At 69.1% G+C, this 110,087-nt stretch carries 106 protein-coding genes and 2 tRNA genes (2 of these 108 only partly in view); 40 read left to right on the top strand and 68 right to left on the bottom strand.

The features are described from left to right. The 5 genes from ASC65_RS16770 to pnp all read left to right on the top strand — a co-directional run. Positions 1–250, top strand: the final stretch of a protein-coding gene (locus ASC65_RS16770; RefSeq protein WP_082526014.1) for a DUF2459 domain-containing protein. Its footprint begins 1,058 nt before the window's first position; only the last 250 of its 1,308 coding nucleotides appear in the window; its start codon lies beyond the left edge, outside the window; it ends in the stop codon at positions 248–250. Positions 251–389: 139 nt separating this feature from the next. Continuing rightward, positions 390–833, top strand: a complete 444-nt coding sequence (gene rbfA / locus ASC65_RS11260) for a 30S ribosome-binding factor RbfA (RefSeq protein WP_056453039.1) — start codon at positions 390–392, stop codon at positions 831–833. Continuing rightward, positions 833–1,765: a tRNA pseudouridine(55) synthase TruB gene (truB, locus tag ASC65_RS11265; RefSeq protein WP_056453046.1), complete on the top strand. Its 933-nt coding sequence runs from the start codon at positions 833–835 to the stop codon at positions 1,763–1,765. Before rbfA ends, truB begins: the two co-directional genes overlap by 1 nt. Positions 1,766–1,791: 26 nt before the next feature. After that, positions 1,792–2,061: a 30S ribosomal protein S15 gene (gene rpsO / locus ASC65_RS11270; protein WP_056453048.1), complete on the top strand. Its 270-nt coding sequence runs from the start codon at positions 1,792–1,794 to the stop codon at positions 2,059–2,061. 279 nt (positions 2,062–2,340) lie between these two features. Continuing rightward, positions 2,341–4,581, top strand: coding sequence for a polyribonucleotide nucleotidyltransferase (pnp, locus tag ASC65_RS11275; protein ID WP_056453052.1), 2,241 nt, complete (start codon positions 2,341–2,343; stop codon positions 4,579–4,581). Positions 4,582–4,687: 106 nt separating this feature from the next. Here the strand turns inward: pnp and ASC65_RS11280 are convergent, their stop codons facing one another. The 5 genes from ASC65_RS11280 to ASC65_RS11300 all read right to left on the bottom strand — a co-directional run bounded on the left by ASC65_RS11280 (position 4,688) and on the right by ASC65_RS11300 (position 9,797). Beyond that, the gene (locus tag ASC65_RS11280; RefSeq protein WP_056453055.1) at positions 4,688–5,830 is read right to left on the bottom strand and encodes a glycosyltransferase; all 1,143 of its coding nucleotides are present in this window, start codon (positions 5,828–5,830) and stop codon (positions 4,688–4,690) included. After that, positions 5,830–7,077 carry a glycosyltransferase family 87 protein gene (locus ASC65_RS11285; protein ID WP_056453058.1) on the bottom strand — a complete coding sequence of 416 codons (1,248 nt, stop codon included), beginning with the start codon at positions 7,075–7,077 and terminating at the stop codon, positions 5,830–5,832. The genes ASC65_RS11280 and ASC65_RS11285 overlap by 1 nt, the downstream gene beginning before the upstream one ends. A gap of 94 nt (positions 7,078–7,171) precedes the next feature. Further along, positions 7,172–7,615: a hypothetical protein gene (locus tag ASC65_RS11290; protein ID WP_056453061.1), complete on the bottom strand. Its 444-nt coding sequence runs from the start codon at positions 7,613–7,615 to the stop codon at positions 7,172–7,174. Between the two features lie 56 nt (positions 7,616–7,671). After that, entirely contained in the window at positions 7,672–8,226 is a 555-nt protein-coding gene (locus tag ASC65_RS11295; protein WP_056453063.1) for an ActR/PrrA/RegA family redox response regulator transcription factor, read from the bottom strand. A gap of 80 nt (positions 8,227–8,306) precedes the next feature. Further along, on the bottom strand, positions 8,307–9,797 hold the full coding sequence (locus tag ASC65_RS11300) for an ActS/PrrB/RegB family redox-sensitive histidine kinase (protein ID WP_056453066.1): 1,491 nt from the start codon (positions 9,795–9,797) through the stop codon (positions 8,307–8,309). A 53-nt stretch (positions 9,798–9,850) separates the two neighbouring features. Here ASC65_RS11300 and ASC65_RS11305 point away from each other — a divergent pair, with 53 nt between their 5' ends. From ASC65_RS11305 to ASC65_RS11315, 3 genes are all read left to right on the top strand, one after another. Next, positions 9,851–10,474 (top strand): SCO family protein, encoded by a 624-nt coding sequence (locus ASC65_RS11305; RefSeq protein ID WP_056453069.1) that lies wholly within the window; start codon positions 9,851–9,853, stop codon positions 10,472–10,474. 287 nt (positions 10,475–10,761) lie between these two features. Then, the gene (locus ASC65_RS11310) at positions 10,762–12,042 is read left to right on the top strand and encodes a polyhydroxyalkanoate depolymerase (RefSeq protein WP_056453072.1); all 1,281 of its coding nucleotides are present in this window, start codon (positions 10,762–10,764) and stop codon (positions 12,040–12,042) included. Next, positions 12,008–12,724, top strand: a complete 717-nt coding sequence (locus ASC65_RS11315) for a M48 family metallopeptidase (protein ID WP_056453074.1) — start codon at positions 12,008–12,010, stop codon at positions 12,722–12,724. Before ASC65_RS11310 ends, ASC65_RS11315 begins: the two co-directional genes overlap by 35 nt. A gap of 39 nt (positions 12,725–12,763) precedes the next feature. Here the strand turns inward: ASC65_RS11315 and ASC65_RS11320 are convergent, their stop codons facing one another. Next, positions 12,764–14,896, bottom strand: coding sequence for a transglycosylase domain-containing protein (locus ASC65_RS11320; RefSeq protein WP_056453076.1), 2,133 nt, complete (start codon positions 14,894–14,896; stop codon positions 12,764–12,766). A 146-nt stretch (positions 14,897–15,042) separates the two neighbouring features. Further along, entirely contained in the window at positions 15,043–15,999 is a 957-nt protein-coding gene (locus ASC65_RS11325) for an alpha/beta fold hydrolase (RefSeq protein ID WP_056453078.1), read from the bottom strand. A gap of 117 nt (positions 16,000–16,116) precedes the next feature. Here ASC65_RS11325 and ASC65_RS11330 point away from each other — a divergent pair, with 117 nt between their 5' ends. After that, entirely contained in the window at positions 16,117–17,241 is a 1,125-nt protein-coding gene (locus ASC65_RS11330) for an aromatic ring-hydroxylating oxygenase subunit alpha (RefSeq protein ID WP_056453081.1), read from the top strand. A 21-nt stretch (positions 17,242–17,262) separates the two neighbouring features. Here the strand turns inward: ASC65_RS11330 and ASC65_RS11335 are convergent, their stop codons facing one another. The 4 genes from ASC65_RS11335 to ASC65_RS11350 form a co-directional block, all read right to left on the bottom strand. Then, the gene (locus ASC65_RS11335; protein WP_156459643.1) at positions 17,263–18,477 is read right to left on the bottom strand and encodes a carbohydrate porin; all 1,215 of its coding nucleotides are present in this window, start codon (positions 18,475–18,477) and stop codon (positions 17,263–17,265) included. A gap of 191 nt (positions 18,478–18,668) precedes the next feature. Beyond that, positions 18,669–20,261, bottom strand: coding sequence for a CoA transferase (locus tag ASC65_RS11340; protein ID WP_056453086.1), 1,593 nt, complete (start codon positions 20,259–20,261; stop codon positions 18,669–18,671). 232 nt (positions 20,262–20,493) lie between these two features. Continuing rightward, positions 20,494–21,153 carry a TetR/AcrR family transcriptional regulator gene (locus tag ASC65_RS11345; RefSeq protein WP_056453089.1) on the bottom strand — a complete coding sequence of 220 codons (660 nt, stop codon included), beginning with the start codon at positions 21,151–21,153 and terminating at the stop codon, positions 20,494–20,496. Positions 21,154–21,383: 230 nt separating this feature from the next. Further along, on the bottom strand, positions 21,384–23,216 hold the full coding sequence (locus ASC65_RS11350; RefSeq protein WP_056453092.1) for a cation:proton antiporter domain-containing protein: 1,833 nt from the start codon (positions 23,214–23,216) through the stop codon (positions 21,384–21,386). A 306-nt stretch (positions 23,217–23,522) separates the two neighbouring features. On the opposite strand from ASC65_RS11350, the gene ASC65_RS11355 reads away from it, so the two are divergent. Further along, on the top strand, positions 23,523–25,664 hold the full coding sequence (locus ASC65_RS11355) for a M13 family metallopeptidase (RefSeq protein WP_056453095.1): 2,142 nt from the start codon (positions 23,523–23,525) through the stop codon (positions 25,662–25,664). A gap of 536 nt (positions 25,665–26,200) precedes the next feature. Here the strand turns inward: ASC65_RS11355 and hisS are convergent. The 5 genes from hisS to ASC65_RS11380 form a co-directional block, all read right to left on the bottom strand. Next, positions 26,201–27,712, bottom strand: a complete 1,512-nt coding sequence (gene hisS, locus ASC65_RS11360; protein WP_056453098.1) for a histidine--tRNA ligase — start codon at positions 27,710–27,712, stop codon at positions 26,201–26,203. Between the two features lie 106 nt (positions 27,713–27,818). Continuing rightward, positions 27,819–29,060 (bottom strand): DUF418 domain-containing protein, encoded by a 1,242-nt coding sequence (locus tag ASC65_RS11365; protein WP_056453101.1) that lies wholly within the window; start codon positions 29,058–29,060, stop codon positions 27,819–27,821. Positions 29,061–29,131: 71 nt separating this feature from the next. Further along, complete coding sequence (locus ASC65_RS11370) at positions 29,132–29,737, bottom strand: hypothetical protein (protein ID WP_056453104.1); 606 nt, start codon at positions 29,735–29,737, stop codon at positions 29,132–29,134. Further along, the gene (locus ASC65_RS11375) at positions 29,734–30,612 is read right to left on the bottom strand and encodes a 3-hydroxybutyryl-CoA dehydrogenase (RefSeq protein ID WP_056453107.1); all 879 of its coding nucleotides are present in this window, start codon (positions 30,610–30,612) and stop codon (positions 29,734–29,736) included. Before ASC65_RS11375 ends, ASC65_RS11370 begins: the two co-directional genes overlap by 4 nt. Positions 30,613–30,738: 126 nt before the next feature. Continuing rightward, on the bottom strand, positions 30,739–31,044 hold the full coding sequence (locus tag ASC65_RS11380; RefSeq protein ID WP_056453110.1) for a YggT family protein: 306 nt from the start codon (positions 31,042–31,044) through the stop codon (positions 30,739–30,741). A gap of 152 nt (positions 31,045–31,196) precedes the next feature. Between ASC65_RS11380 and ASC65_RS11385 the strand changes: the two genes are divergently transcribed. The 3 genes from ASC65_RS11385 (at position 31,197) to ASC65_RS11395 (ending at position 32,904) form a co-directional block, all read left to right on the top strand. Then, positions 31,197–31,272: transfer RNA gene (locus ASC65_RS11385), tRNA-Ala, on the top strand. Between the two features lie 66 nt (positions 31,273–31,338). After that, positions 31,339–32,310: an oxygen-dependent tRNA uridine(34) hydroxylase TrhO gene (gene trhO / locus ASC65_RS11390; RefSeq protein WP_056453113.1), complete on the top strand. Its 972-nt coding sequence runs from the start codon at positions 31,339–31,341 to the stop codon at positions 32,308–32,310. A gap of 123 nt (positions 32,311–32,433) precedes the next feature. Then, positions 32,434–32,904, top strand: coding sequence for a hypothetical protein (locus ASC65_RS11395; RefSeq protein ID WP_056453117.1), 471 nt, complete (start codon positions 32,434–32,436; stop codon positions 32,902–32,904). 64 nt (positions 32,905–32,968) lie between these two features. On the opposite strand, the gene ASC65_RS11400 is transcribed toward ASC65_RS11395, so the two are convergent. From ASC65_RS11400 to ASC65_RS11420, 5 genes are all read right to left on the bottom strand, one after another. After that, positions 32,969–33,256, bottom strand: a complete 288-nt coding sequence (locus tag ASC65_RS11400) for an HPr family phosphocarrier protein (protein ID WP_056453121.1) — start codon at positions 33,254–33,256, stop codon at positions 32,969–32,971. Next, entirely contained in the window at positions 33,253–33,657 is a 405-nt protein-coding gene (locus ASC65_RS11405) for a PTS sugar transporter subunit IIA (protein WP_056453124.1), read from the bottom strand. The genes ASC65_RS11400 and ASC65_RS11405 overlap by 4 nt, the downstream gene beginning before the upstream one ends. A gap of 89 nt (positions 33,658–33,746) precedes the next feature. Beyond that, the gene (locus ASC65_RS11410; RefSeq protein WP_056453128.1) at positions 33,747–34,178 is read right to left on the bottom strand and encodes an HPr kinase/phosphorylase; all 432 of its coding nucleotides are present in this window, start codon (positions 34,176–34,178) and stop codon (positions 33,747–33,749) included. Next, complete coding sequence (locus tag ASC65_RS11415) at positions 34,175–35,812, bottom strand: sensor histidine kinase (protein WP_056453131.1); 1,638 nt, start codon at positions 35,810–35,812, stop codon at positions 34,175–34,177. Before ASC65_RS11415 ends, ASC65_RS11410 begins: the two co-directional genes overlap by 4 nt. Further along, positions 35,781–36,485, bottom strand: a complete 705-nt coding sequence (locus tag ASC65_RS11420; protein WP_056453134.1) for a response regulator transcription factor — start codon at positions 36,483–36,485, stop codon at positions 35,781–35,783. Before ASC65_RS11420 ends, ASC65_RS11415 begins: the two co-directional genes overlap by 32 nt. A gap of 173 nt (positions 36,486–36,658) precedes the next feature. Between ASC65_RS11420 and ASC65_RS11425 the strand changes: the two genes are divergently transcribed. Beyond that, positions 36,659–38,374, top strand: coding sequence for a hypothetical protein (locus ASC65_RS11425; protein WP_056453135.1), 1,716 nt, complete (start codon positions 36,659–36,661; stop codon positions 38,372–38,374). A gap of 131 nt (positions 38,375–38,505) precedes the next feature. Further along, entirely contained in the window at positions 38,506–38,796 is a 291-nt protein-coding gene (locus ASC65_RS11430; protein WP_056453136.1) for a GIY-YIG nuclease family protein, read from the top strand. 164 nt (positions 38,797–38,960) lie between these two features. Here ASC65_RS11430 and ASC65_RS11435 read toward each other — a convergent pair whose 3' ends face one another. After that, the gene (locus ASC65_RS11435) at positions 38,961–39,299 is read right to left on the bottom strand and encodes a TFIIB-type zinc ribbon-containing protein (protein ID WP_082526016.1); all 339 of its coding nucleotides are present in this window, start codon (positions 39,297–39,299) and stop codon (positions 38,961–38,963) included. Positions 39,300–39,516: 217 nt separating this feature from the next. Beyond that, positions 39,517–40,740, bottom strand: coding sequence for an NAD(P)/FAD-dependent oxidoreductase (locus ASC65_RS11440; RefSeq protein WP_056453137.1), 1,224 nt, complete (start codon positions 40,738–40,740; stop codon positions 39,517–39,519). 481 nt (positions 40,741–41,221) lie between these two features. Between ASC65_RS11440 and ASC65_RS11445 the strand changes: the two genes are divergently transcribed. The 3 genes from ASC65_RS11445 (at position 41,222) to ASC65_RS11455 (ending at position 42,386) form a co-directional block, all read left to right on the top strand. After that, on the top strand, positions 41,222–41,512 hold the full coding sequence (locus ASC65_RS11445) for a hypothetical protein (protein ID WP_056453140.1): 291 nt from the start codon (positions 41,222–41,224) through the stop codon (positions 41,510–41,512). Next, positions 41,499–41,774: a hypothetical protein gene (locus ASC65_RS11450; protein ID WP_056453141.1), complete on the top strand. Its 276-nt coding sequence runs from the start codon at positions 41,499–41,501 to the stop codon at positions 41,772–41,774. Before ASC65_RS11445 ends, ASC65_RS11450 begins: the two co-directional genes overlap by 14 nt. Before the next feature lie 150 nt (positions 41,775–41,924). Next, positions 41,925–42,386 carry a GIY-YIG nuclease family protein gene (locus ASC65_RS11455; protein ID WP_082526017.1) on the top strand — a complete coding sequence of 154 codons (462 nt, stop codon included), beginning with the start codon at positions 41,925–41,927 and terminating at the stop codon, positions 42,384–42,386. On the opposite strand, the gene ASC65_RS11460 is transcribed toward ASC65_RS11455, so the two are convergent. Next, positions 42,383–43,687 (bottom strand): hypothetical protein, encoded by a 1,305-nt coding sequence (locus tag ASC65_RS11460; protein WP_056453147.1) that lies wholly within the window; start codon positions 43,685–43,687, stop codon positions 42,383–42,385. The genes ASC65_RS11455 and ASC65_RS11460 overlap by 4 nt on opposite strands. A 278-nt stretch (positions 43,688–43,965) precedes the next feature. Here ASC65_RS11460 and ASC65_RS16775 point away from each other — a divergent pair, with 278 nt between their 5' ends. Then, the gene (locus tag ASC65_RS16775) at positions 43,966–44,667 is read left to right on the top strand and encodes a Cthe_2314 family HEPN domain-containing protein (protein ID WP_200939831.1); all 702 of its coding nucleotides are present in this window, start codon (positions 43,966–43,968) and stop codon (positions 44,665–44,667) included. A 69-nt stretch (positions 44,668–44,736) separates the two neighbouring features. Here ASC65_RS16775 and ASC65_RS11465 read toward each other — a convergent pair whose 3' ends face one another. From ASC65_RS11465 to ASC65_RS11480, 4 genes are read right to left on the bottom strand one after another with little or no spacing between them, the layout of a single operon-like run. After that, the gene (locus tag ASC65_RS11465; protein ID WP_156459644.1) at positions 44,737–45,447 is read right to left on the bottom strand and encodes a hypothetical protein; all 711 of its coding nucleotides are present in this window, start codon (positions 45,445–45,447) and stop codon (positions 44,737–44,739) included. Between the two features lie 8 nt (positions 45,448–45,455). Continuing rightward, positions 45,456–48,365: a DNA polymerase I gene (gene polA / locus ASC65_RS11470; protein ID WP_056453152.1), complete on the bottom strand. Its 2,910-nt coding sequence runs from the start codon at positions 48,363–48,365 to the stop codon at positions 45,456–45,458. Positions 48,366–48,410: 45 nt separating this feature from the next. Further along, positions 48,411–48,866, bottom strand: coding sequence for a hypothetical protein (locus ASC65_RS11475; RefSeq protein WP_056453155.1), 456 nt, complete (start codon positions 48,864–48,866; stop codon positions 48,411–48,413). Positions 48,867–48,878: 12 nt separating this feature from the next. Then, complete coding sequence (locus ASC65_RS11480) at positions 48,879–50,540, bottom strand: thiamine pyrophosphate-binding protein (protein ID WP_056453156.1); 1,662 nt, start codon at positions 50,538–50,540, stop codon at positions 48,879–48,881. 99 nt (positions 50,541–50,639) lie between these two features. On the opposite strand from ASC65_RS11480, the gene ASC65_RS11485 reads away from it, so the two are divergent. Beyond that, positions 50,640–50,777, top strand: coding sequence for an entericidin A/B family lipoprotein (locus tag ASC65_RS11485; protein ID WP_056453159.1), 138 nt, complete (start codon positions 50,640–50,642; stop codon positions 50,775–50,777). On the opposite strand, the gene truA is transcribed toward ASC65_RS11485, so the two are convergent. From truA to ASC65_RS11515, 6 genes are all read right to left on the bottom strand, one after another. Next, a complete protein-coding gene (truA, locus tag ASC65_RS11490; protein ID WP_056453162.1) occupies positions 50,774–51,511 on the bottom strand; it encodes a tRNA pseudouridine(38-40) synthase TruA in 738 nt (245 codons plus the stop codon). The two genes, ASC65_RS11485 and truA, sit on opposite strands and share 4 nt — an antisense overlap. Next, the gene (gene fmt, locus ASC65_RS11495) at positions 51,511–52,434 is read right to left on the bottom strand and encodes a methionyl-tRNA formyltransferase (protein WP_056453165.1); all 924 of its coding nucleotides are present in this window, start codon (positions 52,432–52,434) and stop codon (positions 51,511–51,513) included. Before fmt ends, truA begins: the two co-directional genes overlap by 1 nt. A gap of 33 nt (positions 52,435–52,467) precedes the next feature. Continuing rightward, entirely contained in the window at positions 52,468–52,692 is a 225-nt protein-coding gene (locus ASC65_RS11500) for a hypothetical protein (RefSeq protein WP_056453168.1), read from the bottom strand. Beyond that, positions 52,692–53,258 (bottom strand): peptide deformylase, encoded by a 567-nt coding sequence (gene def, locus ASC65_RS11505; protein WP_056453170.1) that lies wholly within the window; start codon positions 53,256–53,258, stop codon positions 52,692–52,694. Before def ends, ASC65_RS11500 begins: the two co-directional genes overlap by 1 nt. Positions 53,259–53,335: 77 nt before the next feature. After that, on the bottom strand, positions 53,336–53,749 hold the full coding sequence (locus tag ASC65_RS11510) for an acyl-CoA thioesterase (protein ID WP_056453173.1): 414 nt from the start codon (positions 53,747–53,749) through the stop codon (positions 53,336–53,338). Further along, the gene (locus ASC65_RS11515; protein WP_056453174.1) at positions 53,749–54,939 is read right to left on the bottom strand and encodes an acyl-CoA dehydrogenase; all 1,191 of its coding nucleotides are present in this window, start codon (positions 54,937–54,939) and stop codon (positions 53,749–53,751) included. Before ASC65_RS11515 ends, ASC65_RS11510 begins: the two co-directional genes overlap by 1 nt. A gap of 142 nt (positions 54,940–55,081) precedes the next feature. On the opposite strand from ASC65_RS11515, the gene ASC65_RS11520 reads away from it, so the two are divergent. Continuing rightward, the gene (locus ASC65_RS11520) at positions 55,082–55,348 is read left to right on the top strand and encodes a DUF6356 family protein (protein WP_056453175.1); all 267 of its coding nucleotides are present in this window, start codon (positions 55,082–55,084) and stop codon (positions 55,346–55,348) included. 76 nt (positions 55,349–55,424) lie between these two features. After that, positions 55,425–56,663 carry a CaiB/BaiF CoA transferase family protein gene (locus ASC65_RS11525; protein ID WP_056453176.1) on the top strand — a complete coding sequence of 413 codons (1,239 nt, stop codon included), beginning with the start codon at positions 55,425–55,427 and terminating at the stop codon, positions 56,661–56,663. Here the strand turns inward: ASC65_RS11525 and ASC65_RS11530 are convergent. From ASC65_RS11530 to ASC65_RS11605, 16 genes are all read right to left on the bottom strand, one after another. Beyond that, positions 56,660–57,028 carry a hypothetical protein gene (locus ASC65_RS11530; RefSeq protein WP_156459645.1) on the bottom strand — a complete coding sequence of 123 codons (369 nt, stop codon included), beginning with the start codon at positions 57,026–57,028 and terminating at the stop codon, positions 56,660–56,662. The genes ASC65_RS11525 and ASC65_RS11530 overlap by 4 nt on opposite strands. Before the next feature lie 256 nt (positions 57,029–57,284). Further along, positions 57,285–58,826 carry a 2-oxoglutarate dehydrogenase complex dihydrolipoyllysine-residue succinyltransferase gene (odhB, locus tag ASC65_RS11535; RefSeq protein ID WP_056453185.1) on the bottom strand — a complete coding sequence of 514 codons (1,542 nt, stop codon included), beginning with the start codon at positions 58,824–58,826 and terminating at the stop codon, positions 57,285–57,287. A 40-nt stretch (positions 58,827–58,866) separates the two neighbouring features. After that, positions 58,867–61,887 carry a 2-oxoglutarate dehydrogenase E1 component gene (locus ASC65_RS11540; RefSeq protein ID WP_056453186.1) on the bottom strand — a complete coding sequence of 1,007 codons (3,021 nt, stop codon included), beginning with the start codon at positions 61,885–61,887 and terminating at the stop codon, positions 58,867–58,869. Between the two features lie 243 nt (positions 61,888–62,130). Continuing rightward, positions 62,131–63,033 (bottom strand): succinate--CoA ligase subunit alpha, encoded by a 903-nt coding sequence (gene sucD / locus ASC65_RS11545; RefSeq protein ID WP_056453188.1) that lies wholly within the window; start codon positions 63,031–63,033, stop codon positions 62,131–62,133. A 19-nt stretch (positions 63,034–63,052) separates the two neighbouring features. Beyond that, positions 63,053–63,478 carry a PIN domain-containing protein gene (locus tag ASC65_RS11550; protein WP_056453190.1) on the bottom strand — a complete coding sequence of 142 codons (426 nt, stop codon included), beginning with the start codon at positions 63,476–63,478 and terminating at the stop codon, positions 63,053–63,055. Continuing rightward, on the bottom strand, positions 63,462–63,725 hold the full coding sequence (locus ASC65_RS11555) for a ribbon-helix-helix protein, CopG family (RefSeq protein WP_056453193.1): 264 nt from the start codon (positions 63,723–63,725) through the stop codon (positions 63,462–63,464). Before ASC65_RS11555 ends, ASC65_RS11550 begins: the two co-directional genes overlap by 17 nt. 63 nt (positions 63,726–63,788) lie before the next feature. Then, positions 63,789–64,385, bottom strand: coding sequence for a hypothetical protein (locus ASC65_RS11560; protein WP_056453197.1), 597 nt, complete (start codon positions 64,383–64,385; stop codon positions 63,789–63,791). Continuing rightward, positions 64,385–64,912, bottom strand: coding sequence for a hypothetical protein (locus ASC65_RS11565; protein WP_056453199.1), 528 nt, complete (start codon positions 64,910–64,912; stop codon positions 64,385–64,387). The genes ASC65_RS11560 and ASC65_RS11565 overlap by 1 nt, the downstream gene beginning before the upstream one ends. Before the next feature lie 98 nt (positions 64,913–65,010). Beyond that, entirely contained in the window at positions 65,011–65,565 is a 555-nt protein-coding gene (locus tag ASC65_RS11570) for a hypothetical protein (protein ID WP_056453200.1), read from the bottom strand. Further along, positions 65,565–66,755 carry an ADP-forming succinate--CoA ligase subunit beta gene (gene sucC / locus ASC65_RS11575; protein ID WP_056453201.1) on the bottom strand — a complete coding sequence of 397 codons (1,191 nt, stop codon included), beginning with the start codon at positions 66,753–66,755 and terminating at the stop codon, positions 65,565–65,567. The genes ASC65_RS11570 and sucC overlap by 1 nt, the downstream gene beginning before the upstream one ends. 98 nt (positions 66,756–66,853) lie before the next feature. Next, complete coding sequence (locus tag ASC65_RS11580) at positions 66,854–67,465, bottom strand: hypothetical protein (protein WP_056453204.1); 612 nt, start codon at positions 67,463–67,465, stop codon at positions 66,854–66,856. Between the two features lie 10 nt (positions 67,466–67,475). Next, entirely contained in the window at positions 67,476–68,069 is a 594-nt protein-coding gene (locus ASC65_RS11585) for a hypothetical protein (RefSeq protein WP_056453206.1), read from the bottom strand. A 190-nt stretch (positions 68,070–68,259) separates the two neighbouring features. Beyond that, on the bottom strand, positions 68,260–68,718 hold the full coding sequence (locus tag ASC65_RS11590; protein WP_056453211.1) for a hypothetical protein: 459 nt from the start codon (positions 68,716–68,718) through the stop codon (positions 68,260–68,262). 84 nt (positions 68,719–68,802) lie between these two features. After that, positions 68,803–69,327: a hypothetical protein gene (locus tag ASC65_RS11595; RefSeq protein ID WP_056453214.1), complete on the bottom strand. Its 525-nt coding sequence runs from the start codon at positions 69,325–69,327 to the stop codon at positions 68,803–68,805. Between the two features lie 93 nt (positions 69,328–69,420). After that, a complete protein-coding gene (locus tag ASC65_RS11600) occupies positions 69,421–70,929 on the bottom strand; it encodes a spinster family MFS transporter (RefSeq protein ID WP_056453223.1) in 1,509 nt (502 codons plus the stop codon). Between the two features lie 145 nt (positions 70,930–71,074). Further along, positions 71,075–73,291 (bottom strand): TonB-dependent receptor, encoded by a 2,217-nt coding sequence (locus ASC65_RS11605; RefSeq protein WP_056453226.1) that lies wholly within the window; start codon positions 73,289–73,291, stop codon positions 71,075–71,077. 189 nt (positions 73,292–73,480) lie between these two features. Here ASC65_RS11605 and ASC65_RS11610 point away from each other — a divergent pair, with 189 nt between their 5' ends. Next, entirely contained in the window at positions 73,481–74,212 is a 732-nt protein-coding gene (locus ASC65_RS11610; RefSeq protein WP_056453229.1) for a TetR/AcrR family transcriptional regulator, read from the top strand. Positions 74,213–74,214: 2 nt separating this feature from the next. Beyond that, positions 74,215–74,994, top strand: a complete 780-nt coding sequence (locus tag ASC65_RS11615; protein ID WP_235561485.1) for a LytTR family DNA-binding domain-containing protein — start codon at positions 74,215–74,217, stop codon at positions 74,992–74,994. Between the two features lie 7 nt (positions 74,995–75,001). On the opposite strand, the gene ASC65_RS11620 is transcribed toward ASC65_RS11615, so the two are convergent. The 4 genes from ASC65_RS11620 to ASC65_RS11635 all read right to left on the bottom strand — a co-directional run bounded on the left by ASC65_RS11620 (position 75,002) and on the right by ASC65_RS11635 (position 79,441). Next, positions 75,002–76,462, bottom strand: coding sequence for a carotenoid oxygenase family protein (locus tag ASC65_RS11620; protein ID WP_056453231.1), 1,461 nt, complete (start codon positions 76,460–76,462; stop codon positions 75,002–75,004). A gap of 14 nt (positions 76,463–76,476) precedes the next feature. Continuing rightward, positions 76,477–76,905, bottom strand: coding sequence for a DUF2141 domain-containing protein (locus ASC65_RS11625; protein WP_056453234.1), 429 nt, complete (start codon positions 76,903–76,905; stop codon positions 76,477–76,479). Between the two features lie 157 nt (positions 76,906–77,062). Next, complete coding sequence (locus ASC65_RS11630; protein WP_056453237.1) at positions 77,063–78,121, bottom strand: DUF2167 domain-containing protein; 1,059 nt, start codon at positions 78,119–78,121, stop codon at positions 77,063–77,065. Between the two features lie 69 nt (positions 78,122–78,190). Continuing rightward, entirely contained in the window at positions 78,191–79,441 is a 1,251-nt protein-coding gene (locus ASC65_RS11635) for a YihY/virulence factor BrkB family protein (protein ID WP_056453240.1), read from the bottom strand. Positions 79,442–79,523: 82 nt separating this feature from the next. Between ASC65_RS11635 and prmC the strand changes: the two genes are divergently transcribed. The 4 genes from prmC (at position 79,524) to ASC65_RS11655 (ending at position 83,350) form a co-directional block, all read left to right on the top strand. Further along, entirely contained in the window at positions 79,524–80,417 is an 894-nt protein-coding gene (gene prmC / locus ASC65_RS11640; RefSeq protein WP_056453242.1) for a peptide chain release factor N(5)-glutamine methyltransferase, read from the top strand. 313 nt (positions 80,418–80,730) lie between these two features. Then, positions 80,731–81,675 carry a DUF4167 domain-containing protein gene (locus tag ASC65_RS11645; protein WP_235561486.1) on the top strand — a complete coding sequence of 315 codons (945 nt, stop codon included), beginning with the start codon at positions 80,731–80,733 and terminating at the stop codon, positions 81,673–81,675. Positions 81,676–81,830: 155 nt separating this feature from the next. Next, on the top strand, positions 81,831–82,511 hold the full coding sequence (locus ASC65_RS11650; protein WP_056453244.1) for a DUF4893 domain-containing protein: 681 nt from the start codon (positions 81,831–81,833) through the stop codon (positions 82,509–82,511). Positions 82,512–82,621: 110 nt separating this feature from the next. Then, on the top strand, positions 82,622–83,350 hold the full coding sequence (locus ASC65_RS11655) for a DUF4893 domain-containing protein (protein ID WP_056453245.1): 729 nt from the start codon (positions 82,622–82,624) through the stop codon (positions 83,348–83,350). Between the two features lie 4 nt (positions 83,351–83,354). On the opposite strand, the gene ASC65_RS11660 is transcribed toward ASC65_RS11655, so the two are convergent. From ASC65_RS11660 to ASC65_RS11680, 5 genes are all read right to left on the bottom strand, one after another. Next, complete coding sequence (locus ASC65_RS11660; protein ID WP_056453246.1) at positions 83,355–83,879, bottom strand: DUF4240 domain-containing protein; 525 nt, start codon at positions 83,877–83,879, stop codon at positions 83,355–83,357. A 101-nt stretch (positions 83,880–83,980) separates the two neighbouring features. Continuing rightward, the gene (locus ASC65_RS11665) at positions 83,981–84,838 is read right to left on the bottom strand and encodes a hypothetical protein (RefSeq protein ID WP_056453248.1); all 858 of its coding nucleotides are present in this window, start codon (positions 84,836–84,838) and stop codon (positions 83,981–83,983) included. 4 nt (positions 84,839–84,842) lie between these two features. Beyond that, positions 84,843–86,489, bottom strand: a complete 1,647-nt coding sequence (locus ASC65_RS11670; protein ID WP_056453251.1) for a serine hydrolase — start codon at positions 86,487–86,489, stop codon at positions 84,843–84,845. A gap of 66 nt (positions 86,490–86,555) precedes the next feature. After that, positions 86,556–87,203, bottom strand: a complete 648-nt coding sequence (locus ASC65_RS11675) for a LysE family translocator (protein WP_056453254.1) — start codon at positions 87,201–87,203, stop codon at positions 86,556–86,558. 55 nt (positions 87,204–87,258) lie between these two features. Beyond that, a complete protein-coding gene (locus ASC65_RS11680) occupies positions 87,259–88,857 on the bottom strand; it encodes a serine hydrolase (protein ID WP_056453255.1) in 1,599 nt (532 codons plus the stop codon). 172 nt (positions 88,858–89,029) lie between these two features. Between ASC65_RS11680 and clpB the strand changes: the two genes are divergently transcribed. Next, positions 89,030–91,624, top strand: a complete 2,595-nt coding sequence (gene clpB / locus ASC65_RS11685) for an ATP-dependent chaperone ClpB (RefSeq protein ID WP_056453256.1) — start codon at positions 89,030–89,032, stop codon at positions 91,622–91,624. Between the two features lie 173 nt (positions 91,625–91,797). Here clpB and ASC65_RS11690 read toward each other — a convergent pair whose 3' ends face one another. After that, on the bottom strand, positions 91,798–92,157 hold the full coding sequence (locus ASC65_RS11690) for a hypothetical protein (RefSeq protein WP_056453257.1): 360 nt from the start codon (positions 92,155–92,157) through the stop codon (positions 91,798–91,800). 346 nt (positions 92,158–92,503) lie between these two features. Here ASC65_RS11690 and ASC65_RS11695 point away from each other — a divergent pair, with 346 nt between their 5' ends. Further along, the gene (locus ASC65_RS11695; protein ID WP_082526019.1) at positions 92,504–93,103 is read left to right on the top strand and encodes an SOS response-associated peptidase family protein; all 600 of its coding nucleotides are present in this window, start codon (positions 92,504–92,506) and stop codon (positions 93,101–93,103) included. A gap of 185 nt (positions 93,104–93,288) precedes the next feature. Here the strand turns inward: ASC65_RS11695 and ASC65_RS11700 are convergent, their stop codons facing one another. Continuing rightward, positions 93,289–93,723: a GIY-YIG nuclease family protein gene (locus tag ASC65_RS11700; RefSeq protein WP_235561487.1), complete on the bottom strand. Its 435-nt coding sequence runs from the start codon at positions 93,721–93,723 to the stop codon at positions 93,289–93,291. 608 nt (positions 93,724–94,331) lie between these two features. On the opposite strand from ASC65_RS11700, the gene gyrB reads away from it, so the two are divergent. Further along, positions 94,332–96,791 carry a DNA topoisomerase (ATP-hydrolyzing) subunit B gene (gene gyrB, locus ASC65_RS11705; protein WP_082526020.1) on the top strand — a complete coding sequence of 820 codons (2,460 nt, stop codon included), beginning with the start codon at positions 94,332–94,334 and terminating at the stop codon, positions 96,789–96,791. Positions 96,792–96,821: 30 nt separating this feature from the next. Here gyrB and ASC65_RS11710 read toward each other — a convergent pair whose 3' ends face one another. The 4 genes from ASC65_RS11710 to ASC65_RS11725 all read right to left on the bottom strand — a co-directional run bounded on the left by ASC65_RS11710 (position 96,822) and on the right by ASC65_RS11725 (position 99,414). Next, positions 96,822–97,259, bottom strand: a complete 438-nt coding sequence (locus ASC65_RS11710) for a hypothetical protein (RefSeq protein ID WP_056453259.1) — start codon at positions 97,257–97,259, stop codon at positions 96,822–96,824. Positions 97,260–97,321: 62 nt separating this feature from the next. Then, positions 97,322–98,029 (bottom strand): GIY-YIG nuclease family protein, encoded by a 708-nt coding sequence (locus ASC65_RS11715; protein ID WP_056453262.1) that lies wholly within the window; start codon positions 98,027–98,029, stop codon positions 97,322–97,324. A 5-nt stretch (positions 98,030–98,034) separates the two neighbouring features. Next, complete coding sequence (locus tag ASC65_RS11720) at positions 98,035–99,183, bottom strand: DNA cytosine methyltransferase (protein ID WP_056453265.1); 1,149 nt, start codon at positions 99,181–99,183, stop codon at positions 98,035–98,037. A gap of 154 nt (positions 99,184–99,337) precedes the next feature. Next, positions 99,338–99,414: transfer RNA gene (locus ASC65_RS11725), tRNA-Arg, on the bottom strand. A gap of 167 nt (positions 99,415–99,581) precedes the next feature. Here ASC65_RS11725 and ASC65_RS11730 point away from each other — a divergent pair. Continuing rightward, positions 99,582–100,892 (top strand): hypothetical protein, encoded by a 1,311-nt coding sequence (locus ASC65_RS11730; RefSeq protein ID WP_056453268.1) that lies wholly within the window; start codon positions 99,582–99,584, stop codon positions 100,890–100,892. A gap of 496 nt (positions 100,893–101,388) precedes the next feature. On the opposite strand, the gene ASC65_RS17370 is transcribed toward ASC65_RS11730, so the two are convergent. Continuing rightward, positions 101,389–101,841: a copper chaperone PCu(A)C gene (locus ASC65_RS17370; RefSeq protein WP_056453270.1), complete on the bottom strand. Its 453-nt coding sequence runs from the start codon at positions 101,839–101,841 to the stop codon at positions 101,389–101,391. A gap of 241 nt (positions 101,842–102,082) precedes the next feature. Between ASC65_RS17370 and ASC65_RS11740 the strand changes: the two genes are divergently transcribed. Genes ASC65_RS11740 through ASC65_RS11760 form a run of 5 tightly spaced genes read left to right on the top strand, consistent with a single transcriptional unit; the run spans position 102,083 to position 105,731 of the window. Then, the gene (locus tag ASC65_RS11740; RefSeq protein ID WP_156459646.1) at positions 102,083–103,093 is read left to right on the top strand and encodes an ABC transporter substrate-binding protein; all 1,011 of its coding nucleotides are present in this window, start codon (positions 102,083–102,085) and stop codon (positions 103,091–103,093) included. Positions 103,094–103,119: 26 nt separating this feature from the next. After that, positions 103,120–103,740 (top strand): SCO family protein, encoded by a 621-nt coding sequence (locus ASC65_RS11745; protein ID WP_056453274.1) that lies wholly within the window; start codon positions 103,120–103,122, stop codon positions 103,738–103,740. Between the two features lie 3 nt (positions 103,741–103,743). Beyond that, positions 103,744–104,187, top strand: a complete 444-nt coding sequence (locus ASC65_RS11750; RefSeq protein ID WP_200939832.1) for a cupredoxin domain-containing protein — start codon at positions 103,744–103,746, stop codon at positions 104,185–104,187. A gap of 40 nt (positions 104,188–104,227) precedes the next feature. Further along, positions 104,228–104,998 (top strand): ABC transporter permease, encoded by a 771-nt coding sequence (locus ASC65_RS11755; RefSeq protein WP_056453276.1) that lies wholly within the window; start codon positions 104,228–104,230, stop codon positions 104,996–104,998. After that, a complete protein-coding gene (locus ASC65_RS11760; protein ID WP_056453277.1) occupies positions 104,988–105,731 on the top strand; it encodes an ABC transporter ATP-binding protein in 744 nt (247 codons plus the stop codon). Before ASC65_RS11755 ends, ASC65_RS11760 begins: the two co-directional genes overlap by 11 nt. A gap of 21 nt (positions 105,732–105,752) precedes the next feature. Here the strand turns inward: ASC65_RS11760 and ASC65_RS11765 are convergent, their stop codons facing one another. Both ASC65_RS11765 and ASC65_RS11770 read right to left on the bottom strand, forming a co-directional pair. After that, positions 105,753–106,547 carry an SDR family oxidoreductase gene (locus ASC65_RS11765; RefSeq protein WP_056453280.1) on the bottom strand — a complete coding sequence of 265 codons (795 nt, stop codon included), beginning with the start codon at positions 106,545–106,547 and terminating at the stop codon, positions 105,753–105,755. Then, positions 106,544–106,846: a 4a-hydroxytetrahydrobiopterin dehydratase gene (locus tag ASC65_RS11770; RefSeq protein ID WP_056453283.1), complete on the bottom strand. Its 303-nt coding sequence runs from the start codon at positions 106,844–106,846 to the stop codon at positions 106,544–106,546. Before ASC65_RS11770 ends, ASC65_RS11765 begins: the two co-directional genes overlap by 4 nt. 176 nt (positions 106,847–107,022) lie before the next feature. Between ASC65_RS11770 and ASC65_RS11775 the strand changes: the two genes are divergently transcribed. The 3 genes from ASC65_RS11775 to ubiB all read left to right on the top strand — a co-directional run. After that, positions 107,023–107,727: a Crp/Fnr family transcriptional regulator gene (locus ASC65_RS11775; protein WP_056453288.1), complete on the top strand. Its 705-nt coding sequence runs from the start codon at positions 107,023–107,025 to the stop codon at positions 107,725–107,727. A gap of 63 nt (positions 107,728–107,790) precedes the next feature. After that, positions 107,791–108,567 carry a class I SAM-dependent methyltransferase gene (locus ASC65_RS11780; protein ID WP_056453292.1) on the top strand — a complete coding sequence of 259 codons (777 nt, stop codon included), beginning with the start codon at positions 107,791–107,793 and terminating at the stop codon, positions 108,565–108,567. Next, positions 108,555–110,087: the 5' portion of a 2-polyprenylphenol 6-hydroxylase gene (gene ubiB, locus ASC65_RS11785; RefSeq protein WP_056453294.1), read on the top strand. It continues 66 nt past the right edge of the window; only the first 1,533 of its 1,599 coding nucleotides appear in the window; it begins with the start codon at positions 108,555–108,557; the stop codon falls past the right edge of the window. The genes ASC65_RS11780 and ubiB overlap by 13 nt, the downstream gene beginning before the upstream one ends.

Genomic DNA, 110,087 nt, shown 5'->3' on the forward strand with positions numbered 1-110,087 from the left:
CTCGCTCGTCGAACTGACCCCGGAAGGGCCCCGCCTGAGGGCCGACGAAGTGACCACCTTCAAGGACAACGGCAACATTCCGAACCGCGCCCGGGACTGCCGGATCGAGGCGACTCTGGAACCCGGCGCGTCCCGCCGCGATTTCCGGGTGCGGCATGTCGGCTCGGCCTCGGCGCTGGTGACCTGGCGTCAGGGAGCGGACGGCGTGTATCGGCCTGTCGACGCCCCCGCCGGTCTGTTGACGTGCTGATGCTGGACTTCCCCCGCGGCGAGGCTTAGACCCCGCCGCTCATTTATCGGCCGCGTTCGAAGGGCTCCATCGCCCTCGTTCCGACGCGGCTTCGCTTTAGAACCGGGTCCGAGCCCCGGCGGGCGACGAGGACAGAGTCATGAGCAACCGCAAACCCAACAAGTCCGGCGCCGGCGCGGGGCCGAGCCAGCGCCAGCTGCGCGCCGCCGAGCTGATCCGCCACGCCCTCGTCGAGGTGCTGCGCGAGGAAGAGATCCACGACCCCGCCCTCAAGGACGTGTCGATCACCGTCACCGAGGTGCGCCTGTCGCCCGACCTCAAGCACGCCACCTGCTTCGTCGAACCGCTCGGCGCGGGCGTAGACAGCGCCCCCACCGCCGGCCACGTCGGCGAGATCGTCAAGGCGCTGAACGCCCACGCCAAATTCCTGCGCGGCGTGCTGGGCCGTCACATCGATATGCGCTTCACCCCGGACCTGCGCTTCCGTCACGACGAAAGCTTCGAGGCCGCTGAGCGCCTGAACCGCCTGCTCGACGACCCGCGCGTCCAGGCCGACCTCGCTCGCCCCGACGAAGACCTCTGATGGCGCGCCGGAAGAAGGGCGAAGTCGTCAACGGCTGGGTCTGCCTGGACAAGCCGCTGGAGATGGGTTCGACCGAGGCGGTCTCGAAGATCCGCCGCCTGTTCAACGCCCAGAAGGCCGGCCACGCCGGAACGCTGGATCCTCTCGCCTCCGGCATGCTGCCGATCGCCTTGGGCGAGGCGACCAAGACCGTGCCCTTCATGGTCGACGCCGAGAAGGTCTACCGCTTCACCATCAACTGGGGCATCGCGACCGACAGCATCGACCGCGAGGGCGAGATCATCGCCCGCTCGGACGTGCGGCCGACGCTCGAACAGGTGACCGCCGCCCTGCCCGCCTTCGTCGGCGAGATCGATCAGGTGCCGCCGCAGTTCTCGGCCATCAAGGTCGACGGCCAACGCGCCTACGACCTGGCCCGCGAGGGCGCCGAGTTCGAGCTGGCCGCCCGCCGGGTGACCATCCACGAGGCCGCGGTGACCGCCGCGCCCGACGCCGACCACGTCGAACTGACCATCCGCACCGGCAAGGGCGTCTATGTCCGCTCGTTGGCTCGCGACCTGGCTGCAGCCCTCGGGGCCGAGGGTCACGTCTCGGCCCTGCGCCGCGAACGGGTCGGCCCGTTCTCGGCCGAAAACGCCGTGACACTGGATTTTCTCGAAGATCTGGTGCATAGGGGCGCCGCCTCGGAAGGCTTGCTTCCCGTCGCGACCGCCCTGGACGACATCCCGGAGCTGGCCGTGACGGATCAAGACGCCTTCTCGCTTCGGCAGGGACGGCCGATCGTTCTGCTCCCCAGACAGGTCGAAACGCTCAAGAGCCGCCTTCGGGAGGGCTCCAGGATCGTTTCAGCCTTTCAGGGCCAGACCCTCGTCGCTCTCGGTCAGTTGCGGGCCGGCCGGCTAGAACCCGACCGCGTTTTTAATCTCCCCTGACGGGGACTCCAGCTGGAGACTACCCGATGTCGATTACTGCCGATCGTAAGCACGAAGTCATCGCCGACAACGCCCGCACCGCTGGCGACACCGGTTCGGCCGAGGTCCAGGTCGCGATCCTCTCGGAACGCATCGCCAACCTCACCGAGCACTTCAAGACCCACAAGAAGGACAACCACTCGCGCCGCGGCCTGCTCAAGATGGTCTCGCAGCGTCGTCGCCTTCTTGACCACCTGAACAAGGTCGATCGCGAGCGCTACACCGCTCTGATCACCAAGCTGAACCTGCGCCGCTAAGGCGAAGGCGAAGACCGGATAGAGATTTTCGAGGCGCGGGCGTCATGTCCGCGCCTCGTTCCGCATCCAGAGACTGCCCGAGCGCCGCGGGATGTACCGGCGCAGGGAACCCGACACCGGGTTCCGACGACAGACGCGAGGGCTGCAACGCCGGTCCTCATATTCCCGGGTCTTCCGCGATGGCGCGGCGGCCCATGGACCGAAGGACTGAACGCCCGACGCTCCACCCACTGATGGGACCCCGCGCGGAATCCGCCCGCGGGATACGAAAGACGAGACATGTTCGATATCAAACGCAAGACGATCGACTGGGCCGGCCGCCCGCTGACGCTGGAAACCGGCCGCATCGCCCGTCAAGCCGACGGCGCCGTGCTGGCGACCTACGGCGAGACCGTGGTCCTGGCCACCGTCGTCTACGGCCGCGCGCCCAAGCCGGGCCTGGATTTCTTCCCGCTGACCGTGAACTACCAGGAAAAGACCTTCGCCGCCGGCAAGATCCCGGGCGGCTACTTCAAGCGTGAAGGCCGTCCGACCGAGAAGGAGACCCTGGTCTCCCGCCTGATCGACCGCCCGATCCGCCCGCTGTTCGTCAAGGGCTTCAAGAACGAGACCCAGGTCGTCATCACCGTGCTGCAGCACGACCTCGAGAACGATCCGGACATCGTCGGCATGGTCGCCGCCTCGGCCGCCCTAACCATCTCGGGCGTTCCGTTCATGGGCCCGATCGGCGCCGCCCGCGTCGGCTACATCGACGGCGAGTACGTCCTGAACCCGACCCTCGACCAGCTCCCGGACAGCCAGCTCGACCTCGTCGTCGCCGGCACCCAGGACGCCCTGATGATGGTCGAGTCCGAAGCCAAGGAGCTGTCGGAAGAGATCATGCTCAACGCCCTGATGTTCGCGCATCGCGGCATGCAGCCGGTGATCGACGCGATCATCGACCTGGCCGAGCACGCCGCCAAGGAGCCCTTCGACTTCCAAGCCGACGACGTCTCGGACATCGTCGCCTCGATCCAGGGTCTGGTCGGCGAAGACATCAAGGCCGCCTACACCCACGCCGGCAAGTACGAGCGCCGCACCGGCGTCGACGTGGCCAAGAAGAAGGCCGCCGAAGCCCTGGTGAAGACGGAAGAGAAGCCGGAAGGCGTCGACTCCGCCAAGTTCGCCACCGCCTTCAAGGAATGCGAAGCCCACGTCCTGCGTCGCGACATCATCGACAACGGTCACCGCGTCGACGGCCGCGCCCTCGACAAGGTCCGCTCGATCGTCTCGGAAGTCGGCGTCTTCCCGCGCACCCACGGCTCGGCCCTGTTCACCCGCGGTGAGACCCAGGCCATCGTGGTCGCCACCCTCGGCACCGGTGAAGACGAACAGTACGTCGACGCCCTGAGCGGGACCTACAAAGAGAAGTTCCTGCTGCACTACAACTTCCCTCCCTATTCGGTCGGCGAGACCGGTCGGATGGGCGGCGCGGGCCGTCGGGAAATCGGTCACGGCAAGCTGGCCTGGCGGGCGATCCGTCCGATGCTGCCGACCTCGGAAGAATTCCCCTACACCATCCGTCTGGTGTCGGAGATCACCGAGTCCAACGGCTCCTCGTCGATGGCCACGGTCTGCGGTTCGTCGCTGGCCCTGATGGACGCCGGCGTGCCGCTGAAGCGTCCGGTCTCGGGCATCGCCATGGGCCTGATCCTGGAGCCCTCGGGCGAGTTCGCCATCCTGTCCGACATCCTGGGTGACGAAGATCACCTCGGCGACATGGACTTCAAGGTGGCCGGCACGCGCGAAGGCATCACCTCGCTGCAGATGGACATCAAGGTCGCGGGCATCACTGAAGAGATCATGCGCAAGGCGATCGCCCAGGCTTCGGCCGGCCGCCTGCACATCCTCGACGAGATGGACAAGGCCATCGACGGCGCCCGCACCGAGCTGGGCGAGTACGCGCCCAAGATCGAGCAGATCAAGGTTCCGACCGACAAGATCCGCGACATCATCGGCACCGGCGGCAAGATCATCCGCGAAATCGTCGAAAAGACCGGCGCCAAGATCAACATCGAGGACGACGGCACGGTGAAGATCGCCGCCTCGGAACAAGAGAAGATCGACGCCGCCAAGAACTGGATCTCGTCGATCGTCTCGGAGCCGGAAGTCGGCACCATCTACACCGGCAAGGTCGTGAAGGTCGTCGACTTCGGCGCCTTCGTGAACTTCTTCGGCGCCAAGGACGGCCTCGTCCACGTGTCGCAGATGGCTCTCGAGCGCGTCGCCAACCCGGCCGACGTCGTTTCGGAAGGCCAGGAGGTCAAGGTCAAATTCCTGGGCCTGGACGACCGCGGCAAGACCAAGCTGTCGATGAAGGTCGTCGATCAGGCGACCGGTGAAGACCTCACCGACAAGATCAACGCCGAACGCGCCGAGCGCGGCGAAGCCCCGCTGTCGGACGACACCGGCGGCCGCCCGAAGCGCGAAGGCGGCGATCGTGACCGCGGCGGCGACCGCGGCCGTCGTCGTCGCGACTAAGGTCGAGCGACTGCTGAACTGAAGAAGGCCCCGCTGGAGACAGCGGGGCCTTTTTTGGTGGCCCGCGGTCGGAAGGCTCCGCCTTCTCGACCCGACGCGGGCTCGATCAGTCCGGCCGGGCCGCCAGGGTCGCTAGCGCAGCCGGGGCGCCCTTCCCGCACGCGACCTTGTCCTTGCGGCCCCAGGCCAGGCTCGAGGCGGCGGAGTAGTTCCACACCGCGGCCAGCAGGGCCCCAGCCACCCCGGCTAGGAGAGTCGGCACGTGCAGCGCATGCAGGGACATCCCCGCGATCTGGTTGATCAGCGCCCCGGCCCCGCAGGCCAGGTAGAAGGCCAGCAGCCCCTTCCAGAAGGCGGCCCCGGTCAGTCGCCGGTCGCGGAAGGTCAGCAGATTGTTGAGCACGAAATTGCTGCTCATCGCCGCCGCCACCGCCCCGGCCTGGGCGGCCCAGAACGGCGCGCCGACGGCTTCGAGCACGGCCAGCAGGCCGACGTTGACGACCACGCCCGAGGCGCCGACCGCTCCGAACATCACGAACCGCGCCGACAGCAGCCCCTTGGTGCGCTTTTCGACCAGCTGGGCGCCGAGCTCGGCGATGACCCGCAGGTCCAGCTTGGACTCGCCGCCCAGGCGCGAGCGCAGGGCCGTCGGGGTCTCGAACACCTTCGGCGTCCGCCGGCCGGACAGGGCCAGGTCCAGCAGGACCTTGTAGCCGACCGGCGACATGCGCGGCCCGGCCTCGTCCAGCCACTCGCGGCGGAACAGGAACAGGCCGGCCATCGGGTCGGTCGTCGGCGTGCCGGTGACCAGCTTGGCCAGCAGCGTCCCGCCCTGGCTCAGCCGGTGGCGGAAACCGGTCAGGCCGGTGTGGGCGCCGGGCGCGTAGCGGCTGGCCACGGCGATGTCCGCGCCCTCGGCCTGCAGCCCCGCCAGCAGCTTCGGCAGGGTCGCCGGGTCGTGCTGGCCGTCGCCGTCCATCAGCCCCAGGACGCGGCCTCGGGCCTGGGCCCAGCCGGCGGCGGCGGCGGCGGCCAGGCCGCGCTCGCCCTGACGGCGCACCAACCGGATGCGGCGGTCCTCGCGGGCGCAGGCGCGGACCACGTCAGCGGTGCGCTCGTCGGCGGAATCGTCGACCACCAGGATCTCGACGTCGACATGCGCTAGATGCCCCAGCGCCTCGCGCAGCACCGGGCCGATCGACTCGGATTCGTCGAGGGTGCAGATCACCAGAGAAAGTTCGGGAGCCATCAGGGCCTCGCCATCGAAAGGGTAGCGGCGTCAGGAAGGTTCGCTTCGACCGTCTCGGCCGTCCGGGCGCGACGCACCAGACAGGCCAGCAGGCCCAGGACCACAAGCGGCGCGACCGGCAGGCCGGCGGCCATGGCCAGCGACCGGGACACGACCGGCAGGACGAAGCCGGCGACCAGCGCCGCCTTCTCCCAATCACGCCAGCCGTCACGGCCAGGGTCCTTCGTCGCCTCGCGGAACAGCCAGGCCAGCGGCACGGCCAGCAGCAGCAGGTCGTAGTCGAGCAGGAAGGGGGTCGCGAGCAGGGTCGCGGCGGCCAGCACCGCGCCGCGCGCCCGCGCATCCGCCTTGCGGGTCATCCAGACGGAGGCCCCGGCGGCGACCAGCGCCAGCCCTTGCAGGGCCCAGGCGACTGCGCCCGGGGCGCCCAGCAGCCGGGCCCCGGCATAGGCGCTCTGCATCTTGGCGTAGCCGACGAGGTTCTGCTCCAGCGTCTGCCGGGCCAGGGCCGAGGTCTCGAAGAATCCCTGCCAGGCCTCCGGTCCGAGCACGACCAGCGACAGGGCGCACAGGCCGACGGCGGTCGCGCCGGCGGCGATGAAGCCGCGCCAGTTGCCGGTGGCGATCATGAACAGCGGGACCAGGACGGCCAGGTGCGGCTTGATGACCAGGCAGCCGAACAGCACGCCGGACAGCCACGGCCGCTTCGACGCGATCAGGGCCCCGGCCCCGAACAGGGCGGCGGTCAGGAAGGCGTTCTGACCATGGCCGGCGTTGACCAACACGGCGGGGAAGGCGGCGATCGGCAACCAGCCGGACTCACGGCCCAGCCACCGTCGCGCCATGGCGGCGAAGGCCGCGCCGGTCGCGCCCAGCCACACCGCCAGCGAGGCGGCGTAGGGCAGGAGCGCGAGCGGCAGGCAGAGCAGCAGATAGGGGGGCGGGTAGAAGAAGGCGGCATAGCCCGCGCCCGGCCCGAATATCGCCGTCTGGGCGGCGCGGTGCGCTTCGACATCCCACGGCGAGCCGCCGGCCAGGGCCAGCTGCGAGGCAGTCCAGAAGCTGGCGAAGTCGGTGCCCAGCGCCTTGCCCTGCGGATCCAGCAGGGGCGACGAGAGATACAGATAGCCGACGGCGACGATCGCCGACAGCACCGCCAGGATGGCCAGATAGCCCTTGGCTCGCGCGGCGTCGAACCAATCGGCGCGGCGGATCAGGTCCAGGGTCTGGGCGGCGCGCGGCCCCATGCATCCTCCGACGGGTGAAGGATCAGCCTCGCCCGAAGATGCTTAAGGCCGCATGCAGCGACAGGGTTGATGGGGTCTTAAGCGCCCAGGCGGCTCAGCTCCGGCGGTCGCCCAGCCAGCGCAGGACGAAGGCCAGGGTGGCGGTGAAGAAGCCCAGGGTCGCCGACAGGGCCGCGCCGGCATAGCTCGGGGCGGTGATCTCGAAACTGACGCCGCCCATGCGCGCCGCGATCTGCTGGGTCGTCATCACCGTATAGCCTGCGCCCAGCAGCCCGAACCCGATCGCGGCGAGCCCCACGAGGAAGAGCGGCGTGTTCATCCGCCCCCGGCCCATGATCACCGCTGCGAGGCCTAGGCCGAGCACCGCGAACTGCAGCAGCAGGATCAGCAGCATGAACATCTTGGCCAGGATGTCAGCGTCCAGGAAGACATAGGCCGCCGTCAGCCCCTCGACGCTCGACATCAGCCATTGCAGCAGGCCGCCCGAGACGGCCAGGCCGACCGCCGCGATGAACAGCCAGATCGCGTGCTTCTTCATGGGAGCCCCCTCCAGGTTCGCCCGCAGGCTGGCCGGAGGCGGCTCTACGGTCAAGCTCAGCGCGGCGCGCGCTTGGCCAGGATGCGCTGCAGGGTGCGGCGGTGCATGCCGAGACGGCGGGCCGTCTCGGAGACGTTGTGGTCGCACAGCTCGTAGACGCGCTGGATATGCTCCCAGCGCACCCGGTCGGCGCTCATCGGATTGTCCGGCGGCTCGGGGGCCTCGCCGGTCATCAGCAGGGCCTTGACCACGTCGTCGGCGTCGGCCGGCTTCTGCAGATAGTCGACCGCCCCCGCCTTCACCGCCGCGACGGCGGTGGCGATGGCGCCGTAGCCGGTCAGCATGACGATGCGGGCGTCCTCGCGCCGGTCGCGGATGGCTTCGACCACCTTCAGCCCGTTGCCGTCCTCCAGCCGCATGTCCAGCACCGCGAAGGCAGGCAGGCCGCTGCGCAGCGCCTCATTGGCCTCCGCGACCGAACCGGCTGTGGTCACGGTGAATCCCCGGCTCTCCAGCGCGCGCCCCAGGCGTGTGCGCAGGGCGTTGTCGTCGTCGAGCAGGAGGAGGGTCTTGTCCTCGAGGGCGGCGATCCGGTCTTCGATCTCGGTCATGGGCGTCTCCTGGGCCTCAAGTCGGTAACGGCTCGCCGTCGGTCAAGGTCCCTGGCGAGGGTGCGACACTACAGCAGCGCTTAGGCGGGAACCTCCAGGGCGGGACGCGGCCAGCGGATGGCGACGCGGGCGCCCTTGGGCAGGCCCTTGCCGCCGTCGCCGAGGCCGACGGTGACCTTGCCGCCGGTGCGCTCAAGCAGGGTGCGGGCGATGAAGAAGCCCAGGCCCATGCCGCCCTGGCTCGGCGCAATGGCCTCGGGCTGGGGCGCGACCTTGCCGCCCTTGCCGCCCTTGGCCTTGCGCCCCGGGCCCGCCGACGAGACGGAGTGGGCGATCTGGGCCGCCAGGGCCCTGCGCGCCTTGCCCTGCGGGCGGCTGGTCACATAGGGCTCGCCGAGGCGGGGCAGGATGTCGGCCGGGAAGCCGGGACCGTCGTCGACCACCTCGATCTCGATGAAGCCGGCGTCGACCAGGGCCTGGACGCGCACCTTGCTGTTGGCGAAGTCGGCGGCGTTCTCGACCAGGGTCGACAGGCCGTGGATCACCTCGGGCAGGCGACGAACGCGCGGCGCAGGCTCGCCTGAGGCCGTGCGGACGGCGACGGTGAAGGCCAGGTCGAAGCCCCGGTGGGGCTCGACCACCTCCTCCAGCAGGGCCTTCAGCCCGACATTGGCGAACGCCTCGTCGCCCTCCTCCGGCTGCTGTGACAGGCGTTTGAGGATGTCCCGGCAGCGTTCGGCCTGCTGCAGGATCAGGCCGGCGTCCTCGGCGGCCGGCCCGTCGGGCGCGGCGCGCAGCATCTCCTTGGCGACCACTTGGATGGTGGCCAGGGGCGTGCCCAGCTCGTGCGCCGCCGCCGCCGCCAGCCCGCCCAGGGCCGCCAGCCGCTGCTCGCGCTGCAGCACGTCCTGGGTCGTCGCCAGAGCGAGTTCCAGCTTCTCAGCGTCGGCCGCCACCCGCCACGCATAGGCCGAGGTGAAGACCACGCCGGTGATCAGGGCCAGGCCGATGCCGAAACGGTAGAGGACGGGCAGATCCAGTTCGGTGCCCGCCTGCCATGGCAGGGGCATGGAGAAGAAGAACAGGCCGACGGTGGCCAGCAGCACCAGCAGCCCCATCATCGCCGCCTGCCGCCCCGGCAGGGAGGCGGCCGCCACCGTCACCGGCGCCACCAGCAGCAGGCAGAAGGGGTTCTGCAGCCCGCCGGTCAGCGCCAGCAGTAGGCTGAGCTGCAGGATGTCAAAGCCCAGATGCGCCGCGGTCAGCGCCCCGTCGGGCATGGCCACGTCGCTGCGCTGCAACCGGGCGGTGGCGTTCAGATTGACTGCGATGCTGGCGGCGATCACCGCCAGACAGCCCCACAGGGGCAGGTCGAAGTGGAAATAGGCCGTGGCCACGAAGATGGTGGCGCTCTGCCCGGCGATGGCCATCCAGCGCAGGATGACCAGGGTGCGCAGACTCAGCCCCCGGCTGCGCCGCGGCAGGTTGCGAAAGCCGGCGAAGCGGCCCTGGCCGTCCGGCGGCAGAAGGCCCAGAGGCTGCGACGAAGGAGGGTCTTGGGTCGGGTTCACGGCTCTTCTATAGACCGGCCACGCCCAAAGGGCGCGTTTTCGACGAGGGGGCCATGCCGCGCCGTTCCATCCTGCTGTTCGCCGGCGCCTGCGCGGCCCTGGCCGTCGCGGTGATCATCGCCACCGTCTTCATGCTCGGCCGCAGCGGACCCGCCGCCCTGCCCGGGACGGTCGTCTCCACCGGCGAGGCCAAGGTCGGCGGACCGTTCCAACTGGTCAACCAGGACGGCCAGACCGTCGATCAGTCGCTGCTCGCGGGCAAGTGGTCGGTGGTCTTCTTCGGCTTCACCTACTGCCCGGACTTCTGCCCCGGGACGCTGCAGATGCTCGAGGCGACCAAGCGCGAACTGGGGCCGCAGGCCGAGAATCTGCAGATCGTCTTCGTCACCGTCGATCCCGAGCGCGACACGCCGCAGGCGCTGAAGGACTACCTCTCGGCCGACGGCTTCCCGCAGGGCGTGGTCGGCCTGACCGGGACGCCGCAGCAGGTGAAGGCCGCCGCCGACGCCTACCGCGCCTATTACCAAAAGGTCGGGACGGGCGAGGATTACACCATGAACCACTCGCTCACGATCTACCTGATGGGCCCGGACGGGAAGTTCCGCTCAGCCCTGACCCACGACCTGGGCCCGCAGCGCGGCGCGCAGGTGATCCGCAATGTGATGGCGCGGGGGTGACAGGCCGCGTCGGGTCGAGAAGGCGCAGCCTTCTGACCGCGGCCCACTCCAAAAGCCGCGTCGGGTCGAGAAGGCGGAGCCTTCTGACCGCGGCCCACTCCAAAGCCGCGTCGGGTCGAGAAGGCGGAGCCTTCTGACCGCGGCCCACCAAGAGTTGATCGCCCCCCGACCCGATCCGGGCCGGAGAGGCCTCCCCAGACAACAGCGTGATCGCTGATAATCCTTTTGCAGTGCAGTGCGTTCTATGCTGCCCTGCCGCATCGGCGGGGGCCGCCTCCAAGGATTCCATGCTCTATTCGCTTCACGAGCTCGCCTATCACTCGGCGACGCCGTTCCGGATCGGGGCCCAGATGGCCCGACAGTTCTGGAGCTCACCGCTGAACCCGGCCGCCGACACCGCCATCGGACGGACGGCCTTCGCTTCGGCCGGCCTGTTCGAGAGCGTCACCCGGCGCTACGGCAAGCCCGCCTGGGGCCTGGAGAACGTCGCCATCGGCGGCCTGCCCGTGCGGACCACCGAGCAGGTGGTCTGGTCCTCGCCTTGGTGCCGCCTGGTCCGCTTCGCCCGGCACATCGGCGACCTCAAGCGGGCCGGCAAGCCCGCCGCCGCCCCGGCGGTCCTGATCGTCGCCCCCCTGTCGGGCCACTACGCCACCCTGCTGCGCGGCACGGTCGAGGCCTTCCTGCAGGACCACGACGTCTACGTCACCGACTGGGCCAACGCCCGCCAGGTGCCGATGCTCGAGGGCCGGTTCGACTTCTTCGACTACATCGACCACGTCCGCACCATGCTGGGCGTCATCGGCCCGCGCGCCCACGTCGTCGGCGTCTGCCAGCCGGGTCCGCCGGTGCTCGCCGCCTGCGCCCTGATGGCCGAGGACGAGGATCCAAACCGCCCGGCCTCGATGACCTTCATGGGCTCGCCGATCGACGCCCGCCTGTCGCCGACGGTGACCAACGAACTGGCCGAGGAGAAACCCTTCGCCTGGTTCAAGTCGAACATGATCCACACCGTGCCCTGGCCCTATCCGGGCTTTGGGCGGCGGGTCTATCCGGGCTTCGTGCAGCTCTACAGCTTCATGTCGATGAACGAGGAGAAGCACACCGACGCCCACTGGCGCTACTTCCAGGACCTGGTGTCCGGCGACGGCGACGGGGCGCAGAAGCATGAGGAATTCTACGACGAGTACCTCTCGGTGCTGGACCTGTCGGAAGAGTTCTATCTCCAGACCATCGACATCGTCTTCCAGCAGCACCTGCTCCCGCGCGGCCTGCTGGAGCACCGCGGGCGCAAGGTCGATCTGACGAAGATCACCGACATCGGCCTGATGACGGTCGAGGGCGAGAAGGACGACATCTCCGGCGTCGGACAGACCCAGGCCGCCCATGGCCTCTGCTCGAACCTGCCCGAGAACCGGCGGGTGCTCTACGTCCAGCCCGAGGTCGGCCACTACGGCGTCTTCAACGGCCGCCGCTTCCGCGACGACATCTACCCCCGGGTGCGCGACTTCATCGCCACCAACGAGAGCCTCTGTGCAGTACCGGAACGGCCAGCGGCTGCCGCCTGACGCCCTGGGCGTCGCCGCCCGCCTGTCGGTTAATCCGCGCGCCCGCCGGCTGTCGATCCGCATCGACGGCCGCGCCGGCGAAGCCGTCCTGGTCGCCCCTTCCGAGCGCAAGCTGGCCGAGGTTGTCGCCTTCGCCCGCACCAAGGCCGCCTGGATGCGCGAGCGCCTGGCCGAGCGGCCTGACAGCGCCCCGCTTGAGCCCGGCGCCGTGGTGCCCCTGTACGGCCGCCCGACCCGGCTGGTCGCGGTCGGCGGCGCCGGCGCGGCGCGGCTGATCGACGGCCCCGACGGACCCTTCATCCAGTCCGGCGGCGAGGGCGAGGCCTTCGCCCGCCGGGTCGAGAACCTGTTCAAGCGGCTGGCCCGCCAGGTGCTGCTCGAACGCACCGAGCACCACCTGCGCACGCTCGGCCAGCGTCCGGTCAAGATGTCGATCGCCGACACCAAGTCCCGCTGGGGGTCGTGCAGCCCGCACAACCGGTCGATCCGTTACAGCTGGCGCGTCATCCTGGCCCCGCCAGCCGTGGCCGACTATCTGGCCGCTCACGAAGTCGCCCACCTGGTCCACGCCGACCACAGCCCGGCCTACTGGTCCGTCGTCCAGCGACTCATCGGCGACCACCGCCCGTACCGCAAATGGCTCCGCGAGAACGGCGCGGCGCTGCACGCGGTCGGCAGATAGCTCGCGTCCCTTCTCCCGCAAGGGCAGAGGACGCCCCGTTCAGAAGAACAGCGGATCGCCCTTCTTCTCCGTCGGCGGACCCGGCTGAGCCGGTTCCGGGCGGGGAGGCTGCGGCTGGGTCGGACGCACCACCGGCTGCTGCGGCTGCGGCGCCGGCGGACGATCGCGGTCGGGCGCGATCGGGCGTTGCGCCGGCGGCGGATCGATCAGGCCTTCGTCGAGCGGATCGGTCGGTCCTTCAGCCGGGGGATTGTCGCCGAACAGGTCGCCGATCTGGCCGATTAGGCTCTCGACCGGGTTCGGCGGCTGCCAGCCCTCGGGCATCGGCGGTCCGTTGGGAATGGCCGGGGCGTTCAGGCGCGGCAGGGCCGCCTCCATGAAGCCGCGCCAGATGGCGGCCGGCGACGAGCCGCCGGTGACGCCGCGCATGGGAGTGTTGTCGTCCTTGCCGACCCACACCGCCGTAGCGAAACCGCCGGTGTAGCCGACGAACCAGGCGTCCTTGTAGTCCGAGGTCGTGCCCGTCTTGCCGGCGATGTCGCGGCCCGGAATGGCCGCCGAGCGGCCGGTGCCCGAGGTGATGACGCCGCGCAGCATCTGGTTCTGGTAGAACAGATACGGGTTCGAAATGGCCTGCAACGGGCCGTCGGCGCGGGCGGCCTTCTGATAGACCACGCGCCCCTGCGGGGTGCGGATGCGGCTGATGCCATAGGCCTTCACCCGCTTGCCGCCGTTGGCGAAGGCCGCATAGGCCTGGGCCATCTCGATCGGCGAGACCTCGACGGCGCCCAGGGCCATGGCCGGCTCCAGGCCGATGCGCGAGGTGATGCCGAGTCGACGCGCCGTGCGGGCGACGTTGTCGCGGCCCACCTGGTCGGCCATGCCCGCGGCCACGGTGTTGATCGACTGGGCCACGGCCTGGGACAGGGTCATCTCGCCGGCGAAGCCGCCGGAATAGTTCTTGGGCGACCAGTTGCCGATCTTGATCGGGGCGTCGTTGACCCGCGTCTCCGGGGTGAAGCCGCTCTCCAGCGCCGTCAGATAGACGAACGGCTTGAAGGCTGAGCCGGCCTGCCGCTTGGCGTCGGTGGCGCGGTTGAACTGGCTGTCGGCGTAGGAGGCTCCGCCGATCATGGCCCGCACCCGGCCGTCGCCGTCGACGGCGACGAGCGCCGCCTGCTGCACGCCCTTGGAGCGGTCGCGGTCGAGGATGCGCCGCACCGACCGTTCGGCCGAGGTCTGCAGGGTCAGGTCGAGCGTGGTCTCGACGATCATGTCCTCGGTCGGCTCGCCGACCAGTTCGCGGATCTGCTTGTCGAGCCAGTCGATGAAATACTGGGCGTGCTGGCTGGCCAGGGTGCGCGACACCCGCACCGGCTCGGTCACGGCCTGGGCGCGTTGCTCGGGCGTGATCACCCCGGCGTCGACCATTTCGTTGAGCACGACGGTGGCGCGGGTCGCCGCCCGCTCGCTCTCGGACACCGGCGAGTAGCGCGACGGGGCCTTCAGCAGGCCGGCCAGCAGGGCCGCCTCGCCGACGGTCAGCTCCTTGGCGCTCTTGTCGAAATAGCGCTGCGAGGCCGCCTCGATGCCATAGGCCCCGGCGCCGAAATAGACCCGGTTCAGATACAGGGCGAGGATCTCGTCCTTGGAGAATTTCATCTCCAGCCACACGGCCAGCATCAGCTCCTGGACCTTGCGCTTCATGTTCTGGTCCGGGGACAGGAACAGGTTCTTGGCCAGCTGCTGGGTCAGGGTCGAGCCGCCCTGGACGACGCGGCCGGCGCGCATGTTGGAGACCATGGCCCGGCTCATGCCGATCGGGTCGAAGCCGGGGTGGTGGTAGAAGCGCCGGTCCTCGATGGCGATGAAGGCGGCCGGCACATAGTCCGGCAACGAGCTGAGGTCGGCCGGCGGGGCCTGTTGGGTGCCGCGCACCGCGATCAGGGCGCCGTTGCGGTCCAGGTAGGTGATCGAGGGCTGGCGGTCGACGTTGTACAGCGTCGAGGTGTCGGGCAGGTCTCGCGCGAAGACGGCGAAGAAGACGACCAGGAAGATCAGGCCCCAGACGCCCAGGACCATGCCCCAGTACATCAGCCGCTGCAGGGGCGTCCGCTTGGGCTTCGGCGAACCGCCGTCACCGTCGCCGCCGCGGTTGAAGAAGCCGCCCATCAACGCCATCAAGTTCCTCACAAGCTGAGCCTTGCCGGTCTTAGCCGGTTACGCTCGCGTACGGAAACGCCCCCAACGAAACCCGACTTGGGTCCGTAACAGGATCGTGAAGGACGTTTCCGCCGAAAGCATGACCCTGAAACGGCCTATTCTAAAAAGGCGTTCACCTCGGCGGCGAACACGGCCGGCTGGTCCAGCATGATGAAGTGGGCGCTGTCATCGATCCGCTTCAGCTCGGCGCCCGGCAGATTGGCGTAGGAGGCGCGGTAAATCCCGTCGGTGATCTCATTGGTCATACGCGGGTCGTTGAACTTCACATACAGCACCTCGACCGGGGCGGTGATCTTGCCCAGCTCGGGACGCAGGTCGGTGACGATCAGCTCGCGGAACGACGCCGCCGAGGTCTGCTGGTCGCTGGCCTCCATGTCCGCGAGGGGACCGGCGCGCAGCGACTCCGTCTTGATCATGCCGTTGATCGAGGCCGCCGCCTGGGTGTTGTAGGTCTCGCGCGGGCTGTTCGCCATGCCGGCGTAGATCTGGTCCGCGGTGGCCGTGATCTGCTCGACCGAGGCGCCCGGCTGGCCGAACATCGCGCCCATGAATGGCACCATGTCGACGACCATCAGCTTGCCGACGCTGTCGGGGTGACGGGCGGCCAGCATCAGGCCGATGGTGCCGCCCATCGAGTGGCCGATCACCGCCGGCTTGGTCAGCCCCTGCTCGGCGATGTAGCGCGCCAGGTCCTCGGCCACCGGCGCGGCCACCGGGCCGGAGGCGTTGTCCTCGGCCGGCGCGCCGGCGAAGCCCTGCACATGCACCCGGTGCACGCGGTAGCGGCCCTTCAGCTGCTCGGTCAGGCCGTCCCAGACCTCCGGCGACGAGCTCAGGCCCGGGATCAGAATGACGTCGCCGACCGGATTGGCCGGGCCGTCGATGCGGACGTGGAAGCGGCCCGACTCGAAGTCGGCGTGCGCATGGCCGTGGCCGGCCTGGCCGTGCTGGGCGTGCGACCCGTGGGCCCCGTGGTCTTGGGCCAAGGCCGGGGCGCCCAGCGACAGGGCGGCGATCAGGGCGGCGGCGGCGGTCAGGGTCTTGAAGCTCATGTCGTCGGTTCCCGTTGGACGGGCGCGGCGCCCGTTTTCATCCCCTAGTCGTCGCAGAGGGCGCGAATGGATGCAGCCGGTCAAGACTTCGCGAAAGCAGGCCGCTAGACTGACCCCATGACGCCTGCCGACAGCGCCCCTTCGCCCACCTCGTCCACGCCCGAAGCCAAGGCCCCGCCCACCGCCTTCGGCAAGGGCTTCGTCCAGGACGCCTGGTATTTCGTGGCCCTGGCCCGCGACGTGAAGCCGACTTCGCTGAAGCGCTACGAGCTGCTCGGCGAGCCGGTCCTGATCGGCCGCACCAAGGCCGGCCAGGTCTTCGCCATGCGCGACATCTGCCCGCACCGCGCCGCCCCTCTGTCGGCCGGCCGCGTCGTCGACAAGCCCGGCGAGGGCGAGACGGTCGAGTGCTGCTACCACGGTTGGCGTTTCCGCCCCGACGGCGTCTGCGCCGCCATTCCCTCCCTGGTCGAGGACCAGGCCTATGAACCCGAGCGGATCCGCGTCCGCGCCTATCCGGTGCGCGAGAGCCAGGGGATGGTTTTCGCCTGGGTCGCCTCGGACCCGCGCAATCCCTCCGAGCCCGACCATGAGCCGCCGCAGTTCCCCGGCGTGGTCGGCGGCGACGCCAAACTGGTCGAGTGGATGGATTTCGAGAGCCACATCGACCACGCCGTCGTCGGCCTCATGGACCCGGCCCACGGCCCCTTCGTGCACCAGCAGTGGTGGTGGCGCTCGGCGCATTCCATGCACGAGAAGGCCAAGGCCTTCGAGCCGCGCGAGCAGGGCTTCTCCATGGTCCGCCACGCCCCGTCCTCGAACAGCCGGGCCTACAAGCTGCTGGGCGGCGCCCCGGCCACCGAGATCACCTTCCGCCTGCCCGGCTACCGGTGGGAGCACATCCAGGTCGGCCCGAAGCAGGTCCTGGCCCTGACCTGCCTGACCCCGATCACCGAGACCAGGACCCGGATCACCCAGATCTTCTGGTCCGACCACTGGATCTTCAACGTCGCCAAGCCCTTCCTGCGCATGGGCGTGGTCGCCTTCCTCAAGCAGGACGGCGGCATGGTGAACCTGCAGAACGAAGGCCTGCGCTACGACCCGGCCCTGATCTGGATCGACGACGCCGACAAACAGGCCAAATGGTACCAGCAGCTGAAGCGCGAATGGATCAAGGCGCGGACGGAGGGTCGCCCGTTCGCGAACCCGGTCAAGGCGACGACGCTGCGGTGGAAGAGCTGAGGCGGGCGAACAGTCGCCAGATCAGAAAGTGACGCGCGCCCGCACGCTGAGGACGGTCATGGAATCCCTCGTCGGGTAGAGCGTTGGATTCAGCACGACCTGCAGGACCGGAGTCAGGGCCAGGTTCTCGGTCAGATGATACCGATAGAAGACCTCGGTGGTGTACTGACTGTCGAGGAAGTCGGCCGCAGGGCTGGTCCAACCGCCGGCGAAACCAAACAGGTCAGACGGGGCGTTGGGATGCCGCCAGCCGAAGCCGGCGCTCAGATTCCGGTCCGCCAGCCAGCCGTCTGACCAGCCGCCGCGCACAAACCACATGAAGTCCTCCCCCGCCATGAAGTTGGCGTTGAAGGCGAAACCGTAGGCGCGCGGGCTGCCGTCATTCAGGGCGTCCCGGTACCAACTGGTGATATGGAAATTATTCCGGTCCATCGGCCCGCGCGCATGGATCGGCGCACCGCGTCCCGACAGGCCGCTCCAACCGGTTTCGAAGAAGTAGAATTTGGCGTCCTCGCCAAAGAAGTCGTCGATAGTCCAGCCCGTGTCGCTGCTGTAGGGCGTGAAGACGCCGCCCTTCAGGTAGAGTCCGCCCTCGGTGGGGAAGGCGGCCGCGACGCCGCCGAATCCGCGCAGCGGCACGGCGATGGTCGGACTGGTCGAGAACTGCAGGCTGAGGAATTGCCGGTTGTCGTCAAAGAACGGATAGGCGTTGACGAAGTTGGGCGCGAAGAGCTTGCCTACGGCGTACTGGAAGCGGTTGTCGGCAAGGTTCTGCCGGACGTACGCCTGGGTGATCCCGAGGCTGAAGTCGCCCCAGGTCGCCGCCGTGGGCACTGCCGACCCCGCGCCGATTCCGGCCTGCAGGGGCGCCAGGTCCGTGAACAGCGGCCGCCGGTCCTCGACCGCCATGTCGAACGTCAGTGCGTTGGGCTGGCCGCGGTTCGTCAGCGCGTAGGACAGGTTGAAGGTGAATTTGCTGCCGACGGCGTTGTGTTCGTCGATCCGGCTGTCCGAATAGTTCTGCCAGAGCATGCCCCACGACCCGCCGATGGTCAGGCCGTGCCGCTCGGTCAGTCCCTGTTTCCAGGTGAACCACGGTGCAAGCGCTGTGGCTCGCCGCGGCCCCGGCGGTCCATCGGGTTCAAGATCCCCCTCGACCGACATCGTCGACTCGAGAAGTTCGGGATAGAGGGGCTCGTCCTCGGGATCCTGGACGGAAGGAAGGTGGGGAGCCACCGCGGTCGGATCAGGCGGAGGCCCCGGTTCCGGTTGCGTGACTACCGGAAGGTCAGCACCACCATCTGCGAGCCCGACGATGTCCTGGGCCCGCGCCGGCGCCGCGGGCGCCAGCACGGCCAGCGCCAAGGCGAGGCAGGAGGCGACCTCCGCCACGCTGCCGATCGCCGCCGGGTGATGTCGTGAGCCCGTCACGCCCAGGCCACCGCATCGCCTCCGCGCACCGCCACGAGCGGCGTGCGCCAGCGCCCCGGTGTGCGTTCGAGCTTCACCTGTGGCCCAAGGCGCCGCACTTCGCCGTATGGGGTCTGGGCCACCAGGATTTCGGGCGAGATCAGTCGATTGTCGGGCCCCGACAGGTCAAATGCCGTGTCTGGGAAACGGCCGAGGCTGGCGTACCACATGGCTGCCCGCGTCAGGCTGACCCGGACGTGATAGCTGCCGCCCTCGCGTGCGCGCCGACGCAGTGCGGCGATCACGCCGCAAGCGCCGAGGTAGCCGGCGATATAGTCGTTCATGACGAGCGTCGGGGGGAAACGCGGCACGCCTCCGCCGCCGCCCTCCTCCAGCGTGAAGCCTGACACGGACAGGCCTTCCATGTCGAAGCCGCCACGGGTCGCCCAGGGGCCGCTCGCGCTGTTGGGATTGCCGGAAAGGTAGACCAGTCCGCGGTGACCGGCAGCGAGTTCCTCCGCGCCGAAGCCCAAACGATCGAGGGCGCCGACACGGAAATTCTCAACGAACACGTCGGCCTGCGGCACCAGACCCTTGAGCCGCTTGTTCTGGTCGGGATTGCGAAGGTCGACAAAGGTCGACCGCATGCCGACGTTGACGTCGACGACCATCGCCTCGTGCTCGAACGCCTGGTCGCGAGCGACATGCAGAACCTGCGCCCCGTATTCGGCCAGCGTGCGCGACGCGCATGTGCCGGCGATGACGTGGGTGTTGGAAAGCACCCGCAGACCCGACAGCGGCTGGGCCGGGTTGGGCGACCAGGGGACCGGCTCGCCGTCAGCGATCTTGATGATCTCGATAAGGGGCGTGCGCGCCAGCACCTGGCCTTCCGGATGCGCCAGCCATTCCTCCCGCGTCCGGTGCACCACCCCGACACCGCCGGCGGCGTTCAGCTCTTCTTCGAACTCGAACGCGTCGACCTGCTTCAGCGCCCGGACGATGTTGTCGCGCCCCGGGAGGGACTTCATCGTCGTGAGGGCGCGCTCATTGAGGTGCGGATAGGCGCCGGTCACGTTCAGGAACCGGCCGTCGCGCGTTTCGAAGGGCACGAAGGTCAGCGGATTGCCGAGCCCCAGCGGCGCCTGGAGCATGAGCCCGTTCACCGTGGGGATCACGAAATCACGGGGGATGGCGTCCGCGGCCGGGACGGTGCCGTCGCGCTGCGCCATCAACAGGATCGCGCCGATGAGCGGGTTCACATTGTAGACGGATTCCCGCAGGTCGACCGTCAGGTCCTGCGCCTCGCCGGTTCTCTCACGCCAGATGGCGGCCGCGCCCAGTCCTGCGCCCATGGCGGCGATCGCCATGCAGGAGCCGACGCGGAAATGGCTTCGGATGATCGGATCGGCGCCTGTGAACGTGACCTTCCCGCCGGCGTCGGAGGCCCCACCGCCGATGTCGCGCATGAACCCGGCGAACACCTGATCGATATCGAAGTCGGCCTGAACCGCTGCGTGCGCCGGCAGCGAATCCGCAAGCAGGCCGCCCGCAACGGCCAGACCGCCCGTCTGGATCACAGTGCGCCGCGTGAATTGGTCTGACCCGATCATCCGCTTTCCACCCATCTGCGCTGTTGGGGGAGCAATCCTCGGAAGCCAATCGAAGGTCCATCAGGTGTTCACCCGAGGACGCCCGCGATCAGCCGCCATTGGCCTAGCGGCGATCATCAAGCCACATGGCGAAAAAATAGGCCGCGACGGGGGCGTCGCGGCCTTGGCAGTGGTGGTGGTTTCAGGACCGTTGCAAGAAGCGCGCCGGAACGGCTCCGCTTGCCGCCGCGGGTTACTGGCGCGCCAGCGCCCCGGCGAGGATCACGTCGATCTGCTTGCCCATGCGCTCGGCCAGCTGGTCGCTGGTCCAGCCGTCGTAGGCGGCCTGGCGGTAGTTCGACAGATAGGCGCCGTAGATCAGCTCGCTGAGCAGGCGCACGTCGGCGTCCTGGCGCAGCTCGCCCTCGCGGACGCCGGCCTGCAGGGCGTCGGTGACGACCGAAACCAGCGGCTTGATGGCGGCGCGGACGCGCATTTCGGCGGCGACCGGCTGGAACCACGAGCGGGCGATGACCGCCTGCACCAGCGGCAGCTGCTCGAGCGACGAGTGATAGGCGGCGCTCAGCGCGGCCAGCAGACGCGTGCGGACCGAGCCTTCGGTCTGGGCGGCCGCCTTCATGACCTCGGCCAGGGCGACCATGTCGGTCGCCAGCACGGCTTCGAACAGCTCGGCCTTGTCCTGGAAGTTCGCGAAGACCGCGCCGGTCGACATGCCGGCGCCCTTGGCGATGTCGCGAATGGTGGCGGGCTCATAGCCGCGCTCGGCGAACAGCTGGCGGGCGGCGTCCAGAACCTTCTGGCGCGTGCGGACCTTGGCCGCCTGACGGCGGTTCAGGCGCGGGGCCTGGGTTTCGGTTTCGGTTTCGGGGGTAGGCAGGGCGATGTCTCGCATGAAAACGGTTACTCGACTAACGGCGGGACAACAGGCCCGCTATCGAAAAACGACCGCCGAAGCGATGGGGAGGGGAAACGGACGGGGAGGTCCGCGGCGTCTTACGACTAATGGATCAGTCATCACGCAACGATGACCAAAATGGGGTAGGCAGGTTAACGGACCTGTCTGAAAGGATGATAACTTCGCCTTTGTGTCCCGGACCGGGTCACGAACCGGCGGTCGGCGCGTCATGAGCGCTGGGTCGAGCGCAGGGCGCGCGGGCGTCTGGCGGGTGCGTCGTCGGGCATGGCCTCCTGGAACAGTTTGCGGAAACGGTCACGGCGTTCGTGGATCGAGGCCAGGACCAGGCCCATCGGCACGCCCAGATCGACCAGGGTGTTCTCGGCCAGCTGCAGGCTGGCCTCCGTCGTCTCGGGCACCGCGTCGGTGACGCCCAGACGATACAGCCGCTCGGCGTGGCGCGAGTCGCGGGCGCGCGCGATCAGGATGACCTCGGGGCGGGCCGAGCGCACCGCCGCCACCACCTCGTCGACCTTGGTCGGGGCGTCCATGGTCACCACCACCGCCCGCACCGACTCGATGCCGCACTTGTCCAACATGTCGGCCCGGGCCGCATCGCCATAGAAGACGTTGGAGCCCTCGGCCCGGCCCTTGGCCACGGTCACTGCGTTGGCGTCCAGGGCCATGAAGGACTGGCCGTGCTCATGGAGCATCTCGCCGACCAGCCGGCCGACCCGGCCGAAACCGACGATCAGCACCTCGCCGTGGGCCCCGGACGGAACCAGGGCCTCGGGGGGCAGGTCCGGCTGCGCCGGGGCGACCTTACGCAGCAGCCGATCCGCGATCAGGGCCATCAGCGGCACGCTGAACATGCTGATCGTCGCCGCCACCAGAATGGTCTGGGTGAAGGCCGGCGACGCGATGCCCTCGACCAGGCCGGCCCCCAGGATGACGAAGGCGAACTCCCCGGCCGGACCGAGGACCAAGGCCGTCTCGATGGCGTTGCGGTTCTTCACGCCCCAGGCCCGCGCCGCGCCGTAGATGATCCCGGCCTTGAGCAGGGTCAGCCCCGCCGCCAGGCCGAACACCGCCGCCGGATCGGCGGCCACGGCGTCGAGGTCCAGGGCGATGCCGACGCCCACGAAGAAGACCCCCAGCAGCAGCCCCTTGAAGGGCTCGATCGAGACCTCGACCTCGCGGCGGAATTCGGTCTCGGCCAGCAGCAGGCCGGCGACCAGGGCGCCCAGGCTCATCGACAGGCCCGCCGCCTGCGCCGCCAGGCCGGCCCCGACCACCACCAGCAGGCTGGCGGCCACGAACAGCTCCTGCCCCTGCCCCTTGGAGCGCGCCTTGGCCACGGAGCGGAACATCGGCCGCAGCACCAGCCGGCCGAGGACGACGATCAGGGCCAGGCCGATGGCCGCGGGCACCAGGGTGAACAGGGCCGGGCCCAGCACCGAGGGGTCGAACTCCCCGGCCGGCGTCACCCCTTCCTGGGCCATCGCGGCCAGCACGGTGACGGTGATCAGGATCGGCGCCACGGCCAGGTCCTGGGCCAGCAGAATGGAGAAGGTCGCCCGGCCCGTCGCGCCCCCCAGCCGCCCGCGCTCGGCCATCACCGGCATGACCACGGCGGTCGACGACAGCGCCAGGCCCATGCCCAGCACCGCCGCCGAGACCAGCGGCTGGCCCATCAGCATCAACACGGCGGCGATGCCCACCGTGCACAGCACGACCTGGGTCAGCCCCAGGCCGAAAACCATCTTGCGCATGGCCTTGAGCCGCTCCCACGACAGCTCCAGCCCGATCATGAACAGCAGGAAGGCGACGCCCAGTTCGGACAGCGACCGGATCTGCTGGGCGTCGGAAATGGTCAGCGTGCCGAGCCAGGGCGCGCGATCTGCGAAGCGCGCCAGCCCGTCCGGACCCAGCAGCACCCCGGCGGCCAGGAAGCCCAGCACGGGGCTGATCTTCAACCGATTGAACAGCGGCACGACCACCCCGGCCGCAGCCAGGAAGACGATCAGGTCCTTGTACTCGCCGCCGCCGTGCGCTGCCATCCGAACTCCCGTGGGTCACGATCGCAGCCGACCCCGCGGCCTGTGCCGTGAAGCGCTCACCTGTCGATCGTGATTATATGGGGAGCCTAATGGCTGCGGTTTCCGCACTGCAAGCGTTTCGCAACAGCGATCTTCAAAGATGCGTGCGCAGGGTCGTGAGCCCCGCCTGCTTCAGCCTTTGGCTGAAACGACGCGCGCGCGGGAAGTCCGTCGCTTCATGACAAAAAATTCAGACGACAGGCCGGGTCCGCGGCGTAAGGGTCGCCGCCGGCCCGTCCAAAGCGACGGAAAGTCGAGGGAAACTGAATGAAGAAGCTGCTCATCGGCGCCGCGGTCGGCGCCCTGCTCCTGCCTGCCGCGCCCGCCCTGGCTCAGCATTTCGCCGACGACGGCCATGACCACGCCTGCGTGGACGAGGCCTGCACCGTGTTCGAACTGTTCCAAGCCCCGGGCGAAGGCGCCACCGTCCTGGGCTATCAGGGCACCGACGCGCCGAAGTACGGAACTTGGGGCTTCGACCTCAACGGGCGCGACACCTCGGTGAACCCGGGCGACAGCTTCATGCGCTACGCCAACGGCGCTGCGCTGGATCGTCTGCAGATCCCGTCGGACAAGACCTCCTACGGCTCCTTCAACCTGCTGCGCGAATTGTCCGACAACCGCGTCAAAGGCATGATCGAAGGCCTGGTGGCCCGCACCGATCTGGCCGCCGGCTCCGATGAGCAGAAGATCGCCGACGCCTACCGCGCCTATATGGACGAGGCCCGCATCGAGCAGTTGGACGCCCAGCCGCTGCAGCCCTACCTGGCCGCCATCCGCGCCGCCGACACCCACGACAAGGCCGCGCTCTACATGGGTCAGACCCAGGGCCGCTTCGGCGGTTCGATCTTCGGCACCGGCATCACGACCGACCAGAAGGCCCCGACCCGCTACGTCGTCTCGACCGGCCAGTCGGGCCTCGGTCTGCCGAACCGCGACTACTATCTGGACGCCCGTTTCGCGGACAAGAAAGAGAAGTACCAGGCCTACGTCGCCCGCATGCTGACCATGGTCGGCTGGGAGAACCCCGAGCAGTCGGCCGCCGACATCGTCGCCTTCGAGACCAAGATCGCCGAAGCCCACTGGACCCCGATCCAGAACCGCAACCGCGACGAGACCTACAACGAGTACACCATCGCCCAGCTGGCGTCGGAGGCTCCGGGCTTCGCATGGCAGGACTACTACTCGGCCATCGGCGTCGGCGACGTGCCGCGCCTGATCGTCCGTCAGGACACGGCCATGCCGAAGATCGCGGCCGTCTATGCCGACACCCCGATCGCCACCATCCAGGCCTGGCAGGCCTTCCACACCACCGACGACGCCGCCGGGGTGATGTCCAAGCGCTTCTCGGACGCCCAGTGGGAGTTCCGCTCGCGGGACCTCAACGGCCAGCCGATGCAGCGTCCGCGCGACAAGCGCGGCATCAGCTTCGCCGAAGGCATGCTCGGTGAAGCCGTCGGCCGCCAGTACGTGGCCGAATACTTCCCGGCCGAGTCCAAGGCCAAGATGGAAGAGCTGGTCGCCAACCTGCGCATCGCGCTCGGCCACCGCATCGAGAACTACAGCTGGATGAGCGCCGAGACCAAGGCGGCGGCCCAGGAGAAGCTGGCCAAATTCACCGTCAAGATCGGCTATCCGAACAAGTGGCGTGACTACTCGGCCCTGCAGATCCGCGCCGACGACCTGTTCGGCAACGCCGAACGCGCCGGCCTCTTCCAGTGGAACTACCAGCTGAACCGCCTGAACCAGCCGGTCGACAAGGCCGAGTGGGGCATGACCCCGCAGACGGTCAACGCCTACTACAACTCGACCAACAACGAGATCGTCTTCCCGGCCGCCATCCTGCAGCCGCCCTTCTTCGATCCGAACGCAGACCCGGCCGTGAACTACGGCGGCATCGGCGGCGTCATCGGCCACGAGATCGGCCACGGCTTCGACGACCAGGGCTCCAAGTCGGACGGCGACGGCGTGCTGCGCAACTGGTGGACCGATGCCGACAAGGCCAATTTCCAGGCCCTGACGACCCGCCTCGGCGCCCAGTACGACGCCTTCGAGCCGATCCCGGGCCACCCGGTCCAGGGCGGCCTGACCATGGGCGAGAACATCGGCGACGCCGCCGGCACGGCGGTCGGCCTTGAGGCCTATCACCTGTCGCTGAACGGCCAGCCTTCGCCGGTCATCGACGGCACCACCGGCGACCAGCGCTTCTTCTACGGCTGGGCCCAGGTGTGGCAGTCGAAATACCGCGAGGACGCGCTGAAGAACCAGATCGCGACCGACCCGCACTCGCCGGCGGAATTCCGCGTCATCGGCCCGCTGCGCAACGTCGACGCCTGGTACGACGCGTTCAACGTCCAGCCCGGTTCGAAATACTACCTGGCGCCGGAAGACCGCGTCCGCATCTGGTAAGCGGACCTCATCGCCGAACGAACGAGGGCCGGAGCGGCGACGCTCTGGCCCTTTTTCATGACTGGCGGAGAGGGCTAGTCGAAAGGACTAGTCCTTCTGGCTGCGTTGCCGTGAAGCTTGAAGCTAAGCAGTGTGAGGACACGAGGCTTTGCTGTTCCGCGGTTCAGCGCCCTCGTCATCCCCGGCGCGCACGCCACCCCGGGGTTGGCGGTCTGGCGTTCGGGCCCCCCTACCATCCGGGCTCCAGACCGCCCTCTTTTTTGCGTTCGTTTCTTGAGTTCAGTTTCGCGTTCGGACGGGGCCGCATCCTGGTCCCATCGGCATCGTCCGGGCACGAAAAAGCCCGCCGCGGGGGATACATCGCGGCGGGCTTTCTTTCGCTCTCTACGGAGCGGACGTTTCCTCCCCGAAACGCCTCCGAAAGGCCGCTGCGTCAGAACGCCGCGTCTTCCGAGTGTCCGCAGAATGACGACATTCCGCCGATCAAGTCAATCAAGCGCCAGGCGAAACGCTTGAAATTCATGACTGATCACTGATCAGTTGGCGTTTTCGACCATGGCGCGAACCGTGGCCACAAGGTCGCCGCGGGCGACCGTCACCTGACCCGGACGCTCGGCCTTCCAGGCCTGGTTATCGGTGATGTCGGCGGCCCGCGCGCGGCCCGCATCGAGATCCTTGATGGTCACCTGGCCGGCCGCGATCTCGTCGCCGCCGAGGATTACGGCGGCAGGAGCATTACGCCGATCGGCGTACTTCATCTGCGCCTTCATCCCGGCCCGGCCGAGGTAGAGCTCGGCGGCCAGACCGGCGCCGCGCAGCTCGGCGACCGCGTTCAGATAGTGCTGCATGTCGGCTTCCGAGAAGACGATCACCACGACCGGGCCGCGAACCGCCTCGCCCATCTCCCGACCCGCGGCGCGCAGGGCCGAGGCAAGGCGCGAGACGCCGAACGAGAAGCCCGTCGCCGGCAGCCGCTCGCCGGTGAAGCGCGCCACCAGGTCATCATAGCGCCCGCCGCCGCCGATCGAGCCGAAGCGCACGGCCCGGCCCTTGTCATCGGTGGTCTCGAGCAGCAGTTCGGCCTCGAACACGGCGCCGGTGTAGTACTCCAGCCCGCGCACGATGGTCGGGTCGAAGCGCACCGCGGCCTCGGGGACCTTCATGGCGTTCAGGGCTCGGTCGATGGCCGCCAGCTCCTCCAGCGCCCCCTCGCCGACCGCGCCCAGGCCCCCGGCCCGCGCCACGGCCTCCAGCGTCCCCGCCCGCGACAGGCCGGCGTCCCCGGCCGAGGCCAGGAAGGCCTCGATGGTCGCGGCCACGCCGATCGGCAGGTTGGCGCCCTTGGTATAGTCGCCGGACTCGTCCATGCGGCCTTCGCCGAGCAGGGCCGAGACCCCGGCCCAGCCCAGGCGGTCGAACTTGTCGATGGCGCGCAGGGCGGTCAGTTTCTGGACCGGATCGGTCACGCCGCCGGCCTCGAACAGGCCGTCGAACAGCTTGCGGTTCGAGACCCGGATCACCGCCTGGTCGGCCGCCAGGCCCGCGGCCTGCAGGCCCTCGCAGGCCATGGCGATGATCTCGGCGTCCGCCTCGGGCCGGTCCGAACCGACGGTGTCGGCGTCGCACTGGACGAACTCGCGGAACCGCCCCGGCCCCGGCTTCTCGTTGCGCCACACCGGCCCGAAGGCGTAGCGGCGGAACGGCTTGGGCAGGGTCTCCCAGTTCTGCGCCGCAAACCGCGCCAGGGGCGCGGTCAGGTCGTAGCGCAGCGCCATCCACTCGCCATTGCCCTCTTCGTCGGGATCGTCCTGCAGGGCGAAGACGCCCTCGTTGGGACGGTCGGCGTCGGGCAGGAATTTGCCCAGGGCGTCGGCGTATTCGAAGGCCCCCGTATCGAGCGGCTCGAAGCCCCAGCGCTCATAGACCTCGGACACACGCTGCACGAGGCGACGCTCGGCGATCAGGTCGCGGCCGCGACGGTCGGCGAACCCCCGGGGGCTGCGGGCTTCGGGGCGGATGGGGGAGGCGGGAGCGGCGGCGTCAGTCATAGGCGGCTTCTAGAGGGACTAGGGGCTAGGTTCTAGGTGCTAGGGAATGCCTGACGGCCAAGTCCGCCTCACGCCCCCTAGAACCTAACCCCTAGAACCTGGAACCTCACTTCCTCAGCGGCACCATCCGCCCATACGTCAGGCAGCGCCACAGCCACTCCAGCGGCCCCATCTGGAACACCGACAGCCACAACGGCGACCAGATCAGCTGGGCGATCCAGATCGCGCCGACGATCATCCAGAGCCCGCCCGGTCCCCACTGCGGATCGCCGAACCAATGCGGCCCCCAAGGCATGTAGAACAGGCTGGTCATGATCAGCGTCTGGGTCAGGTAGTTGGTGAAGGCCATCCGCCCCACCGGGGCCAGGCGCGCGGTCAGGAAGCGCAGGCCGAAGCGGGTCATCAGGATCAGCATGCTGGCGTAGCCCAGGGTGATGACCCAGGCGAAGCTGGCGCCCACCCCGGCCAGACCTCCCGAGGGCGCCGGCGCACCGTGCGGCGCATTGGCGTCCATCCACTCGAACCAGCCCAGGAAGGCCAGGTTTCCCGCCCCCAGGGCGAAGACCAGCAGATAGACCCAGGTCGGCGACCGACCGGCCAGGAAGCCCGCCTTGAACAGGCCCATGCCCAGCATCATCAGGCCCATGGTGATGGGCAGCAGGCCGATGCTGAACACCTGCAGGAACAGCCAGGCCTTGGCGTTCTCGATGTGCGCGGCGGGGAAGCCGGACCGGTAGAGCTCGATGGTCGCCGCCAGCTGGTCGGCGGTCACCGCCATGGGATTGCCGCCGCCGCCGTCGGCTCCCGCGCCGGCGAACAGGGCCTGGGCCATCATCGCGGCCGCCGCGAACAGGCCGGCGACCAGATTGATGCTCAGCCCGATCCAGATCAGGCGCCGGGCCGACCACGAGCGCATCAGCATCACGATCAGGCCGCAGTAGGCGTAGTGCAGCAGGATGTCGCCGAACCAGAAGGCCAGGCCGTGGATCAGGCCGAACAGGCCCAGGAACAGCAGGCGGCGGAGCAGCAGGCCGCTGCGCGCCTCATCGCCCCGCTCGCCGCCGATCAGGAAGATCGACACCCCGAACAGCATCGAGAACAGCGAGCGGAACTTGTCCTGGAAGAACACCGCCTCGACCCAATGGCCCAGGATGTTGGCCGGGTCATGCGGCCAGGGCGGCGGGATCTCGGTCGCCATCTCCAGCGAGAACGGCCAGGCGAACATCAGGGCGTTGACCGCCAGGATGCCCAGGATGGCCCAGCCACGCAGCACGTCGAGCGTGAAGATGCGATCCTTGGGCGCCACGGGCGCCAACGGCGTCCGGGTCTCGATATCGGTTGCAGTCACGCGGCTCCCCCTGCTGGCGTCACAGCGGGGAGCTTGGCCGAACGGAGTCCGGCCTCAAAGTGAATTCGGGGTCAGTCGCGGTCGGCGTCGCCGGCCCGGTCCGGGTCGCCCTCGCGCTCGCCCATCAGGCCGAGGCGATCGCGCACCTCCGGCTGCGGGGTGAAGGCGATGAAGGCGGCGCAGAAACCGGCCCAAAGGGCGTAGCTGACGCCGATCACCACCGCGATCGGCAGGCCGCCGACGCCGAAGATCAGCAGCGAGGTCTCGCTGCCGCCGATGGCCTCGCCGACGCTCGCGGCGCTGAACCACTGGCGCACCGACTGGAAGATCGCGAACAGGGCCGCCAGACCGGCCGAAAACAGGCCGCCGTAGAACATGAAGCGCCAGATCACGCCCAGTCGGGTCGACGGACGGCCGGTGCGCTTGCGTTCCTTGTCCAGCACCCAAAGGCCCGCCGGCACGATCAGCAGGCCGAGGAACAGCACCCGCAGGCGCCAGTCGACCTCCAGGCCCGGCAGCCAGTTGACCGGCGGCCAGATCGGCAGGGTCAGGACCAGCGGCGGCCACAGCGCTCCGGCGATGGCGGCCAGCGCCAACCGGTGCGGCTCGCGGCGCCACACGACCCGCTCCTGGCCGGGGAAGTCCTCGGGCTTTTCGAGCGTCGGCAGCTGGATCATCGCGTCGGGACCGGGGTCTCGCCGGAATAGTCGTAGAAGCCGCGGCCCGACTTGCGGCCCAGCCAGCCGGCCTCGACGTATTTCACCAGCAGCGGACAGGGCCGGTATTTGCTGTCGGCCAGGCCGTCGTACAGCACGTTCATGATGGCCAGGACGACGTCCAGCCCCATGAAATCGGCCAGCTCCAGCGGGCCCATCGGATGGTTGGCGCCCAGGGTCAGCGCCTTGTCGATCGAACTGACGTTCCCGACGCCCTCGTACAGGGTGTAGATCGCCTCGTTGATCATCGGCACCAGGATGCGGTTGACGATGAAGGCGGGGAAGTCCTCGGCGTTGGTGGTGGTCTTGCCCAGGCTCTCGGCGAAGGCGACCGCGGTCTCGTAGGTCTCGGCCGAAGTGGCGATGCCGCGGATGATCTCGACCAGCTGCATGACCGGCGCCGGCTTCATGAAATGCAGGCCGATGAAGCGCTCCGGCCGGTCCGTCGCGGACGCCAGGCGGGTGATCGAGATCGACGAGGTGTTCGAGGCCAGAAGGGTCTCGGCGCGCAGGTGCGGCACCAGTTCGATCAGGATCGACTTCTTGACCACCTCGTCCTCGACGGCGGCCTCGATGACTAGGTCCGCCTGGCCCGCCTCGGCCAGGTTCCTCGCCGGTCGGATGCGGGCGAGCGTCGCGTCGGCCTCGGCCTGGGTGGTCAGGCCGCGCTGGATGTGCCGGGCCAGGCTGGCGGCGACCGCGGCCTGGGCCTGGGGCACGCGCTCGGCGGCGGCGTCGAAGAGCAGCACCTCATAGCCGCCGGCGGCGACGGTCTGGGCGATGCCCGCCCCCATCTGGCCGGCGCCGATGATGGCGACTGATCGGATCGTAGTCATGAAGTCCGGAAAGCTGGCAGGCGCTCGGCCCGATCGGACCGGCACCCTAGACGGCCTGCGGGCCGGCGCAAGCGTCGAACGGCGCCGGACGCTGCACTGCGGCGCCGCTGTCGCCCGACGGTCACTCTAGCCCAGCACGCCGATCAGGAACGGCGCGCTCAGCCGGTTGAAGATGATCTGCAGGAACTGGATCGCCAGGATCGCCACGACCGGGCTGATGTCGATGCCGCCCAGCGGCGGAATGATCCGGCGGAACGGCGCCAGGATCGGACCGGTGATCGCGTCCAGGAAGCTCGCCACCTGGTTCACGAACCGGTTGCGGTGATTGATGACGTCAAAGGCGAACAGCCAGCTGATGATCGCCGACAGGATGATGGCCCAGGTCATGAGCTGGAGGATGGTGTTGACCAGCCAGACGATGGCGTAGCCCATGAATCAGCGCTCCCGGAGTTGAGCTTCGCTTCTACCCCGCCCGCACCGACAGTCCAAGGACAGACGGACGGCCACGCCCCGACCGCGGCGATCGGGCGCAAAGGTCGTTGACACCCCCGCCCCGCCCCTCGTATGTCGCGCCACCCGGATAAGGGGCCGTAGCTCAGTTGGTAGAGCGCGTCGTTCGCAATGACGAGGTCAGGGGTTCGACTCCCCTCGGCTCCACCATCCTGCTTCGCGCTGGCGCGCTTCGCAGGACGGATCGGCCACCCCCGCACGCCGCGCTACGGTGACATGAGCACTGAGGCCCCTCCCCGTCCTGCCTGCGTCGCCGCCCTGTACCGGTTCGCGCGGATCGACGACCGCGAGGCCGTGCGCGATCGGCTCGAGGCGCTGTGCCGGCCCGAGGTCCGCGGCACCCTGCTGGTCGCCCACGAGGGGCTGAACGGCACCATCGCCGGGCCGCCCGAGGCGATCCAGCGCGTGCTCGACGGCATCCGCGCCCTGCCCGGCTTCGCCGAGCTGGACGTCAAATTCTCCGAGGCGGCGGCCATGCCCTTCTACCGCATGAAGGTGCGCATCAAGGCCGAGATCGTGACCATGGGCGAGCCGGACCTGGATCCGGCGACCGAGGCGGGGACCTATGTCTCGCCGGCCGAGTGGAACGCCCTGATAGCCGATCCCGACACCATCGTCATCGACACCCGCAACGACTACGAGGCCGACGTCGGCGCTTTCGCAGGCGCAATCCAGCCTAACACCCGCAGCTTCCGCGACTTTCCCGACTGGTTCCGCAGCGAGGGCCGCGCCCTGCTGGACCGGCCCAGAGACGGATCGGGCCCGCCCAAGGTCGCCATGTACTGCACCGGCGGCATCCGCTGCGAGAAGGCCACCGCCTTCCTCAAGGCCGAGGGCGTCCAGGACGTCCACCACCTCGAGGGCGGCATCCTGCGCTACCTCGAGACCACGCCCGAGGCCGACAGCCTGTGGCGCGGCGAATGCTTCGTCTTCGACGAGCGGGTCGCCGTCGGCCACGGCCTGAGCGAAGGCAGCCACACCCTGTGCCGCGGCTGCCGCATGCCCGTCAGCGAAGCCGGCCGCGCCTCCCCGCGCTATGTCGAGGGGGTCTGCTGCGAGCGCTGCCACGACGCCCGCTCCGAGGAGCAGCGGGGCCGCTATCTGGAACGGGCCCGCCAGATGGAGATCGCCGCCCAGCTGGGCATCGACCACGTCGGCGCGGTCCTGCCGGACCGGTCGAAGACCTGAAGCGCACGGACGCCACACCGGCCACACGAAATCTGACGACGGCGTTCGCTGAACTTGACGGACGACCGGCTTGGGATACTGCTTGGGGCGGGCTGTTAACGATTTGGATCTGGGGAAATACCGATGAACCGCATCATGCTGAGCGCACTGGCGCTCGTCGCCGTGGCGGCTGCGCCCGGCGTGTCGGCCGCGCAGACGGCCAGTCGCACCGCCAACTATGGCGAAGTCTATCTGAGCGCCGGCTTCACGCCGGATCCGCACGCGATCAACCTGACCGCCGGCGGCTCGATCGACGCCTATACCGACACCGACCTGCCGGGCGCCTGCGTCGGCAACATCTCGGACGCGCCGGACTATGAGGTGACCTACAGCGCCGGTTCGCTGCCGCTGGTGTTCCGCACCCTGTCCTCGACCGACACCACCCTGATCATCAATGCGCCGAACGGCTCGTGGTACTGCGACGACGACAGCTGGGGCGACGGCGACGCCGAGGTGCGCTTCAACAAGCCCCAGAGCGGCACCTACGACGTCTGGATCGGCACCTTCGGCGGCGGCACCGCCTCGGCCCGCCTGATCGTCACCGAAACGCCGTAGGGCCCGCGCCTCACGCCAGGATCGAACAGCGCCCCGACGGTCCGCCGTCGGGGCGTTTTCGCGCTCAGTTCTCTTCGTCGAAGCGGCGTGCGACCAGATCGGTCAGGGCGGCCACGGCGGCCTCGGCCTCAGGCCCTTCGGCCTCGATCTCGATGGCGCAGCCGTTGCCGGCCCCGAGCATCAGCAGGCCCATGATCGACAGGGCGTCGACGGTGACCCCGTCGCGGGTGACCTTGATCTCGGCGTCGAAGCTCGAGGCGGTCTTGACGAATTTGGCGCTGGCCCGGGCGTGTAGGCCGCGGCTGTTGCAGATGTCGGCCGTCGCCGCCGTCTTCCCTGCGACCGCGCTCATTTCTCGCCCTGCAGGACCCAGCTGGCGACCGAGATGTATTTCCGGCCGGCGTCCTGGGCGTGCGCCACACAGGTCTCCAGCGGTTCGCGGCCGCGGACGCTGGCCAGTTTGATCAGCATAGGCAGGTTCAGGCCCGCGATCACCTCGGCGTGGGTCTCCTCCATCACCGAGATGGCCAGGTTCGAGGGTGTTCCGCCGAACATGTCGGTCAGCAGGATGACGCCCTCGCCGTCGTCGACGGCGCGCGCGGCGTCGACGATGTCGCGCCGGCGGCGCTCCATGTCGTCCTCGGGACCGATGCAGATCGCGGCCACGCCGCGCTGCGGGCCGACCACGTGCTCCATGGCCGACAGAAATTCGGAGGCCAGGCCTCCGTGGGTGACGATCACCAGCCCGATCATGAAGGCATCACCAAGACTCGCGCCCCCGCGTGTCGTCCGTCCATTGGACAGGCCGCAAGCCGGGCGAGATAGCCCAACTCCGCCTCCGGTTAAAGCCGGGCGAGGGCGACCGCGACCTTTTCGACCGTGGATACCTCGAACCCGTTGAGCCGCAGCAGCGGCAGGCGCACCCCCTCGATGTCCCGCCACGCGGGCTCAGGCAGGCGTTCGACCGGTCCGTCGACGGGCTCCACCTCCATCCACAGGCGTGTGACGCCAAGAGCGCGCTCGGCGACGATTCCGACCCCGCGGACCTCCATCCGGCCGGCGATGGTCTCCGGCGCGACCGCGTAGAGCGCTCCGCCCGAGGCGAAGACATGGGTGTAGTCGTCCGACACCAGGGACCAGCCCCGACCGATCAGGCGCAGGGCCAGATCGCTCTTGCCCGCCCCGGCCGGTCCGGTGATCAGCACCGCGCGCCAGCCGAAACCGGGCAGCCACTGCGCCACTGTGGTGCCGTGCAGGGGCTGGCGGCCGCTCATGGCCGACGGCTCACGGGAATGACGGCGGGCAGGGCGACCTCGAAGCGGGCGCCGGTGATCTCGCCGTCCGCACGCTGCATGTTCTGGGCCCAGACTCGGCCGCCGTGCGCCTCGACGATCTGGCGCACGATGGACAGGCCCAGCCCGGAGTTGCCGCCGAAGGCCGCCCCCTTGGGCCGCGAGGTGTAGAAGCGCTCGAACACCGTCTCCAGGTTCTCGGCCGGAATGCCCGGCCCGGCGTCCTCGACCCGCACGTGCACCGGCCGGTCGAAGTCCAGCTCGTCGCGGAAGAGGCTGACCTTCACCGTGCCGCCCGGCGCGCTGAACGAGCGGGCGTTGTCGATCAGATTACGGAACACCTGCCCCAACGGCCCGTCGCGGCCGCGCACGAAGGCGTGCTCCAGCGCCTCGGACGAGAAGGTCACATGCGCCCCGTCTGGCTTGATGCCCGCCTCATACACCCCGACGATCTCGTTCAGCAGCACGGTCAGGTCGATGATCCGCGGCCGCTCGCGGTTCAGTTCGGCGTCGAGGCGCGAGGCGTTGGAGATGTCGGTGATCAGACGATCGAGGCGCCGTACGTCGTTCTGCAGCAGGGCGGTCAGTCGCTCGCGCTGCTCGTCGGTCTTGACCAGCGGCAGGGTTTCCAGCGCAGAACGGATCGAGGTCAGCGGATTCTTGATCTCGTGGCTGACGTCGGCGGCGAAGCGTTCGATGGCGTCCATCCGGTCCGACAGGGTCTCGGTCATGGTCTCCAGAGAACGCGCGAGATCGCCGATCTCGTCCTTGCGACCCTCCAGATCCGGCAGGGAGATGGCCCGCGACCGCTGCAGGCGAACCTCGTCGGCCGCCGCCGACAGCCGCATCACCGGCCGCGCCACGAACAGGTGCAGCAGCAGGGACGACAGCAGGGACACGAACAGAGCCACCAGGGCGAAGGGCATCAGCGCCCGGCGCTGCGCCGCCAGGGTCTCGTCGACGTCCCCGGCCTCCAGCGTCAGCACGCCCAGCACCTGCTCGACGTGACGCACCGGGATCGACACCGAGACCACCCGGTCGCCGTTTTCGGACAGGCGGACGCCCGCCTGCTGCACCCCGTCCAGCGCGGCCTCGACCTCGGCGGCCAGCGCCGCATGGGCCTTGTCCAGCTGCTCGGCGTCCTCCTTGTCGGCCTCGGGATCGACCGCGCGCGGCGGCGTGCCGGCGGGCAGGGCCGGCGGCAGGGGCTCGCCCGGGATGGCCTCTGTGACCTCATAGCTGTCGGCGACGGGAATGCCGTCGACGTCGAACAGCCGCGCCCGCTGCCCTGCCGGGATGAAGTTGTCGCGCAGCCAGCGGCTGGCCTCGATGGAGTCGAGATAGGGCGTCGGCGCCCCGCGGGTGACGCCGATCTGTTCCTCGCCCAGCACCTGGACCAGCAGCTCGCCCTGCGCCGTCAGCGTCTCCTGTCGCGCCTCGATCAGGCCGCGCCGCCATTCGTTCAGCAGCAGGGCGCCGACGAACAGGATCAGCAGGCTGAGCAGATTCAGCGCGAGGATCAGCCCGCCGAGCCGCGAGCCCCCGAAACGCCGGACGCGCCGCGGACGGTCGTCGTCGGCGGGTTCAGCTCTCGCGGTAACGGTATCCAACGCCATACAGGGTCTCGATGGCGTCGAACTCGGGGTCGACCACCCGGAATTTCTTCCGCATGCGCTTCACGTGGCTGTCGATGGTGCGGTCGTCGACATACACCTGATCGTCGTAGGCGGCGTCCATCAGGTTGTCGCGGCTCTTCACGAAGCCGGGGCGCTGGGCCAGGGCCTGCAGCAGCAGGAATTCGGTCACCGTCAGCTTCACCGGACGGCCGTCCCAGGTGCATTCGTGGCGGGCCGGGTCCATCGACAGCTTGCCGCGCTTGATCGCCTTGGAGGCGCTCTCCCCCAGGGCCTCGGGCTCGCCGCCGTCGATGCCGCTGCGGCGCAGCAGGGCCTTCACCCGCTCGATCAGCAGGCGCTGGCTGAACGGCTTGTGGATGTAGTCGTCGGCGCCGAGGTTGAAGCCGAGGATCTCGTCGATCTCCTCGTCCTTGGACGTCAGCATGATGACCGGGATGGCGGAGGTCTGGCGCAGGCGGCGCAGCACCTCCATCCCGTCCATGCGGGGCATCTTCACATCAAGGATGGCCAGGTCCGGCGGGCTGGCCTCCAGCGCCTCCAGACCCGCGGCCCCGTCATGGTAGGCCGTGATCTTGTGCCCATGGCTTTCCAGGGCGAGCGACACGGAAGCGACGATGTTCTCGTCGTCGTCGACCAGGGTGATATTGGCCAAGGCGGTCTCCTCGCAGGCTTCGTTCGGATGCTCAACGCATCACAAGCGCCACCGTTCTAGATGATCGGGGTAAGAATACGGCAGCGAACATGGGTTGCCATCGCAAAATGCGCAACGAAACCCGGCCTTAAAGCCTTGGCCCCATCCTGACCGCTCAAGAGTGCGAGCGTTTCATGGCCGGCCCCGTCCACTACGAGCTTTATATCCGCAAGACGGCCCCCGCGCCGTGGACCCTGCAGATGGCCACGGAGGACCGGTCGCACGCCATAGCCTCGGCGGAGGAAATGCTCGCCGACGACCGCGCTGCGGCGGTCCGGGTGACCAAGGAAACCCTCGATCCCGACACCATGGAGTTTAACAGCGTCACGGTCCTGACCCGCGGCGCACCCGAGGTGGCGCGCAAGCGCGTCGTCCCCGACGACCAGGCCGGCCCGCGCTGCGGCGCGCCCCAGGACCTCTACGCCCCGACCGCCCGCGAACTGGTGGCCCGGGTGCTGGAGGACTGGCTCAACCGCCAGGGGGTCACGGCCTTCGAACTGTTGCACCGTCCGGACCTGGCCGAAAAGCTCGACGCCTCGGGGGTCGAGCTGCAGCACGCCATCCAGAAGGTCGCCGTGCCCGAGAGCCAGGCCGTCGGCCAGCCGGTCCACGACCTGGTCCGCCACTATCAAAAGCTCGCCGACCGGGCGATCGAGCGCGTCGTCTCGGCCGGGCGGCGGAGCCAGTTCCCGTCGCTCGAACACCACTCCATCGCCGACCTGGCCCACCGCCTGTCGGGCCAGCCGGACCGCGCCTTCATCATGGGCGGAGTCGTCGCCGGCTCGCTGAAGGGCGTGCGCGGGGGCCGGGCCCGCCTCGACCGGCTGATGGACCTCGCCGACCGCGCCCCCATGGACGGCCCGCCGCTGGCCCTGGTGCTCGTCCCTATCGAACAACTGCTGTGCGAGCTGTTCTCGGCCCGCACCAATCTCGCCGACGTGCTCGGCCCGGCCCTCGACCAGGGCGCCTCGCTGGCCGCCGTGGTGCGCATGGTCGCCCCGCGCGAGGTCTCCGCCCTGATCGCCCAGGACGCCCGCCTGGCCCTGCAGGTGCCGGTCGTCGAAGGCCCCGCCGCCCGCCTCGGCGAGCGCGTCGCCGCCGGCCAGTTCCCGCTGCTCTCCGCCTCCTTGGCCCGCATGGTCGTCCGTGAACTGATGAGCCCGCGCCGGCTGCGCCCGAACGACGCCGCCGGCGAGATCGACATCCTGCGCACCCTGGCCACGACCCTGACCGCCACGGCCGGCCGCCTGCTCACCCTCGAGGAGGTGCAGACCGCCTTCAACGAGCGCTCCAAATCCCTGGTCACCGCCGACTTCGTCGCCGCCTACGTCAAGGACTGCGGCACCGTGCTCAGCGAGGCCGAGGCCCTGACCCGGCTGTGCGAGAACGTCACCGGCACGGCCAACAAACGCTCCGCGGCCCGGTGGTTGGCCGCCTGCGTCGGCTCCCTGCGCTTCGAGGGCGAGATGCGCGCCGCCGGCGCCCAGACCGCGGCCCAGAAGCTCGGCGTCCTGGCCTCACTGGCCCGCGCGTTGAAGGCCTGCGGCCTGACTGAGCGCGACGAGACCGAGATCGTCTCCGCCATCGGCGCCGTCGGCGGCACGGTCGAGGCCGAGGCCAGGATCGTCGCCATGCTGGCCCGCTCGCCCGCGCCCCTGCCGCAAAAACTGGCGGTGCTGCTGCGCATGGCCTCGGGCGACACCGCCCCGCCGGGCCCCGCCGCCGAGCGCGCCAAGGCTGAGGCCGTCAAACTGGTCCGCGCGCCTCAGAACCGCGCCGCCCTGGCCGCTTCGCCGGAAGCGCTTGGGCCGCTGAAGGGCCTGATGCGAGCGGCGGGGTTGGCGGCTTAAGGCCGCGCCCCAGTTCCGCTCATCCCCGCGAAGGCGGGGCCCAAGGCTTTTGCACAGCAAAGAGTTCGCGCCCACTGTTCGGACACGCCTGGCCAACTTGGAACATTTGCAGAACATTGTTATGCAGACGCATGGCGTTCTTCGTCTACATCGTGGCCAGCCGGCGCAACGGCACCCTCTACGTCGGTTCCACCGACGACCTGATCCGCCGCGTCTATGAGCACCGTGAAAAGCTTCGGCCAGACAGCTTCACCGCCCGATACGATGTCGGCCGCCTGGTCTGGTACGAGCTCCACGAGACTCGGGACTCGGCCTTCAAGCGCGAGCGACGACTCAAGAAGTGGACCCGCATCTGGAAGCTGCGGATGATCGAGGAAATGAACCCCGGCTGGCGTGACCTGACGGACCAACTCACCGGATAATTCAAATCCCGCTCATCCCCGCGAAGGCGGGGACCCAGTCCTGTCCAGATTGACGCAGTGGGGTCCGAACGGCGTGTGCGAACCCACGCCTGTTCAAAAACCTGGGTCCCCGCCTTCGCGGGGATGAGCGGAAATATTTGGCTTTGAAATGCCGCGCTCTGACCTCAGTCAAAGATATCGAAGATGCTGTCCCGCTTCTTCTTCTTGTACTTGTACTCGTCGTCCCGGTAGCGCTCGTCCTTGTAGCGCGGCGGCTCGCGATAGCCCTGCTGCCCGCCCCACGGCTGCGGCGCGGGCTGCTGCGGCGGATAGGACGGCTGCGGCGGCGGGGCGGCCTGGGGCGCCGAGGCGCGGCCCTCGCTGGCGGCCGACTCCATCAGCTTCTCCAGCTCGCCGCGGTCCAGCCACACGCCGCGACAGGTCGGGCACATGTCGAACTGCACGCCATGGCGATCCATGGTCTGCATCGGGGCGTTGTCGTTGGGGCACATCAGCAGGGGCATCGGGCGGGTCTCCTCAGTGGATCCAGTAAGGGTCGGACGCCCCGGCGCCGAACGGATTGGGCCGGGATCGAACGCAGGGGCGCCCGAAGCGGTCCGACATCACGCACCCACGGCCGGCAAGGGGGAAAACCGGCCGGGAGCGCGCCAGAGGGGCCCGTCCCGCAGCCTTCAAGGTGGAGCCCCCGTCCGCGCCCCGCAAGGGACGGAACGTCGCGGTCTAGCACACCTGCCCGGCGGCCCAGCCCGACGACCAGGCCCACTGGAAATTATAGCCGCCCAGCCAGCCGGTGACGTCGACCGCCTCACCGATGACGAACAGGCCCGGCACCGCCCTCGCCTCCATCGTCTGCTGGTCCAGCCCCTCGGTCGCCACCCCGCCCAGGGTGACCTCGGCGGTGCGATAGCCCTCCGAACCCACCGGCTTGACGGTCCAGCCGTTGACCGCCTCGTCCAGCCGCCGCAGCACCTTGTCCCCGACCTCGGCCAGCTTGCCCTTGATCCCCTCGCGCTCGCAGACGCTCTCCGCCAGGCGGCGCGGGACGATATGGCCCAGCGCCGTGTGCACCATCTGCTTGCCGTTCTCCTCCTTGGCCGCCTTCAGCAGGGCGTAGACGTCCTCGCCCGGCGCCATGCGCACGGTGATCGCCTCGCCCTCGCGCCAGTAGGAGCTGATCTGCAGGATCGAAGGCCCCGACAGGCCGCGGTGGGTGAACAGCAGGCCCTCGGCGAAGCGGGTCGTTTCAACGGGGCGCCCGGGCGCGCCGCCGGTGGACGGAACCTTGTGGCTGACCACCGCCTCGACCGACAGGCCGGCCAGCGGGGCCAGCTTCTCCAGCAGGCCCGGCTCGAACGTCAGCGGAACCAGCGCCGGCCGCGTCTCCGTCACCCGCAGGCCGAACTGGCGCGACGTCTCGTAGGCCCAGCCGGTGGCGCCCATCTTGGGGATCGACTTGCCGCCCGTGGCCAGCACCAGGGACCTCGCCTTCGCCACCGTCCCGTCCGACAGCCGCGCCTCGAACAGCTCGCCGTCGCGGCTCACCCCGTCCACCGCCAACCCCATCGACAGCGTCACGCCCGCCGCGCGCATGTCGTCCGTCAGCATACGGATGATCTGCTTGGCGCTGTCGTCGCAGAACAGCTGCCCCAGGGTCTTCTCGTGCCAGGCGATGCCCGCCTTATCGACCCGTTTGATGAAGTCGTGCTGGGTGTAGCGCTTCAGGGCCGAGGTCGCGAAGCGCGGGTTCTCCCCCAGAAAGTTGGCCGGCCCGGTCCCCAGGTTGGTGAAGTTGCAGCGCCCGCCGCCCGAGATGCGGATCTTCTCCCCCGGCGCCCGGGCATGGTCGATCACCCGCACGGACCGCCCCCGCCGGCCCGCCTCGATCGCGCACATCATCCCCGCCGCGCCCGCGCCGACGATCAGAACATCCAGGGTCTCGCTCATGGCCGCCCTCTACCACACCCCTCGGCTAAGCCCACTCACCGCGGCGCAGCCGCCCGCGCGCCGCCCGCGGCCTCTGATCCTCGGGTCAAGCTCGAGGATGACGGCAGAGAAACACCACCTCCCCTCGCCGAGCCCGTCTCCTCCCCGCCCTCCGAAGCCGCAGGCGAAGGAGGGTGGAGGGGCGAACCGCCGCACAGCCCATCCAGGGAACCGTCACCCTCGGGCTTGACCCGAGGGCCAGACCCGCCGCCGCAGCGTCAGGGAAGATCGCGCCCCCGCCGCCCCGGCCGCCCCGTCGCGCCTCGCCCGACGCAGGGCCGCCCAACCTCTGGCCCTCGGGTCAAGCCCGAGGGTGACGGCTTTGTATGACGCGGCGTCCGACCCACCCCCGTCCCTGTGAACAACCAGAACAAACCCGGAACATTTCCATTGCCCGCCCGGTTCCTCCGGCCTAGACCAAAGCCCTGCGCCGGAGGACGCCATGACCGAGATCGACCCGACCGCCCGCCTCCTCGCCGCCCTGGAGGGGATCGACCTGATGAGCGCCGACGGCCGCGCCGGCCTCGGCGTCGTCCTGGCCGAGATCGGCCGCCGTTCCCCCGACGCCGTCCTGCGCCAGGCCGCCTACATCGACCTGCGCCGCATCGGCTGGCCCGCCCCCGCCCCTGCTCCCCAAGTTCCTCCCCATCTGGGGGAGGTCGGCTGTCGCGCAGCGACAGGCGGGAGGGGGCCGCTCAGCCCCCCGCCCATGGACCCCCATGGGCCGGCGTAACCCCTACCGCTACACCACCGAGGACTGGAAGCAGGCCGGCGCCACCGTCGGCGCCATCCTGGCCAACCGCTGGCTGGTCTACACCGAGTGCGACCTGTGCGACCTGCGCATCCGCGCCGACCTCCGCCGCATCGCCCGCGAGCGCGGCGACCGCTTCAGCCTGTGGGGGCGGTCAACGACCTGCCGGCGCATGGGGTGTCCGGGAAGGGTGACGTTCTGGGTAAGGCCGCACGGGGCGGGGAAGGATGTGGCGATGGTGTGAGGGGGCGGCGCAAAGCTTTTGGCTTGTGATCCAAGTGGCGATTGGGACAATCGGATCTACAGAAATGCCATGCACGATGTGCAAGACTTCTGGCCAAATACCGGGCGGTGCACCAGACCCACCACTCCGGCCCCGCTCCAAAGCTGATTAATGATTTTCAACGCCGTCGGTACTGTAATGCCTGTGTGGCAGGTTCGCCGTGTCGATCCCGGCTACCTCTACGTCATTGAGGACAATGGCCGCTTCAAAATCGGCAAGACCACATCTACGAAAGAACGTCTGAAAGCCGCAAAAACTTGGCTGCCCGATATGAAGCTTGTCGGCTTCAAGCCGTTCTGGGGCATGTCGTACCATGAGCGTCTTTTACACACAGGTCTTGCTCAGTTTTGGTACTTCGGGGAATGGTTCCGCTTTGAAGGCGAGGACGAGATCCGTGAATGGTTCGTCGATAATTTCACTGCCTTCAGCGACGACGATCCGGACATGAATTCCGTGAACTTCATCTACTGGTGTCACGACGGCATGATCGAATTTCAGATCGATATGGATCGCCAGAAGCTCAGCTTGCCGAAATTCCAGCGGCAGGAATCCGTTCAAAAAAAATCCGATTAGGCTTTAAGAAGCTCTACGATCACGTCGGCCAAGCTGTCCCACATTGACATTAGGTGCTCGGGCGAGGGTGCGAAGTTGGGTGAGTGGACGTAGCGATTAAGTGTGTCCGCCGACACGAGCTTGTCGCCCTGCTTGAATTTCTTGAGCACCTCAAGTTGCTTGGCGTCGATCTTTCCAGCTGCCTTTAGGTGAAGTCCTGCCTTCTCTAGGCGACCCGCCAGCTTGTCGCCGTCCTGCACAGCGACGCCCGAACTTTGGATATAGTTGTCGAGCGCAAGCTCGATCAGCACGCGGAGCAGAACTGAAATCGCGTTCGGATGCCTGTGAACGTCGAGATGAAACTGAAGCTCTTCCCAAATCTGATGATGGCGTTGTAGCCGACCTGGCCAAACAAGCCCGAACTCCTTTTGGGGAATGAGCGTCGTGCGGAGAGTAGGCGACGCCTTAGCAGTCGGCTTTACCTTTGCCGGTTGCGATCCGGACCTTGTGGCTGCGTCCTTGCTTGCTGGCTTCGCCGGGTCGGGCAGCATTCCATCGCTCTGCAGCTTATCGAGGTAGGCCTGCTTGCCAGCGATGTCCCAAACGTCATTGAGTACAAGGTCGCGCTCAGTGAGATCTCTAGCGATTTTCGCGAGCGCAGCGAGCGACTTCTTTTCGTCTAACGTAAAGTGGAAGCGACCACCCTTCATGCTGATCCCGACGCGCTGGCGGAACGGTTCTGAAGATAGAAGTCGGTTAAGCGTCGACCGAGGCAACTTACGCCGGGAAGGCAGAAGGCCAGCCTCTGCCAACCGCTTTTCAATCTCATCGGCAACGCTAGGGCCGTTACCCTTGCCCGTTCGATTGACGAACGTGGACGTCATCCGATCGTCCCAAGTACTCTGGCCCACGCCCTTCTGCGTACCGGTATGGCGACGGAAGAGGATATCGTCGATGCGCTCACGGTCAGTCTCGACCTGACAGCTTATCGCCGAGGGGAATGGGCCCTTCCAAAGCGCTCGCTGCTCACGAAAGAACTTCTGCAATTCCGTTGTCGGAGCCCGCCTCGGATCGTCGAGCAACTTCAGACAGGTCACGCGTCTATTGCCGTCAAACACGACGAACTTCGCCTGATCCGGCCACACCAGCGGATACTCGTAGATCTCGCCTTCGGCGACGATATCCTTTGCCAGATTCCGCATATGGATTTCGCGCTCGTTGAAGAGCCATGCGATGGCAGCAGTTTCGTTTTCTAGCTCGCCATGCCGGTCGTTAGCGCGGTTTACGACAAGCGCCTTCAGCGGAATGTTTCGTATCGCCATCGATCGCCCCCCCCCAACTCGAACGATACCACCTAGGCGGAGCACCACAAGTCGGAGCACAAGCGGGCTGAATCAGCGCAACATGATATCTTCTCGAATTATTTGATCGGTGCAGCGTGCCAAATGCTAGGTCCACAAAGAAACCCGTAAAAATCAGTACGCTCCACCTTGGCGAGTTTCCGCCAGCGCCGAAGCGGGCCCGGGCTCAATTCTACGTTCGACACATCCTGCCCTCGGACGACCATTCGTTCGTTGGCCGGATCTTTGATCTCGGAATCGTGGCCTATCACTTCGACTCATATGAAGCCTTGGCGCAGCATCCTGACTGTAAATACGCCTATGACGTGCATGGTGAGATCTCAAATCTTACCAGGCGGGTCGAGTCATTGAACCTAGTTGGCGACATGCTCTGGCCAGTGCCCCTGCCAGATTTCACGACGTTCCCAATGTCGCGTTATGAATGGCTGACGGTGTCCGCCGACGTCTTCCTGATGCGCTTCATATCTGTCGTCGACTGCGCCATGCTGGTGATTAATGAGGTTTTTGAGTGCAAACTCGATGCTTCTAAGTGCTCGATCGGCAACCTGCGCAAATCAGAAGTCCCTAACTCCGTGACCGACCTTCTGGGAGCCATGATGGTGGCCCAGGGATCACTTCGACCGGAGCGCAATCGACGATTTCACCACGGCGCTGAACGCGGATTCACTCAAGACGACATGATTTTCCGAACAGCTGCGCTGATGGAGCACCGCGGGGGCGTAGCTGGCACCGACTCATTTGGACGGCCGCTCAACATGGAGCGGTCGTTTCGGGAGGGATTAGTGGAGCTACAGAAAGAATTTAACGCCGCTTCGCGCAAACTCGTTCGACAGCTCAATAATCTCTACGATCTGCTGGAGCCGGAATTCGAACGACGATTTGCGCCGCGGTTCAAAGCCGGACCTTTTGCACGCTCGCCAGAAGTGACGGCGTCGGAATAGTTCGGTGAAGATAGGCTGTGCCGAGCCCCTGGGAAAGCCAACGCCTGAATCAGGCCGACGTCAAGCCATTCACGGAGCGGCCGCTCGTTCGGCCGCACGCCTAACAAAGGCGAACAGGTCGCCGTAGTGCTCTTCATAAATATGCTGAATACGAAGCGCCGATATCACTTCATCCCAGACCAACTCCGTCGGAGGTTCAGCGGTTTCGCGCCTAGCATAAGGAAATGCGCTGGAGGCGAATGCGTAGACCTTCGCCGCATTCATCAAGTAGGCGTCTAAATTCAGCACACCCAAGTCTTGAGCTTCGTCCGGCAGCGCACTCATTCGCGAATTGAGCACCTGCATTTCCGATATTAGATCTGAAAGAAACCCAGCGAAGCCATCGCTGTCTGTGGCCTCAATAACGGCTTCAAGCGCCAGGACTGATGGATCAGGCAAGATCGGCCTTGGCAGCTCCGCCAGCATAGGAACGGGCTGGTTGGCCCCAACAGCATCACGCAAGCGCCTCAGGAACACTATGGCGTCGCTCCCGTAGTGGCTGATGGTGCTTAGCGTCATTTGCAGCCGTGATCTTGCGGCGGCAAGCCGTCGCTTCCGCCGATGGTCTTCGGCTGACTCAGCTTGCTCGATCTGCTTTCGGACAAAATAGACGCTAACACCTGCCGCTATTAGCGCAGCGATACCAGTCAGCATTGTTTGCCATCGGTCCAACCAACCGACCAAACAGTTGAAATCACCGCACACCGACCAAACGAGATTAATCCCACAGGCTTCGGTCATATGCCCCCCTAATGCGCCTCGTCCCAGTTCCCCGCCGCCCGCGCATCGACCACCAGCGGCACCGACAGCGCGACGGCCGGCAGGGCCGCCCCCTCCATCACCCGCTTGATCACGGCGATGGCCTGATCAGCGAGCTCAGCCGGCGCCTCGAACACCAGTTCGTCGTGCACCTGCAGCAGCATCTTCACCTCTGACAGGCCGGCGGCCGCCAGTTCGCCGGGCATGCGGATCATGGCGCGGCGGATGATGTCGGCGGCGGCGCCCTGGATGGGGGCGTTGATGGCGGCGCGTTCGCCGAACTGGCGCTCGGCGCCGGACTTGGAATGGATGGCCGGGATGTGGATGCGGCGGCCGAAGACGGTGGAGACGTGGCCGCGCTCGCGGACCTCGGCCTTGGTGGCGTCCATGTAGGACCGGATGCCGGGGAAGCGCTCGAAATAGGTCTTGATGTAGGCCCCGGCCTCGCCCTGGTCGATGCCCAGCTGGGCGGCCAGGCCGAAGGCGCTGATGCCGTAGACGATGCCGAAATTGATCGCCTTGGCGCGCCGACGCGTCTCCGCGTCCATCTGCTCCAACGGCACGTTGAACATCTCGCTCGCCGTGGCCGCGTGGATGTCGAGCCCGGCCTTGAAGGCGCGCTTCAGCTCGGGGATGTCGCCGATGTGGGCCAGCAGGCGCAGCTCGATCTGGCTGTAGTCGGCGCTGATCAGGACGTTGCCCGGGCCGGCGATGAAGGCCTGGCGGATCTGGCGGCCGGTCTCGGTGCGGATCGGGATGTTCTGCAGGTTGGGGTCGGAGCTGGCCAGGCGGCCGGTGGTGGCGGCGGCCAGCTGGTAGGAGGTGTGGACGCGGTCGGTCTGGGCGTCCATGGCCTCGATCAGGGCGTCGGTGTAGGTGCCCTTGAGCTTGGAGAGCTGGCGCCAGTCCAGCAGGACGCGCGGCAGTTCGTGCGTCTGGGCCAGTGCCTCGAGGGTGGCGGCGCCGGTCTCCCACTGGCCCGAGGCGGTCTTCTTGCCGCCGGTCATGTTCAGCTCGCCGAACAGGATGTCGCCGATCTGGCGCGGCGAGCCGACGTTGAAGGGGCGGCCGGCCAGCTGGTGGGCCTGGGTCTCCAGCTCGGCCATGCGCATGCCGAACTCCGAGGAGAGCCGGCGCAGGCGGGCGGGGTCGACGCGGATGCCGATCCGCTCCATGCCGGCCAGGGTGGCGGGCATGCCGCGCTCGAGGGTCTCATAGACCGTGGCCAGGCCCTGCTCGGCCAGGCGCGGCTTGAGGATGCGCCACAGCCGCAGGGTGACGTCGGCGTCCTCGGCGGCGTAGCAGGTGGCGTGCTTGAGCTCGACGTGGCGGAAGGATTTCTGCGCCTTGCCCGTGCCCGCCACCTGTTTGAACGGGATCGGCTCGTGCCCCAGGTGCAGCCGGGCCAGCTCGTCCATCCCATGCCCGTGCAGCCCGCCCTCCAGCACGTAGCTGATCAGCATGGTGTCGTCATACGGCGCCACCACGACGCCCCGCTTGGCCATGACCGCGAGGTCGTACTTGATGTTCTGCCCGACCTTGAGGACCGACGGATCCTCCAGCAGGGTCTTGAGCCGGGCCAGGGCGGTCGCCTTGTCGATCTGGGCGATGGCCTCGCGGGTGTCCGCGGGCGCGTCGCCGAAGTCGAAGCCGCCGGAGCCCTCGACGGGCGGATGCTCATGCGTCAGCGGCACATAGCAGGCCTCGTTCGGCCCGATCGCCAGGGAGACGCCGCACAGCCCCGCATGGGTGGCGCTGAGCGCGTCGGTCTCGACGTCGAACCCAACCACGCCGGCCGCGGTCGCCTTGGCGATCCAGGCGTCGAGCGCCTCGATCGTCTGTACACAGACATACCGCTCCAGGTCGAAGCTGTGGTCGCCGTTGGGCGTGACGGACTGGGGGGCGTAGCGGGGCGTGACGACGGGCGCGCTCAGCGGCTTGGGCCGGGCGGCGAAGGCCGAGCCGTCCTTGGCCGGGGCCTTGCCGTCGCCGACGCGGGCGCGCAGCCCGCGGAACTCCATCTTGTCGAGGAAGGCGCCGAGGACTTCCGGGTCGGGGTCGCGGACGGCGAAGTCGTCGATGGCCTCGGGGGCCGGGGCGTCGCAGGTCAGGCGCACCAGTTCGCGGCTGAGGCGGATCTGGTCGGCGAAATTGATCAGGGTCTCGCGGCGCTTGGGCTGTTTGATCTCGCCCGCGCGGGCCAGCAGGGTGTCGAGGTCGCCGTATTCGTCGAGCAGCTGGGCCGCCGTCTTGGGGCCGATGCCGGGGGCGCCGGGGACGTTGTCGACGCTGTCGCCGATCAGGGCCTGCAGGTCGACCATCTTCTCGGGGCCGACGCCGAACTTCTCGTAGACGGCTTCCTCGGCCAGCTTGCGGTCCTTCATCGGGTCCCACATGACCACGCCGCCGCCGATCAGCTGCATCAGGTCCTTGTCGGACGAGACGATGACCGCCTCCCCGCCTGCGTCCCGGGCCTTGCAGGCATAGGTCGCGATCAGGTCGTCGGCCTCATAGCCGGGCAGCTCCAGGCAATGCACCCCGAACGCCGCCGTGGCCTCGCGGACCAGCGGAAACTGCGGAACCAGATCCTCCGGCGCCGGCGGCCGATGCGCCTTGTACTGGTCGTACAGATCGTTCCGGAACGTCTTCTCCGAATGATCGAAGATCGCCACCAGATGCGTCGGCCCGTCCGCCCCCTTCAGGTCCCGGATCAGCTTCCACAGCATGTTGCAGTACCCCTGCACCGCCCCGACGGGCAGACCGTCCGACTTGCGGGTCAACGGCGGCAGGGCGTGGTAGGCGCGGAAGATGTAGGCCGAGGCGTCGATCATCCACAGCCGCAGCGCGGGGCCGTCCTGGGTGAGGGGGCGGTCGGCGGTGTCGGCGGTGCTGTCGGTCATGGGCGGAACATAGGGGCGGTCGCGGCCCCCGTCACCGCCCCTGATCTAGGAGATCCAGGTGTTCTTGCACTCGGTGACCGTCCAGCCCGCGAAGCCGGAGCGGACGCGGCATTCGACGCCCATGCCGGCCAGCGGCCCGTGCAGGATGCCGGCGTCGACCAGGGCCCCCTGGCCGTCATAGCGCGGGCGCTTGAACGACACCCACTGCACCCGCTCGCCGGGCTGGTGGGGCCGGTCCGGGTCGTAGGTCGAGGGGAAGCTGACGCCGTAGCGGGCCCAGTCGCAGTTCGGCGACCAGGTCGTGTCCTCGGCGTCCAGCCACAGCGGCGGAGCGACGTTGTCGGTGCTGTTGAAGCGGTAGTGCTCCTTGGCCACCGCCGCGATCACCGCGCAGTCGTTGCCGTTCTGGGCCATCGGCGGCGGAACGTCGGGCCCGGAGGGCGCGGGCGTGGCGCAGGCGGCGACACTGAGGGCGGCGGCGACAACGGCGAGACGGCGCATGGCGGCTCCGGGCTAGCGGCTTCGAAGGCCGGTGATCGTGCGGTTGGGCGCGATGTCCTCGGCCGAGGTGAGCAGGTGAACGAGCGCCGGGCGGCCCGCGTTCCGCGCCGCCTCAAGAGCCGCCGGGAAGTCCTCGGTCCGCTCACAGCGCACGCCGAAAGCCCCGAAGGCCTCGGCGTATTTGACGAAATCGGGGTTCTTCAGGTCGGTGGCGATGGTCCGCGGCGCGCCCGGATAGTGGGTTTCCTGGTGCATGCGGATGGTGCCGTAGGTGCCGTTGTCGACGACCACCACGATGGCGTTGATGCCGTACTGGACGGCGGTGGCGATCTCCTGGCCGGTCATCAGGTAGTCGCCGTCGCCGGCGATGCAGATCACCTCGCGCTCGGGCGCCGCCGACTTGGCCGCGATGGCCGCCGGATAGCCGTAGCCCATGGCGCCCGAGGTCGGGGCCAGCTGGGTGCGGCGGGCCATGTGGCGATGGAAGCGGTGCAGCCAGGCGGCGAAATTGCCCGCGCCATTGGTCAGGATGGCGTCGGCCGGCAGGACCTCGCCGAGGTGGCGGATGACCTCGCTCATGTTCACCGCGCCGGTGACTTCGACCGGCTGTATGAAGGCCTCGTAGTCGGCGTGGGCGGCCGCCGCCTGGTCATGCCAGGTCCGGCCCGGCTCGATCGTCGACAGGGCCAGGGCGGCCAGGGAGTTGTCGGCGGTGGCGCTCAGCAGCGGTGTCCAGACCCGGCCCAGCTCCTCGGCGCCGGGATGGATGTGAACCAGCTTGGCCGCGGTCTGCTCGCGGGTGAAGAGGGTATAGCCCTGGGTCGGATTCTCGCCGAGGCGGGCGCCGACGGCGATGACCAGGTCGGCGTCCTTTACCCGGGCGATCAGCTTCGGATTGGGACCGAGGCCCAAGTCGCCGGCGTAGCTGGGCCGGTCGTTGGAGATCAGGTCCTTGCGGCGGAAGGACAGGGCGACCGGCAGACCGAGCCGCTCGGCCCAGTCGCCGATGGCGGTCGTCGCCTCGTCGCTCCAGCCCGAGCCCCCCAGCACCAGCAGCGGGCGCTCCGCCTTGGACAGGCGTTCGCGCACAGCCTCGGCGAAGGCCGGGTCCAGCGCCGCCCGGGCGGGGACCACCGGCTTCAGCGGCGCGGGGCCGCCCTCCTCGTGCAGGATGTCCTCCGGCAGGGCGATGACCACCGGGCCCATCCGCCCCTGCAGAGCGGTGGCGAAGGCGCGCTCCACCACCTCGACCGTGCGCTCCGGGCTCTCGATCTCGGTCGCCCACTTGGCCAGGCCCCCGAAGACCTCGCGATAGTCGACCTCCTGGAAGGCCCCGCGGCCGCGGTCGGTCAGGGCGATCTGGCCGACGAACAGGATCATAGGGGTGGAGTCCTGGTGCGCCGTGTGCACCCCGATCGAGGCGTGGGTCGCTCCGGGCCCACGGGTGACCATGCAGACCCCCGGCTTGCCGGTCAGCTTGCCATAGGCCTCCGCCATGTTGGCGGCGCCGGCCTCGTGGCGGCAGGCGATGACCTGGATCTTGTCGCGGACATCGGCCAGGGCGTCGAGCACGGCGAGATAGCTCTCGCCCGGGACGCAGAAGACACGGTCGATCCCATTCATGACCAGGGTCTCGACAAGGCGACGGGCGGCGGTATTGAGCGGCTGGGTCATGGTCGCGGGTTAGCAGACGCCTCCCGCCTTGGCCATGCAACCCCACGGCCACGCTTGGCGTTTCACGGCCAAGCTTCAATCGAACTCCTGGACCTACCCATGCGCAAGATCGCCGCCCTCGCCCTCGTAGCCGCCGCCCTGGCGGTCTCGGCCTGCAACACCGTCGCCGGCGTCGGCCGTGACGTCTCCGCCGTCGGATCGGCCGTCGCCGGCGCCGCGGAAGACGCCAAGAACTAGTAGCGCACGCCCGTCAGATACAGGCCGTCCGACGGCGCCACCGGGCCGCAGCGCGCGCGGTTGCGCGCCGCCAGGGCCTCGGCCACGTCCCCGACGGCCCAGCGGCCCTGCCCGACCTCGGCCAAGGTGCCGGTCATTGAGCGCACTTGCCTGTGCAGGAAGCTGCGCGCCTCGAACACCAGGTGCACCTCGTCGCCGACGCGGCTGACCTGGGCCACGTCGAGCGTCTTCTCCGGCGACTTCGACTGGCAGCCGACGTCGCGGAAGGTCGTGAAGTCATGCAGCCCGACCAGGCTCTGGGCGGCCTCGTGCATGGCCTCGGCGTCCAGCGGCTTTTTGACGTGCCAGACCCGGCCGCGGTCCAGGGCCGGCCGGCCCGGGCGGTTGAGGATGCGGTACAGATAGCTGCGCCCGGTCGCCGAGAAGCGCGCGTGCCACTCCGCATCCACCTCGGCGCAGTCCAGCACGGACACCGCCTCCTCGACCATGTGGGCGTTCAGCGCGTTCATCACCGTCTTGGCGGGCCAGGCCTTTTCGAGGTCGACACTGATCACCTGGCCGGTGGCGTGGACGCCGGTGTCAGTGCGGCCCGCGGCGGCGATGCGCACCGTCTGGCCGCAGAAAGCGGTGATCGCCGTCTCGACCGCGCCCTGCACCGTCGGCTGCCCGGCCTGGGCCTGGAAGCCGTTGTAGCCCGAGCCGTCGTATTCGAGCGTCAGCCGGTAGCGCGGCATCAGCCCAGCTTCACGCCGGCGGCGATCGGGAACCCGCGCAGCATCTCCTCCGCCGGCTGGGCCGCCTTGCCCGGACGCTGCACGGTCACGAGGCGCACCGCGCCATCGCCACAAGCCACGGTCAGTTGGTCGTCCAGCACCTCGCCCGCCGCGCCCACCCCGTCCGCTACCCGCGACATCAGCGACTTGATGCGCACCGGTCCCTCGGCCGAGGGGGCTTCGAACCAGGCGCCCGGGAAGGGCGACAGGCCCCGGATGTGGGCGTCGATCTCGGCGGCGGGGCGCGACCAGTCGATGCGCGCCTCGGCCGGGGTGATCTTCTTGGCGTAGGTCGGTTCGCCGGTCTGGGGCGTGCCCTCGACCGCGCCGCGCTCGATCGCCGCCAGAGCCCGCGGCCACAGGCTGGCGCCGATGTGCGACATGCGCTCGCCCAGGCTCGCGGCGGTGTCGTCGGGGCGGATGTCCATTCGCTCGGACAGCAGGATGGCGCCCTCGTCGAGGCCCTCGCTCATGCGCATGATCTGCACGCCGGTATGGTCGTCGCCGGCCATGATGGCGCGCTGGATCGGGGCGGCGCCGCGCCAGCGGGGCAGCAGGGAGCCGTGCAGGTTGAAACAGCCGAGACGGGGCGCCTCCAGCACCTCGGTCTTGAGGATCTGGCCGTAGGCGACGACGCAGGCGGCGTCGACGTCCAGGCTCCTGAACGTCTCAATCGCCTCGGCGGCCTTCATCGACTCCGGGGTGAACACCGGCAGGCCCATGGTCTCGGCGAAGGCGTGCACCGGCGACGGCGTCAACTTCTGGCCCCGGCCCTTGGGCCGCGGCGGCTGGGAATAGACGGCCACGACCTCATGGCCGGAGGCGATCACCTCGGCCAGCGAGGCGACGGCGAATTCGGGGGTTCCCATGAAGGCGATGCGCATGGGCGACGCTTTAGCGGTTGAAGCGGCCGCCGACTACCAGCGCGTATGAACGCCGCCGCCCTCGTCCCACTCGCCGCCCGCGTCGAGCGCGTCATCGAAATCGAGCAGACGGTCCAGCAGCAGGCCGGCGACCACGCCGACCGCCGCCATGCCCAGCAGGGTGACGACGCTGGCCACGCCGACCTTTTCGTTGCGCGTCATCCGGCGACGCCCGCGGGTGTCGACGATGCGATCGCGGCGGCGCTTGATCCGGGCCATCAGGCAGCCAACCTCGCGTTCTTCTTGACCTTGGCGATGGCCCGGTCGCGGCGCAGGCGCGAAAGATGGTCGATGAACAGGACGCCCTCGAGGTGGTCCATCTCATGCTGGATGCAGACGGCGTAGAGGCCGTCGACCTCTTCCTCGACCTTCTCGCCGGCGTAGTTCAGGTAGCCGATGCGGACCCGGGCCGGCCGCTCGACGGCGTCGAACACGTCGGGCACCGACAGGCAGCCTTCCTCGTATTGGAACAGCTCGTCCGAGGACCACAGGATCTCGGGATTCACGAAATAGCGCGGGTTGCGACGCGCGGCCTCGGCTTCCTCGCCCTCGGCCTCTTCGTCCGCGCCCGGCTTGTCGCCCAGGTCCATGACGATGACCCGGCGGACATCGCCGATCTGCACCGCGGCCAGGCCGATGCCCGGCGCGGCGTACATGGTCTCCAGCATGTCATCCATCAGACCGCGCAGTTCGTCGGTCACTCCGCCTTCGACGGGCTTGGAGATCTGCTTCAGCACCGCCGTATCGGCAGCGTTATCGACGGTCAGGATGCGACGGATGGCCATGGCCGGGACGTAGGCGGCGAGGGCCGGAACGTCAAGATTTCCCAGTGTCGCGGTGGGTTAATGGAGGCGGTCGGCCTTCAGCCCTGGCCGGGCAGCATCCGCGGCTTCTTGTCCGGCCCGATGGCGACATAGGTGAAGACGCCCTCGGTCACCCGGACGACCTCCGGGCTGGGCGCATTGCGGCTGCGCTTCCAGGCTTCGACATGAACGCGCACCGAGGTGCGGCCGGTCTTGAGCACGGTGGCGAACAGGGAGACCTCGTCGCCGACCGAGACCGGCTGGTGGAAGACCATGGCGTCGAGCGCGACCGTGGCGCAGCGGCCCTGGGCCAACTCGAAGGCCGGGGTGGCGCCGGCCAGGTCCATGTGGGCCAGCAGCCAGCCGCCGAAGATGTCGCCCTCGGGGTTGGTGTCCGCCGGCATGGCGATGACCCGCCCCACCAGCCGCCCCTGCGGGGCCGTCGGCTCCGCCGCTGCGGTGGCGTCGCTCATCAGAAGGCGCTCTGGCCGGTGATCGCCCGGCCCAGGATCAGGGCGTGGACGTCGTGGGCGCCCTCGTAAGTGTTGACCGTCTCGAGGTTCATGGCGTGGCGCATGACGTGCATCTCGCCGGTGATGCCGGCGCCGCCGTGCATGTCGCGGGCCTCGCGGGCGATGGCCAGGGCCTTGCCGCAGTTGTTGCGCTTCATCATCGAAATGGCTTCCGGGACCCAGTCGCCGGCGTCGAGGCGACGGCCCAGGGCCAGCGCGCCCTCGAAGCCGAGGAAGATCTCGGTCTGCATGTCGGCCAGCTTCTTCTGCACCAGCTGGCGCGACGACAGCGGGCGGCCGAACAGCATGCGCTCGCCGACGTAGTCGCGGGTCAGGTGGAAGCAGGCCTCGGCGGCCCCCATGGCGCCCCAGCTGATGCCGTAGCGGGCCTTGTTAAGGCAGGAGAACGGCCCGCGCAGGCCCTTCACGCCCGGCAGCAGGTTCTCTTCCGGCACGAAGACGTCGTTCAGGCCGATGTCGCCGGTGATCGAGGCGCGCAGGGACAGCTTGTCGCCGATCTTGTCCGTGGTGAAGCCGTCGAAGCCGCGCTCGACGATGAAGCCGCGAATCTCGCCGTCCAGCTTGGCCCAGACGATGGCCAGGTCGGCGATCGGGCTGTTGGTGATCCAGTATTTGGCGCCGTTCAGCTTGTAGCCGCCGTCGACCTTGTCGGCCTTCGTCTTCATCGAGGCCGGATCCGAGCCGCCGTCGGCCTCGGTCAGGCCGAAGCAGCCGACCAGTTCGCCCGCGGCCATCTTCGGGAGGAAGCGCATCTTCTGCTCCTCCGAACCGAAGGCGTAGATCGGGTACATGGCCAGCGAGCTCTGCACCGACATCGCCGAGCGATAGCCGCTGTCTACCGCCTCGATCTCGCGCGCGATCAGGCCGTAGGCCACGTGGCTGACGCCCGCGCCGCCGTATTGCTCGGGCAGGGTGGCGCCGAGGAAGCCCATCTCGCCCATCTCGGTCATGATGGCGCGGTCGAAGGTCTCGTCACGGAAGGCGGCGACGATGCGCGGCAGCAGCTTCTCGCGGGCATAGCCGCGGGCCGCCTCCTGGATCATCCGCTCCTCGTCGGTCAGCCGTCCGTCGAGATCCAGCGGGTCCTCCCACTTGAAGGTCTTGTGCGGAGCGGTGGAGCCGTCGGCCATCGGTCGTCTTCCCTGAGCTTCTCCGGGGGCTCTTGGGCTCGTCACGCATTGGTGACGGGCGCCCCCTGTTCTGGCGGGCGGTTTAGGCCAAAATGGCGGCGCCGGGTAGTGGGAGCGCCCGAGGCAAGCTATTCAGGGGACCATGAGCCGCACGCTGAAACGCCTGTTCGTCGACCATCCGCGCGAGGTCGAGGAGTCCTATCTGGAGCACATGGCCGCCTCCGGACGGTTCGGCTTCAAGCTGCTGCGCCTGGCGGCCTGCGCCTTCTGCCACGCCGTCGTGCCCGGCGTGTTCAAGTCCACCGTCTCCGACGAGATCAAGGCCACCGCCCGCACCATGGGCAAGCGCGCCGAGGAAGCCCGCGACACCCGCATGCGCGACGCCGGCGTGTGGGATCCGGGTCTTTGACAGGGGCGAGGGTCGAGGGGCGAGGGGCGAGCGAGGTCGCCCGACGCAGCCGGCTGCGGGATGCTGGCCCTGCTCGATGACCGATAACACCTCTTCCCTCGACCCTCGCCCCTCGACCCTCGCCCCTCCTTCCGGCCCCCTCTCCGGCGTCCGCGTCCTCGATCTCAGCCGCGTCCTGGCCGGCCCCTGGGCCACCCAGATGTTGGCCGACCTCGGGGCCGAGGTGATCAAGGTCGAGCGGCCCGGCGCCGGCGACGACACCCGTCTGTGGGGTCCGCCGTTCACGACCAAGGCTGACGGCTCGCGCGGCGACGCCGCCTATTTCCTCTGCGCCAACCGGGGCAAGAAGTCGGTCGAGCTGGACATCGCCTCGCCGGAGGGCGCCGCCGCCGTGCGCGAGCTGGCCAAGAGCTGCGACGTGGTGGTCGAGAACTTCAAGACCGGCGGACTTAAGAAGTACGGCCTCGACCACGCCGCCCTGTCCGCGATCAACCCGAAGCTGGTCTACTGCTCGATCACCGGCTTCGGCCAGGACGGGCCGGACGCCCACCGCGCCGGCTACGACTACATGATCCAGGCCATGGGCGGACTGATGTCGATCACCGGCCAGCCCGACGGCGCGGCCGGGGCCGAGCCGATGAAGGTGGGCGTAGCCGTCGTCGACCTGTTCACCGGCCTCTACGCCTCCAACGCCATCCTCGCCGCCCTGCTGCACGCGCGCGCCACCGGCGAGGGCCAGGCCATCGACATCGCCCTGTTCGACGTCCAGGCGGCCATGCTGGCCAACCAGGCGACCAACTATTTCGTCTCCGGCAAGGCGCCGACGCGGATGGGCAACGCCCACCCCAACCTGGCTCCCTACCAGCCCTTCCCGTGCACGGACGGCATGGTGGTCATCGCCGTCGGCAACGACGGCCAGTTCCGCCAGCTGGCCCAGGCCCTGGGCGCGCCCGGCCTCGGCGCCGACCCGCGCTTCGCGACCAACGCCTTGCGCATCGAGCACCGCGCCGTCCTGACCGCCGAGCTCTCGGCCCTGACCGCGGGCCACGAAATGCACAGGCTGATGGCGGCGCTGGAGGCGGCCGGCGTGCCCTGCGGTCCGGTCAACACCGTCGACCAGGTCTTCGCCGAGCCGCAGGCGAAGCACCGCGGCCTCGAGATCGAGCAGACCCGCGCCGACCTGTCCGCGCCCATCCGCACCGTCGCCTCGCCGATCCGGCTGTCGAAGACGCCGATCCGCTATGACCTGCCGCCGCCGGCGCTAGGCCAGGACAATGACGAGGTATTGAGCCGTCTCGGTCGCGAGGCGGACTAGTCCAGAGGCCCCAACCAGATCGGGGGCGTGGGCAGGTACTCGATCCCCTTGAGCACCGCCAGAATGCCGAGCCCGGCGGCAACCAGGATCCAAAGCGGCTTCGCCCCGCGCGCGGACTTCGCCGCGATGCTATCACCGTCCTCGATGCGCTCGGCGCCGCTCCGCAGGCTTTCGAGCAGCCGCCGACCGGCGTCGGCCTGGTCGTTCGGGAGCGACAGGTTCACGCCCCCAAGCGCCTGCAGCACCAAGGGATTGGCTTTCACGTGCTCTGCGCCGCCCAGCACCGGGTCAAAGCCGTCCGCACGCAGGCGGGCCGCCGCGATCTCGGCCTCATAGACATCTGCGAAGCGGGCGATTTCGGTCATGGTCATCACGCTCAAGTAGTGACGATTACCGTCCCGGACACCCCCGCCGCAGCCTTGGTAAAACCGTTGGACCAACCACCCCGCGTCAGGAGTAGGCCGGCTTGTCCAGCAAGAGGTACACGCCCGCCCATAACAGGCCAGATCGCCGACGCCCGGGCGCTTCTGTCGAGGGCTCGAACGGGCGAGTGATCTCGCGCAGGCTCATACGGCGCAGCTTCGCACAGGTCGAAGCCGCGCCCCAGAGACCCGCCGAGGATCAGAGATCCAGTAGCGCGCGCGCCGGGTCTTCCAGCAGTTCCTTGACGCGCACCAGGAAGGTCACGGCTTCCTTGCCGTCGACGATGCGGTGGTCGTAGCTCAGCGCCAGGTACATCATCGGGCGGATCAGGACTTCGCCGTTCACGGCCATCGGGCGCTGCACGATGTTGTGCATGCCCAGGATGCCCGACTGCGGCGAGTTCAGGATCGGCGTCGACATCAGCGAGCCGTAGGTGCCGCCGTTGGTGATGGTGAAGGTGCCGCCCTGCAGCTGGTCCAGGGTCAGGGCGCCGTCGCGGGCGGCCTTGCCCAGGGCGCCGATGCCCTTCTCGATGCCGGCCAGGGTCAGCGTGTCCGCGTCGCGCAGCACCGGCACGACCAGGCCCTTGTCGGTGCCGACGGCGACGCCGATGTCGTAGTGGTTCTTGTAGATGATGTCGGTGCCGTCGATCTCGGCGTTGACCGCCGGAATCTCGTGCAGGGCCTGGACCACGGCCTTGGTGAAGAAGCTCATGAAGCCGAGCTTCACGCCGTGGCGCTTCTCGAACACCTCTTTGTACTGGGCGCGCAGGGCCATGACGTTGGTCATGTCCACCTCGTTGAAGGTGGTCAGCTGGGCGGCGGTGTTCTGCGATTCCTTCAGCCGGCGGGCGATGGTCTGACGCAGGCGCGTCATCTTCACCCGCTCTTCGCGCGGCTGGTCGGCGCGCGGGGCGGCCGGGGCGGCGGCCTTCGGCGCGGCGGCCGGGGCAGCAGCAGGGGCGGCGTTGATGGCCGCCAGGGCGTCGCCCTTGGTGATGTTGCCCTTCGGACCGGTGGCGGCGATCGCCTTCGGATCGAGGGCGTTCTCGGTAACCACGCGCTGCACGGCGGGCGACAGGTGCGGCGCGTCCGCCGACACCTGGGCGGAGCCGGCGTTGGCCGGGGCGGCGGCCGGCGCGGGAGCGGCGGCGGCGCCCGAGGCTGCAATGCTGCCGATCTGCTGGCCCGGGGTCACGCTGTCGCCGGCGTCGGCGAGGATGGTCAGCACGCCGGCGGCCGGAGCCGACACTTCGACGGCCACCTTGTCGGTCTCGATCTCGACCAGCAGTTCGTCCTTGACGACCGTGTCGCCCGACTTCTTCAGCCAGGTCCCCATCGAGCCCTCGGCGACGCTCTCGCCCATGGTCGGAACGTTGATGGCGACGGCGCCGCCGGAAGCGGCGGCGGAAGCGGCTTCGGGGGCCGCGGCAGGCGCAGCGGCGGGAGCTGGCGCGGCTTCAGCCTTGGCGGCCGGGGCGGCGGCCGGCGCAGCCGCGGCGGCGGCGCCTTCCGACACCACGCCCAGGACGGCGCCCGGGGTCACGGTCTCGCCGTCGGCGAACTTGATCTCGGCCAGCACGCCGTCGGCCGGGGCCACGACTTCCAGCGAGACCTTGTCGGTCTCCAGCTCGACCAGGACCTCGTCCTTCTTCACCGGGTCGCCGGCCTTCTTGGTCCACTTGCCGATGGTGGCTTCAGTGACGGATTCGCCGAGGGCGGGGGTCAGGATGTCGGCCATGGGAGGGTCCGGGTCTCTGTCAGGTCAGTGTTTGTGCGGTTCAGGCGAAGGCGTCGGTCAGGAAGGCGTCGAGTTCCTTCAGGTGTCGGCTCATCAGGCCGGCGGCGGTCGAGGCCGAGGCCGGGCGGCCGACGTAGCGGGCGCGCTTGGATTTCACGCTCAGCTTCTCGAGCGTCAGCTCGATCCACGGATCGACGAAGGTCCAGCCGCCCATGTTCTTCGGCTCTTCCTGACACCAGACCAGTTCGGCGTTGGGGAAGCGGGCGAGCTCGGTCATCAGCGACTTCATCGGCCACGGATAGAACTGCTCGAGGCGCATCAGGTAGACGTCCTCGCCGCCCTTGCCCTCGGCCACGTTCTTCTCACGGCGGTCCAGCAGGTCGTAATAGACCTTGCCCGAACACAGCACGACGCGGCGGATATCCTTGTCTGCGCGCAGCTTGACGCCGGCGACGTCGGGCCGGGTCTGGGCGTCGTCGTGCAGCACGCGGTGGAAGGACGAGCCTTCCGCCAGATCGGCCAGCGACGAGACCGCCTTCTTGTGACGCAGCAGCGACTTCGGCGTCATGATGATCAGCGGCTTGCGGAACGGCCGCTGCATCTGCCGACGCAGGATGTGGAAATAGTTCGCCGGCGTGGTGCAGTTGGCGACCTGGATGTTGTCCTCGGCGCAGGCCTGCAGGAAGCGCTCCAGTCGGGCCGAGGAGTGCTCGGGACCCTGCCCCTCGTAGCCGTGCGGCAGCAGCATGGTCAGGCCGCTCATGCGCAGCCATTTGCGCTCGCCCGAGGTGATGAATTGGTCGATGACCACCTGGGCGCCGTTCACGAAGTCGCCGAACTGGCCTTCCCACATCACCAGGCTGTTCGGATCGGCCAGGGAGTAGCCGTACTCGAAGCCCAGCACCGCCTCTTCCGACAGGGCCGAGTCGATGACCTCGAACTGGGCCTGTTTGTCCGACAGGTTGTTGAGCGGGACGTAGCGCTTCTCGGTGGTCTGATCGACGATGCCCGAATGGCGTTGCGAGAAGGTGCCGCGCACCGAGTCCTGGCCCGACAGGCGGACCGGGAAGCCCTCTTCCAGCAGCGAGCCGAAGGCCAGGCTCTCGGCAGTGGCCCAGTCCAGGTTCTGGCCGGTCGTGATCATCTCGCGACGGCCCTCGTAGACGCGCTTCAGCGTCTTGTGGACGTCGACGGCGTTTGGAATGGTCGTCAGGCGGTGGCCGATGTCGGTCAGGCGGGCCAGAGGCACGGCGGTGTTGCCGCGGCGCTCTTCACCTTCGGCCAGGCCGATGCCGGTCCACTGGCCGTCCAACCAGTCGGCCTTCTTGGCCTCGAAGGCCTTGCCGGCGTCGAACTCGGCGTCAAGGAAGGCCTCGAAGCGGGCGACTTCGGCGTCGACCTCGGCCTGGCTGATGACGCCTTCCTTGACCAGGCGCTCGGTGTAGATCTCGCGCGTCGACTTCTGGGCGCGGATCTTCGAGTACATCAGCGGCTGGGTGAAGGTCGGATCGTCGCCCTCGTTGTGGCCGAAGCGGCGGTAGCAGAACATGTCCACCACCGCGTCCTTATGGAATTTCTGGCGGTATTCGGTCGCCACTTTCGAGGCGAAGACGACCGCTTCCGGATCGTCCCCGTTCACGTGGAAGATCGGCGCCTGAACCATCAGGGCCACGTCCGACGGATAGGGCGACGAACGGCTGTTCCGCGGCGAGGTGGTGAAGCCGATCTGGTTGTTGATGACGAAATGCAGGGTGCCGCCGGTGCGGTAGCCCTTCAGTCCCATCAGGGCGAAGCACTCGGCCACCACGCCCTGGCCGGCGAAGGCGGCGTCGCCGTGGATCAGCAGCGGAGCGACCTTGGTGCGGTCCAGCGCCCACTGCTCTTCCGGCACGCCGGCGTTGGCCTCGCGGATGTCGAAGGCCTGCTTGGCGCGCGCCTTGCCCAGCACCACCGGGTTGACGATCTCGAGGTGCGACGGGTTGGCGGTCAGCGACAGGTGGACGGTGTTGCCGTCGAAGGCGCGGTCCGAGGACGCGCCCATGTGATACTTCACATCGCCCGAACCCTCGATGTCCGAGGGGACGGTCGAGCCGCCCTGGAACTCGTGGAAGATGGCGCGGTAGGGCTTGCCCATCACCGCCGCCAGCACGTTCAGGCGGCCGCGGTGGGCCATGCCCAGCACGATCTCGTCGACGCCGAGCGCGCCGCCCCGCTTGATCACCTGCTCCAGCGCCGGGACCATGGCCTCGCCGCCATCCAGGCCGAAGCGCTTGGTGCCGGGGAAGCGCTTGTGCAGGAAGCGCTCGAAGCCCTCGGCCTCGATCAGTTTGTTCAGGATCGCCAGCTTGCCTTCCTTGGAGAAGGCGTTCTGCTCGAACTTGTCGGCGCCCTCGAAGCGCTGCTGGAGCCAGGACTTCTCCTCCGGCTCGGCGATGTGCATGAACTGGATGCCGATGTGGCCGCAGTAGGTGCGCTTCAGGATGGCCAGCACCTCGCGGATGCTGCCGGTCTGGAGGCCCAGCACGCCGTCGAGGAAGATCGGACGGTCGAGGTCGGCTTCCGAGAATCCGTAGAACTCGGGGGTCAGCTCGGGGTTGTTGGTCGGCTGCTCGATGCCCAGCGGATCCAGCGTCGCCTGCAGGTGACCGCGCACGCGATAGCTGCGGATCAGCATCAGGGCGCGGATCGAGTCGTGGGCGGCGGCGCGGATTTCCTCGGACGAGGCGGTCGCGGCGGGCGCGGCCTTGACCGGGGCGGCGGCTGCGGGGGCGCCGGGCTTCTTGGGGTCCGGCTTCGGCGCGGGCCAGCGGCCGTCGAACACGGCGGACGCTTCGGTCGGCTCGGTCGTCGTCGGACGGCCCCAGGCGGCGGCGGCGCCCGAGGCCTTCACGGCCTCGGCGTTGTCGCGCAGCTGGTCGAAGAAGGCGCGCCACTCGGTTGAAACCGAGCTCGGATCGGAGGCCCACTTCTCGTGAAGGTCCTCGATAAAGGCGGCATTGGAGCCATACAGGAAGCTGGTCTCGGCAAAGACCTGGTTCAGCCGTCCGGCGTCGTCAGCCATCGTTAGTCACGTCCCTGAGGCGGCGCGCGCACGTCTGCACGGGCCGGCGCGCGTTCATATAGGCGCTGTTTCCTCACGGGTCATGACCGAATAGCGGCGCTAAGGTCGAAATTCGGCGGATTTTCGCGAAATTCGATCCGTTTTTGTCTCAGCCTTGAGACAAAAACCGCGTCCACAAAAGAAAACTCCCGGAAGCTGCACAGCAGCTGTCCGGGAGCCTCGAACCTTCGGCCTTTGGGCCGATCAGCCTTTCAGCACTTCCACCAGAGTCGTGCCCAGGCGGGCCGGCGACGGCGAGACGCGGATGCCCGCGGCCTCCATGGCGGCGATCTTGGATTCCGCGTCGCCCTTGCCGCCCGAGACCACGGCGCCGGCGTGACCCATGGTGCGGCCCTTCGGAGCCGTGCGGCCCGCGATGAAGCCGGCCATCGGCTTCTTGCGGCCCTTCTTGGCCTCGTCGATCAGGAACTGGGCGGCCTCTTCCTCAGCCGCGCCGCCGATCTCGCCGATCATGATGATCGAGGTCGTCTCCGGGTCGGCCAGGAACAGCTCCAGCACGTCGATGAACTCGGTGCCCTTGACCGGGTCGCCGCCGATGCCGACGGCCGTGGTCTGGCCCAGGCCCTCGTTGGTGGTCTGGAAAACCGCCTCATAGGTCAGGGTGCCCGAGCGCGAGACGATGCCGACGTTGCCCTTCTTGAAGATCGAGCCCGGCATGATGCCGATCTTGCACTCTTCCGGGGTCAGGATGCCGGGGCAGTTCGGGCCCAGCAGGCGCGACTTGGACTTCTCGAGACGGGCCTTCACGCGCACCATGTCGAGCACCGGAATGCCCTCGGTGATGCAGGTGATGAAGGGGATCTCGGCGTCGATGGCCTCGATGATGGCGTCGGCGGCGCCCGCCGGCGGCACATAGATCACCGAGGCGTCGGCGCCGGTGCGCTCCTTGGCTTCAGCCACCGAGGCGAAGATCGGCAGGGTCTCTTCTTCCGACCCGTGCCACAGCTCGCCGCCCTTCTTGGGGTGCACGCCGCCGACCATCTTGGTGCCGTAGTAGCGCAGCGCCTGCTCGGTGTGGAACGTCCCGGTCTTGCCGGTCAGGCCCTGGACGATGACCTTGGTGTCTTTGTTGACGAGGATGGACATGGGGAACTCGCTTGTTCGTTCAGGCGGGGAGGAAAGGGTTTTCAACGCGGACCGACCCGTAGGTCTGCCCGTGGTTCAGGTCTTCGGAATAGACGACGCGCGCGCCCAGCCGCTCGGCGGCGGCGATGATGGCGCCGTCCCAATAGGAAATTTGGTGCTGGCGGGCGTAGTCGATGCCTGCCACCACCACCTCGGGCGTGATCGGCTGGCAGGGCTTCATGGCGAGGACACGGACCCATTCCCGGGCCTTGTCGGGCGAAAGCGGCGACGCCCCCGTGCGAGTGGCGCTGCTGTAGAACTCGGCCAGCACCTGGCTCGAAGTGCAGTAGTCCTCGGTCAGCACGATCTCTCGCGCCCGCGCCCACCGGTGGCCGGCGTGATCGCGGCCAAGGGCGGCGTAGAGCAGGATATTGGTGTCGAGGAAGACCTCAGTATTCGCGATCAAACCGAGGCTCCCCGCTGTAGGTCTCTTCCCGCGCAGGGGGCCGCCAGCCCTCGCCCATGCGGCCGTCGGACTCATCGATGAGCTTCAACAGCGCTTCGCGGGCTTCGTCCTTGGACTGTTCCTGCTCCACCAAACGGGTCAGGAAGACGCGCACCATCTCGTTGACGCTGGTCCGCTTCATGGCGGCAAGCACCCGGACCTTGTCGAGCAAGGCGTCGTCGATCGCGAGGGTGAGGTTTCGGGTCATCGAGGGGCCACGGATTACGTGCTCCACATAATCCGTGCTGCCTGACGCCGCAAGCGCGGGCGGTCAGTCGACGCGGGGCAGTACGTACAGGAGCGTGGACCCGCGGCCCTCACGATCGAGGGAGACCATCCGCATCTGTCCAGTGCGGGCCATGGCCAGAAATGTAGCGTCCGACAGGTTCTCCGGCACCGACCTCCCGGTCGGCGTCTGCACCCAGGCGTAGGCCTCAAACCCGCCCCCGCGCATCGGCGAGAATCCCATTGTTTGTCGCAGACGCTGGTCGAGGGCCCGATGATCCGTCGGCTGAACGCTGACACCGCAGAGGTCGAGCGTTACCTCTTCGCGGTCCATGCGGCGGTTCATCCGGCCAGCCATCAGGATCGTCATGTCGGTATCGTTGGTGCGCATGAAGGTCACAGCGCCCGTCACGTTGCGGATACGCGGCGCCATGGACTGGGGCACGGGCGAAAACCCCGCCGCGTCGGCCAGGGCCGCCACCTTGGCCGCATCCCCATTGGAGGCGATGCAGAACTGCTCCAGCGCGGCGATGAGGTCGGTCGGCGCGGGCGACGCAGTCGTCTGAGCGTCGACGGGTCCGCTGATGAGCACGAGCAAGATTGACGCGACCGCGCCCAGGCCGAGGCGAGAAGCGACCGGCATCAGCGGTCTTTCGGGAACGACAGTTCGATAATGATGTCCGAACCCCGGGGGTCGTTTGCGAAGTTGAGGGCGGCGACCCCGCCGCGCGAAACCGGCCAGAACTGATTGCGCCAGTTCTTGACCCGCACGTTGGACAGGCTTTCGTCCACGTAAGCTGCCGCGCCGACCCGCCGGCCGCCGACGACCCAGTTTTCAAGGGCCGCCTGGGTCGCCTGGATGTCGGCGCGCGCGTGCACCGAGCACATCGCCGTAACCTGATAATCCTCGAAATGAACGAGGCCTCGATCGGTCCGGTACCCGGCCTGCGATCGAGGCGGGACGGTTCCGCCGCGCAGGGCGTCGGTCTCTTCCGCCGACAGTCGAACCCACCCCTGGGTCGCGGCGATGGCCGCCAGCCGGTCGGCGTCGCCTCCGGAGTCCAGGCAGGCGCTCGCGAGCAGATCGACCTCGGGCGTCGACGACGCTCCATCGGCCATCCCCACGCCCAGCGATAAAGCCATGGCCGAGACGATGAGATAGTGAACCATTGCCGCCCCCGTCGCGGCGATGGCCGCTTCTCACCACACGCTATTGGCGGACGCGAGTTTACGCAATGGTTGCATAGACCACCCGCAACCCGCCGACCCTAGGGGTCCTGGGGCGCCGTCGCGACGGGCCGCATCATCTTGATCGTCAGGAGGCCGCGAGCCACGTCGTGACTGATGGTCACGGAGCCCGAGCCTGGGCCGCCCGGCTGCATGGCATAGGCTCGCAGCAGGCCGTTGCGGCCCGCCCCGTCGCGCGGTTGGAGTTCTTCGGGGAAGACCATGAGCTTTTCGGAAGCATCCAGCACGCCCGCGGCGTCCCGCCACTGATCCAACGGCGCGTTCGTCGTGACCTGGCAATGTGTCAGGGCCGGCCCGGAGATCGTCGCGCCGACCGGACCGGATAGGGTCTTCGCGGGCGTCTGGTACAAAGCGGCGAACCCCGAAGCCATGGCATAGCCGTCGGCCCAGTCTGCGCCCGGAACGCTGCCGCCCAGATCGGACAGCGCCCAGCCGTGCCCGACAGCGACGTCGGCCACGGCGGCCCGGACGCCGCCGGTCGCAAGGCAGGCTTGCGCGAAGGCTTCAGCCGCTTGCGCCGCGCCGCCCTGCGTCTGCAACATGACGGCTGCGAGGAGCGCCGCCGATGCGCTCATCACCCGACCGCCGCGACGATCTTCTGGGCGGCGTCGTCGAGGTCGTCGGCGGCGGTGATGGCCAGGCCGGACTCGTTCAGGATCTTCTTGCCGAGGTCGACATTGGTGCCTTCCAGGCGGACCACCAGCGGCACCTTCAGCCCGACTTCCTTCACCGCGGCGACCACGCCCTCGGCGATGACGTCGCAGCGCATGATGCCGCCGAAGATGTTGACCAAGATGCCGCGGACGTTCGGGTCCGAGGTGATGATCTTGAAGGCCGCGGTGACCTTCTCCTTGGAGGCGCCGCCGCCGACGTCGAGGAAGTTGGCCGGCTCCTTGCCGTACAGCTTGATGATGTCCATCGTCGCCATGGCCAGGCCGGCGCCGTTGACCATGCAGCCGATGTCGCCGTCGAGAGCGACGTAGGCCAGGTCGTACTTGGAGGCCTCGATCTCCTTCGGATCTTCCTCGGTCTCGTCGCGCAGGGCCAGCATGTCCGGGTGGCGGAACAGGGCGTTGCCGTCGAAGCTGACCTTGGCGTCCAGGACCCTCAGGCGGCCGTTCTCCATGACGATCAGCGGGTTGATCTCCAGCATCGACATGTCCTTCTCGACGAAGGCGCGATACAGGGTCGGGAACAGGGTCTCGCCGTCCTGGGCGGCCGAGCCGTCCAGCTTCAGGGCGGTGTTGATCTCGGCCACGTTGGCCTCGGTCACGCCGGCGGCCGGGTCGATGTCGATGGTGACGATCTTCTCGGGCGTGTCGTGGGCGACCGCCTCGATGTCCATGCCGCCTTCGGTCGAGACGACGAAGGAGACGCGGCCGGTGCCGCGGTCGACCAGCAGCGAGCAGTACAGCTCACGGGCGATGTCGGCGCCGTCCTCGATGTACAGGCGATTGACCTGCTTGCCGGCCTCGCCCGTCTGGGCGGTCACCAGGGTCGAGCCGAGCATTTCCTTGGCGTGCTTGACCACGTCCTCGATCGAGAAGGCCAGGCGGACGCCGCCCTTGGCGTCGGCCGGCAGTTCCTTGAACTTGCCCTTGCCGCGCCCGCCGGCGTGGATCTGCGACTTCACGACATAGAGCGGACCGGGCAGCGACTTCGCCGCGGCCTCGGCCTCATCGGCGCTGGTGATGGCCACGCCGGCGGCGACCGGCGCGCCGAAACCCTTCAGGACCTGCTTGGCCTGATACTCGTGAATGTTCATTGGAAAAGCCGCCGAAGCTGGGAGGAGTTGCGGCGCCTTATAGGACCCACCCCTTCGCAGGCGCAACCGCCCTCGTCATCCGCCGCCCGGCCGCGGGGTCAGTTCCCGCCGTCCGCCGGGCTGTCGCCGCGGAAGCGCACCTTGACCAGGCCCAGCTGATCGCCCGGATCAAACCCCATCATGAACAGCGGCCGGTCACGCAGGATCGCGGTCATTTCCTCGTCCGAGGCGCCCGCCAGGGCCTTCTCGTCGCGGACGCCGTCGGGACCGCGCGAGTAGACCATGTAGGCGCCTTCCTCTTCGTCGTCCTGGATCAGAGACCCCAGGCCGAGCCCCTCGAGCCGCGTCCTGGCCTCCGCGTCGGAAACCTCCTCGGTCAGGAACATGCACAGGTCCGCGTCGGCGGCCCCCTCGCCGAGGGGCATCTCGGTCCGGGCGAAGATCAGCAGGCCGACCCCGTCGCCGGACGAGGCCATGACGAACAGCGGCGTGAACGGAGCTTCGCCGTCCGCATCGTTGGAGAAGGCCTGAAGCGCGGACTCCGGCAGGGCCGCCCAGCCCAGACCGTCGGCGGCGGCGCGCACCACGGCGGGGTCCAGGTCGTTCGACCCGCAGACGGTCACGAAGTCGTCGAACGACTGGGCCCCGGCGGCGCCGGCCGAGCCGACGGCCGCCAGGGCGAGCGCGGCGGCCGTGGCGATTTTGCGCATCAGCTAGGGCCTAGAGCGACGGCACTGCGTAGAACAGCAGGGTCGAGCCTTCCTCAACGCCGACCATGATCATGTTCAGTCGGCCGGTCATCGCCGCCTGGGTCATGGCGGCTTCGCTGCGTCCCTCCAGCGAACGGCGCGAACCGTTCTCATCGAGCGTGAAGGCGTAGCCGATCATGTCGTCGCGACGGACCATCGGGTGCGGCTTCATGCCAAGCCACGACTGCAGTTCCGACTGCACGCCCCGGGAGAGGTCGACGCCGTCCTCGACCGGCACGGCGACGACGCCGCAGGCCTTCATGTGCATCGTCATGCCGTCGACGACTTCCTCGAGATCGCCGACCATCAGCATGATCAGGGAGTCGTCGGCGCTGCCCATGCGCACGTTCAGATTGGTGAAGGGCATTTCCGTATCGGCGAAGGCGGAGGCCGGGATGGCGATCCATTCGGCGCGATCGGCTTCGGCCAGGGCCTTGGTCGCATCGCCGTTGGCGGCGCCGCACATGCGCACGAAATGATTGACCAGCGGACTCGCCGTCTGGGCCTGAGCGGCGCCCGAGGCGCACAGCACGAGAGCGGCGGCGGCCGCGGCGATCCTGAACATGAGACGTCTCCCCCGGCCGGAACTACGCGGCCACGCCCACTCCTAACACGCGAGACCGACGTCACAAGCGCGGATGACGGGTTTGGGCGGAATGTCGCGCCGACGCCACAGGCATGAAAAAGCTCCCTCCAGCCAGGCCGGAGGGAGCTCGAACGCACCGCCCGAGCCCGGGCGCGAAGCGTGTCGCCCGTTACTTGATCGGGCGGATGGCGGTCAGGCTGGTGGTCTCGGCTTCCGAGGTGACGCTGACGAAGGTCACATCGCCGGCGCGGTAGGCCGCTTCGTCCGGGGCGTAGGCGTACAGGCCCGACGCGGCGTCGACCGGCATCGAGACGCCGCCGAGGGCGCCGCTGATCGACGAGGCCAGCTCCGGCTGGGCCGCGCTGGTGATCATGCACGCCTGGCGCTTGCCGTCCGGGGCGTCCTGCTGGGCGGTCACGAGCACGCGGTCCGCGCCTTCGCCGGTGTAGGTCCAGCTGGTGGTCGCACCGTCCTGGGCCGGCGCCGACCAGGCGCCTTGGGCGGCCGCGGCGGCGGTGACGGCGGCGACATCGCCCTTGGTGGCGACGCACAGCGACTTGAAGTCATCGATGGCCGACGACGGAGCGGCGACATTCACGGCGGCGGCGAACAACAGCGTAGCGATCATCAATACGAACTCTCTCAGTGACGGGGGAGGACCGGGCGTCTCGGCGCCCGCTGGTCGACCATCAGTCTGACTCGAAAAAGGCCGTCAATAAGGCTGCGGGCCGTCGAGCAGCTCTTCGCCGGCCAGAACCACCGAGACGACCTGCTGGCCCTCGGCCCGGCAGCTGGCCCTCGTCTGCCCCTCCCGGCCCTCGATGCGTACCCCTGACCAGACCACCTCGACGGCCTCGCCATCCCCGGAAATACGGGCGGTTCCGGGATCCAGGGCGGCGCCGTCGGTGACTTCCGCCGCCTCGCCCTGAAGCAGGATGCTGCACACCACCACCGTATCGTCGGCGCGACGGATGGGCGCAGGCGCGCGCGAAGCGGCTTCAGCGCGATCCTGACGGCGAATTCCAGGTCTCTGCTCTGTCCGACGCAGTTCAGGAATGTTCGGCGCCGGGTCGCCCTCGGAGCCCGGATCGGGGCCCGGATCGGGGCCCGCATCCGGCCCCACATCGGGAACGACGGCAGGCGGCGGCCGGGTCTGGGCGGCGGCCGGGTCCGCCCCCGCCGACGCCAGGGTCAGTGCGATCCAAACCGCTCCGGCACGGGCTGCGAACAGCGCCATGACCTGTCTCCACCGCCGAGCGCCCTCTTGCCGGGAGCATACCGGAGACAGGCCGGCTTCGCAGCCGCTCTCACGATGAGGTGACGCCGGGCCTCAGTCGACCCAGTCGCGCTTGAGCGTGCGCGAGGCGCCGATCAGCAGGATGGCGGCCAGGATGTAGAACCCCATGCCGGTGTAGATGGACCAGCGCAGGCTTTCGTCGCCGAACTGCGGCTTCAGCAGATCGCTCATCCAGCCGAAATAGAAGAAGCCGACGGCGATCCCGAGCAGGTTGTTGATCAGCAGGAACAGCGCCGAAGCGGTCGAACGCATCGGGGCCGGCACCAGGTGCTGCACCGCCGCCGTGATCGGTCCCAGCCAGGTCAGGTTCAGGCCGGTCGGGATGAGGAAGATCAGGAAGGCCACCGTCAGCTGCTGCGCTTGGGTGCCGCCGCCCGGGAAGATCAGGCCGATCAGCCACGGCGAGTTCATGGCCAGGATGAAGCAGGGCGCCGAGATCAGGAAGGCGATGGCGGGGGTCAGCGGATAGGCGCCCTTGCCGCGTTTCGACAGCTTGTCGGCGACCACGCCGCCGCCCCAGATGCCGGCCAGGCCGCCGATCAGGGCGATGCCGGAATAGTACCAGCTGGTCTGAACCAGGGTCAGGTCGAAGCTGCGCATGAAGAACAGCGGCAGCCAGCCGGCGACGCCGTAGCCGCACACCGACGACGAGGCTGCGCCCAGCGCCAGCAGCCAGAAGCTCTTCTTGGGAATGACCACCGAGGCGGTGCGGCGCGCGATCATCAGCGACACGCCGATGACGCCGGCGAGCAGCCCCCCGAAGGCGAAGATCAGCGGATTGCCGAGCTGCAGCCCGGCGAAATGGATCAGGCCGGCCAGCCCCAGGGCGCCGACGCTGACGCCGAGCATGATCAGGGCGGCGACCTTGCCGGCCCCGCCCGCGCCGGCCTCAGGCGCGGCGGCGATGGCGGCGAGCTGAGCCTCGGTCTTCACGGCGTCCGTGCCGCCCCGCTTCGGATCGCGCACGGTCAGGCGCAGCACAGGCGCAACCAGCAGACCGATCAGGCCGACAGCGATGAAGGCGGTCTGCCAGCCGTATTTCGCCGCCAGAAGGCCTCCGACCAGGGTGCCGGCGGCGGTGCCCAGCGGAATGCCGAAGGCGAAGGCGGCGAGGGCGCGGGCCCGCTGCTGCGGCGGGAAATAGTCGGCGATCAGCGAATAGGCCGGAGCCACCCCGCCGGCCTCGCCCACGCCCACGCCCATGCGGCACAGGAACAGCTGGCCGAACGAGCCGGCCATGCCGCACAGGGCGGTGAAGCCCGACCACACCGCCAGGGCGCCGGTCATGATCCACACGCGGCTGAAGCGGTCGGCCAGCCAGGCCAGGGGGATGGCGAGGGTCGAATAGACCGAGGCGAAGGCGATGCCGCCCAGCAGGCCGAACTCGCTGTCCGACATGCCGAAATGCTCTTTCAGCGGCGCCGCCAGGATGCCGATGATCTGCCGGTCCAGGAAGTTCAGCATGTAGACCAGGATCAGGACCGCCAGCACGTAGTAGCGGTAGCCGGTCTTGGCGGGCGCAGCGGCGTCCGTGGCGGTCATGGCGGTTCCTCGACGACGACGTTTCTTGCTTGGGGCGACGGTAGCGGGGCCGTGGCCGGACGCAATGGGAAAGGCGCGAAAGAAAAGGGCGGCGGCTCAGGTGAACCGCCGCCCTTGATCAGTGAAGATCAGGCTTCAGGAGTAATCAGAAGCGGTACTGGACGGTCGCCGTAACGGTCTGCGGCGGGCCGTAGTAGCCGATCAGGGAGTTGTCGAAGGTGGCCCCGGCGAAGTTGTAGGCGCCGATGCGGTACTCTTCGTCCGTCAGGTTCTTGCCGTAGAGGCCGACCAGCCAGCGATCGCTCGAGTCGGTCCAGACGATCGACAGGTCGACCAGGCTGTAGGCCTGCTGGTCGAGCACCGGGTTCGGGAACTCGAACTGGCTGTAGTCGTCGCGGTAGCTGACCGACGGAGTCACGGCCAGTTGGCCGCCGGCCATGTCGGCGCGGTAGGTGACGCCCAGGTAGCCGGTCCACTTCGGCGCGTTCTGCAGGACGACCTGGTTCGAGATGTCCTCATAGACGCCCAGGGTCAGGTTGTAGCGCAGGAACTCCTCGAACTCGGATTCGAGGTAGCCGACCGAGAAGTTGGCGTCGAGGTTGTCCAGGATGCGCAGACGGCCTTCGAACTCGGCGCCGAAGAAGGTGGACGAGCCGACGTTGTCGACGAAGCTGGCGATGCCGCCCACGGCCGGAACCTGGGTGGTGACCTGCTGGTCCTGGTACTTGTTCCAGAACACGGCCGAGCTGAACGACAGGCGGTCGAGCGCGCCCTTCAGGCCGATCTCGTAGCTGTCGACGGTTTCCGGGTCATAGCCGTTGACCGTGTCCGGCGTCAGGATGGCGTCGCCGCGCATGTCGAAGCCGCCCGACTTGAAGCCGCGCGAGAACGACGCATAGGTCGTGAGGTCGTCGGTCAGGTCATAGTTGACGGCGATGCGCGGGGTGAACTCCGAGAATTCCCGGGTGTTCGTGTAGTTGGTGCGCTGCAGGGTCGGGGCGCGGGACGTGCCGCCGGTCAGCGGGCTGCGGGTCGCCGTGGCGTAGTTGGCGCGGAACACGTGGCCGGTCTTCTCGTCGACTGTGTAGCGGCCGCCCAGCGACAGGTGCAGGCGATCGGTCAGGTCGAAGTTGACGTCGCCGAAGACGGCGAAGCTGGTGGTGTCCACATAGCCGGCGGTGCCGATGACGAACTGGCTGGCCACCGGGAAGAACGGGTTGCCGACGATGGTGTCGAAGGCGCCTTCGGCGTGACCTTCAAGGTAGAAGATGCCGAACAGGCCCTGGGCGCCGTCATAGTCGAACAGGAACTGGAATTCCTGGGTCAGCTGGTCGTCGGCGTAGAAGGCCGGGATGTCCAGGGTCGGCGCCGGCGTGTTGTCGAAGTCGATGACCGTATCGGTCTCGCCCTCGCGCCAGGCGGTGATCGACTTGAAGGTCCAGTTGTCGTTCATGTCCAGCTGGACGGTCGCCGCCAGGCCCTGGCTCATCACCGAGTTGTCGTCGCCGATGCCGGCGTTGGTGTCATAGACGCTGCCCGGAATGCCCGAACCCGGGGTCGCGCCGGCCACTTCGCGGTGACCATGGCGGGGGTTCGACTTGTCCTCGACGCGGTCGTAGGCCAGGCGGATCGACAGGCTGTCGATCGGCTCCCACTCGGCGCTGGCGCGGCCGGCCAGCACGTCCTTGTCGTAGTGCTCGGCGCCGGTGTTCAGGTTGGTGCCGTAGCCGTCGCGGTCATAGCTGGCGATCGCGGCGCCGACGCGGAAGGTGTCCGACAGCGGCATGCTGCCCGCGGCCAACAGATCGATCTGGTTATAGCTGCCGTACGAGCCCCGCACGGTCAGCTCCGGCTCGTCCGACAGGCCGTTGGTCACGTATTTGACCGCGCCGCCGACGGTGTTGCGACCGTACAGCGAGCCCTGCGGGCCGCGCAGCACTTCGATGCGCGACACGTCGTAGACGTCGAGCACGGCGCCCTGCGGACGCGCGATGTAGACGTCGTCGACATAGAGGCCGACGCCCGGCTCGAAGCCCCACAGCGGGTCCTGCTGGCCGACGCCGCGGATGAAGGAGATCAGGGTCGAGTTCGACCCGCGGGCGACCTGCACGGTCGCGTTCGGGGTCTGCTGCTGAATGACGGTGATGTCGGTCGCGCCGGTTTCGTCCAGGCGCTCCTGGCCCAGCACCGAGACGGCGATCGGCACGTCCTTGAGGGATTCGTCGCGGCGGCGGGCGGTGACGATGATGTCGTCAACGGCGCTCGGATCCTGCGTCGGCGCGGCGTCCTGGGCGAAGGCGATCGTGCCGAGCGCGCTCCAGGCGGCCCCGGCGAGCAAGGCGGTCTTGGCGAGTTTCTTCATTGGCAGCCCCATTTCCTGATGTTCCGAAAGGCGAGACGCTTTTATTCAGCGTTCAATGATTTTCCGGAACCGTAACCGTTTTCCGGGGCCTGTCAAACGGCTGCGCTTCCGCAGCGTCATCCAGCGGCCGGGCCAAGCTTCACTGTGGCGCCGTTGCCATGTCGCCTGCGCCGGGCCTAGCTTGCCGCCATGACCGACGCAGACCCGCCCGTCCCCGCCGCCCCCCCTGCGCCCGCGCGGCGGGGCCGGCCGCCAAAGACCAAGGCGGCGGGCGGCGGCGCAGACACCCGCGAGTCGATCCTCAACGCCGCCGAGGCCCTGTTCTCCCAGCACGGCTTCTACGGCGTCACCATCCGCGAGGTTGCGCGCGAGGCAGGGGTCGATACGGCCCTGGTGCACTACTATTTCGGGGCCAAGCGGGGCCTGTTCGACTCCGTCTTCCTGCGGCGCGCCGAGGTCTGGAACAACGACCGTGTCGCCGCGATCGACCGCTACGCCCGCGAGGCCGGACCCGACGGCATGACCCTGGAAGGCCTGTTCGACGCCTTCCTGCGGCCGCCGTTCCAGTGGTCGATGAAGGGCGGGCCGGGCTGGAAGCACTACGCGGCCCTGGTCGCCCAGACTAACGCCAACCCGGCCTTCGGCGGCGAGACCATGGCCCGCTATTTCGATCCGGCCATCCGCCGCCTGATCGAGCTGATCAAACAGGTCCTGCCCGAGGCGCGCGAGGTCGACCTCTATTGGGCCTATCACAACCTGTCGGGGGCGCTGACCCTGACGCTGGGCGAGACCGGTCGCCTCGACCGCCTGTCCGGCGGCCTGTGCCGCTCGGGCGATCTGGACAGCGCCTGCGACTACATGGTGCGCTTCGCCGCCGCCGGCTTCCGCGCCGTCTGCAACGCGCCGGCGGGGCCGCGCTAGCCGTGTCCGCCGCCGAGCCTGCGCGGGACGCCATCCACATCCGCATCGACCGCACCTTCGTGCGCGGCGTCGGGCTGGCCCTCGCCGCCGGCGTGGTGCTGGCCCTGACCGGCGCCTTCGGCATGGACGAGGTCTCGCTGGCCTTCCGTCTCGCCTACTGGCTGCCGATGATGCTGCTGGGCGCCCTGTGGGGCCAGGTCTGCGGCATGCTGATCGACCGCTGGATCGACATGGACCGCCGCCCTTGGCTGGCCGTCGCCGCCCTGACCCTGGTCATGTCCGGGCCGCTGTCGGTCATGGTCTGGGCCGCGACCACCCTGTTCTTCGACGACGACCGCGTCCTGCAACTGGCGCGCCTGCCGCATTTCCTCCTGCCGGTCACCCTGGTCACCGGCGTGGTCGCGGCGCTGAACGTCTTCCTGTCGCGCACCCCGGTGCAGACCCACGCCGCCGCCGTCGGCGCCGCCCCCGCCCGCTTCCTCGACCGCCTCCCGCCCAAGCTGCGCGGCGCGACCATCCGCGCCGTCGTCTCCGAGGACCACTACCTGCGCATTCACACGGACCGCGGCTCCGACCTGATCCTGATGCGCCTCGCCGACGCGCTGGGCGAGCTCGAGGGCCTGGAAGGCGCCCAGACCCACCGCAGCTGGTGGGTGGCCCGTGACGCCGTCCGCTCGGTCGCCCGCGGCGACGGCCGCGCCACCCTGACCCTCGACGGGGGCCTCGAGGCCCCCGTCAGCCGCCGCTACGCCAAGGCCCTGCGCGACGCCGGTTGGTACTAGGTCCGCGCTAGCCCACCCACGTCCCGTGGAAGGCCGCCGGCAGGGCGACCTCGGCCCGCCACGTCGCCACCGGCCCGTCCTCGACCCGCGCGGCATCGAGCACGTGCAGCTCGGTGGCCCGCTCATCGAGGTTCAGCGACGGGCCGATCAGCCAGCCGTCGTTCTCGGCCGTCCCGCCCGGGCGGGGCGCGAAGACCATCTCGTCGACGACGTGCCCGGCGCCGAAGTCGAAGCTGCGCGTCCGCCCGGTCGACCAGTCGGTGACGCCGATGCCCGAGGCGAACGGCCGCCCCGGCGTCTCGCCCGCCGTGTGGATGGTCAGCCTCCGCGCCAGCCCCGCCCGGCGCGGGTCGCTCCGCGGAAACTCGCCGACGATGTCGGTCCGCTCCAGGTTCGCGCGCCCGTCGGCCCCGAGCCGCACCATGGCCAGCCGCGCCGGCTCGCCGTCCAACAGCACGCCGTTGACGACCCGCTGAGCCCCTCGGGCGGCGAAGTCCATGTCGCGATGGGCGCAGACGTCGAAGCGGATGTCGCCGCCGTCCTCCCAGGCGTCGCCCAGGTGGAAGAAGCCGAACGCCGGCAGCTCGTAGATCCGACGCGCGCTGAGGTCCGCCTTGTCGACCACCAGCACCTGGGTCCCCGCCTCCGGCGTCCAGTCGAACCCGGCGGAGAAGGGCATGACGTTGCGGGTCCGCACCCAGGGCTGCAGCACGATCACCAGATGCCGGGCCGTCGCCGTAAAGTCGTGGATGTAGCTGGCCCGCGGCAGCGCGATCACTTCGGCCGCCTCAAGCGCTCCATCGGGCGACAGCCGCCAGACCACCGCCTGCGCCCCGCCCACGCCCAGGTTCCAGATGCGGCCGTCCGGCTCGATGCGCGGATGGGCCAGGAAAGGCATGCCCTTCAGGTCGGGGCGCAGGGTGACGAAGCCGCGCGTCTCCAACGAGCCGGCGTCCATGGCCAAGGGCGAGCCGCCCTCCCACAGGGCCCAGACGCCGTCCCCGACAGGGATCACCGAGGTGTTTGCGGCGCTGGCGTCGTCGGGCGAGCCGATCGCGGCGCGCGGGTCCGGCATCGTCCCGAAGCCCGGCATGACCATGGCGTCCAGGCGCGTCTCCTGCCGCCGCTTGGGCGTGTCGGCGAAGCGCGCCGCCAGCTCGGCCTGGCCCTCCTCGAGCCGGAAGCGGCGGATCAGGCCGTCGCCGTCGAACCAGTGCTCGGCGTTGCGGCCCGGGCGGCGGAATTTGGCAGGGCCGTTGCGGTACAGCGTCCCCGCCAGCCCCGCCGGCGCGCGACCGTGGATCAGGCGCAGGGCCTGCGGCGCGATGTCGGCCTCGACGTCGGCGGTGACCAGGCCCCAGTCAGGCGCCGCGGCCAGCGCTTCGGCGGCGCGGACGGCGTCGGGGGTGACGACCGCGGCCGAGACGGCGGCGGCGCCCATCAGAAAGGCTCGGCGCGAAGGGATCATGACCCGTCCCCCGCTCAGCGGATGACGATGGTCTGGGCGACGTCGCCCTCGACCGCGAAATTCGCCCGGTCCCAGCGCGCCGGGCCCATGTTGCCGACGGCGTTGTTGGAGAAGGCGTAGGGCTCGGTCGGCATGCCGAACGGGTTGGTCGCCATCTCGCCGTTCCCGTCGACGTCGTGGAAGGCCTTGGCCGCGTAGTCGCCGGCGGGCAGGTCATTGAACGTCGCGGTGCGCTGGCCGGCGGCGACGTCGATCCGCGCCGAACCGACCGGGCGGCCGCTCTCATAAGAGGCTTCGGAATCGTACAGGGCGACCATCACCGCGCCGGTCTGCGCGCCCGTGTCGAAGGTCAGGGAGACGGTGCTCGAACCCGGCGCGCTCTGGGCCAGGACAGGGGTCGCCAGCAGGCTCAGGCCGAGGGCGACGAAGGACAGGCGATTCATGACGGTCTCGCTCAGGAGGGAGACCCGCCAGCCGGGCCTCGACCTCCCGACCGTGCCGCCGGGGCCGACGGTCCGCCACGCCGCTTGCGGGGTCGCCCGCCGCGCCTTCGCGAACGACCTCGCGCGGCCGTTCGCGAAGCGCGAACGAACAGCCGCCTCAGGGCTTGGGATCGCCCTCGGCGGCAGCCGTTTCGAGCTCGGCCGTCGGCGCGGGCTCAGCGTCAGGCGCCGGCGCGTCGGCGGCTTCGGGCCAGGACGCGGCGGCTGCGCGGCGATCGCCGCCGAAGTCGCCGCCCTTGCGACCCTTGAAGATCGCGCCGAACCAGCGCCAGGCCGCGACCGCGCCCATGGCGATCACGATCCAGCCCTTCTTCAGGACCAGCAGGATGACGCCCAGGAACCCGACCTTCTTGGCCACCGCCAGGGCGGCGCCGCCGGCGACCAGGCCGCCGATGCCGTAGGCCGCCTTCTTGTCGACGCCTTCCTTGTAGTCCGTGTAGCGCGCGCCGGCGTCGAACGAGGCCGTGCTCATCAGCCGGGCGGCTTCGCTCCCGACCGTCTGCAGATCGGCCATGCCGGAGACGATGTTCATGCTCAGCACGCCGTAGCGGCCCAGCACCCGGACGTCGTAGTTCAGGGTGTGTCCCTCGGTGTTCCCGAAGGCCAGCTCCTTGGCCCAGATCAGGTTGTGCTTCTGGGCGTCATAGCTCGGCTGCTGCGCCCAGCCGACCAGATTGACCGTCTCGAAGCCTTCGGCCTGACGCGCCCGGTTGTCGGCGTCCTCCCCCTCCTTGAGCGAGTCCAGCAGGGCCCCGTAGTCGATGTCCTTGGCGTCGGCGTCCGAGACATAGCCGTCGCCCACATAGGTCACCACCGCGCCCCAGGTCTCGTCGACCGGGCTCTTGCCGGCCGGGAAGACCATGCCGAGCACGCCCTCGACCGAACCGGGAGGGTTGCCCCAGGCGTCGACCAGCACCCGGCGGGAGTCTTCGGCGTTCAGGAAGTAGTAGTCCTCGCCCAGGTTCAGCGTGGCCTTCGCCGAAGCGATCTTCACCACGCCGGTCTGCGGATGCAGGCTGTCGAGCAGCGCCTGCAGTCGCTGGATTTCGGCCGCCTCCGCGGCGGACGGCGTCGCCGCGGGCGCCGCTGCGGCCGCCATGGACGTCGTGAACAGGCCGAGCGCCAGCAGCAGCGCGCCGAAGAATTTGCGAATCATGTCGGTATCCCCCGACGCCTCCCTGCACCATGTGGCAGGATGTCGCCAGCACCGGCGGCCCGGATTAGGTCACTCGGGCGGCGGATCCGCCGGCGGGCGGATGCGCCGCCGCATCAGCCGGTCGGACAGGGCTTCGGCGTGCTTCAGGGTGAAGGCCAGGGCCGCCGGGTTGCCGCGCTTGGGCCCGACCGTGTCGGCCACCACCGCGCCACGCTCGCCGATCGGCAGGGGCGCGCCGGTGGTGGTGTCCATGGCCGTCTGGTGTTCGATCTCGGCGTTCAGCTCGGCCCCCATCAGGATGATCTGCACCGACAGCCAGGTCCACAGCAGGAAGCCCATCATCGCCGCCAGCGGCCCATAGGAGGCGGTGCGCACGAAGGTCTGCAGGTACCAGCTGAAGAACAGCGACAGCCCCAGGCTGAGCAAGGAGGCGGCGATCGCCCCCGGCGTCAGCCAGCGCCAGCGCGCCTTCTGCCGGCAGGGACCGATGCGGTAGACCAGGGTCAGAGCCGTGCCGTAGACCAGCAGCAGCAGCGGCCAGCGCAAGGGCGCCAGATGGGCGAACTCGGCGCCGACGCCCAGCACGTCCAGGAACAGCGGCACCCCAACCACCAGCGAGCCCGAGAGCCCCACCGCCACAAGCCCAGTGAGCGTGATGGCCAGGCACATCAGGTTGTACTTCACGATGTGGCGCTTCTCGACCTCGTGATAGGCGATGTTGAGCCCATAGAAGAGCACCTTCACCGCCCCGCTGGCGGTCCACAGCGACAGCAGCACGGTCCAGACCAGGGTGAAGGTCAGCTGCGAGTTCGAGTTCTCGGCCAGCCGCTGCATTTCGCCGGACAGGAACTCAGCCACCCCGACGGGCATGACCGAATAGAGGAAGTACAGCCGCTCCACCGCCTGGTTCGGATCCGCGAACAGGCCATAGACGGTGACAAAGGCCGCCAGGGTCGGGAACAGGGACAGCAGGACGAAGAAGGTCACCCCGCCCGAGATGAAGCCGACGCGGTCCCCGAAATAGGAGCCGCCCCAGCGCCACATGATGTCCGTCCATCCCTTGTGCGGGATGTGCTCGGGCCGCAGGGCCGTGCGGCCGCGGCCGGGCTCCTTGGCCTCGAAATCCTCAGGCGTCGGCGGCTTCGGCGGCGGGGCGTGCGGCCGCGGCAGGCGCAGTTCGAAGCCGTATTTGTGCCCGTGGCGATAGACGAGATGCGCCGCGCCGGCTCCAGCGGCCAGCCCGGCCGCCAGCGCGGCGACCGAACCCCACAGGCCCAGACCACCCCTCGGCCCGGCCTTCTGTCCCCACTTGTCCGTCATGGCGGGCAAACGGCGACGCTGCCGAGTGTGTTCCGCCATGGTGCGGCTTGAATTCCCGCGCCGCCCGCGCCAATCCGTCCCGATGACCGACGCCGCCGCCGCCCCGACCCTCCTCACCGCCTGGAAGGCCGCCACCGCTCGTCTCAAGGAAGGCCGCATCGACAGCCCGTCGATCGACGCCCGCCTGCTGCTCGAGGTCGCCGCCGGCTGTTCTCGGACCGACATCCTGGCCGACCCCTATCGCGTCGTGCCGGAGGACCAGATGGCGCTGCTGGAATCCTACATCGAGCGCCGCCTGAAGCGTGAGCCGGTGTCGCGCATCCTCGGCAAGAAGGGCTTCTGGAAGATCATGCTGAACGTCACCCCCGACGTGCTCAGCCCGCGCCCCGACACCGAGGCCATCCTCGACGTAGTCATGCTGGCCTATCCGCCCCACAAGGCCTTCACCATGATCGACCTGGGCACCGGCTCGGGGGCCATCCTGCTGGGCATCCTGGCCGAGCGGGCCGGGGCCCGCGGCGTTGGCGCCGACGTCTCGACCGAGGCCCTGGCCGTGGCGCGCGAGAACGCCGCCAACCTCGACCTCGACAACCGCTGCGACTTCATCCGCACCGAATGGGCCGCCGGCTTCGGCGACCACAGCTTCGACCTGGTCGTCTCCAACCCGCCCTACATCCCCTCGGGCGACATCCCCGGCCTCGACCCGGAGGTGCGCGACCACGACCCGCACCTGGCGCTGGACGGCGGCCCGGACGGCCTCGTCGCCTACCGCGAACTGGCCCCGGAGATCATGCGCATCCTCAAGCCGGACGGCATCTTCGCGGTCGAGATCGGCTGGGACCAGGGCCCCCAGGTCAAGGCCCTCTTCGAAGCCGCCGGCTTCAAGGACGTCATCGTGGTCAAGGACCTGTCCGACCGCGACCGCGTCGTCACCAACGGTCCGGACCCGCGCACCAACCCGATCCCGAAGATGTAGAAGCGGGGCCGGAGGGCGGCGAACAAAGCCCTTGGAAACGCCATGATCCCGCGCTAAGTCTTTCCTGTCTCCCACCCAAAACGCACGCCTTGGACCGCTTTTCAGGCCCATCCACGCGCGCTTCAGGGCAGTGACGGTCGGGCCAGGTCGCCCGGCGGACCACGGGGCGACAGGGAATTCCGATCACATCGTCGGCGGGGATAGGCCTCGCTGCGTACGCGGAACGACGAACCCGGACGGCGACAGGCTGCATCTCGCAGGCCGCCCGTCCCCACCAAGAGCACGGTAGCGTCCGATGAGAGATTTCAAGGGCATGAAGCGTCAACGCGGACGCAACAGGAAGCCCGGCGGCGGCGGCAACAACAACGCCAACGCGACCAACCCGAACCGCTCGTGGGACTCGCAGGGGCCCGAGAACATCAAGGTCCGCGGCAACGCCCAGACCGTCTACGAACGCTATATGCAGCTCGCCCGCGACGCCTCCGCCGCCGGCGACCGCGTCCTGGCTGAGAACTACACCCAGCACGCCGAACACTATTTCCGCGTTCTTCGCGCCCTGCAGCCGTCGCGCTCGGTGTCCGAGATCGCCCAGCGCGAACTGGCCGGCCAGGGCTTCGACATCGACTTCGAAGACGAGACCGGCGCCCAGGCCGCAGCCATCATCGCCGCCGAGAAGGCCGAAGCCGAGCGCGTCGCCGCCGCCGAAGCCCGCCAACGCGAACAGGACGAACGCCAGCAGAACGGCGACCAGCCGCGCCGTGAATGGCGCGACCGCCCCGAGCGTGACGACCGTGAACCGCGCGAACCCCGCGAACCGCGCGCCGAGGGCGCCGAGGGCGAGGGCGGCCGTCGCGAGAGCCGCCGCGAGCGCTGGGAGCGCCGCCAGGCCGAACGCAACCTCCGCTTCCAGAACGAGCGCGAAGGCGGGCAGGCCGAAGACGCCGCCCCGGTCGAGGCCTCCGACGCCGAACCGGCGTCCGCGGCCGAGAGCGAAGCCGCTCCGGCTCGTTCTGAGCGTCCCGAGCGTCCTGAGCGCGCCGAGCGTCCCGAGCGCCGTCCGCGCCGCGAAGCCCGTTCCGCCGACGACGGCGACGAGGCTCCGGCCGCCCTGCCGGGCTTCCTGACCCGCTCCGCCGCCCCTGCCGCCGCCCCCGCTGCGCCGATCGAGGCCGAGCCCGCCGAAGCCGCCGCCGAGGCGCCGGTGCCGAAGCGCCGCGCCCCGCGCCGCAAGGTCGAGGCCCCCGCCGACGAGGGCTGAGCGACCCGGTCGGCGCCATTCGTCAGGCGAGAATGCTTGACGGCGGCGCTTCCGACCGGTCCAAAAGGAAAAACCAGCGTAACTGGTGCGAATGCCTTCGCCCCCGGCCCGCCAGGGTCCGACGCGGCGGCATAGTGTTGCTTACGGGAGCGCCCATGCTTCAGCTGTTCCGGCTGTCGGTCCTGCTTGTCGTCAGCGCTGTGGCGCTCGCGGCGTGCGAGACCACGCCGCCGCCGCCGCCGTTGCCGCCGCCCACCGCCCAGCCGGGCGCGTCGCCGGTCCTGCGCGACTGGCGCGCCATCATCACCGCTAACGATCGTGACCGTCTCGACCGCATCGATGCGGCCTGGAGCCTGGCCCTGCAGCAGGCCGAGCGCCAGCGTGGGTCGGGCGACCTGCGGTCCACCGGCGAAGTGATCGATCCCGACTCCCAGCGCCCCGGCGTCTCCCCGCCGGTGGGCAACTACCGCTGCCGCACCATCAAGCTCGGTTCCCAGGGCGGCGAGGAAGGCCTCGGCTACGTCGTCTACGGCTGGTTCACCTGCCGCATCGAGAAGACCGCCGCCGGTCTGAAGTTCACCAAGCTGACCGGCAGCCAGCGTCCCGCCGGCCTGCTCTTCCCCGAGAACGACCGCTCGATGATCATGCTCGGCTCGATGGCCCTGGCCGAGGAGCCGCCGGCCAATTCCTACGGCCAGCGCCCCGACCGCGACATCGCCGCCGTTCTCGAGCGCGTCGGCGAACGCCGCTGGCGCCTGGTCCTGCCCTGGCCGCAGAACGAGTCCAACCTCGACCTGATCGAACTGATCCCGGCCCAGGCCGCGTCGGGTCGCTAAAGCGCCCCCCGCTCCGCTGCGCTGCGCTGCGTCGGGGATGACAGGGGCCGCTCGCTGAACCGACTTCCAGCTCGACCGTTAGGTCCGTTCTGTTCGACCGGAGCTCCCGCATGCGTAGCCTTCTCGCCGTCGCCTCCCTGACCGTCCTGCTCGCTGCCTGCGGCCAGGAGCCCGCGCCGAAATCGCCGGAGCCGGCCCCCGCGCCCGGCGGCGAAACCGGCCCCGGCGCGCAGGAGCCCGTGCCCGGCGGCGCGCCAGCAACGCCCGCGCCCGCCCCGGCGCCGGGAGAACAGGGGGGAACCGCGGACTGGCGCGAGGTCGCCACCGCCGCCGACGCCTCCAACCTCGGCCGCCTCGATCAGGCCTGGCGCCTGGCCCGCGCAGAGGCGGAGGACAAGGGGTTCGCCAAACAGGTGGAGGCCCTCGGCCCGCTGGTCGACCCCAACGCCGGCCAGGCCGGACGCCTGCAGCCCGCGCCCGGAACCTACCGCTGCCGCACCATCAAACTGGGGACCAAGAACGAGTCGGGCCTGGCCTATGTCGCCTATCCCTTCTTCCGCTGCAGCGTCGAACTGACCCCCGGCGGCGACCTGGTGCTGACCAAGACCACCGGCTCGCAACGCACGCGCGGCCTGCTCTATCCGGACACGGAACGCCGCCTCATCTTCGTCGGCGCCCAGGCCTGGGGGATGGATGAAACCGGCTTCCCGACCTACGGCCAGCAGCCCGAGCGTGACCAGGTCGGCGTCTTCGAGCGCATCGGCTCCGATCGCTGGCGCGTGGTCGTGCCGTGGCCGCGGGTGGAGTCCAAGCTCGAGATCCTCGAGCTGATCAAGTGACGCACTAGCCCAGCGGGCGTTCGCCAAATCGGGCCCAGGTCTTGGGATAGCGCTGGGCGAGGGCGGCCGGATCCTCTTGGAACGGTCGTCCGCGCGGCTCCGTCCCAAGTCCATCGGCGGCCAGCCCGAACGGCGGGTCTTGATCGCCGGTCTTCTCGCTCCACAGGTCGACGGCGACGTAGGCGAACTCTTCGAACTCCAAGCCCTCGGCGTCTGTCGGCACGAGCAGGGGCAGGTCGTCGGGCGAGGCCAGCAGACGTTCGAAATCGGCCCGGCCGCGCGAGATCAGCCAACGCCGAAAGTAGACGAAGCCGTCGTCCGACATCCCGCCATAGGCGACATAGCCTGCGCCCCACAGCTCCCAGCTATAGGCCCGGTCCATCTGCCCCTCGAAAGCGCGGATGAACCCGGCCACGGACTCGGCGTCCAACGCCTCCAGTTCAGTGCGCAGCGCCTCCAGTTGGGCGTCGGGGTCGTCCGCACGCGCGGCGCTCCGATCGACGATCGCCCAGAAGACGGCGTCGCTCATGACCTCCTGACGAACCGCGCTGGCCGGCGGCGCGGCCGAGGCTAGGCCAGGCGCAAGGACCGCCGCTGTGAGCGCCAGCCCGATCAACAGCGCCGGGGCCCTCACCCCTTCGCCCGGCAGGCGATCGGCTCGCGATACAGGGCCGAGCTCGGGTCGATCCGGCGGGCCTCCGCCAGCTGCCGCTCGGAGTCGGCGCAGCGTCCCACCCCGGCCAGGGCGGCGGCGTAGGAGTGGCGCACGTGAGAGCTCTCCGGCAGGGCGGCGACGGCGCGCTCGCACCAGGGCAGGCCCTGCGCCGCCTGGCCGGCCTCGACCAGGGTGTAGCAGTGATTGTTCATCAGCATCGGATCGCCGGGCTGCAGCTCGACCGCCTTCTTGCTGTCGGCCACCGCCGCCGAATGCTCGCCGATCAGCGACAGGGCGTTGGCCCGTGTGGTCAGGCCCTGCCAATCATCGACCGGCAGGGCGAGGTAGACCTCACGCGCCGCCCGGAAGTCGGTTTCACCCTCGTCCTTCAGGATCGGGAGGATCAGCGACAGGACGATGAAGCGCAGATCGTCATCGACGGGGCGAAGGTCGCGCGGATCGGTTCCCGCGGGCGGCCGACCGTCGATGTACAGCCAGGCCGTCCGCGCATCCTCCGCCGCGTCTGCAACCCGCCCCGCATGGCGATAGGTGTCTGCGCGGAAGGTGTGGAAGAGCACGTCCGAAACGACCTCTTCGCCCGGCGCATCGGCCTTGTCGTAGAAGCGCAGCGCCGCCGAATAGTCGCTCCGCAGATAGGCTTCCGTGCCGAGATTGATCATCGCCACTCGATAGGCCGGCGAATCCTCCTCGGCCGCATCGGCGCAGGCCTCCCAGCCGGCGAATGTCGCACCCACGCATGCCGGCGGGACCGGGGCCTCCTTGGCCTGTTGCGGTGCGCCCGACAGGGCGAACAGAAGCGCCAGTTCGATCATCGCATCAGGCCTTGGTCAGACGCAGGTCTTGGTAGTCGTACGAGAAGTCCGCATCCGGCGAGACCGCCTTCATGGTCGCCGAGACCGACGCGCCGTTCTCGACCTTGAAGGTGATGAACAGGTCTTCTTCGCGCTTGTCCGTGAAGCGGGTGCGCAGGGTGTCGCCGTCATAGGCCTCCAACGGTCCCTTCAGCGACGGGGTGCGGCTGAAGGCCAGGTGCAGGCCGGTCTTGCGGTTGCGGCCGCGGCCGGTGGTCGTCGGGGTGATCACGATGTCGCCGTACCAGGGGTCGCGCCAGGTCCCGGCATAGGCCTCCAGCGGCAGGGACGGGGCTGCGCCGGCCGCCTGTTTGGCGTCGATCTCGGCGGCGGCGGCGACCGATTTGGCGTCGTTGTCCGCCTTCTGCTTCAGGCTGTCGGCGATCCAGTCGAAGTCCGCCTTGCCCATGACGATGTCGGCGATGCCGCTGCGCAGGGTGCGGGTGACCGCGCTCTCCTCAGCATTGGTGAAGTAGCTGAAGCCGGCGTTGCGGCCGGGGATCAGCACCGTGCCCGAGACATAGCCGGGCGCCCCGCCGCCGTGGGTGATGAAGCGCTCGCCGCGATAGTCCTGCACCTGCCAGCCCATGGCGTAGGTCGAGGCGATGGCCCGGCCGGGCAGCTCGGCCGTCGGACCGGCCGAGTTCGACACCAGGATGTTCGGCCGCCACATCTCGTTCGAGCGGGCCTCCGAGAACAGGCGCGAGCCGTCCGGCAGCTGGCCCTTGTTGACCTGCACGGCGATCCATTTGGCCCAGTCCACCGGATTGGTCACGAAGCCGCCCGCGGCGCCCGAGGACGACCAGTCCCAGACCTCCTGGATCGAGCCGCCGATGGTCTGCATCTCGCCCTGATAGCGCAGCGGCGGTCCGACCCGCCCGTGCGGCAGGGCCGACTTGGCCGCATCCGCCGGGGTCATCAGCGGCAGGGTCTCGGTCATCCCCAGCTTGTCGAGGATGCGCGTCTGGACGAACTGCTCCCACGGCATGCCGGAGGCCGCCGCCACCACCTCGCCGGCGGCCACGAACATCAGGTTGCAGTAGTGATAATTCGTGCGGAAGCCGTCCTCGATCGGCACATGCGGAATGGCCGCCATGATCTCGGCGCGGGTCCGGTCGCTGTTCGGCCAGAACAGCAGGTCGCCGGCGCCCAGGCCGAAGCCGATGCGGTGGCTGATCAGGTCGCGCACCGTGACCATGTCGTTGAGTTCGGGCTTCGACAGGGCGAAGCCGGGCAGATAGGTCCGCACCGGCGCGTCCCACTTCACCTTGCCCTCGTCGACCAGGATGGCCAGGGCCGCCGCCGTCACCGCCTTGGTGTTCGAGGCGATGGCGAACAGGGTGTGCTCATCGATCGGGTGCGTGTCGCCCTTCTGGCGCACGCCATAGCCGCGGGTCAGCACCGGCCGGCCGTCCTTGACCACCGCGATCGACACCGCCGGCTGGTCCGGGAAGGCGGCCATCACCTTCTGCACGAAGGCGTCCACCGCCGCCGCCAGGGCTTCCCCGCCGGGCGCCGACCCGACCTGGGCATGCGACAGGGTCGGCAGGGCGACGCCCGCGCTCGCGACAGACGTAGCCAACGCGGCGCGGCGCGTGAGGCGGATGGACATGGAGACGCTCCCGACAGAAATCGGAGCGGACGCTAGCGCGCGCCCGCGCGTCCTGTCCACGACCGACTAGCGGCGGGTCTCCCACGCCATCCACAGGGCGACAGCGGCGATGCCCAGGGCCATCGCCCCCCGCAGGACCGGGCCTCCGGCGCGCCCGACGACTACTGCGCCCGCCCCCGCCGCGCCCAGCACGATCAAGCTGTGCACCACCACCGCCACCGCCAGGTGAAGGCTTCCCAGCACCAGGGCCTGGGTCAGGGGCGACCCGTGATCGGGCCGCATGAAGGTCGGCAGCAGGGCGACATAAAACACCGCCGCCTTGGGGTTCAGCAGGTTGCCCGTCATGCCGCGCAGGAACAGGCCGCGCAGCGTCCCGGCCTCCGCCGGCCGCGCCGGATCCGCCGCCCCCGGCTGTCGCCACGCCTCCCAGGCCAGCCACAGCAGGAACAGCACCCCGGCCCAACGGATCGCCTGGTACACGACCGGCGCCTCCAGCACGAGCTTGGTCAGGCCGACCGCCGCCGCCACCATCCACGCCGCCAACCCGAGCGTCACCCCGGCCACCGCCGCGAAGCCGGCCGCCCGCCCGCGCCCCACCGAGACCAGCGCCAGCCAGCCCATATTCGGTCCCGGTGTCAGCTCGATCAGGGCCACGGCCAGCAGGAAGGGCGCGAGCACGCCGGGATCGACCGGCCAGACGGAATTGGGAACCACGGGCGCCTCCTGGCCGCCACCTCACGCCAAGCGCTCCGCGACCCTGCCCAAGGGCCTACCGCTCCCGCGTCAGATGCAGGTCGTGGAAGTCGTAGCTGAAGTCGGCCGCCGGCGAGACCGCCTTGGCCGTCGCCGACACGACCCGCCCGCCCTCGACCTTGAAGATCAGGAAGGCGTCCTCATTGCCCGGCTTGGTCCAGCGGGTGCGGAAGGTGTCGCCGTCGAAGCGCTCCAGCGGCCCGTCGAACGCCGCAGTCTTGTCGAAGCGCACATGCAGCCCCCCGGCGCGCTCGCTGACCGTCACCGTTCCGTACCAGGGATCGCGATAGACGCCGGCGTAGGCCGAGAGCGGCAGGCTCGGCGCAGCGGCGTTGGCCGGGGCCTCGACGACAGCGGCGGCCGCCCCGGCGGTCTGCTCGGCGATTACCGCCTCGACCCGCTTGGAATAGGCGATCCAGTCGTAGTCCCGGCGGCCGATCAGCCGGTCGACGCCGCCGTTGCGGAACGAGCGCAGCACCCCGCCCTCTTCGGCGTTGGTCAGCACGACCAGCCCCTTGTTCACGCCGGGCACGAGGATCGTCATGGTGGCGAAGCCGTCGATCCCGCCGGAGTGCCAGAGGATGCGGCGGTCGCGGAAATTCTCCACCATCCAGCCGAGCGCATAGGCGCTGATGAAGGAGCGGTCGGGGCGTTCGGCGGTCTGGTCGCCCGACGCGGCGCCCATGATCACCTCGGGCTTCCACATCTGCCGGGCGCTGTCTTCGGACCACAGCCGCGTTCCGTCGGCGGCCACGCCCTTGCCCAGCTGGGCGGCCACCCATTTCGCATGGTCCCGGGCGCTGGCGTAGATGCCGCCCGCGGCCACGGAGACAGGCAGGTCGGCATGCTCTTGAAGCGCCACCATCGGGCCCATGCCGCGCACCGGCGGGCCGAGGCGCGCGTGCGGCCAGGCCGCCTCGGCGCCGGCCGGCAGGCGCGCATACGACGCGACGCTGTCGCCCATGCCCAGCGGCTGGAGCAACCGCGCCGTAATGAAGTCCTCCCAGACCTGGCCGGTCACCGCCAGGATCAGCTCGCCCGCGACGACGTAGAGGACGTTGTCGTAGGCGTAGCCGGCCCGGAATCCGTTGGCGATCGGCAGGTGCTTCAGCCCGGCGACCAGGTCGGCGCGGGTGTGGGTCGTCTGCGGGAACATCATCAGATCGCCCGCGCCGAGCGCCAGCCCCGAGCGGTGACACAGCAGGTCGCGCACGGTCAGCATGGCGGTGATCGCCGGGTCGCTCATGGCGAACTCCGGCATGTAGCGCACCACCGGCGCGTCCCACTCCAGCTTGCCTTCCTCGACCAGGATGGCCAGCGCCGCGGCGGTGTAGGCCTTGGAGTTGGAGGCGATGGCGAACAGGCTGCGCTCGGTGACCGGCGCCGCCTGGCCCAGACGCAGCACGCCATAGCCCTTGGCCAAGGTCGTCGCCCCGTCCTCGACAACGGCGACCGACATCCCCGGCTGGTCGGGGAAGGCCGCCATCACCGCCTGGGCCAGGTCATCGACCTCGGCGGCCACTGAGGCGGCCTGCCCCCACGACGGGCGCGCCATCAAGGCGGCGGATCCGGCGGCGAAGGCGCCGAGGACGGCGCGGCGGCTGGTGATGGGCATGGGCGATCTCCCCCTTTGTCGCCGCAGACTAGCTCAGCCGCAGGATCGCGCCAGCCGCCCGACCCGCCCCTTGTCAGGCCGCGCGGCCGCGCCCACCTCCACCGCAACCGGACGGCGCGTTGCTTGCTTGTGAGGACATGCCGCCGGGATCCGCTTCTCGAAGGGATACGCCTTGAACCTCGACCTCTATTCCGACCGCGCCAAACAGGCCGTCCAGTCGGCCCAGTCCCTGGCCCTCGCCCGCCGCCACCAGCAGTTCGCGCCTGAGCACCTGCTCAAGGTCCTGCTTGAGGAGCGCGACGGCCTGGCCCGCAACCTGATCACCGCCGCCGGCGGCGACGCCCGCCGCGCCGAGGCCGATATCGAGACCGCGCTGAGCAAGCGCGCCCAGGTCTCCGGCGGCTCGGGCCAGCTCTATCTCGACGGCGACACCGCCCGCGTCTTCGCCTCGGCCGAGGCCGCCGCCAAGAAGGCCGGCGACCAGTTCGTCACCACCGAGCGCCTGCTCGGCGCCCTGGCCCGCGAGGGCGGGGTGGCCGCCACCGTCCTGTCCGCCGCCGGCGTCACCGCCGACAAGCTCGACGCCGCCATCAACGAGATCCGCAAGGGCAAGACCGCCGACTCCGCCGGAGCCGAGGACGCCTATGACGCCCTCAAGCGCTACGCCCGCGACCTGACCCAGGCCGCCGCCGACGGCAAGATCGACCCGGTCATCGGCCGCGACGAGGAGATCCGCCGGACCATCCAGGTCCTCGCCCGCCGCACCAAGAACAACCCCGTCCTGATCGGCGAGCCCGGCGTCGGCAAGACCGCCATCGTCGAGGGCCTGGCCCTGCGCATCGTCAACGGCGACGTGCCCGAGAGCCTCAAGGACAAGAAGGTCATGGCCCTCGACATGGGCTCCCTCATCGCCGGCGCGAAATACCGCGGCGAGTTCGAGGAGCGGCTCAAGGCCGTGCTCAACGAGGTGGCCGCCGCCGAGGGGGGCATCGTCCTGTTCATCGACGAGATGCACACCCTGGTCGGCGCCGGAAAGGGCGACGGGGCCATGGACGCCTCCAACCTGCTCAAGCCCGCCCTGGCCCGCGGCGAGCTGCACTGCGTCGGCGCCACCACCCTGGACGAGTACCGCAAGCACGTCGAGAAGGACGCCGCCCTGGCCCGCCGCTTCCAGCCGGTCTTCGTCGAGGAGCCGACGGTCGAGGACACCGTCTCCATCCTGCGTGGCCTCAAGGAGAAGTACGAGGTCCACCACGGGGTGCGCATCTCCGACAGCGCCATCGTCGCCGCCGCCACCTTGTCGAACCGCTACATCACCGACCGCTTCCTGCCCGACAAGGCCATCGACCTGATCGACGAGGCCGCCAGTCGCGTGCGCATGGCCGTCGACTCCAAGCCCGAGGCGCTGGACGAGATCGACCGCCGCCTGGTCCAGCTGAAGATCGAGCGCGAGGCGCTCAAGAAGGAGACGGACAACGCCTCCCAGCTGCGCCTCGACAGGCTCGAGGACGAGATCGCCGACCTCGAGGGCCAGTCCGACGACCTGACCGCCCGCTGGAAGGCCGAGAAGGAGAAGGTCGGCCAGGGCGCCCAGCTGCGCGAGACCCTGGACCGCCTGCGCGCCGAACTGGCCGCCGCCCAGCGCAACGGCGACCTCGGCCGCGCCTCCGAGATCGCCTACGGCCAGATCCCCCAGATCGAGCGCCAGCTGGCCGAGGCCGAAGCCGCCGAGAAGGACCCCGCCCGCTCCGGCCCCCTGACCCCCGAGGTCGTCGACGCCGAGCAGATCGCCGCCGTCGTCTCCCGCTGGACCGGCGTCCCGGTCGACAAGATGCTGGAGGGCGAGCGCGAGAAGCTGCTCAAGATGGAGGACGCCCTCAGGGGCCGCGTGGTCGGCCAGGACGAGGCCCTCGTCGCCGTCGCCGACGCCGTGCGCCGCGCCCGCGCCGGCCTCAACGACCCCAACCGCCCGCTCGGCTCCTTCCTCTTCCTAGGGCCCACGGGCGTCGGCAAGACCGAGCTGACCAAGGCCCTGGCCGAGTTTCTGTTCGACGACGAGGCCGCCATCACCCGCCTCGACATGTCGGAGTACATGGAGAAGCACTCGGTCAGCCGCCTGATCGGCGCCCCTCCGGGCTATGTCGGCTATGACGAGGGCGGCGCCCTGACCGAGGCCGTGCGCCGCCGGCCCTATCAGGTCGTGCTGTTCGACGAGGTCGAGAAGGCCCACCCGGACGTCTTCAACGTCCTGCTCCAGGTCCTCGACGACGGCCGCCTGACCGACGGCCAGGGCCGCACCATCGACTTCCGCAACACCCTGATCATCATGACCAGCAACCTCGGTTCGGAGTTCCTGGCCAGCCAGGGCGAAGGCGACGACGTGGAGAGCGTGCGCCCCCTGGTCATGGACTCGGTCCGCGCCCACTTCCGCCCCGAATTCCTCAACCGCATCGACGAGATCATCCTCTTCCGCCGCCTCGGCCGCGACCAGATGAGCGGCATCGTCCGCATCCAGCTGGCGCGCTTCGAAAAGCTCCTCGCCGACCGGAGACTGACCCTGGCTTTGGACGACACGGCGGCCGCCTGGCTCGCCGACAAGGGCTACGACCCGGTGTATGGGGCCCGCCCGCTGAAGCGGGTCATCCAGAAGGAGCTGGTGGACCCGATCGCGCGCAAACTGCTCGCCGGCGAGATCGAGGACGGGTCCGTGATCGCCGTGTCAGCGGGCGAGGGCGGGCTGGAGATCGGGAAGGCGCGGGTGCACTAGTCGCCCCCTTCTTTCGTCATCCTCCGGCAAGGCGCTTCAGCGCCGCGACCGGGGGACCCAGCGGCGCCGAAGGCGATCTGTGCATCCGCACCCGCGGCAGGTTCGCGCTCACGCGCGCCGCTGGGTCCCCCGGTCTCGCTGCGCTCGCCGGAGGATGACGAAAGAAGGAAGCGCTACCCCCCCAACAGCGGCATCACCTCCACCCCGTCGCACACGAACACCGACATGTGCGGGTGCCCCTCGAACAGCCGCACCGCCGCCTCGTGGCTCTCCGCCCGCACGACCATGAAGACGGTCAGCAGGTTGACGATGTCGGCGACCTCGCCCTCGGCGGAGATGCGCTTGGTCGGGCCCAGCGGGCCGCCCTGGTAGACGATGACGTCGCGGTGGGCCTCGTCCCAGGCGAGGACGGCGGGGATGCCGATCGCCTGCCGCTCGGCCTTCTCCGCCTCGCTCAGGGCGTACCAGGCCTGCCATTGCGGCCCGGTCTTGTCGCTGGTGAAGACCGCCAGATAGTGGCCCTGGGTGCTCATCGGTTGTCTCCCTTCATCGCTTGCAAGCCAGCCTGCCGGTCGGTCGGAGGGAGTCAAGGACGCGCCCTTCGGCGCGCCGCTGCGCGGTGGCCGCAGGCCATCCTTGACGCCCGCCGAACCGCCCGGCGACGCTCTCGGCAAGGGGATGGGGGGAACCTCGTCTCCTCCCCGTTGCGCAGCAATGGGGAGGGGGACCGCTCGCGCGACTCAGCGCGAGGGGTGGAGGGGCGAAACTCCCGCGCAGGCGAGAGGCCGCTTCGCCCCTCCACCGCTTCGCGGTCCCCCTCCCCGTCGGCGACGCCGACGGGGAGGAGACGATGCCCGTCGCTCGCGCTACCCTCCCCCCATGTGCGCCTCGTTCCAGAGCCGGTTCAACCTGACCCAGCTGGTCAAGCTGTTCGCCGAGGCGCGGGCGCCGCTGGCCTTCGAGGGCGGGCTGCCGAACATCGAGCCGGTCGAGGAGGTGCGCCCCACCGACCCGGCCCGCGCCGTCCGCGCCCTGAACGACGCCGAGGCCGAGCTGGCCCAGATGCGCTTCGGCTTCCCGCCGCCCGCGCCCAAACGCCCGCCGGTGATCAACTTCCGCTCCGAGGGCCGCCGCTTCGGCAACGGCCCGACCAGCGGCCGCGCCCTGGTGCCGGTCTCGGGCTTCTACGAGTTCACCGGCGACAAATACCCCAAGACCCGCTGGCTGCTGCGCGGCGCCGACGCCGAGCCCCTGGCCCTGGCCGCCCTGTGGCGCGCCGGCCCCGACGGAGACGCCTTCTCCCTGCTCACCGCCGAGCCCGGCCCCGACGTGGCGCCCTACCACTCCCGCGGCGTCCTGCCGTTGCCGCCCGACCGCTGGGCCGACTGGTTGTTCGACCGGGTCGAGGCCAGCGAGCTGCTCATCCCGCCGCCGGCCGGGACCCTGGTGGCGGAGGCGGCCCCGCGGCCCGGGAAGTGACTGCGATCCGCCCCTCTTAATATCCGTCACCCTCGGGCTCGACCCGAGGGCCAGACGTTCCGTCGCACGGTGACGGAAGACCGCACACCAACCGCCCCGTCGCACCTTCATTCGACGCCGGGCCGCCCCGCCTCTGGCCCTCGGGTCAAGCCCGAGGGTGACGGCGCATTAGGAGGAACAAGGGATCAGGCCTCGCCGTCCTCCCCCCCATCCCGCAACCACTTCAGAAACGCCTCCACGCTCCCCTCCTGATCGCCCGCCACCGGCAGCCGCGGGTCCGGCGCCTGCCCGACCAGGAACGGATGGAGGTCTCGCCAGTCCGGGTTGCGCTGTTCGATCAGCTGCATCTTCCACGGCCGGTTCCAGCGCTTCAGCGCCTTCTCGCGACGAATCGCGTCTGGGACCGTCCAGAACTGCTGGTACCAGACCAGGATCGAGCAACCGTGTTTGCGGCTGAAGCCGTCGACCACGCCCTCCCGATGCTGCTGGGCACGCGCGTAGAGATTGGCCGTCATGCCGATGTAAAGAACGCCGAACGGCCGGCTCGCCTGGATGTAGGTCGCAATGAACGGCCGCTTCTCCATGTTCGTGATTTGTTCACGCCGGCCGAAAGCGGTCAAGCTTGTCCCGCCCCTCTCAATTTCCGTCCCCCTCGGGCTTGACCCGAGGGCCAGACCATCCGTCGCACGGCGCCGGAAGAACGCTCACCAACCGCCCCGTCGCACATTCCCTGACGCAGGGCCGCCCAACCTCTGGCCCTCGGGTCAAGCCCGAGGGTGGCGGTGATCTGGGGGCGAAACGGAGGGCGACTATCGAAAATCGCTAACCCATTGAAAACACAAACCACACCTGCGCCGTCAGCGTCATGAACGCACGTCGCACCAGACGCCTCTATGGTGGGAGACTGCGCAGCTTCGATCGGAGGATTTCAGACGATTCAGACGATTCAGACTCTGTTTTTTCGGCCCGCCGCGCGCCGTCCCGCGCTCGCCGATTTCAGACGATTCAGACGATTCAGACTCTGTTTTTCGAAGGGCCGTCCGCGGGGAGCGGGTCCGGCCGCCGAACGGCCCCCAAACGTCCCGGTTTCGCTCGCTTTTCAGGCCGGAAACCCTATATGTTGACAGCTCCGTCGCGGGACAGATTCGCGGCGGAAAGCCAGTCAATTCCAGGCGGCGGACACGCCGCCTTTTCCGGGCCCGAAACGGGCGTTGAACCGACCGAATAGATGACCGACCAGACCGAAGCCGCCGACGCTGGGCGCAACGACGACACCGCCGCGGAGGCCGCCTACGGCGCCGACTCCATCAAGGTGCTCAAGGGCCTAGACGCGGTGCGCAAGCGCCCGGGCATGTACATCGGCGACACCGACGACGGCTCGGGCCTGCACCACATGGTCTATGAGGTGGTCGACAACGCTATCGACGAGGCCCTGGCCGGCCACGCCGACCTGGTCCAGGTCATCCTCAACGCCGACGGCTCGGTCACCGTCACCGACAACGGTCGCGGCATCCCGACCGACATCCACGAGGGCGAAGGCGTCTCGGCGGCCGAGGTCATCATGACCCAGCTGCACGCCGGCGGTAAGTTCGACCAGAACTCCTACAAGGTCTCCGGGGGCCTGCACGGCGTCGGCGTCTCGGTCGTCAACGCCCTGTCCGACTGGCTCAAGCTGGTCATCTACCGCAACGGCAAGCGCCACGAGATGCGCTTCGAGCGCGGCGACGCGGTCACCAGCCTGTCCGTCACCGGCGACGCCCCGACCCGCACCGAGGGCGAAAAGGCCGGCCAGCCCCTGTCGGGCACCGAGGTCACCTTCTACCCGTCGGTCACCACCTTCTCGCACATCGACTTCGACCTGAAGACGCTGGAGCACCGCCTGCGCGAGCTGGCCTTCCTCAACTCGGGCGTGGTCATCAAGCTGGCCGACCACCGCCACGCCGAGCCGTTCGAGGAGATCCTGCACTACGAGGGCGGCGTCGAAGCCTTCGTGCGCCACCTCGACAAGTCCAAGACGCCCATCCTCAAGGACGTCATCGTCATCCGCGGCAAGAAGGAGGGGATCGAGCTCGATCTCGCCCTCTGGTGGAACGACAGCTACCACGAGACCATGCTGTGCTTCACCAACAACATCCCGCAGCGGGATGGGGGCACCCACCTGTCGGCCTTCCGCGCGGCCCTGACCCGGGTCATGGGCGGCTATATCGACGCCGCCGGCGCGGCCAAGAAGGAGAAGGTCTCGGTCTCGGGCGAGGACGCCCGCGAAGGCCTGACCTGCGTCCTGTCGGTCAAGGTGCCCGATCCGAAATTCAGCTCCCAGACCAAGGACAAGCTGGTCTCGTCCGAGGTCCGCCCGGCCGTCGAGGGCCTGTGCCAGGAAGGCCTGGCCACCTGGTTCGAGGAACACCCGGCCGAGGCCAAGCAGGTCGTCGCCAAGATCATCGAGGCCGCCGCCGCCCGTGAGGCCGCGCGCAAGGCCCGCGACCTGACCCGCCGCAAGACCGCGATGGAGATCTCCTCCCTGCCCGGCAAGCTCGCCGACTGCCAGGAACGCGATCCGGCCAAGTCCGAACTCTTCATCGTCGAGGGCGATTCCGCCGGCGGCTCGGCGAAACAGGCCCGCAACCGCGAGAACCAGGCCGTCCTGCCGCTGCGCGGCAAGATCCTCAACGTCGAGCGCGCCCGCTTCGACCGCATGCTCTCGTCCGAGCTGATCGGCACCCTGATCCTGGCGCTCGGCACCGGCATCGGCCGCGACGACTTCAACGCCGACAAGCTGCGCTATCACAAGATCATCCTGATGGCCGACGCCGACGTCGACGGCGCCCACATCCGGACCCTGCTGCTGACCTTCTTCTACCGGCAGATGCCCGAGCTGATCGAGCGCGGCCACGTCTACATCGCCCAGCCGCCGCTCTACAAAGTCGCCAAGGGCAAGCAGTCGCGCTACCTCAAGGACCAGGCGGAGATGGACTCCTACCTGATCGAGGAAGGCTCGTCCGAGGCCGAGCTGGACCTGCCGTCCGGCGAGCGCCGCACCGGCATGGACCTGCAGTCCCTCGTCCGCGAGGCCAAGGCCTTCAAGGCCGGCGTCGACCGCCTGAGCCAGCGCGCCCCGGCCTTCGCCGTCGAGCAGGCCGCCCTGGCCGGCCTGTTCGCCGAGGACTCCGCCGATCCGGCCAAGGCCGCCGCCCGCCTCAACCTCTACGCCGAGGAGGGCGACGGCGACTGGTCGGGCGCTCCGGGCGCCCAGGGGGCCGTGGTGTTCGAACGCGTCCGCCGCGCCGTCACCGAGCGCATCGTGCTGGAAGAGGCGCTGATCCGCTCGCTGGACGCCCGCCGCCTGGCCGAGCGCGCCGCCGCCTTCGAGGGCCTGTTCGACAAGCCCGCCGTCTACCGCCGCAAGGACAAGACCACGACCATCCGCGGTCCGCTGGACCTGCTCGAAGCGGTGCTCGAGGCCGGCAAGAAGGGCATCGCCATCCAGCGCTACAAGGGCCTGGGCGAGATGAATCCGGAGCAGCTGTGGGAGACCACCCTGGACGTCAACGCCCGCACCCTGCTGCGGGTGTCGGTCGAGCACCAGGAGGACGCCGACGACCTGTTCGCCAAGCTGATGGGCGACGTGGTCGAGCCGCGCCGCGAGTTCATCCAGGAAAACGCCCTGGACGCCGCGGTCGACGCCTAAGTCATTGAAATCAGGCGGCTCTGGCCTTGGTCAGGGCCGCCCGGCGTCGACGAAGGCCTGAACGGTCGGATAGGGCTCGCCCGTCGACCGAGCCCCGCCGCAGGCGATGTCCTTGAGGAAGGCCGGCACGGTGTTGGCCCGCACGGCGGTCCACTCGGCGCCGTCCTCGGGGAACCGCCCCGCCTCCGACCCGTCCGGGCCATAGTCGACGATCCCCGCCGTCCGCCAGCCGCCGTCGCCGGCGCAGCGGAACTGGTAGGTCTCGACCGAGTAGGAGTAGTCCCCCGCCTCGCCCGCGCGCGGCACGGTGGCCATGCGCAGCGAGGTGACCTCCCCCTCGGCGAGGATGCTGTCGACCTCGATCAGGTAGACGGTGCTCGATGTCCGCGAGAACGACTGCCAGGTCTCGGCCGCGGCCGGCGTGGCGACGACGAGCGCGACCGCGCCCGCAAGGATGGCGAATTTCATAGGCGACCTCCCCAGATGCCCTCACGCCATGATGACCCGCTGGGCGAGCTTGGCAAGAGGTCTCAGAGCAGGTCCGGCTGCCCCTCGACCTCGACCGAGGCCGCGCCGCCCAGGGCCTCATAGCGACGCTCGGCCAGCCACTGCAGCCGCCGCGCCTGGGTCTGCAGCACCCGCCTGAGCCCGCCCTGCACCTTCCGCTCGGAGATCACCTGCGCCAGCCGCGACAGGATCAGCGCCCGTCGGGCGAGGCGGAAGTCCGGGTGGGAGCGCAGCTCGAACACCCGGTCCGACACGATACAGCCCCTCAGCGACGGCGGGGCCTCGACGACCAGGTCGCCGGGGGGCGGGTCCTTCTCGTTGAGGATGGCCTTGAAGGTCGAGCCGGCCACGGCCTGTTCGGTGATCACCCGCTCCAGGGCGTCGAGCCGTTGCCGCGCCTCCCGATCCCGACTGCCCACGCCCTGCAGGTCCGGCATTGGCCAGACCTCGATCTCATAGACCTCGAATGGGTCGAGCACCGACATGGCCACGGCGTCGGTGCGCTGGTTGGTCAGGTGCCGGCGGATGCGGGTGCGCAGGGCCTCGTTGGTCTGGCCGACGTAGATCGGCTCGCCGTCGTAGTCGAAGAAGGCGTAGATGCCCCAGCGCCAGTGGCCGACCTTCTGGCCGTTGAAGGGGGTGTCGAGGAAGGCGGACAGCCGGGCCCGAAGGTCCTCGGTCTCGAAGGGCGGGAGGTGAGAGCCGTCCTGCAGGCGGGCGGGAACGGGCATCGCCCTCAGGCCGCGCGGCGCGCCGCGGCCTCGGCCTGGGCGATGACCGGCTCGAACACGTGCTGCGCCAGGTGGCGCACGACCGGAGCGGCCACGCCGTCGCCGGTCAGGTGGTAGGCGTCGTTGTACTTGCCCGGCAGGATGTAGTCGTCCGCCAGCCCCATCAGCCGGGCGGTCTCGCGGGCCGAGATCAGCCGTGAGCGGATGCGGTGGCCGTCGACCACCAGGATGATCTGCCGGCTGGAGCCGCCAGCCGGGGTGCGCAGGCAGCCGGCGACGTCGTCGAAGCGGACCTCGGCGCGCTGCACCTTGGCGCCGGTCTCGTCGACGCGGGTGCGGCGGTAGACGCCGCCGACCATGCGGCGGCCGGCGCGGCGGGCGGCCTCGACCTTGGCCAGGTTGACCGGCGACATCATGTCGAGCAGCCGCTTGGTCTCGGCCTGATTGTGCCAGGAGACGCTGTCGGGGGCCTCCTCAATCAGGTCGGCGAAGGTCTCGGCGCGGCGCTCAGGGGTCGGCACGTTCCACCACACAAGCGGCTCGCGCACCTCGTCCGGCAGGGCGGCGACGGCGCGAGTGAGGGCGCGGGTGTGGAAGGGGCCGATCGGCTCGGGCGACAGCAGCTCGGGCGCGATCTCGACGTCGGCGCGGACCCCGACCACGAACAGGCGCGGCCGCGACTGGGGCACGAACAGGTCGGCGTTGATGACCAGGGCTCCGTAGCGGTAGCCGGCCTTGGCGTAGGTCCGGCAGATGGCCTTGAAGTCCTCGCCGCGGTGCGAGGTCAGGGTCCCGCAGACGTTCTCGACCGCCACCACGGCCGGGCCGCGGCCCTCGGCGGCGAGGCCGCGGACGATGTCCCAGAAGGGATAGAAGGTGCCCGACCGCTCGCCGGCCAAGCCGCGGCCGGCCCCAGCCAGCGACAGGTCCTGGCAGGGGAAGCTGCCCCAGACCAGATCCGGGCGACCCGGCATGGTCGAGGCTTCAAGGGCGCGGATGTCGCCGACGGTCAGCTCGCCGCCCGTGCCCCAGTTGGCCTGGTAGGCGAAGCCCTTCTTGGCGTCGAAGTCGTTGGCGAAAAGGCAGGTCCAGTCGCTTCCGAGGCCGGCGCGCGCCATGCCTCCGCCGGCGAAGAACTCGTAGAAGCTAGCCATTCGGGCCCCGGATTCGCGCTCCGGGACAGGCCCCGGACCATCGACTCAGATCGATCGCCGCCCACTCTGGCGCAGGGGTCCGGCGACGTCCAGTTGCTATTTTGTTCGCCCACAGGCGATCCGCAAGGGCGGACAGGTCACGACGGGAAGGAGATGGCGCACCCGAGAGGATTCGAACCTCTGACCCCTGCCTTCGGAGGGCAGTACTCTATCCAGCTGAGCTACGGGTGCGTCTGGCGGCGGAAACGCCGGACGAAGGGCCTTACAGCAGGACCGGCCCGCCCTCAATCCCGAATGCGCCTTCGCGCCCCCCGCGGCCATTCTGGACGATTTGTAAGGTTCCTGCCCGGGGCCTCCTGTTCTAGCGTGCGCCCGCTTCGACGATGGGAGGTCTCCGAATGCGCACGTTACTGATCGGCCTGACGCTGTGCCTTATGGGCGCCTGCGCCGCCGCCCCGCCGCCGCCGGTCATGGCCCTGCGCCCACCGGTCGTCGTGGAGGACTCCCTGGACACCATCGCCCGGGACTATGTCGCCCTGATCCTGGAGATCGGCGAGCGCGAGCCGGGGTATGTCGACGCCTACTACGGCCCGACCGAGTGGGCTGATGCGGCCAAGGCCAATCCGCGCACCTTGGAGCAGCTGAAGGAGGGCGCCGCCTCGCTGACCCGTCGCCTGAACGCCGTCTCGATCACCGGCGCCGACCCGATGACCGCCCAGCGCAAGGCCTATCTACTGGCCCACGTCTCGGCCGCCGACGCCCGCCTGCGCATGCTGTCCGGCGAGAAGATGAGCTTCGCCGACGAAGCCTACGCCCTGTTCGGCATCCGCCCCGAACTCAAGCCGCTGGCGTCCTACGACCCCATCCTCGCCGAGATCGACGCCGCCCTGCCGGGCCCCGGCTCGCTGAGCGATCGGATGACCGCGTTCAAGTCGCATTACGTCATCCCCAAGGACCGCCTGCAGCCGGTCATGGACGCCGCCATCGCCGAGTGCCGCACCCGCACCGCCCGGCATATCGCCTTGCCCGCCAACGAGAATTTCACCCTCGCCTTCGTCGGCGACAAGCCGTGGTCCGGGTATAATTATTACCAAGGCAACGCCCAGTCGAAGATCGAGATCAACGCCGACTTCCCGATCTACACCGAGCGCGCGATCGACCTGGGCTGCCACGAGGGCTACCCGGGCCACCACGTCTACAACGCCCTGCTCGAGAAGACCTTCGTGCGCGACCGCGGCTGGGTCGAGATGAGCGTCTACCCGCTGTTCTCGCCCATGAGCTTCGTGGCCGAGGGCAGCGCCAACTACGGCATCGACCTGGCCTTCCCGGGCGACGAGGGCACCCGCTTCGAGCGCGACGTCCTGTTCCCCATGGCCGGCCTGGACCCCTCTACGGCCGACAAGAAGGCCCAGCTGGCCGCCCTGACCCGCAAGCTGGCCCGCGCCGAATACACCATCGCCGACGACTACCTGGCCGGCCGCACGACCCGCGACCAGGCCATCGAGCAGCTGATGAAGTACACCCTCGCCCCGCGGGACAAGGCGACCCAGCGCCTGCGCTTCATCGACACCTACCGCAGCTACATCATCAACTACGGCCTCGGCCGCGACGTGGTGCAGGCCTGGGTGGAACGCCAGGGCCCGGACCACTGGCAGGGCATGGAGACCCTGCTGTCGAGCCAGATCCTGCCGGCGGACCTGGTCGAGTAGGGACCGGGGGCCGGGGGCGAGGGGCCGGCGGCGGCTGAGTGGCTGGTGGCTGGTGGCTGGTGGCTGGTGGCTGGTGGCTGGTGGCTGGTGTGATCCTTCGCGAAAAATAGAGTCTGAATAGTCTGAATAGTCTGAAATCCGGACGGCGCCGCCTTCTCGGCCGTCACCCTCGGGCTTGACCCGAGGGCTGGGGTCGGGCGGCCCTGCGTCGCCGACAGTGCGAGCGCTCAACCACCCTGCGACGGACAGTCTGGCCCTCGGGTCAAGCCCGAGGGTGACGGTTGGGAGCCGGCCGGCGGCGCCCGAAAAACAGAGTCTGAATCGTCTGAATAGTCTGAATCCTGCCCCCCGTAGCGCAACGGGGGGCGGTGGGGCGGCGAGTCTCGCACGGCCTGCGAGGGTCGCGGGTTCAGGACGCTGGGCGGGTGGCCGGGGCGTTTGCGATCAAAGGGTTGGCGAGAAGGCATGCTCGCCTTGGACGGCGCCGGCGCCGGGGCTACATGCCCATCGAGGCGTGGGGCGGCGAGGCGGTCGGCGCCACGACATGGACCTCGACCCGGACGTCGCCGGCCTTCTCGAAGGTGAGTTCCAGCGGGAAGGTCTCGCCTGCGGTCAGCGGCCGTTCAACGCCCGCGAGCCAGACATGGAGGCCGCTGGGATCGAGGCTGACCGTCTGGTTGGCCGGGACGTCGATGCCGTCGACGTAGGACATCGACATCTGGCCGTCCTTGGTCTCCATCGTCATCAGGTCGGTGCGCTCGGCCACCGTGGTCGAGGCGCGGACGAGACGGTCCCCGGCCGGCGAGGTGAGGGTCATGAAGACGGCGGCCTGTTTGGCCTCGCCGATCGTCGCGCGGGTCCAGACGTCCTTCACCTCGACGGAGGCAGGCTGCGAACAGGCGGCGACGGAAACCAGGGTGAACAGGGCCAGGGCCAGGGTTCGCATCATAATCCTTCCTCCAGCGAGCGGCGCGGCTTCGGCCATGGCGTAACAACACCTGATCCAAGCTGCGCCATTTCGCCTTCCTTTGAAGACTGAAACGGCGATAGCGTGCAAGGCGCCATTGGCTTGGCGCGCCGTACCCGTATTATGTTCGCAATCCCTCATATGACGAGCCGGAGAGATGGAGAGCGGGGCTCCTTCTGAATCTGCGAGCGCCAAACGCCGGCGCAAAAAGCTCAACCGCCGCATGATGCTGGCGGGGGCCTTGGGCGTGGGGGCCCTGGCCATCGGATCGGGGGTGCAGCGGCGGATCGCGGCCTCGCGTGTCGAGGCTCCGCCGGTGACGGTCGGCGGGCTGGCGGTGACCTGCAACCTGACCCTGCCCGTCGCCTGCGCGGCCGCGGCCCAGAACGCGGTGAAGGGCGATGAGCCGCTGACCTTCGGCTACAGCCGCTACACGGGCTGGCCCGAGGTCAAGGAATCCCTGATGTCCGGGAGCATCCAGGCGGCCTATATGCTCGCGCCCCTGGTCATGGACCTGGCCGACAAGGACGTGCCGGTGAAGATCGTCTCGATCGGCCACCGCTCGGGCGCGGTGATCATGGTCCGCACGGACTCGCCCTATCGCAGCTTCCGCGACCTGACCGGCAAGCGCGTCGCCATCCCGAGCCGCTTCGCGGTCGACTTCCTCTTCCTGCGCCGCATGCTGGCGAGCGAGGGCATGACCGTCGATCAGGTCGAGGTCGTCGAGATGGCCCCCGCCGACATGCCCGCGGCGCTGTATGTGAACGGCGTGGACGCCTACTGCACCGGCGAGCCCTTCGGGGCGGCGGCGCAGAGCGCGGGCTACGCCCGGCCGCTGAGCATGACGCGCGACGAGTGGCCCCGGTACATGTGCTGCGTCCTGACCGTGCGCGAGGAGCTGATCGCGTCGAACCGGCCGCTGGTGCAGACCCTGGTGGACCATGTGCTGGGGGCCGGGCTGTGGCTGGACCAGCGCCCGGAGCATCGGGAGCGGGCGATTCAGATCGCCGCGACGCCCGAGTACTTCAACCAGGACCCGAACATCCTGCGCTTCGTCATGACCAACCCGTCCGACCGGGTGACCTATGGCGACCTGCGCATGGTGCCGCAGGAGTTCGAGGACATGATGCAGATGTCCGTCGAGGCGGGCACCCTGCGCCGGCCGGTGGCGTACGAGAAGTACGTCGACAGCAGCTTCGCGCGCGTGGCGCGGCCGGCGCCGATTCTTCTCTGATGACCTCTTCGCGCCCCCGTATCGTGATGATCGCAGCCGTCCTTTTGGCGGCGGTCGCCGTGGTCGTGGGAGGGATGCTGCTGGGATCCGACCGGTCCGCGGCGCCGGCGCCGGGTCAGGCGAAGGCCGAGGCGGCGGGGACGCTGCGGGCGGGCGCCTTCGATCCGCCGAAGGCGGCCCCGGACTTCGTCCTGCGCGGCTCCAACGGCGGCGACCTGACGCTGTCGCGCTACCGCGGCAAGGTCGTCCTGATGACCTTCGGCTTCACCTATTGCGCCGCCGTCTGCCCGACGACGCTGGCCACCCTGAGCGAGGCGCGCGAGAGCCTGGGCGAGGACGCGGACTCCGTGCAGATCGTCTTCATCACGGTAGACCCGGCGCGAGACGATCCGGCCCATCTGCAGGGCTATCTTTCGACCTTCGGGACGGGGCTGGTGGGCGCGACCGGCTCGGAGGAAGAGCTGGCCAAGGTGCGCGAACTGTACGGCGTCAGCGCCGCCCGGCAGGGCGACGGTCCGGACTACGCCATGGCCCACACCTCCTCGATATTCCTCATCGACCCGGCCGGGCGGTTGAGGGGGATGATGCCCTTCGGTCATGACGCCGACGACTTCGCCCACGACATCAGACTTCTGTTGAAAGCCTAGGCCATGCTGACGCCGGGACAGATGAGCCGTGGATGGCGGGGCGCGGCGATCGCACTGGCGGTGCTGGTCGCAGGCGCGCTGGCCTGGGCGGCCTTCGCGCCCATCAAGGTGGCCTCGCGCGAGGCGGAATTCGAAATTCCCGCCGGCGCCTTCGCGCGGCGCATGGCCGGGGAGGACCTGGCGATCCTGCCGCAGACGATCCGGCTCAAGCTCGACGTGAACGACATCCTGGTGCTCAGGAACGCCGACACGGCGCCGCACATCTTCGGGCCGGCGCTGATCATGCCGGGGCAGAAATTCAGCCTGCCTTTCTCGGTCGCTTCCACCTATTCGTTCGAATGCACCGCCCATGCGAACGGTCAACTCAACGTCATCGTCAGTCCCGCGCCGGCGCCCGGATGGGAGCGGCTGCGCTGGCGATGGAGCCGACTGACGCGGGCCGCATGAGGTCGACCAGGTTCAGGCGGGGCGAAAGTTCGGGGGAGCGATGAAAGAGATCGACAGCAAATTCGTGAGGTTCGTGGCGCCCGTGTGCGTCATCGCGCTGCTGGTCGCCGTCTGGTGGTTCGTCGTCGAGCAGAGCGGCACGCCGATCTTCCCGACTCCGCTCCAGGTGGCGACGGGGGCGTGGGGGCTGGCGCAGGACGGCAGCCTGTGGCGGCACATCGAAGCGTCGCTGTTCCGCGTCGCCATAGGCTTCGGGCTCGCCTTCCTCGTCGCGATCCCTCTGGGCCTGCTGATGGGCTGGGTGTCGGGCGCCTACTACACGCTCAACCCGCTGTTCCAGATGCTCCGGCCGATCTCGCCCATCGCCTGGATTCCCATCGCCATCCTGTGGTTCGGCGTGGGCGACATCTCGCCGATCTTTCTGATTTTCATCTCGTCGGTCTTCCCGATGATCGTGCAGACGACGGTCGGGGTGCGCACGATCGACCGCCGCTACCTGCGTGCGGCCGCGAATTTCGGCGTGTCGCGCGCGGTGCTGTTCCAGCAGGTGGTGATCCCGGCGGTGATGCCGGAGATCATCATCGGCATGCGCATCGGCATCGGCGTCGCCTGGCTGGTCGTCGTCGCCGCGGAGATGGTCGCCCTGAGCTCCGGCCTGGGGTTCCTCATCATGGACTCCCGCAACGCCGGCAATCGCTATGACCTGGTGATCGCCAGCATGATCATCATCGGCCTGATGGGCCTGTTGCTCGACGGCGGCACACGGCTGCTGGAGCGTATGAAGACGGTGCAGTGGCGCTATGTCCGATAAGAAGATCGCCGTCGAAGGCATCAGCAAGAAGTTCGGGACGCTCCCCGTCGTCGGCGGGGTGAGTTTCGACGTGAGCGACGGCGAGTTCGTCGCGATCGTCGGCCCCTCCGGATGCGGCAAGTCGACCCTGCTCAACATTATCGCGGGATTCGAGCGGCCGGACGCCGGCGCGATCAGGATCAACGGCGTCGAGCGCATCGGACCGAGCCCGAACGGGATCATGATCTCGCAGCAGGGCTCGGTGTTCCCGTGGCTGACGGTTCATGAGAACCTGATGTTCGGCCTCAGCGGGACGCGCCACGCCGACAAGGAGGCGCTGGCGGACCGCTACATCGACATGGTCGGCCTGAAGGGGTTCGAGGATTCCTATCCGCACGAACTCTCGGGCGGGATGCTCAAGCGCGTCGAGATCGCCCGCGCGCTCGTGGTGAAGCCGGAAATTCTCTACATGGACGAGCCGTTCTCGGCGCTCGACGCGCTGATGAGCCTGAGAATGCAGACCGAGTTGCGCCGCATCCTCGATGAGGAGCGGCACACCGTGATCTTGATCACCCACGATGTGGAGGAGGCGATCTACCTGGCCGACCGCATCATGGTGCTGTCCGCTCGACCGACCGTCATCCAGACGACGTTCGAGGTGGACCTGCCGCATCCCCGCAAGCTCTCCAGCCCGGAAGCCCAGCGCGTGCGCGTGGCGATCCTCAGGGAGCTGGGGCTCGAGGTGGCCGGCTAGGCCGCCGAGCGCCCCGCCCCCTCACTGCGCCAGCATGCCCCCGTCGATCTTGAACTCGGCGCCGGTGACGAATTTGCTCTCGTCCGAGGCCAGGTACAGGACGCAGTAGGCCACGTCGTCCGGCTCGCCGATGCGCTTGAGCGGGATGCCGCGGGCGAGCTTTTCGTGGGCGACGTCCTCGTTTCCGCCGGCCATGGCGATGAAGGGGTCGAGGATCGGGGTCTTGATGAAGACCGGGTGGACCGAGTTGGAGCGGACGTTCCAGCCGGCCTTGGCGGCCTCCAGGGCGATGGTCTTGGAGTACATCCAGACGGCGGCCTTGGTGGCGTTGTAGGCGCCCATGCCCGGGGCGGCGGCGAGGCCGGCGACCGAGCTGATGTTGACGATCGAGGCGGCGCCCGAGGCGCGCAGGTGGGGCATGGCGTGCTTGCAGCCGAGCATGATCGACTCGAGGTTCACGGCCTGGACCTTGCGCCAGTTCTCCAGCGTGTCCTGCTCGGACCAGACCAGCTCGCCGCCGATGCCGGCGTTGTTGACCAGGATCGACAGCCCGCCCATGGCCGCCACGGCCTGGTCGATGACGGCGATCCACTCGGCCTCGTCGGTGACGTCGTGGGCCCAGGCGAAGGCCGCGCCGGGGATCTCGGCGTTGATGGCGTCGGCCAGGGCCTGGGCGCCGGCCCGGTTCATGTCGGTGACCGCGACCTTGGCCCCCTCGCGGGCCATCATCCAGGCCATGGCCTGGCCCAGCCCGCCGGCGGCGCCGGTGATCAGGGCTTTCTTACCCGCGACGCGTCCCGAGGCCTTGGCGCTCACGGCTTCACCCCCATGGCCGCGGCCGCCTCGTCGATGAAGCGGGCCATGCCGGCGTCGCGTTCGGTGACGCCGCCGGCGTCGTGGGTGGTCAGGACGATCTCGACCCGATTGTAGACGTTGAACCACTCCGGATGGTGGTCGACCTTGTCGGCGTAGAGGGCCACGCGGGTCATGAAACCGAAGGCCGCGTTGAAGTCCTTGAACTTGACGGTGCGGGCGATCGCCGGCCGGTCGCCGGGATGTTCGCTCCAGGCCGGGAGGCCGCCCAGGACCTCCGCCACATCCAGCTTCTCCGCCATGGTCGCGCTCCTCGTCTGCGCCGCGCTCTCGGGCGCGCGGCCTGCCCTCTGCCGTATCCCGCAGGCGGCCCGCTCACAAGACCGGGGATAGGGCCGGGATCGGACCTCAAGGCCGGAACAGGCTGAAAGCGTGAGCGTTACCGACCGTCGTCATTTCAAACGACCGGAGAAGGGTGATGGACAATCTCTGGATCGCCGCGCTCGACCCTGCCGACCGACAGCGTATCGAACCCCATCTGACCGAGCGCCCGTTCGCCCAAGGTCAGATGCTCTACGACGCCGGCGAGGCCGTGTCGGAGGTGTGGTTCCCGATGAGCGGCGTGGTCTCGCTGATGACCATCGTCGACGACGACCGGATGATCGAGACGGCCGCCATCGGACGCGAGGGCCTGGTCGGGGTGACCTGCGGGCCGCTGAACGCCCGCGCCGCCAGCCGGGCCATCGCCCAGGTCGAGGGCGTCTCGGCCTGCTGCCCGTCCGATGTGTTCGCCGACGCCCTGGCCGATAGCGAGGGCATGCGCACGGCCCTGGCCAAATTCACCGAGAGCCTGTTCGCCCAGGTGCAGCAGGCGGCCGCCTGCAACGCCCAGCATCGGCTCGACGAGCGGCTGGCGCGCTGGCTGCTGACCATTCACGACCGCGCCGATGACGACCGCTTCGTCCTGACCCAGGCCGACATCGCCGGCATGCTGGGCGTGCGCCGGGCCACCGTGTCGGAGGTCGGCTCGGAGCTTGAGGACCGCGGCCTGATCCGGCGCGGCCGCGGCTGGGTCGAGGTGCTGGACCGCAAGGCGCTCGAGGGCGCCTCGTGCCAGTGCTATGGCCTGATGCGCGGGGTTATGAAGGATCTCGGCGTGCCGCGGCCGAACAAGCCGCGATGATCCGCCGAACCTGCGTCCACGCGGACGGATGACGGAAGGCCCGCGACCCGCTAGACCGCAGTCATGACCGACGCCAGCGCCTCTTCCGGGAAGACCTCGCCCTTCGGCTTTCGCGATGTCGACGCGAAGGAGAAGGTCCGCATGGTGCGCGGCGTGTTCGACAGCGTGGCGTCGAACTACGACCTGATGAACGACCTGATGAGCGCGGGCGTGCACCGGCTCTGGAAGGATGCGGCGGCGGCCAAGCTGAACCCGCGGCCGGGCGAGACCATCCTCGACGTGGCCGGCGGCACCGGCGACATGGCGCGACGCTATTCGAAGATGGCGCGAGCGGCGCAGCTGCGGCTCGGCGGGGCCGACGCCTCGGTGATCGTGCTCGACTACAACGCCGAGATGATCCTGGCGGGGGTGGCCAAGGGCGGCGAGCCGGAGATGAGCTGGACCGTCGGCGACGCCATGGCCCTGCCCCTGCCCGACGCCTCGGTCGACGCCTATTCGATCAGCTTCGGCATCCGCAACGTGGCCGACGTGCCGGCCGCCCTGGCCGAGGCCCGCCGCGTGCTGAAGCCCGGCGGCCGCTTCCTGTGCCTGGAGTTCTCGCGCCCGACGGCCGGGGCGATCCGCGCCGCCTATGACGCCTGGTCCTTCCACGCCATCCCGCGCATCGGCGGCTGGGTGGCCGGCGACAAGGACAGCTATCAGTACCTGGTCGAGAGCATCCGCCGCTTCCCCGACCAGCAGACCTTCAAGGCCATGATCGAGACGGCCGGGTTCAGCCGCGTCAGCGTCACCAACCTGTCCGGCGGCGTGGCGGCCATCCATCACGGGTGGGCGATCTGACCACGCGCATCAACCCCGCGACCCCGCCGCCGCCCCCGGCGACCGTGCCCGTCCGCCATCCGGTCAGCGCCTGGTGGCGGCTGATCGGCTGGGCCTGGGTGCTGGTCCGCCACGACGCCCTGGCGCCGCGGGAGGTGACCCCGCTCCTGCCCGTCTGGGTGCGCTGGATCGCGCATTTCCTGCACCTGTTCGCCGGCCGCGAGGGGCGAGAGGGTCGACCGGGCGAGCGGCTCGGCAAGGCCTTCGAGCACCTGGGACCCGTGGCCATCAAGCTGGGTCAGGTGCTGGCCACGCGGGCCGACATCTTCGGCGTCCAGTTCGCGCGCGACCTGGGCCGGCTGAAGGACGCCCTGCCGCCCTTCCCGATCGAACAGGCGCGCAAGGAGGTCGAGCGCTCGCTGGGCCGTCCGGTCGAGGTGCTGTTCCGCGACTTCGGCGAGCCGGTCGCCGCCGCCTCGCTGGCGCAGGCGCATCCGGCCTGGCTCGCCGACGGCCGCAAGGTGGCGGTCAAGGTGCTGCGCCCCGGCGTCGAGCGCCGCGTCGCCCAGGGCCTGGACGCCATGCGCCTGGCCGCCCGGATGGCGGTGCGCTTCGTGCCCCTGGCGCGGCGACTGGAGCCTTCGGCCTTCGTCGAGACCATCGCCCGCGCCCTGACCCTGGAGCTGGACATGCGGCTGGAGGCCGCCGCCGCCTCCGAGCTGGGCGAAATCATGGGCAAGCAGGCGGGCGAGCTGGGCGGCCACATGACCGCCCCGGCGGTGATCTGGGACGGCGTCGGCAAGCGGGTGCTGACCCTGGAGTGGGCCCCCGGCCTGCCGCTGACCGACCCGCGCGCGATCGAGCAGCCGGGCCTGGACGTCAACACCCTGGCCGACAACGTCGTGCGCTCCTTCCTGAGCCAGGCGCTGGACCACGGCGCCTTCCACGCCGACCTGCACGAGGGCAACCTGTTCTGCCACGCCCCGGCGGAGCTGACCGCGATCGACTTCGGCATCGTTGGGCGCCTGGGCCCGGCCGAGCGGCGCTACCTGGCCGAGATCCTGTGGGGCTTCATCAGCCGCGACTACGAGCGCATCGCCCGGGTGCATTTCGAGGCCGGCTATGTGCCGCCTGAGCATTCGGTCGAGGCCTTCGCCCAGGCCCTGCGCGCGGTCGGCGAGCCGGTGATCGGCAAACAGGCGTCGCAGGTGTCGATGGGCCGGCTGCTGGGCCAGCTGTTCGAGATCACCGACCTGTTCGACATGCACCTGCGGCCCGAGCTGATCCTGCTGCAGAAGACCATGGTCTCGGTCGAGGGCGTGGCCCGGCGCCTGAATCCCGATCACGACCTGTGGGCCGCGGCCCAGCCGGTCGTCGAGCGCTGGATCCGGCGTGAGCTGGGGCCGCAGGCGCAGATCCGAGACGCGATCGACGAGCTGCGCACCACCCTGCGCGCCCTGTCGAAATTGGCGCAGAACCCGCCGCAGGCCCAAACCGTTATCATCCGCGAGAGCCGGGCGCCGACGTGGATGATCGTCTGT

Origin of the sequence: Brevundimonas sp. Root1279 (assembly GCF_001425945.1) — a bacterium.
In the GTDB taxonomy this organism is placed as follows: Bacteria; Pseudomonadota; Alphaproteobacteria; order Caulobacterales; family Caulobacteraceae; genus Brevundimonas.

Excerpts from the sequence above, each read along its gene's own strand:
- ASC65_RS11405 (WP_056453124.1), bottom strand. The coding sequence starts at position 33,657 with ATGATCGGGCTGGTGATCGTCACCCACGGAGGCCTGGCCTCCGAATTT.
- ASC65_RS11455 (WP_082526017.1), top strand. The coding sequence starts at position 41,925 with ATGATTTTCAACGCCGTCGGTACTGTAATGCCTGTGTGGCAGGTTCGC.
- ASC65_RS11435 (WP_082526016.1), bottom strand. The coding sequence starts at position 39,299 with ATGCCCCTGCTGATGTGCCCCAACGACAACGCCCCGATGCAGACCATG.
- ASC65_RS11425 (WP_056453135.1), top strand. The coding sequence starts at position 36,659 with ATGGCCGGCCCCGTCCACTACGAGCTTTATATCCGCAAGACGGCCCCC.
- ASC65_RS11440 (WP_056453137.1), bottom strand. The coding sequence starts at position 40,740 with ATGAGCGAGACCCTGGATGTTCTGATCGTCGGCGCGGGCGCGGCGGGG.
- ASC65_RS11570 (WP_056453200.1), bottom strand. The coding sequence starts at position 65,565 with ATGAGCGCATCGGCGGCGCTCCTCGCAGCCGTCATGTTGCAGACGCAG.
- ASC65_RS11610 (WP_056453229.1), top strand. The coding sequence starts at position 73,481 with ATGACCGACGCAGACCCGCCCGTCCCCGCCGCCCCCCCTGCGCCCGCG.
- ASC65_RS11290 (WP_056453061.1), bottom strand. The coding sequence starts at position 7,615 with ATGAAGAAGCACGCGATCTGGCTGTTCATCGCGGCGGTCGGCCTGGCC.
- ASC65_RS11350 (WP_056453092.1), bottom strand. The coding sequence starts at position 23,216 with ATGGCAGCGCACGGCGGCGGCGAGTACAAGGACCTGATCGTCTTCCTG.
- ASC65_RS11295 (WP_056453063.1), bottom strand. The coding sequence starts at position 8,226 with ATGACCGAGATCGAAGACCGGATCGCCGCCCTCGAGGACAAGACCCTC.
- ASC65_RS11595 (WP_056453214.1), bottom strand. The coding sequence starts at position 69,327 with ATGGCGCTGTTCGCAGCCCGTGCCGGAGCGGTTTGGATCGCACTGACC.
- ASC65_RS11710 (WP_056453259.1), bottom strand. The coding sequence starts at position 97,259 with ATGAAATTCGCCATCCTTGCGGGCGCGGTCGCGCTCGTCGTCGCCACG.
- truA (WP_056453162.1), bottom strand. The coding sequence starts at position 51,511 with ATGCCGCGCTACCGGCTGACGCTCGAATACGACGGCTCGGGCTACAAC.
- ASC65_RS11280 (WP_056453055.1), bottom strand. The coding sequence starts at position 5,830 with ATGGCTCCCGAACTTTCTCTGGTGATCTGCACCCTCGACGAATCCGAG.
- rpsO (WP_056453048.1), top strand. The coding sequence starts at position 1,792 with ATGTCGATTACTGCCGATCGTAAGCACGAAGTCATCGCCGACAACGCC.
- ASC65_RS11480 (WP_056453156.1), bottom strand. The coding sequence starts at position 50,540 with ATGACCCAGCCGCTCAATACCGCCGCCCGTCGCCTTGTCGAGACCCTG.
- trhO (WP_056453113.1), top strand. The coding sequence starts at position 31,339 with ATGAGCACTGAGGCCCCTCCCCGTCCTGCCTGCGTCGCCGCCCTGTAC.
- ASC65_RS11775 (WP_056453288.1), top strand. The coding sequence starts at position 107,023 with ATGGACAATCTCTGGATCGCCGCGCTCGACCCTGCCGACCGACAGCGT.
- pnp (WP_056453052.1), top strand. The coding sequence starts at position 2,341 with ATGTTCGATATCAAACGCAAGACGATCGACTGGGCCGGCCGCCCGCTG.
- ASC65_RS11780 (WP_056453292.1), top strand. The coding sequence starts at position 107,791 with ATGACCGACGCCAGCGCCTCTTCCGGGAAGACCTCGCCCTTCGGCTTT.
- ASC65_RS11690 (WP_056453257.1), bottom strand. The coding sequence starts at position 92,157 with ATGAGCACCCAGGGCCACTATCTGGCGGTCTTCACCAGCGACAAGACC.
- ASC65_RS11465 (WP_156459644.1), bottom strand. The coding sequence starts at position 45,447 with ATGACCGAAGCCTGTGGGATTAATCTCGTTTGGTCGGTGTGCGGTGAT.
- gyrB (WP_082526020.1), top strand. The coding sequence starts at position 94,332 with ATGACCGACCAGACCGAAGCCGCCGACGCTGGGCGCAACGACGACACC.
- ASC65_RS11330 (WP_056453081.1), top strand. The coding sequence starts at position 16,117 with ATGACGCCTGCCGACAGCGCCCCTTCGCCCACCTCGTCCACGCCCGAA.
- ASC65_RS11660 (WP_056453246.1), bottom strand. The coding sequence starts at position 83,879 with ATGAGCGACGCCGTCTTCTGGGCGATCGTCGATCGGAGCGCCGCGCGT.
- ASC65_RS11635 (WP_056453240.1), bottom strand. The coding sequence starts at position 79,441 with ATGACGGACAAGTGGGGACAGAAGGCCGGGCCGAGGGGTGGTCTGGGC.
- ASC65_RS11395 (WP_056453117.1), top strand. The coding sequence starts at position 32,434 with ATGAACCGCATCATGCTGAGCGCACTGGCGCTCGTCGCCGTGGCGGCT.
- ASC65_RS11585 (WP_056453206.1), bottom strand. The coding sequence starts at position 68,069 with ATGTTCAGGATCGCCGCGGCCGCCGCCGCTCTCGTGCTGTGCGCCTCG.
- ASC65_RS11325 (WP_056453078.1), bottom strand. The coding sequence starts at position 15,999 with ATGAGCTTCAAGACCCTGACCGCCGCCGCCGCCCTGATCGCCGCCCTG.
- sucC (WP_056453201.1), bottom strand. The coding sequence starts at position 66,755 with ATGAACATTCACGAGTATCAGGCCAAGCAGGTCCTGAAGGGTTTCGGC.
- ASC65_RS11500 (WP_056453168.1), bottom strand. The coding sequence starts at position 52,692 with ATGGCCCGGATCAAGCGCCGCCGCGATCGCATCGTCGACACCCGCGGG.
- ASC65_RS11760 (WP_056453277.1), top strand. The coding sequence starts at position 104,988 with ATGTCCGATAAGAAGATCGCCGTCGAAGGCATCAGCAAGAAGTTCGGG.
- ASC65_RS11525 (WP_056453176.1), top strand. The coding sequence starts at position 55,425 with ATGACCGATAACACCTCTTCCCTCGACCCTCGCCCCTCGACCCTCGCC.
- ASC65_RS11755 (WP_056453276.1), top strand. The coding sequence starts at position 104,228 with ATGAAAGAGATCGACAGCAAATTCGTGAGGTTCGTGGCGCCCGTGTGC.
- ASC65_RS11770 (WP_056453283.1), bottom strand. The coding sequence starts at position 106,846 with ATGGCGGAGAAGCTGGATGTGGCGGAGGTCCTGGGCGGCCTCCCGGCC.
- ASC65_RS11750 (WP_200939832.1), top strand. The coding sequence starts at position 103,744 with ATGCTGACGCCGGGACAGATGAGCCGTGGATGGCGGGGCGCGGCGATC.
- ASC65_RS11680 (WP_056453255.1), bottom strand. The coding sequence starts at position 88,857 with ATGCCCATCACCAGCCGCCGCGCCGTCCTCGGCGCCTTCGCCGCCGGA.
- ASC65_RS11645 (WP_235561486.1), top strand. The coding sequence starts at position 80,731 with ATGAAGCGTCAACGCGGACGCAACAGGAAGCCCGGCGGCGGCGGCAAC.
- sucD (WP_056453188.1), bottom strand. The coding sequence starts at position 63,033 with ATGTCCATCCTCGTCAACAAAGACACCAAGGTCATCGTCCAGGGCCTG.
- ASC65_RS11400 (WP_056453121.1), bottom strand. The coding sequence starts at position 33,256 with ATGAGCGCGGTCGCAGGGAAGACGGCGGCGACGGCCGACATCTGCAAC.
- ASC65_RS11370 (WP_056453104.1), bottom strand. The coding sequence starts at position 29,737 with ATGATCCAGCTGCCGACGCTCGAAAAGCCCGAGGACTTCCCCGGCCAG.
- ASC65_RS11510 (WP_056453173.1), bottom strand. The coding sequence starts at position 53,749 with ATGAGCGACGCCACCGCAGCGGCGGAGCCGACGGCCCCGCAGGGGCGG.
- ASC65_RS11670 (WP_056453251.1), bottom strand. The coding sequence starts at position 86,489 with ATGTCCATCCGCCTCACGCGCCGCGCCGCGTTGGCTACGTCTGTCGCG.
- ASC65_RS11450 (WP_056453141.1), top strand. The coding sequence starts at position 41,499 with ATGGGCCGGCGTAACCCCTACCGCTACACCACCGAGGACTGGAAGCAG.
- ASC65_RS11540 (WP_056453186.1), bottom strand. The coding sequence starts at position 61,887 with ATGGCTGACGACGCCGGACGGCTGAACCAGGTCTTTGCCGAGACCAGC.
- rbfA (WP_056453039.1), top strand. The coding sequence starts at position 390 with ATGAGCAACCGCAAACCCAACAAGTCCGGCGCCGGCGCGGGGCCGAGC.
- ASC65_RS11745 (WP_056453274.1), top strand. The coding sequence starts at position 103,120 with ATGATCGCAGCCGTCCTTTTGGCGGCGGTCGCCGTGGTCGTGGGAGGG.
- ASC65_RS11625 (WP_056453234.1), bottom strand. The coding sequence starts at position 76,905 with ATGAATCGCCTGTCCTTCGTCGCCCTCGGCCTGAGCCTGCTGGCGACC.
- ASC65_RS11630 (WP_056453237.1), bottom strand. The coding sequence starts at position 78,121 with ATGATTCGCAAATTCTTCGGCGCGCTGCTGCTGGCGCTCGGCCTGTTC.
- ASC65_RS11730 (WP_056453268.1), top strand. The coding sequence starts at position 99,582 with ATGCGCACGTTACTGATCGGCCTGACGCTGTGCCTTATGGGCGCCTGC.
- prmC (WP_056453242.1), top strand. The coding sequence starts at position 79,524 with ATGACCGACGCCGCCGCCGCCCCGACCCTCCTCACCGCCTGGAAGGCC.
- fmt (WP_056453165.1), bottom strand. The coding sequence starts at position 52,434 with ATGCGCATCGCCTTCATGGGAACCCCCGAATTCGCCGTCGCCTCGCTG.
- ASC65_RS17370 (WP_056453270.1), bottom strand. The coding sequence starts at position 101,841 with ATGATGCGAACCCTGGCCCTGGCCCTGTTCACCCTGGTTTCCGTCGCC.
- ASC65_RS11355 (WP_056453095.1), top strand. The coding sequence starts at position 23,523 with ATGAAGAAGCTGCTCATCGGCGCCGCGGTCGGCGCCCTGCTCCTGCCT.
- def (WP_056453170.1), bottom strand. The coding sequence starts at position 53,258 with ATGGCCATCCGTCGCATCCTGACCGTCGATAACGCTGCCGATACGGCG.
- hisS (WP_056453098.1), bottom strand. The coding sequence starts at position 27,712 with ATGACTGACGCCGCCGCTCCCGCCTCCCCCATCCGCCCCGAAGCCCGC.
- ASC65_RS11560 (WP_056453197.1), bottom strand. The coding sequence starts at position 64,385 with ATGCCGGTCGCTTCTCGCCTCGGCCTGGGCGCGGTCGCGTCAATCTTG.
- ASC65_RS11485 (WP_056453159.1), top strand. The coding sequence starts at position 50,640 with ATGCGCAAGATCGCCGCCCTCGCCCTCGTAGCCGCCGCCCTGGCGGTC.
- truB (WP_056453046.1), top strand. The coding sequence starts at position 833 with ATGGCGCGCCGGAAGAAGGGCGAAGTCGTCAACGGCTGGGTCTGCCTG.
- ASC65_RS11305 (WP_056453069.1), top strand. The coding sequence starts at position 9,851 with ATGCCGCGCCGTTCCATCCTGCTGTTCGCCGGCGCCTGCGCGGCCCTG.
- ASC65_RS11515 (WP_056453174.1), bottom strand. The coding sequence starts at position 54,939 with ATGGCCGACGGCTCCACCGCTCCGCACAAGACCTTCAAGTGGGAGGAC.
- ASC65_RS11430 (WP_056453136.1), top strand. The coding sequence starts at position 38,506 with ATGGCGTTCTTCGTCTACATCGTGGCCAGCCGGCGCAACGGCACCCTC.
- ASC65_RS11655 (WP_056453245.1), top strand. The coding sequence starts at position 82,622 with ATGCGTAGCCTTCTCGCCGTCGCCTCCCTGACCGTCCTGCTCGCTGCC.
- ASC65_RS11375 (WP_056453107.1), bottom strand. The coding sequence starts at position 30,612 with ATGACTACGATCCGATCAGTCGCCATCATCGGCGCCGGCCAGATGGGG.
- ASC65_RS11555 (WP_056453193.1), bottom strand. The coding sequence starts at position 63,725 with ATGACCCGAAACCTCACCCTCGCGATCGACGACGCCTTGCTCGACAAG.
- ASC65_RS11715 (WP_056453262.1), bottom strand. The coding sequence starts at position 98,029 with ATGCCCGTTCCCGCCCGCCTGCAGGACGGCTCTCACCTCCCGCCCTTC.
- ASC65_RS11415 (WP_056453131.1), bottom strand. The coding sequence starts at position 35,812 with ATGGCGTTGGATACCGTTACCGCGAGAGCTGAACCCGCCGACGACGAC.
- ASC65_RS11410 (WP_056453128.1), bottom strand. The coding sequence starts at position 34,178 with ATGAGCGGCCGCCAGCCCCTGCACGGCACCACAGTGGCGCAGTGGCTG.
- ASC65_RS11695 (WP_082526019.1), top strand. The coding sequence starts at position 92,504 with ATGTGCGCCTCGTTCCAGAGCCGGTTCAACCTGACCCAGCTGGTCAAG.
- ASC65_RS11445 (WP_056453140.1), top strand. The coding sequence starts at position 41,222 with ATGACCGAGATCGACCCGACCGCCCGCCTCCTCGCCGCCCTGGAGGGG.
- ASC65_RS11605 (WP_056453226.1), bottom strand. The coding sequence starts at position 73,291 with ATGAAGAAACTCGCCAAGACCGCCTTGCTCGCCGGGGCCGCCTGGAGC.
- odhB (WP_056453185.1), bottom strand. The coding sequence starts at position 58,826 with ATGGCCGACATCCTGACCCCCGCCCTCGGCGAATCCGTCACTGAAGCC.
- ASC65_RS11620 (WP_056453231.1), bottom strand. The coding sequence starts at position 76,462 with ATGATCCCTTCGCGCCGAGCCTTTCTGATGGGCGCCGCCGCCGTCTCG.
- ASC65_RS11720 (WP_056453265.1), bottom strand. The coding sequence starts at position 99,183 with ATGGCTAGCTTCTACGAGTTCTTCGCCGGCGGAGGCATGGCGCGCGCC.
- ASC65_RS11520 (WP_056453175.1), top strand. The coding sequence starts at position 55,082 with ATGAGCCGCACGCTGAAACGCCTGTTCGTCGACCATCCGCGCGAGGTC.
- ASC65_RS11460 (WP_056453147.1), bottom strand. The coding sequence starts at position 43,687 with ATGGCGATACGAAACATTCCGCTGAAGGCGCTTGTCGTAAACCGCGCT.
- ASC65_RS11650 (WP_056453244.1), top strand. The coding sequence starts at position 81,831 with ATGCTTCAGCTGTTCCGGCTGTCGGTCCTGCTTGTCGTCAGCGCTGTG.
- ASC65_RS11600 (WP_056453223.1), bottom strand. The coding sequence starts at position 70,929 with ATGACCGCCACGGACGCCGCTGCGCCCGCCAAGACCGGCTACCGCTAC.
- ASC65_RS11740 (WP_156459646.1), top strand. The coding sequence starts at position 102,083 with ATGATGCTGGCGGGGGCCTTGGGCGTGGGGGCCCTGGCCATCGGATCG.
- ASC65_RS11565 (WP_056453199.1), bottom strand. The coding sequence starts at position 64,912 with ATGGTTCACTATCTCATCGTCTCGGCCATGGCTTTATCGCTGGGCGTG.
- ASC65_RS11475 (WP_056453155.1), bottom strand. The coding sequence starts at position 48,866 with ATGCGCCGTCTCGCCGTTGTCGCCGCCGCCCTCAGTGTCGCCGCCTGC.
- ASC65_RS11345 (WP_056453089.1), bottom strand. The coding sequence starts at position 21,153 with ATGCGAGACATCGCCCTGCCTACCCCCGAAACCGAAACCGAAACCCAG.
- ASC65_RS11340 (WP_056453086.1), bottom strand. The coding sequence starts at position 20,261 with ATGATCGGGTCAGACCAATTCACGCGGCGCACTGTGATCCAGACGGGC.
- ASC65_RS11380 (WP_056453110.1), bottom strand. The coding sequence starts at position 31,044 with ATGGGCTACGCCATCGTCTGGCTGGTCAACACCATCCTCCAGCTCATG.
- ASC65_RS11310 (WP_056453072.1), top strand. The coding sequence starts at position 10,762 with ATGCTCTATTCGCTTCACGAGCTCGCCTATCACTCGGCGACGCCGTTC.
- ASC65_RS11590 (WP_056453211.1), bottom strand. The coding sequence starts at position 68,718 with ATGATCGCTACGCTGTTGTTCGCCGCCGCCGTGAATGTCGCCGCTCCG.
- ASC65_RS11320 (WP_056453076.1), bottom strand. The coding sequence starts at position 14,896 with ATGGGCGGCTTCTTCAACCGCGGCGGCGACGGTGACGGCGGTTCGCCG.
- polA (WP_056453152.1), bottom strand. The coding sequence starts at position 48,365 with ATGACCGACAGCACCGCCGACACCGCCGACCGCCCCCTCACCCAGGAC.
- ASC65_RS11580 (WP_056453204.1), bottom strand. The coding sequence starts at position 67,465 with ATGCGCAAAATCGCCACGGCCGCCGCGCTCGCCCTGGCGGCCGTCGGC.
- ASC65_RS11530 (WP_156459645.1), bottom strand. The coding sequence starts at position 57,028 with ATGACCGAAATCGCCCGCTTCGCAGATGTCTATGAGGCCGAGATCGCG.
- ASC65_RS11665 (WP_056453248.1), bottom strand. The coding sequence starts at position 84,838 with ATGATCGAACTGGCGCTTCTGTTCGCCCTGTCGGGCGCACCGCAACAG.
- ASC65_RS11285 (WP_056453058.1), bottom strand. The coding sequence starts at position 7,077 with ATGGGGCCGCGCGCCGCCCAGACCCTGGACCTGATCCGCCGCGCCGAT.